Origin of the sequence: Gordonia malaquae NBRC 108250 (assembly GCF_000344135.1) — a bacterium.
In the GTDB taxonomy this organism is placed as follows: domain Bacteria; phylum Actinomycetota; class Actinomycetes; order Mycobacteriales; family Mycobacteriaceae; genus Gordonia; species Gordonia malaquae.
In genome coordinates this window covers 1-91,259 of sequence record NZ_BAOP01000020.1, presented here as the reverse complement: position 1 = coordinate 91,259, position 91,259 = coordinate 1, and the positions used below count along the sequence as shown (strand labels likewise).

General features: G+C 66.9%; 79 protein-coding genes and 2 riboswitches. Of the genes, 40 read left to right on the top strand and 39 right to left on the bottom strand.

Annotated features, from left to right (window positions below; all coding sequences use genetic code 11):
• Positions 1-288 precede the first annotated feature (288 nt).
• Positions 289-1,407: an adenosine deaminase gene (locus GM1_RS14310; RefSeq protein ID WP_008379905.1), complete on the top strand. Its 1,119-nt coding sequence runs from the start codon at positions 289-291 to the stop codon at positions 1,405-1,407.
• A 63-nt stretch (positions 1,408-1,470) separates the two neighbouring features.
• Here the strand turns inward: GM1_RS14310 and GM1_RS14305 are convergent, their stop codons facing one another.
• Both GM1_RS14305 and GM1_RS14300 read right to left on the bottom strand, forming a co-directional pair.
• Positions 1,471-2,736 carry a SatS C-terminal domain-containing protein gene (locus GM1_RS14305; RefSeq protein WP_040520221.1) on the bottom strand — a complete coding sequence of 422 codons (1,266 nt, stop codon included), beginning with the start codon at positions 2,734-2,736 and terminating at the stop codon, positions 1,471-1,473.
• A 97-nt stretch (positions 2,737-2,833) separates the two neighbouring features.
• Positions 2,834-3,100: a hypothetical protein gene (locus tag GM1_RS14300; RefSeq protein WP_040520202.1), complete on the bottom strand. Its 267-nt coding sequence runs from the start codon at positions 3,098-3,100 to the stop codon at positions 2,834-2,836.
• Positions 3,101-3,225: 125 nt separating this feature from the next.
• On the opposite strand from GM1_RS14300, the gene GM1_RS14295 reads away from it, so the two are divergent.
• The 7 genes from GM1_RS14295 (at position 3,226) to GM1_RS14265 (ending at position 8,860) form a co-directional block, all read left to right on the top strand.
• On the top strand, positions 3,226-3,777 hold the full coding sequence (locus GM1_RS14295) for a sigma-70 family RNA polymerase sigma factor (RefSeq protein ID WP_157436027.1): 552 nt from the start codon (positions 3,226-3,228) through the stop codon (positions 3,775-3,777).
• The gene (locus GM1_RS14290; RefSeq protein WP_008379899.1) at positions 3,777-4,469 is read left to right on the top strand and encodes an anti-sigma factor; all 693 of its coding nucleotides are present in this window, start codon (positions 3,777-3,779) and stop codon (positions 4,467-4,469) included. Before GM1_RS14295 ends, GM1_RS14290 begins: the two co-directional genes overlap by 1 nt.
• A gap of 79 nt (positions 4,470-4,548) precedes the next feature.
• Entirely contained in the window at positions 4,549-6,252 is a 1,704-nt protein-coding gene (locus GM1_RS14285) for a cytochrome c biogenesis protein DipZ (protein WP_008379897.1), read from the top strand.
• A gap of 64 nt (positions 6,253-6,316) precedes the next feature.
• Positions 6,317-6,607 carry a type VII secretion target gene (locus tag GM1_RS14280; protein ID WP_157436025.1) on the top strand — a complete coding sequence of 97 codons (291 nt, stop codon included), beginning with the start codon at positions 6,317-6,319 and terminating at the stop codon, positions 6,605-6,607.
• Positions 6,604-7,533, top strand: coding sequence for a C40 family peptidase (locus GM1_RS14275; RefSeq protein ID WP_008379893.1), 930 nt, complete (start codon positions 6,604-6,606; stop codon positions 7,531-7,533). Before GM1_RS14280 ends, GM1_RS14275 begins: the two co-directional genes overlap by 4 nt.
• Before the next feature lie 24 nt (positions 7,534-7,557).
• Complete coding sequence (gene upp, locus GM1_RS14270; RefSeq protein ID WP_008379890.1) at positions 7,558-8,208, top strand: uracil phosphoribosyltransferase; 651 nt, start codon at positions 7,558-7,560, stop codon at positions 8,206-8,208.
• Between the two features lie 28 nt (positions 8,209-8,236).
• A complete protein-coding gene (locus GM1_RS14265; RefSeq protein WP_040520198.1) occupies positions 8,237-8,860 on the top strand; it encodes a YoaK family protein in 624 nt (207 codons plus the stop codon).
• Here GM1_RS14265 and GM1_RS14260 read toward each other — a convergent pair.
• The 3 genes from GM1_RS14260 to GM1_RS14250 are packed head-to-tail and all read right to left on the bottom strand — an operon-like array spanning position 8,841 to position 11,799.
• Entirely contained in the window at positions 8,841-9,473 is a 633-nt protein-coding gene (locus GM1_RS14260; RefSeq protein ID WP_008379886.1) for a hypothetical protein, read from the bottom strand. The two genes, GM1_RS14265 and GM1_RS14260, sit on opposite strands and share 20 nt — an antisense overlap.
• Entirely contained in the window at positions 9,470-10,993 is a 1,524-nt protein-coding gene (locus tag GM1_RS14255; protein WP_008379885.1) for a phospho-sugar mutase, read from the bottom strand. Before GM1_RS14255 ends, GM1_RS14260 begins: the two co-directional genes overlap by 4 nt.
• Positions 10,993-11,799, bottom strand: coding sequence for a purine-nucleoside phosphorylase (locus GM1_RS14250; protein WP_008379884.1), 807 nt, complete (start codon positions 11,797-11,799; stop codon positions 10,993-10,995). Before GM1_RS14250 ends, GM1_RS14255 begins: the two co-directional genes overlap by 1 nt.
• 49 nt (positions 11,800-11,848) lie before the next feature.
• Between GM1_RS14250 and GM1_RS14245 the strand changes: the two genes are divergently transcribed.
• The gene (locus GM1_RS14245; protein ID WP_008379883.1) at positions 11,849-12,544 is read left to right on the top strand and encodes an enoyl-CoA hydratase/isomerase family protein; all 696 of its coding nucleotides are present in this window, start codon (positions 11,849-11,851) and stop codon (positions 12,542-12,544) included.
• Positions 12,544-13,707, top strand: a complete 1,164-nt coding sequence (locus tag GM1_RS14240) for an amidohydrolase (protein WP_008379881.1) — start codon at positions 12,544-12,546, stop codon at positions 13,705-13,707. Before GM1_RS14245 ends, GM1_RS14240 begins: the two co-directional genes overlap by 1 nt.
• Before the next feature lie 87 nt (positions 13,708-13,794).
• Here GM1_RS14240 and GM1_RS14235 read toward each other — a convergent pair whose 3' ends face one another.
• Positions 13,795-14,283: a gamma-glutamylcyclotransferase family protein gene (locus GM1_RS14235; RefSeq protein ID WP_008379879.1), complete on the bottom strand. Its 489-nt coding sequence runs from the start codon at positions 14,281-14,283 to the stop codon at positions 13,795-13,797.
• Positions 14,284-14,378: 95 nt separating this feature from the next.
• Between GM1_RS14235 and GM1_RS14230 the strand changes: the two genes are divergently transcribed.
• The 3 genes from GM1_RS14230 to GM1_RS14220 are packed head-to-tail and all read left to right on the top strand — an operon-like array spanning position 14,379 to position 17,867.
• Positions 14,379-15,782: an NAD(P)H-quinone dehydrogenase gene (locus GM1_RS14230; protein WP_008379877.1), complete on the top strand. Its 1,404-nt coding sequence runs from the start codon at positions 14,379-14,381 to the stop codon at positions 15,780-15,782.
• Positions 15,783-15,819: 37 nt separating this feature from the next.
• On the top strand, positions 15,820-17,220 hold the full coding sequence (locus GM1_RS14225) for an MFS transporter (RefSeq protein ID WP_008379875.1): 1,401 nt from the start codon (positions 15,820-15,822) through the stop codon (positions 17,218-17,220).
• Entirely contained in the window at positions 17,217-17,867 is a 651-nt protein-coding gene (locus GM1_RS14220; protein ID WP_008379874.1) for an ArsR/SmtB family transcription factor, read from the top strand. The genes GM1_RS14225 and GM1_RS14220 overlap by 4 nt, the downstream gene beginning before the upstream one ends.
• 6 nt (positions 17,868-17,873) lie before the next feature.
• Here GM1_RS14220 and GM1_RS14215 read toward each other — a convergent pair whose 3' ends face one another.
• From GM1_RS14215 to glpK, 3 genes are all read right to left on the bottom strand, one after another.
• Positions 17,874-18,359, bottom strand: coding sequence for an SRPBCC family protein (locus tag GM1_RS14215; protein ID WP_008379872.1), 486 nt, complete (start codon positions 18,357-18,359; stop codon positions 17,874-17,876).
• A gap of 31 nt (positions 18,360-18,390) precedes the next feature.
• Positions 18,391-18,732, bottom strand: a complete 342-nt coding sequence (locus GM1_RS14210; RefSeq protein WP_008379871.1) for an ArsR/SmtB family transcription factor — start codon at positions 18,730-18,732, stop codon at positions 18,391-18,393.
• 68 nt (positions 18,733-18,800) lie between these two features.
• Positions 18,801-20,249: a glycerol kinase GlpK gene (gene glpK, locus GM1_RS14205; RefSeq protein WP_052005422.1), complete on the bottom strand. Its 1,449-nt coding sequence runs from the start codon at positions 20,247-20,249 to the stop codon at positions 18,801-18,803.
• Positions 20,250-20,362: 113 nt separating this feature from the next.
• Here glpK and GM1_RS14200 point away from each other — a divergent pair, with 113 nt between their 5' ends.
• The gene (locus GM1_RS14200; protein ID WP_008379868.1) at positions 20,363-22,105 is read left to right on the top strand and encodes a glycerol-3-phosphate dehydrogenase/oxidase; all 1,743 of its coding nucleotides are present in this window, start codon (positions 20,363-20,365) and stop codon (positions 22,103-22,105) included.
• Positions 22,106-22,164: 59 nt separating this feature from the next.
• Positions 22,165-23,058 (top strand): DUF2268 domain-containing putative Zn-dependent protease, encoded by an 894-nt coding sequence (locus GM1_RS14195; protein ID WP_040520196.1) that lies wholly within the window; start codon positions 22,165-22,167, stop codon positions 23,056-23,058.
• Between the two features lie 19 nt (positions 23,059-23,077).
• On the opposite strand, the gene GM1_RS14190 is transcribed toward GM1_RS14195, so the two are convergent.
• From GM1_RS14190 to GM1_RS14170, 5 genes are all read right to left on the bottom strand, one after another.
• Complete coding sequence (locus tag GM1_RS14190) at positions 23,078-23,506, bottom strand: pyridoxamine 5'-phosphate oxidase family protein (protein WP_008379865.1); 429 nt, start codon at positions 23,504-23,506, stop codon at positions 23,078-23,080.
• Positions 23,507-23,644: 138 nt separating this feature from the next.
• Positions 23,645-24,496, bottom strand: a complete 852-nt coding sequence (locus GM1_RS14185) for an LLM class F420-dependent oxidoreductase (protein WP_008379863.1) — start codon at positions 24,494-24,496, stop codon at positions 23,645-23,647.
• On the bottom strand, positions 24,493-24,990 hold the full coding sequence (locus GM1_RS14180; RefSeq protein WP_008379862.1) for a nuclear transport factor 2 family protein: 498 nt from the start codon (positions 24,988-24,990) through the stop codon (positions 24,493-24,495). The genes GM1_RS14185 and GM1_RS14180 overlap by 4 nt, the downstream gene beginning before the upstream one ends.
• Before the next feature lie 106 nt (positions 24,991-25,096).
• Positions 25,097-25,885 (bottom strand): DNA-formamidopyrimidine glycosylase family protein, encoded by a 789-nt coding sequence (locus tag GM1_RS14175; protein WP_008379861.1) that lies wholly within the window; start codon positions 25,883-25,885, stop codon positions 25,097-25,099.
• A gap of 7 nt (positions 25,886-25,892) precedes the next feature.
• The gene (locus tag GM1_RS14170; RefSeq protein ID WP_444542571.1) at positions 25,893-30,503 is read right to left on the bottom strand and encodes an ATP-dependent helicase; all 4,611 of its coding nucleotides are present in this window, start codon (positions 30,501-30,503) and stop codon (positions 25,893-25,895) included.
• Positions 30,504-30,508: 5 nt separating this feature from the next.
• Positions 30,509-30,649: riboswitch (cobalamin riboswitch) on the top strand.
• A 40-nt stretch (positions 30,650-30,689) separates the two neighbouring features.
• On the opposite strand from GM1_RS14170, the gene GM1_RS14165 reads away from it, so the two are divergent.
• From GM1_RS14165 to GM1_RS14155, 3 genes are read left to right on the top strand one after another with little or no spacing between them, the layout of a single operon-like run.
• Positions 30,690-30,911 carry a CbtB domain-containing protein gene (locus GM1_RS14165; protein WP_008379858.1) on the top strand — a complete coding sequence of 74 codons (222 nt, stop codon included), beginning with the start codon at positions 30,690-30,692 and terminating at the stop codon, positions 30,909-30,911.
• A gap of 26 nt (positions 30,912-30,937) precedes the next feature.
• Positions 30,938-31,747: a CbtA family protein gene (locus tag GM1_RS14160; protein WP_040520194.1), complete on the top strand. Its 810-nt coding sequence runs from the start codon at positions 30,938-30,940 to the stop codon at positions 31,745-31,747.
• A complete protein-coding gene (locus tag GM1_RS14155; RefSeq protein ID WP_008379855.1) occupies positions 31,747-32,262 on the top strand; it encodes a histidine phosphatase family protein in 516 nt (171 codons plus the stop codon). Before GM1_RS14160 ends, GM1_RS14155 begins: the two co-directional genes overlap by 1 nt.
• On the opposite strand, the gene GM1_RS14150 is transcribed toward GM1_RS14155, so the two are convergent.
• Complete coding sequence (locus GM1_RS14150; protein WP_157436023.1) at positions 32,226-32,987, bottom strand: 8-oxoguanine DNA glycosylase OGG fold protein; 762 nt, start codon at positions 32,985-32,987, stop codon at positions 32,226-32,228. The genes GM1_RS14155 and GM1_RS14150 overlap by 37 nt on opposite strands.
• A gap of 38 nt (positions 32,988-33,025) precedes the next feature.
• Positions 33,026-34,273 carry a serine hydrolase domain-containing protein gene (locus GM1_RS14145; protein ID WP_008379851.1) on the bottom strand — a complete coding sequence of 416 codons (1,248 nt, stop codon included), beginning with the start codon at positions 34,271-34,273 and terminating at the stop codon, positions 33,026-33,028.
• Positions 34,274-34,295: 22 nt separating this feature from the next.
• On the opposite strand from GM1_RS14145, the gene GM1_RS14140 reads away from it, so the two are divergent.
• From GM1_RS14140 to GM1_RS14115, 6 genes are all read left to right on the top strand, one after another.
• Positions 34,296-35,519, top strand: coding sequence for an acyl-CoA dehydrogenase family protein (locus tag GM1_RS14140; RefSeq protein ID WP_008379850.1), 1,224 nt, complete (start codon positions 34,296-34,298; stop codon positions 35,517-35,519).
• Between the two features lie 124 nt (positions 35,520-35,643).
• Positions 35,644-36,576: a hypothetical protein gene (locus GM1_RS14135; RefSeq protein ID WP_157436021.1), complete on the top strand. Its 933-nt coding sequence runs from the start codon at positions 35,644-35,646 to the stop codon at positions 36,574-36,576.
• A gap of 83 nt (positions 36,577-36,659) precedes the next feature.
• On the top strand, positions 36,660-37,286 hold the full coding sequence (locus tag GM1_RS14130) for a hypothetical protein (RefSeq protein ID WP_040520192.1): 627 nt from the start codon (positions 36,660-36,662) through the stop codon (positions 37,284-37,286).
• Positions 37,287-37,325: 39 nt separating this feature from the next.
• Positions 37,326-37,994, top strand: a complete 669-nt coding sequence (locus tag GM1_RS14125) for a hypothetical protein (RefSeq protein WP_008379846.1) — start codon at positions 37,326-37,328, stop codon at positions 37,992-37,994.
• A gap of 21 nt (positions 37,995-38,015) precedes the next feature.
• On the top strand, positions 38,016-39,257 hold the full coding sequence (locus GM1_RS14120; protein WP_008379844.1) for an Ig-like domain-containing protein: 1,242 nt from the start codon (positions 38,016-38,018) through the stop codon (positions 39,255-39,257).
• Positions 39,258-39,269: 12 nt separating this feature from the next.
• A complete protein-coding gene (locus GM1_RS14115) occupies positions 39,270-40,298 on the top strand; it encodes an alpha/beta hydrolase (RefSeq protein ID WP_008379843.1) in 1,029 nt (342 codons plus the stop codon).
• A gap of 235 nt (positions 40,299-40,533) precedes the next feature.
• Here the strand turns inward: GM1_RS14115 and GM1_RS14110 are convergent, their stop codons facing one another.
• Positions 40,534-42,030: a flavin-containing monooxygenase gene (locus tag GM1_RS14110; protein ID WP_008379841.1), complete on the bottom strand. Its 1,497-nt coding sequence runs from the start codon at positions 42,028-42,030 to the stop codon at positions 40,534-40,536.
• Positions 42,031-42,150: 120 nt separating this feature from the next.
• On the opposite strand from GM1_RS14110, the gene GM1_RS14105 reads away from it, so the two are divergent.
• Positions 42,151-43,344 carry a PucR family transcriptional regulator gene (locus GM1_RS14105; RefSeq protein WP_008379838.1) on the top strand — a complete coding sequence of 398 codons (1,194 nt, stop codon included), beginning with the start codon at positions 42,151-42,153 and terminating at the stop codon, positions 43,342-43,344.
• Here GM1_RS14105 and putP read toward each other — a convergent pair.
• Together putP and GM1_RS14095 are read right to left on the bottom strand one after the other, a co-directional pair.
• A complete protein-coding gene (gene putP, locus GM1_RS14100) occupies positions 43,285-44,853 on the bottom strand; it encodes a sodium/proline symporter PutP (protein ID WP_008379837.1) in 1,569 nt (522 codons plus the stop codon). The genes GM1_RS14105 and putP overlap by 60 nt on opposite strands.
• 181 nt (positions 44,854-45,034) lie before the next feature.
• On the bottom strand, positions 45,035-48,472 hold the full coding sequence (locus tag GM1_RS14095; RefSeq protein WP_008379836.1) for a proline dehydrogenase family protein: 3,438 nt from the start codon (positions 48,470-48,472) through the stop codon (positions 45,035-45,037).
• Positions 48,473-48,565: 93 nt separating this feature from the next.
• Here GM1_RS14095 and GM1_RS14090 point away from each other — a divergent pair, with 93 nt between their 5' ends.
• Positions 48,566-50,155 carry a PucR family transcriptional regulator gene (locus tag GM1_RS14090; protein WP_008379835.1) on the top strand — a complete coding sequence of 530 codons (1,590 nt, stop codon included), beginning with the start codon at positions 48,566-48,568 and terminating at the stop codon, positions 50,153-50,155.
• On the opposite strand, the gene GM1_RS14085 is transcribed toward GM1_RS14090, so the two are convergent.
• On the bottom strand, positions 50,134-51,543 hold the full coding sequence (locus tag GM1_RS14085) for a short-chain fatty acyl-CoA regulator family protein (protein ID WP_008379832.1): 1,410 nt from the start codon (positions 51,541-51,543) through the stop codon (positions 50,134-50,136). The genes GM1_RS14090 and GM1_RS14085 overlap by 22 nt on opposite strands.
• A gap of 119 nt (positions 51,544-51,662) precedes the next feature.
• Here GM1_RS14085 and prpD point away from each other — a divergent pair, with 119 nt between their 5' ends.
• From prpD to GM1_RS14065, 4 genes are read left to right on the top strand one after another with little or no spacing between them, the layout of a single operon-like run.
• Complete coding sequence (prpD, locus tag GM1_RS14080) at positions 51,663-53,165, top strand: 2-methylcitrate dehydratase PrpD (RefSeq protein WP_008379830.1); 1,503 nt, start codon at positions 51,663-51,665, stop codon at positions 53,163-53,165.
• Positions 53,165-54,091, top strand: a complete 927-nt coding sequence (gene prpB / locus GM1_RS14075; RefSeq protein WP_008379828.1) for a methylisocitrate lyase — start codon at positions 53,165-53,167, stop codon at positions 54,089-54,091. Before prpD ends, prpB begins: the two co-directional genes overlap by 1 nt.
• Complete coding sequence (locus GM1_RS14070; RefSeq protein WP_008379826.1) at positions 54,088-55,227, top strand: bifunctional 2-methylcitrate synthase/citrate synthase; 1,140 nt, start codon at positions 54,088-54,090, stop codon at positions 55,225-55,227. The genes prpB and GM1_RS14070 overlap by 4 nt, the downstream gene beginning before the upstream one ends.
• A gap of 46 nt (positions 55,228-55,273) precedes the next feature.
• A complete protein-coding gene (locus GM1_RS14065) occupies positions 55,274-58,663 on the top strand; it encodes a pyruvate carboxylase (RefSeq protein ID WP_008379824.1) in 3,390 nt (1,129 codons plus the stop codon).
• A gap of 97 nt (positions 58,664-58,760) precedes the next feature.
• Here the strand turns inward: GM1_RS14065 and metE are convergent, their stop codons facing one another.
• Both metE and ykgO read right to left on the bottom strand, forming a co-directional pair.
• A complete protein-coding gene (gene metE, locus GM1_RS14060; RefSeq protein ID WP_008379822.1) occupies positions 58,761-61,043 on the bottom strand; it encodes a 5-methyltetrahydropteroyltriglutamate--homocysteine S-methyltransferase in 2,283 nt (760 codons plus the stop codon).
• 135 nt (positions 61,044-61,178) lie between these two features.
• A riboswitch (cobalamin riboswitch) is annotated at positions 61,179-61,387 on the bottom strand.
• Between the two features lie 125 nt (positions 61,388-61,512).
• A complete protein-coding gene (gene ykgO / locus GM1_RS14055) occupies positions 61,513-61,635 on the bottom strand; it encodes a type B 50S ribosomal protein L36 (protein WP_040520188.1) in 123 nt (40 codons plus the stop codon).
• Positions 61,636-61,750: 115 nt separating this feature from the next.
• Between ykgO and GM1_RS14050 the strand changes: the two genes are divergently transcribed.
• On the top strand, positions 61,751-62,674 hold the full coding sequence (locus GM1_RS14050; protein ID WP_040520209.1) for a mechanosensitive ion channel family protein: 924 nt from the start codon (positions 61,751-61,753) through the stop codon (positions 62,672-62,674).
• Between the two features lie 62 nt (positions 62,675-62,736).
• On the opposite strand, the gene GM1_RS14045 is transcribed toward GM1_RS14050, so the two are convergent.
• From GM1_RS14045 to GM1_RS14020, 6 genes are all read right to left on the bottom strand, one after another.
• The gene (locus GM1_RS14045) at positions 62,737-68,196 is read right to left on the bottom strand and encodes an ATP-binding protein (protein WP_008379818.1); all 5,460 of its coding nucleotides are present in this window, start codon (positions 68,194-68,196) and stop codon (positions 62,737-62,739) included.
• 195 nt (positions 68,197-68,391) lie between these two features.
• On the bottom strand, positions 68,392-68,739 hold the full coding sequence (locus GM1_RS14040; RefSeq protein ID WP_008379816.1) for a GNAT family N-acetyltransferase: 348 nt from the start codon (positions 68,737-68,739) through the stop codon (positions 68,392-68,394).
• A 265-nt stretch (positions 68,740-69,004) separates the two neighbouring features.
• Positions 69,005-70,792 carry an acetyl/propionyl/methylcrotonyl-CoA carboxylase subunit alpha gene (locus tag GM1_RS14035; RefSeq protein ID WP_008379815.1) on the bottom strand — a complete coding sequence of 596 codons (1,788 nt, stop codon included), beginning with the start codon at positions 70,790-70,792 and terminating at the stop codon, positions 69,005-69,007.
• A 188-nt stretch (positions 70,793-70,980) separates the two neighbouring features.
• On the bottom strand, positions 70,981-72,369 hold the full coding sequence (locus GM1_RS14030) for a condensation domain-containing protein (protein ID WP_008379813.1): 1,389 nt from the start codon (positions 72,367-72,369) through the stop codon (positions 70,981-70,983).
• 47 nt (positions 72,370-72,416) lie between these two features.
• Positions 72,417-72,842 (bottom strand): SufE family protein, encoded by a 426-nt coding sequence (locus GM1_RS14025; RefSeq protein WP_008379812.1) that lies wholly within the window; start codon positions 72,840-72,842, stop codon positions 72,417-72,419.
• Positions 72,843-72,857: 15 nt separating this feature from the next.
• Positions 72,858-73,751 carry a sulfurtransferase gene (locus GM1_RS14020; protein ID WP_008379811.1) on the bottom strand — a complete coding sequence of 298 codons (894 nt, stop codon included), beginning with the start codon at positions 73,749-73,751 and terminating at the stop codon, positions 72,858-72,860.
• A 119-nt stretch (positions 73,752-73,870) separates the two neighbouring features.
• Here GM1_RS14020 and GM1_RS14015 point away from each other — a divergent pair, with 119 nt between their 5' ends.
• Positions 73,871-74,782 carry a neutral zinc metallopeptidase gene (locus GM1_RS14015; protein WP_008379810.1) on the top strand — a complete coding sequence of 304 codons (912 nt, stop codon included), beginning with the start codon at positions 73,871-73,873 and terminating at the stop codon, positions 74,780-74,782.
• Positions 74,783-74,976: 194 nt separating this feature from the next.
• On the opposite strand, the gene GM1_RS14010 is transcribed toward GM1_RS14015, so the two are convergent.
• From GM1_RS14010 to GM1_RS13990, 4 genes are all read right to left on the bottom strand, one after another.
• Positions 74,977-75,579 (bottom strand): DUF6036 family nucleotidyltransferase, encoded by a 603-nt coding sequence (locus GM1_RS14010; RefSeq protein WP_008379809.1) that lies wholly within the window; start codon positions 75,577-75,579, stop codon positions 74,977-74,979.
• 402 nt (positions 75,580-75,981) lie between these two features.
• Complete coding sequence (locus tag GM1_RS14000) at positions 75,982-76,626, bottom strand: Maf family protein (protein WP_008379805.1); 645 nt, start codon at positions 76,624-76,626, stop codon at positions 75,982-75,984.
• Complete coding sequence (locus GM1_RS13995; RefSeq protein WP_008379804.1) at positions 76,626-76,853, bottom strand: acyl-CoA carboxylase subunit epsilon; 228 nt, start codon at positions 76,851-76,853, stop codon at positions 76,626-76,628. The genes GM1_RS14000 and GM1_RS13995 overlap by 1 nt, the downstream gene beginning before the upstream one ends.
• Positions 76,850-78,475 carry an acyl-CoA carboxylase subunit beta gene (locus GM1_RS13990; RefSeq protein ID WP_008379803.1) on the bottom strand — a complete coding sequence of 542 codons (1,626 nt, stop codon included), beginning with the start codon at positions 78,473-78,475 and terminating at the stop codon, positions 76,850-76,852. The genes GM1_RS13995 and GM1_RS13990 overlap by 4 nt, the downstream gene beginning before the upstream one ends.
• Before the next feature lie 95 nt (positions 78,476-78,570).
• Between GM1_RS13990 and GM1_RS13985 the strand changes: the two genes are divergently transcribed.
• The gene (locus tag GM1_RS13985; RefSeq protein WP_008379802.1) at positions 78,571-79,395 is read left to right on the top strand and encodes a biotin--[acetyl-CoA-carboxylase] ligase; all 825 of its coding nucleotides are present in this window, start codon (positions 78,571-78,573) and stop codon (positions 79,393-79,395) included.
• 1 nt (position 79,396) lies between these two features.
• Here GM1_RS13985 and GM1_RS13980 read toward each other — a convergent pair whose 3' ends face one another.
• A complete protein-coding gene (locus GM1_RS13980) occupies positions 79,397-80,035 on the bottom strand; it encodes a DUF6069 family protein (RefSeq protein ID WP_008379801.1) in 639 nt (212 codons plus the stop codon).
• 106 nt (positions 80,036-80,141) lie between these two features.
• Here GM1_RS13980 and GM1_RS13975 point away from each other — a divergent pair, with 106 nt between their 5' ends.
• From GM1_RS13975 to GM1_RS13965, 3 genes are read left to right on the top strand one after another with little or no spacing between them, the layout of a single operon-like run.
• Positions 80,142-80,684, top strand: a complete 543-nt coding sequence (locus tag GM1_RS13975) for a PH domain-containing protein (protein WP_008379800.1) — start codon at positions 80,142-80,144, stop codon at positions 80,682-80,684.
• A complete protein-coding gene (locus GM1_RS13970; protein WP_008379799.1) occupies positions 80,681-81,370 on the top strand; it encodes a response regulator transcription factor in 690 nt (229 codons plus the stop codon). Before GM1_RS13975 ends, GM1_RS13970 begins: the two co-directional genes overlap by 4 nt.
• A 9-nt stretch (positions 81,371-81,379) precedes the next feature.
• Positions 81,380-82,705, top strand: a complete 1,326-nt coding sequence (locus GM1_RS13965; RefSeq protein ID WP_008379798.1) for a sensor histidine kinase — start codon at positions 81,380-81,382, stop codon at positions 82,703-82,705.
• Here the strand turns inward: GM1_RS13965 and GM1_RS13960 are convergent.
• Positions 82,677-83,276 (bottom strand): GtrA family protein, encoded by a 600-nt coding sequence (locus tag GM1_RS13960; RefSeq protein WP_052005417.1) that lies wholly within the window; start codon positions 83,274-83,276, stop codon positions 82,677-82,679. The two genes, GM1_RS13965 and GM1_RS13960, sit on opposite strands and share 29 nt — an antisense overlap.
• A 40-nt stretch (positions 83,277-83,316) precedes the next feature.
• Here GM1_RS13960 and GM1_RS13955 point away from each other — a divergent pair, with 40 nt between their 5' ends.
• Both GM1_RS13955 and purE read left to right on the top strand, forming a co-directional pair.
• The gene (locus GM1_RS13955; RefSeq protein ID WP_075051943.1) at positions 83,317-84,555 is read left to right on the top strand and encodes a 5-(carboxyamino)imidazole ribonucleotide synthase; all 1,239 of its coding nucleotides are present in this window, start codon (positions 83,317-83,319) and stop codon (positions 84,553-84,555) included.
• Positions 84,556-84,665: 110 nt separating this feature from the next.
• Complete coding sequence (gene purE / locus GM1_RS13950) at positions 84,666-85,172, top strand: 5-(carboxyamino)imidazole ribonucleotide mutase (RefSeq protein ID WP_008379795.1); 507 nt, start codon at positions 84,666-84,668, stop codon at positions 85,170-85,172.
• 2 nt (positions 85,173-85,174) lie between these two features.
• Here the strand turns inward: purE and GM1_RS13945 are convergent, their stop codons facing one another.
• From GM1_RS13945 to GM1_RS13925, 5 genes are read right to left on the bottom strand one after another with little or no spacing between them, the layout of a single operon-like run.
• The gene (locus GM1_RS13945; RefSeq protein ID WP_008379794.1) at positions 85,175-86,233 is read right to left on the bottom strand and encodes a hypothetical protein; all 1,059 of its coding nucleotides are present in this window, start codon (positions 86,231-86,233) and stop codon (positions 85,175-85,177) included.
• A 55-nt stretch (positions 86,234-86,288) separates the two neighbouring features.
• Positions 86,289-87,323: a nitronate monooxygenase gene (locus tag GM1_RS13940; protein ID WP_008379793.1), complete on the bottom strand. Its 1,035-nt coding sequence runs from the start codon at positions 87,321-87,323 to the stop codon at positions 86,289-86,291.
• A 2-nt stretch (positions 87,324-87,325) separates the two neighbouring features.
• Positions 87,326-88,021 (bottom strand): GNAT family N-acetyltransferase, encoded by a 696-nt coding sequence (locus GM1_RS13935; RefSeq protein ID WP_008379792.1) that lies wholly within the window; start codon positions 88,019-88,021, stop codon positions 87,326-87,328.
• Positions 88,018-88,836, bottom strand: coding sequence for a dienelactone hydrolase family protein (locus GM1_RS13930; RefSeq protein ID WP_008379791.1), 819 nt, complete (start codon positions 88,834-88,836; stop codon positions 88,018-88,020). The genes GM1_RS13935 and GM1_RS13930 overlap by 4 nt, the downstream gene beginning before the upstream one ends.
• Positions 88,836-89,204: a nitroreductase family deazaflavin-dependent oxidoreductase gene (locus GM1_RS13925; protein WP_008379790.1), complete on the bottom strand. Its 369-nt coding sequence runs from the start codon at positions 89,202-89,204 to the stop codon at positions 88,836-88,838. Before GM1_RS13925 ends, GM1_RS13930 begins: the two co-directional genes overlap by 1 nt.
• Positions 89,205-89,248: 44 nt before the next feature.
• Here GM1_RS13925 and GM1_RS13920 point away from each other — a divergent pair, with 44 nt between their 5' ends.
• Complete coding sequence (locus GM1_RS13920) at positions 89,249-89,935, top strand: TetR/AcrR family transcriptional regulator (protein ID WP_008379788.1); 687 nt, start codon at positions 89,249-89,251, stop codon at positions 89,933-89,935.
• A 66-nt stretch (positions 89,936-90,001) separates the two neighbouring features.
• A complete protein-coding gene (locus GM1_RS13915; RefSeq protein ID WP_008379787.1) occupies positions 90,002-91,171 on the top strand; it encodes an acyl-CoA dehydrogenase in 1,170 nt (389 codons plus the stop codon).
• Positions 91,172-91,259: the final 88 nt, after the last annotated feature.

Sequence of the window (91,259 nt, the reverse complement as noted above, 5' to 3'; positions counted from 1 at the left end):
TTCCAGTGACTTCGCGAAGCCGTACAGGGACTCCTCGGTGTGTTCTCCTCGTCCGCCACGGTGAGACTGCAGGTCTATCGAATGCTTGGAATCGACGGCGTGGACAGGTCCGACGGCGACAGCGCCGAGAACCACGGAGGCGGCGGCTGCGGCCGCGGCGAGACGACGTTTCATGGATCGAGAATCTAATGACCTCAAGCGAATTCGCAGTGACGAGAGGGTGTCGTCGACCCTAATGGTCGATCCGCTCCGCGAGCGCGGTCGGGCGAACGCGGATACGGTCGAAGCATGATCACCGAGGAGCAGTGCCGCACGGCGCCGAAGGTCCTTCTGCACGATCACCTCGACGGCGGTCTCCGCCCGGCTACCGTACTGGAACTCGCTCATGAGACCGGGTACGGCGCTCTTCCCGCCGACGACGCGGACGCACTGGCGACCTGGTTCGCGACGGCTGCGAACAGCGGGTCACTGGAGACCTACCTGGAGACGTTTGCGCACACCGTCGGTGTGATGCAGACGGCGTCGGCGTTGACTCGTGTCGCGCGGGAGTGTGTGGAAGATCTGTCGACAGACGGGGTCGTCTACGCAGAGGTCCGGTTCGCACCCGAACTCCACGTGGAGAAGGGCCTGAGCCTGGACGACGTGATGGAGGCAGTGCTCGCGGGGTTCGCCGAGGGCGCCGACGAGGCTCGCGCACAGGGTCGGCCGATTGTCGTGCGGTGTCTGGTGACCGCGATGCGGCATGCGGCCAGATCCCGCGAGATCGCCGAACTCGCCGTGACCTACCGTGACCGAGGCGTCGCCGGGTTCGACATCGCGGGCGCCGAGGCCGGATTCCCGCCGAGCCGCCACCTGGACGCCTTCGAGTATCTGCGCGGCGAGTGTGCACATTTCACCATCCACGCAGGGGAGGCGTTCGGGCTGCCGTCGATCCACGAGGCGATCGCGTTCTGCGGTGCGGAGCGCCTCGGTCACGGCGTACGAGTGATGGACGACGTGACGCTGCCCGGCGGCGGAGTATCTCCCGGTCGACCCGTCGACGGAGCGACGCTCGGCAGAGTCGCGCACTACGTCCGCGACAAGCGGATCCCCCTCGAACTGTGCCCGAGCAGCAACGTGCAGACAGGCGCCGTCGCGTCCCTCGCCGACCACCCGTTCGACGTGCTGGCCCGACTCCGGTTCCGCGTCACCGTGAACACCGACAACCGGCTGATGAGCGACACGTCGATGAGTCGGGAGTTCATGCTCCTGCACCGGCAGTTCGGCTACGACTGGGCCGACTTCGAACGTTTCACGGTCAACGCCATGAAGTCGGCCTTCCTGCCGTTCGACGAACGGATCGCCCTCATCGACGGCGTCATCAAGCCGGGTTTCGCGAGGTTGAAGTCGCAGCGATTCGACGGATGACGCACTAAGGGGCGATTCGGTGTCACCAGGTGACACCGAATCGCCCCTTAAGCGTCGGAAATGCTAGCCGCGCTTGGTGAGACGGTCCTCGAAGTCGACGACGAGGGCGCGCCACACTTCGGCCTCGTTGTCGAACGGGCCCGACGGAGCGAGGCGCTTGGGGTCCGGGTTGATCGTGTAGTCGACGAACCAGCCGAGGGGCGTGGTCGACGCGAGTTCCTCACCCACGGTGTCGATCCCCGCGTAGTCCGCGGCGTCGGTGAGCAGTTCGACCGCGAGATCGAGCTGCTTGGAGTCGACGCGGCGCGGACCATCGAGGATGTCCTCGTCGATGCCCTGCAACGAGTACACGTTCTCCGGGAGCACCTGGTACTCGATCTCCGCGGTCTCGGCGGCGCTCCGGACATCAGCGAAGGTGGAGAGCTTCGCCAGGTCGTGGCCCTTGCCGTCAGCGAGGAAGCGGGTCAGTGCGCGCTCGGAGCCGAAGCCGAAGATCTTGCCCTTCGAACCGAGGAACAGCGGATCGTCGCCGAGATAGCAGCGCAGAGTCAGGAACTCGCCCTCATCGGTGTAGATGCGGATCGGGTCGATGCCGACGGCCGCCCAGAAGTCGTCCTCGTCGACGAGATCATCGTCGTCTTCGTCGTCGCCTTCGTCAGACTCCTCGTCCTCGTCGTCGATCGAGTCGACGCCGTCTTCGTCTTCCGGCTCGTCCTCGTCTTCGGCCGACGCAGCTGCGGCGAGCTCCTCTTCGGCTTCTTCGACAGCCGCGGCGTCCACCTTGGGGCGCGAGATGACCTCGTCGAGAGCGTCGAGGACGTCGTCCCAGTTCTTCGCGATGATGCGGCCGATGCGGACCCACAGGTCCACGCCGTCACGTCCGGCGAAGTTGTCGGTGCCGACGGTGACGGCGCCGAGGATGGGGTTGCCGGTGAACACCTTCGTGATCGGAGCCAGCTCGCAGACCTCGCCGATGATCCGCACGATCTCGAGTGCGTCTTCGAGTTCGGCGACCACCTCGGCACGCGGGTCCTCTGCGGCGAGCTCCGGCACGCCGACGAGGTCATAGGAGTGACGGTCGTCGGGCACCAGTTCGTCGGCCTGGAGCTGCTTGATCGTCTCCCACGCGGGATGATCGGCGAGGTCGTTGTCGTCGTCACCGCGCACGAATGCGGCGAGCTCGGCGACGGAGTCGAGAGCGTACAGATCCTCGTCGAGACCGAGGAACGCCTCCCACTCGTCGTCGCCCTCGCGCCAGCGTGGGGCCCACAGTGTGAACAGGTTGCCTTCGGTGAGTCCGAGTTCGATGGGGACAATGTCTCCGGCCATGATCACAGAGCGTAGTCATGTTCTGTCGATCCCGCTGCACGCACCCTGGTCAGTGGCCCGAAACGGACTCTGGAACGAGTGACGACAACGTGACCGATCAGTGGTCCATGGTCATGCCCGGTGTCATTGCAGGGCTTGTGACCTGCGGAGACATCTCAGGGCTTGTCATCTCGGGCGACATCTTCGGGTCAGACGACATCGGCGGCATCATCATGGTCGACGACATCGGCTGTGTCATCCCGCTCGTCGGCGACTCATCGGATGAGGAGTCGTCTCCGCAGGCGGTGAGCAGGGCGAGGGAGGCGGCTCCGGCGAGAACTGCTCCGGCGACGGTGCGGGGGGAGATCGAGCTGGTGGTCGACATGTCGTGCCTTTCGATGTGTGGACGCGCCGATCGCGCCCCTCATTCACCGATTCGCGACGGCCGAGGCGAAGGATTGGTTCTGATCGACGACCAATCTCTGGACGGGCTCGCGACGAATCGAGGGTGTGAGAACTGTGGAAGTTCAGCCCGAGGAACTGCTCGAGGCGGTGGCGACAGGCGACAGGGACGCGTATGCGACCCTCTTCGACGCGCTCGCGCCGCGCAATCTGGCGCTGGCGCGGAGAGTGGTCGCCAGCGCGTCGTTGGCCGAAGAGGTGGTTCAGGACGCGTGGCTTCAGGTGTGGCGCGATGCGGCGTCGTTCGATCGCAGTCGCGGATCGGCGACGGCGTGGGTCACGACTCTTGTCCATAGGCGCGCAGTCGACACGGTGCGCCACGACTCGGCGGCGAACCGCAGAGACATCGCGTACGAGGCGGCACGTCCGTCCGGTCATGACACGGTGAGCGAGGCGGCGGTCGACCGCGACGAGACACGCCGCGTCCGTCGCTGCCTCGACGGGCTCACCGGCCGACAGCGAGAAGCGATCGACCTCGCGTACTTCGGCGGCCGAACATACGCCGAGGTCGCCGCCGTCCTCGCCGTGAACCCGGCGACTGTCAAGACTCGTATCCGCGACGGCTTGCAACGGCTCCGGACCTGCATGGGAGGCCTGTGATGACCACGGACGAACATCCGCTCGACGCATTGGGCGCCCTGGCGGTCGACGCCGTCGACGACGTGGAACGCCGACGCCTCCTCCGCCACGTCGACGACTGCCCGAGCTGCGGCGCGGAACTCGACAACCTGCGTGAAGCCGCGGCGATGATGTCCACCGACGTCGAACAGGTGCCTGAACGCCTGCGGTCGGCGGTGTTGGCCGCGACGCACTCGCCGAAGCCCAGGCACGACCGACGCGCCAAGCGATTGATGGTCGCAGCCGCTGTGGGGCTTGTCGTCGTGGGGGGAGGGATCGGTGCCGCGGTGTGGTCGTCGAACCGCGCCGGGGACGCGCCTCCGATCGTGCTGCACGACGACACGATGCGGCAGGTTCTTGCCGCCCCCGACATGGAGAAGGCCACCGGAACGGTCGGCGACGGCACCATCGCCGCGATGTACGCGCCGTCGATGCGTGCCACCGTCGTGACGGTCGCCGACCTCCCCGCGACCGAGCCCGAGATGGGATATCAGGTGTGGATCACCGTCGGGGGTCGGAAGAAGAGCGCGGGAGTTGTCCGCAGCGGTGCGGGCGACACGTCGGTCGTGATGGCCGACATGGATCGACCGGGCGACATCGGCCTGTCCGTCGAACCGATGGCGGGCTCCCACCAGCCGTCGTCGCCGATGGTGGTGACGATCCCGATGCGATGACGACCGATCCCTGCGGGGCACGGTGACGAATCACTGATGACGAGCGTCCGACTGCGGCGTGGTCAGTGAGGAGAGTGTCGTGCTGACGGTGATTCTGGTCGGGTTGGCAGGCGGGCTGGTGACAGGAGTGTCGCCGTGTGTGCTGCCGATGCTGCCGATCGTTTTTGTGACCGGCGGATCGCGATCGGCGGTGTCCGACGACGCAGAGGATCCCCCGAATCGATGGCGGACTCCCGCGATCATCGCCGGAATCGTCACCAGTTTCAGCATCATCTCGCTGCTCGGCACACTGATCCTCAGCGCACTCGGGCTGCCGGATTCGGTGTTGCGGTGGACGGGCATCGTCCTGTTGATCCTGATCGGCGTCGGGCTGATCGTGCCGCAGGTGTCCCATTTGTTGGAGCGGCCGTTCGCGCGGATGCCTGCGTTCACCTCCGCAGGGCGAGGTGGACGCTTCGCGCCGTACCTGCTCGGCATCGGGCTCGGAACGCTGTACGTGCCGTGTGCCGGTCCGGTCCTGGCTGCGATCTCGGTGGCCGGTGCCACCGGTCAGATCGGTTGGCGGACAGTGGTGTTGACGGTGGCCTTCGCGATCGGCGCGGCGCTCCCGCTCGCGGTGTTCGCCGCTGCCGGGGCATCCCTATCGAGGAGGCTCGCGGCGTATCGCAGTCGTCAGCGCACCTTCCGAATCGTCGGCGGCGTGGTGCTCATCGGACTCGCTGCGGCACTGGTGGTGGACGCCCCGGCCCGTCTGCAAGCGGCACTTCCCAGTTACACGGCGGCCGCCGATCGTGCGCTCTCCAACTCTGATGCCGTGAACGACGCGCTCGGTCGCTCGAACTCCGGCGACGCCGCGTGCCGCGGGGAGGCAGACGGTCTCGCCGACTGCGGCGCGGCACCCGGGTTCGACGGCGGTGGGCGATGGTTCAACACCGCTGACGGTCGGCCGTTGACTGCTTCCGACCTGCGTGGACGAGTTGTCCTCGTCGACTTCTGGACCTACTCGTGCATCAACTGTCTGCGCGACGGCCCGCACGTTCGACAGTGGTACGACGCGTATCGGAGCGCCGGATTGGTCGTGGTCGGTGTGCACACTCCGGAGTTCGCGTTCGAGAAGGACTCGGGCAACGTGGCGTCGGCCATCGGGGCCGAGCGCATCGACTATCCGGTGGTGCAGGACAACGACTACGCGATCTGGCAGGCGTTTGGCAATCGCTACTGGCCCGCCAAGTACCTGATCGACGCCACGGGTCGGATCCGCGCCGCGAACTTCGGGGAGGGGCGTTATCGCGAGGTCGAGAACGGCATCCGGGACCTGCTGCGCGCGGCGTCGCCCGGTGCGGTTCTGCCCGCGCCGGTGAACACGGCCGACACGTCGACGCCGTCCAGCGCCGTGTCACCGGAGATGTACCTGTCGTCGACGCGCTCGAGTGGCGTCTACGCGGGATCGCCTGACCTCACCAACGGGCCGAACGACTTCTCGCTCGCGGCGCGGCAACCCGACGATACGTACGGGCTCTCCGGTCGATTCGACGTCGGGGACGAGTCGGTCACGGCTCGGGCCGAGGCTCGGATCCGGCTGGCGAGCACAGCCGACGACGTGAACGCGGTTCTCGGCGGCAGCGGCCGGGTAGTGGTGCACCAGGACGGACGTCCCGACCGGGTGATCGACGTCGACGGCGTCCCTCGCCTGTATCGGCTGACAGACGGCGGTCCCCGAAGCCGGCTGCTCACCTTCGACGTCTCGCCTGGCGTCTCCTGGTTCACGTTCACATTCGGTTGACGCGACACGCCGGACACCGTGGAACCGAACGCTGATTCCGTGCGTCCAACTGAGTATGAAGGCAGTGACAGTTGACCAGACCGCACTACGCACGGTCGCCGACGCGCAGCGGGGCGCCGCCGACCGGGTTCGTGACCAGGCCGACGCCGAACGGCTCGACACCGGCGCATTGGCGCCGGTCTTCGGACTGATCGGCGCCGGATTCCTCGCCGCCCTCGCCGACGTGACGGTGCAACGGACAAGGAAGCTCGACGCATTGTCGACGGCACACACGAACACGTCGGTCGGAACCACGGCGGCCTGCTGCGCGTACACCTGCTGTGACGCCGACGGCGCCAAGAAGGTGACGGCATGATCGCCGACGTGCTCATCGCGCCGCTGAAGGTGCTGATCGCAACGCTGGGCACCGGTGACCTTCCCACGGGGGCCACCGCAGCGCTGGCTCAGTCGACACAGACCCTCGGAGCGGCTGCCGACCAGTCCGAGCGGACGATGACGGCGACGTCGGCGCGATGGCGGGGGACCGGCGCTGACGCGGCGGCGGCCAGAGTACGGGTCCTGGCGCAGACCGACCGCACCGTCGGAGACGACGGCGCCGATGTCGCCACCGTCATCGCAGCGGCGGCCGCGCACGTCAAAGCGGCGAACACCGAACTGAACGGACTTGTGGACTCCTTCGTCGCGGCCGCCGGTGCGCTCGGGTCCGTCGCGACTCCTGCCGGGCTCGCCGCATTGGTTCCGCTCGCGCTCGACCACATCGAGCGTGGAGTCGCGGTGGTCAGGCGGGCGCAGACTGAACTGGCTGACGACACGGCGGCGCTGGAGCGGCATCGGGCGCCCGCTGAGGTCAGTCCGCGAGGCGCCGGGCCGACCTCGGTCGGCGGAACGGGGACGCAGGTCGTGCTGCCCGACGGGACCGTGGTGCAGGCGCCGAACGAACGTGCCGCACGTGCCGTGAGGGCGGCATTGAGTGTCCAAGGCACCCCGTACGTGTGGGGAGGCACCACCACCGACGGTTTCGACTGCAGCGGATTCACCCAATGGGCGTATCGACAGGCCGGACTCGATCTGCCGCGACTCGCGCAGGATCAGGACCTCGCGGGCGTCCAAGTGTCGCAGTCTGAACTGATGCCGGGTGATCTCGCAGTCTGGTCCGGTCACGTCGCGATGTACATCGGGAACAACCAGTTCGTCGAGACCGGAGGCGATCCGGTGGGTGTCACGCCTCTGCGGACGACCAACGCCGGGCAGACCTTCGAGGGCTTCTACCGCCCGAGGTGATCGGGCCCGGCATAAGATCTGCGCATGACTTCGGCTTCCGACGACGGCGTGCATGTGCGCGTCGTCGACCATCCGCTGACCCGTGCCTGGCTGTCGATCTTGCGAGACCAGGCCACCGACAACACGGCGTTCCGCAGCGCGCTCGCCCGCCTGTCGCAGATGCTGGTTTACGAGGCGTTCGCCGACGTGGACGTCGATGAGATCGACGTCCAGACGCCGGTCGCCGTCGCGCCCGGAGCACGCGTCTCGACGCCACCGATGTTCGTGCCGGTCCTTCGTGCGGGTCTGGGCATGCTCGAATCGGCGCTGGCGGTGCTGCCCGACGCCAGGATCGGATTCGTCGGTGTCGGACGCGACGAGGAGACCGCGCAGCCCGTCGAGTACCTCGCGTCATTGCCCGCGGACCTGTCCGGCCAGCCCGTCTACGTGCTCGACCCGATGCTCGCGACCGGAGGTTCGCTGATCCACACGCTCGACCTGCTCGCCGAACGCGGCGCCACCGACCTCACCGCGGTGTGTGTCGTCGGCGCTCCGGAAGGCGTCGCCGCACTGCAGGGGTCCGCGCACCGCGGCCTGCGCCTGGTGATCGGCGCGATCGACGAGCATCTCAACGAGGACTCGTTCATCGTGCCGGGACTCGGCGACGCAGGCGACCGCCAGTTCGGCCCCCGCTGACTCGGTGCAGTCTGCACGTGGCCGCGAGGTGGCCCTGGCACTCGTGCTGGCCGCCGTAGCGGGAAGCCTCGACGCGATCGGATTCTTGCACCTCGGCGGGTACTTCGTCTCGTTCATGAGCGGCAACACCACGCGCATGTCGGCGGAAGCCGTCGACCTGCGCTGGGCCGATGCCGGGCGTGCGGTCGGTCTGATCGTGCTGTTCTTCGTCGGCGGCGTCATCGGCGCACTGCTCTCCCGAGTGCGCGACGGCCGCGTCACCGTCCTGGCGGCGTCGACTCTGTTGGTGGCCGCTTCGGCCGCGCTGAGTGTCATGTCGTCGGCAGTCCCGCCGATCCTCGGGGTCGCGGTCGCGATGGGCGTCATGAACGCGACGTTCCTGCGGGACGGCGAAGTGTCGATCGGGCTGACGTACATGACCGGGACGCTTGTCAAAGCGGCCCAACAGGTCGGTGCGGCGTTGCTCGGCGGTCCCCGGTGGAGGTGGGTCCGCTATCTCGGCATGTGGTCGGCGTTGGCCGCGGGCTCGCTGCTCGGTGCGCTGCTCTACGTCGCGTGGGGCGTGTCGGCGCTGTGGCCGGTCGCCGCGGTGATGGCGGTGGCCACCGTCGCTGCGTGGCGGGTGCGGAAGGTCAGTTCACCCAGGAACTGATCATGGGCTCGACGGTGGGACTGTCGCCGGGTACGAGGATTGTCAACGCGGACGGCGACACACGGTAGACGGTGCTGCCGTTCTGCGCGTCGAAGGTGTCGCCCGACCGGCTCGGATACCCGACCTCGATCGAGTCGCCTTCCGCGTAGCCCTTGTAGTACAGGCGTGAGGTGTCCGAACCGACCTGGCAGATCACGACGTGCGAGCGTGCGGTGTAGCCGACGAACACGGCGTCGTCGTCGGCGTTGCATCGTGCCGCGCTGATCGATGTGAATCCCTGCCGGTCGGCGCCGATCACGGTGGGTGCGTCGTGGGTCTGTGTGGTGGTGGCCGGCGACGGCGTGTAGGTGGTCGTCACGTCCGGCGTCCCGGTGACCGTCACCGTCGACTGCGATACGGGCCCCTGCTGGTCGGTCGAGGAGGATGTGGGTCCCGCGGTATCGGAGTTGTCGCTCTTGGCGAAGTACACCGCGGCGATGACACCGCCTGCCAGGACCACGACGCCGGCGATCACCGCGGCCACCACAGCGGGGGACGACCACTGCGACCGAGGAGGCTCGGGCGGATTCGTCGGATACTGGTTCGGGAACTGCCCGTTCGGCGGGTAGGTCATCGGTTCGACTCCTCGGTGCGTGACGCGTCCAGCACACTGTCGACTGCGCGTTGCAAGGTGGCGGCCGCGCGGTCGCGGACTGCCCTCACGGTATCGATGTCGGCAGGCCGGGTCACCTGGCCGTAGAACTTGATCTTGGGTTCGGTGCCGCTCGGGCGCACCATCACGCGCAGCGTTCCGCCTGCGTCGTCGCTCCCGACCAGTTCAAGGCCGTCTGTCCGCAGTCCGTCAGTTCGGTCGGCGTAGTCGGCGACCGTCATCGTGAAGCCGCCGACTGCGGTCGGGGGTCGTTCACGTAACCGACGCAGTAGTGCCGCACCCTCGGCGGCGTCGTCGAAGCGAACCGACTGTTGGCTGGTCACGTGGACCCCGTGTCGGGCCATCAGCGTGTCCAGTGCCGCCGACAATCCGCCGCGATCCTGCCAGGCTCGGGCGATCAACGCGCACGCGACTGTCGCGGCGACGCCGTCCTTGTCTCGGACGGCGTCGGGATCCACGCAGTGCCCGAGCGCTTCCTCGTACGCGTAGACGAGTGGTTCACCGGCGCGGACCAGCCATTTGAACCCGGTGAGGGTGCGGCGCGCGTCAAAGCCTCGCGACACGGCGATCGTGTGCATCAGCGTTCCCGACACGATCGAACTGGCGACCACCGAACCCGAGGGGGCGGACTGCATGATCGCATCGCCGAGCAGGGCACCGGTCTCGTCGCCGGTCAGCATGCGCCAACTGTCGCCGTCTCGGACCCCGACCGCGCACCGGTCCGCATCCGGATCGAGGGCGATGAGGAGATCGGCGTCCACGCGGCGGCCGGTGGCGAGCAGGAGGTCGGTCGCTCCGGGTTCCTCCGGATTGGGGAACGCGACGGTGGGGAAGTCCGGGTCGGGGGCGAACTGCTCGGGCACCGTATGGACGTCGGTGAAGCCGGCGTGGGCAAGTGCCTCGACGGCAAGCGCGCCGCCGACTCCGTGCATCGCGGTGAGCGCGATTCGCACCGGCGGACCGTCGGAGCGAGGGAATCGGGCGGCGAGCCGTGCTAGATAGTCGTCGCGGATCCGGCCGCCGCGGCCATCGTCGACCGGCGTCGTGCGCCGGACGGATGAGGGATCGACCGCGCCGATCGCGGCTTCGATGTCCCGGTCGTCCGGGCTGATGAGCTGTGCACCTCCATCGAGGTACACCTTGTAGCCGTTGTCGGCGGGCGGATTGTGCGACGCGGTGATCATGACGCCCGCCGCTGCGTCCAACGCACGGCAGGCGAACGCGACGAGGGGCGTCGGGCCGGGCTCGGGCAGGCCGACGACGTCGAACCCGGCACTCGCGAACACCTCGCGCGCGGCGTCGGCGAACGCCTCGGACCCGTGGCGGGCATCGCGGCCGACCACAACGGTCCGTCCGGCGTCGCCATTGTCGACGAGCCACGCGGCGAGGCCGGCGGTCGCACGCACGACGTTCTCCACGTTCATGCCGTCGGGACCGTCGCGCACCGGACCGCGCAGACCGGCGGTCCCGAACGACAGCATCAGGCGATCTCGGAGATCACCGAGCGGAGCAGTGCGCCCATCCGCGTCGCCGACTCCCGGCCCACGGCGAGCACCTCGGCGTGATCGAGCGCCTCACCGGTGATGCCCGCGGCGAGGTTCGTCACCAGCGACAGACCCAGGACGTCGACGCCCGCGGCACGCGCGGCGATCGTCTCATGGACCGTCGACATGCCGACGAGGTCGGCGCCCATCGTCGCCAGCATGCGGATCTCGGCGGGCGTCTCGTACTGCGGGCCGGGCAGCCCCGCGTACACGCCGTCGACGAGGTCAGGATCCACTCGCCGAGCGATCTCGCGCAGCGACGGCCGGTACGCGTCGACCATGTTCACGAAGTGCGCGCCGCGCAGCGGTGAGCGACCGGTCAGATTGAGTTGGTCCGAGATGAGTACTGGCTGACCGACGGACAGCCCCGGAGCGATGCCGCCCGCAGCATTCGTCAGGACCACGGTGTGGGCGCCCGCCGCGGCAGCGGTTCGGACTGGATGGACGACCCGGGCCAGGTCGTGGCCCTCGTACGCGTGTGTGCGCCCCAGGAGGACGAGCACCCGGACGCCTTCGAGTTGTACCGACCGGATGACACCTGCGTGACCCTGTGCAGACGGTGGTGTGAAGCCGGGTACGCGGACCATCGGGATCTCGGCGACCGGCGTCCCTATCGCGTCGGCGGCCGGCGCCCATCCGGACCCGAGCACCACCGCCACGTCGTGTCGGGTGCAGTCGGTCTCGGCGGAGATGGTGGCTGCCGCGGCGATCGCGGCGGCATCGGGGTCGACGGTCGGATCCATGGGACAAGCCTAAGATACGGTTCTCAGCCCTACGATATGGTTCTCAGCTATGCCGTACTTGAACGTGACCGATGACGCAGCCGAGCTCTATCTGGGCGCCGAAGGCGTCGAATTGGACGAGACCAATCCGGAGAACCGATTCGGCGTCGAGTGGATGCCGTCGGTGACCGCTCTGATCGACGAGGCGGTCGCCGCGCGGAAGCCGCTGATCATCTCGGCGACCGGAAAGTTCTTCTCCAACGGCCTCGACACCGACTACGTGTTCGCCAACGGTGACAAGCTTCCCGCGTACCTCGACACCGTCCACGCGTTGTACGCCAAGGTCTTGACCGTTCCCGCGCCGGTGATCGTCGCGATCAACGGCCACGCGTTCGGTGCGGGCGCGATGCTCGCGCTGTGTGCGGACCACCGAATCATGCGCAACGATCGTGGGTTCTGGTCGCTGCCCGAGGCTGCGCTCAACATGCCTTTCACTCGCGGTATGGCCGCGCTGGTCCGCACCCGCATGCCGGATGCGACCGCCACCGAGGCGATGCTGACCAGTCGTCGGTACGGCGGCGACGACGCTGTCGCCGCCGGGATCGTCGACGAGGCCGTCGGTGCCGACGCGCTTCTCGAACGTGCTCGCGAGGTGGCCCGTACTCGGACCGCGCTCGTCGGCGACAACCAGGCCGTCATCAAGCGCGGCCTGCGTCTGCCGCTGCTCGATGATCTGAACACGCCGACCCCGGCGACTCTCCTCTGATGAATCCGGTCATCGAGGACTGGCTCGCCGCCAACCTCGACCAGGTGATCGCCCTGCGGCGTGAGATCCACGCGTCGCCCGAGCTGTCGATGGCCGAGACGAAGACGACCGCGACCGTCGTACGTGTCCTGACCGAGGCCGGTCTCGCCCCGACCGTGCTGCCCAAAGGCACCGGTGTGGTGTGCGATCTCGGACCGGTCGACGCACCGCGCATCGGTCTGCGCGCCGACCTCGACGGGCTGCCCGTCCCCGAGCAGACCGGCCTGCCGTTCGCGTCGCGCAACGAGGGCGTCTCGCACTCGTGCGGACACGACGCGCACGCCGCGATCCTGATGGGCGTCGGCATGCTGCTGAACGAGATCCACAAGGCGGGCGACCTCAAAGTCGGTGTGCGCCTGCTGTTCCAGGCCGCCGAAGAGGTGATGCCCGGAGGAGCGCTCGACGCGATCGACGCCGGGGTGACCGACGGGCTGAGTCGGATCTTCGCGTTGCATTGCGACCCCCATCTCAAGGTGGGCACCGTGGGCCTGCGACCCGGGCCGCTCACGTCTGCGGCCGACCGAGTGGAAGTGCATCTGCACGGGCCCGGCGGTCACAGCTCACGCCCGCACCTCACCAGCGACCTCGTGTACGCGATGGGCGCGATCATCACCGGGCTGCCCGGCATCCTGTCGCGCCGCGTCGACCCGCGGTCGGGGACCGTCATGGCCTGGGGCGCCGTCCACTCCGGCAACGCTCCGAATGCGATCCCGCAAGAGGGTCGCATGCGCGGCACCGTCCGGACCGGTGATCACGAGACGTGGCAGCTGCTCGAACCGCTGGTCCGCAGCGTGATCGGCGAGATCGCGGCACCGCTCGGCGTCGCGTGCGACATCACATACTTCCGCGGTGTGCCGCCGGTGGTGAACGACGTCGACTCGGTCCAGATGCTGCGTCACGCCGTTGCCGGAATCGGTCCCGATGCAGAGGTCGACACACCGCAGTCGCCCGGCGGGGAGGACTTCGCCTGGTACTTGGAGAAGGTGCCCGGCGCCATGGCGCGACTCGGCGTGTGGAGCGGTACCGGACCGATGTGCGACCTTCACCAACCGAACTTCGACATCGACGAACGCGCACTCGGCGTCGGGATCGCGACCCTGGCGGGAGTGGTTCTCGGAGTCTGAGCCCCACCTCTCGACTGCGCTCGAGGATCGGGGAGCGCACCCTGTCCGTCGAGCGCGCCCTGTTCGGGGAGCGCAGCCGAGACGCGGTCAGTCGTCGTCGAGGGGCGCGGCGGGGCCGGGGCCGACGTTGCGCGCTTCGTGCAGGCGGAGGCGTTGGACGTAGTCGGCGGGTGCGCCTGCGACTTCGGCGGCGTCCGCCATCACACCGAGGTACCGGGCCGACGGAAGGCCGCCCTCGTAGCCGTCGATCACGTACAGCCACGCCAGCACGGGCCCGTCAGCGGTGTCGACGCGCGCCCGGATCTTGCGGTGGACACCGAGCTCGGTGCCCTCCCACTGGTCGAGATTCTTCTCGTCCTCATCGGGAACGTCGTACAGCACCACGAACACTCGAGCGTCCGGGTCGTCGCGGTCTTCGGTGACGGTCGCGAGGGATCCCTCCCAGCCGATGTCGTCGCCCGCGAACGTCAGCCGCCAGCCGCACAACCAGCCGGTCGACGACATCGGCGAGTGGGGAGCTCGCTGCAGCATCTGCGCAGGATCCATGTTCGAGGCGTACGCGGCGTAGATGGGCACGCGGCCAGCCTATTCGCTTCCGCGATGCGGCGGAACCGCGACCCGGCTAAGTTTGAGTAGTCAATCCGTCCCACTTCGTACAGGAGCGTGCCACTGTGTCCAGAATCGTCATCATCGGTGGAGGCCCGGCCGGGTACGAGGCGGCACTGGCCGGCGCAGCGTACGGCGCCGACATCACGATGATCGATTCCGACGGACCCGGCGGCGCCTGCGTCCTGTGGGACTGCGTTCCGTCCAAGACGTTCATCGCATCGACCGGCATTCGCACCGACGTCCGACGCGCACAGGACCTCGGCGTCCGCGTGCAGGTGGACGCCTCACAGATCGACCTTCCGCGCATCCACCAGCGCGTGAAGGACCTCGCGTTCGCGCAGTCGGCCGACATCCGTGCGCGCCTGACTTCCGAGGGCGTCAAGATCGTGTCGGGGCGTGCACGACTCGCAGACACCAAGCCGGGTATCGGTGCGCACACCGTCGTGGCCACTCTCAAAGACGGCACGGAGCAGGAGTTCGAAGGCGACGTCGTCCTCATCTCGACCGGCGCATCACCGCGTGTGCTTCCGACTGCGGTGCCCGACGGCGAGCGCGTCCTCAACTGGCGACAGCTGTACGACCTGACCGAACTGCCAGAGCACCTGATCATCGTGGGCTCGGGTGTCACCGGAGCCGAGTTCGCCCACGCCTACACCGAGCTCGGAGTCAAGGTGACCCTCGTGTCGAGCCGCGACCGTGTGCTCCCGCACGAGGACGAGGACGCTGCACTCGTTCTCGAGGACGCCTTCTCCGAGCGTGGAGTCACACTCATCAAGCACGCTCGTGCCGATGAGGTGACGCGCGACGAGACCACTGCCACAGTTCACCTCGCGGACGGCAAGACCGTCGTCGGAACACACGTCCTGATGACTGTCGGCTCGGTTCCGAACACGGAGGGCCTCGGGCTCGAGGATGCTGGCGTCGCGGTGGACCGTGGTGGCTACATCACCGTCGACCGCGTGTCGCGCACCTCGGTGCCCGGCATCTACGCGGCAGGCGACTGCACGGGCCTGCTGCCGCTCGCATCCGTCGCCGCCATGCAGGGCCGCATCGCGATGTACCACTCGCTCGGCGAGGGTGTCAGCCCGCTGCGGCTCAAGACCGTCGCGTCCGCGATCTTCACGCGTCCCGAGATCGCCAACGTCGGAGTGTCGCAGAAGGCGATCGACGCGGGGGAGTACCCGGCCCGCACCGTGATGCTGCCGCTCAAGACCAATCCCCGGGCCAAGATGTCCGGGCTGCGTCGTGGCTTCATCAAGATCTTCTGCCGCCCCGCGACCGGTGTGGTGATCGGTGGCGTCGTCGTCGCGCCGAACGCCTCAGAACTGATCCTGCCGATCGCCTTGGCAGTGGAGAACAAGCTGCAGGTGTCCGAGGTCGCGAGCACGTTCTCGGTGTACCCGTCGCTGTCGGGTTCCGTCGCCGAGGCCGCGCGTCAGCTCGTTCGGCACGACGACCTCGACTGACTGGACCACGAGCACATATTCTAATAATCTTTGGAATATGGGTTCTTGGCGTGAGTTGATGGGGCGTGATCATCGTGCGTCGGTGATCGTGATGGCCGGTGGCGTGGCCTTGTACGCGATCAACGTGTATCTGACGACGAGTCTGCTGCCGAACGCGATCGCCGACATCGGCGGCGAAGAGCTGTACTCGTGGACGATGACGGTGTTCCTGGTGGCATCCGTCATCTCGTCGATGCTGGTCAGTCGCCTCCTCGCGCGGTTCGGGGCGCGATGGTCGTACTCGACCGGATTCATCGCCTTTGCAGTCGGCACCGCGATCGCCGGCGGTGCACCGACCATGGTCGTCATGCTCGTCGGGCGAGGACTGCAGGGGCTCGCGGCCGGGCTCCTCGCAGGCCTCGGATTCGCCGTCGTCAGAACGGTTCTGCCGCCGAATCTATGGCAGCGAGCGATCGCCCTGATGTCGGCGATGTGGGGCGTCGGCAATGTCGTCGGTCCGATCGTCGGCGGATTCTTCGCGCAGATCGGGCTCTGGCGTGGAGCCTTCGGCCTTCTCGCGGCGATCGCCCTCGGTCTGGTCGCCCTCACGTTCCGCGCTCTTCCGTCGGGCGCGGGGGCGGGTGTGTCGTCCGACCCGGTGCCGTGGATCTCGCTCGCCCTGTTGACCTCGACGGCCGCTGCAGTCAGCATCGCGTCGATCGTGGACGGCGCCGCCACTGTCGCGCTTCTCGGCGTCGCGGCGATCGCGGCGGCCGCGTTCATCCTGTACGAGCGTGGCGCGACCAGTCGAGTACTGCCTGAGATGACGTACCGGGGGCGCTCGCCGCTGCGCTGGATCTACCTCGCCATTGTGGTGCTCGCCGCGGTGTCGACCGTGGAGACGTTCATTCCGCTGTTCGGTCAGCGGATCGGCGGCCTGTCGCCTCTTGCGGCGGGCTTCCTCGGCGCGGCGATCTCCTGGGGTTGGACCATCGCATCCATCTGGAGCAGTGGTGCCGAGACCGATCGGATGCGGCGGGCGGTGCGGGTCGCGGGGCCGATCGTCCTCGGTGTCGGTCTGCTGGCCTACGGGCTGCTGCAGGTGGCGGATCCGGGCGGCTGGGTGGTCGTCGGGTGGTACGTCACGCTGTTGTTCGCGGGGTGTGGCATCGGCATGGCCATGGCGCACTGGTTCACCGCCGGAATGCGGGTGAGCACCGACGACGCGGAGGCTGCACAGGCCTCTGCCGGTCTCAACACGAGCCAGCTCATCGCCAACGCTTTCGGGTCGGCGCTCGCAGGTGTGCTCGTCTCCCTCGGCGGACCCGACATCGTCGACTCGGCGCGCCTGCTGAGCTTCGGCTTCGCGGTTCTCGCAGTGCTCGGCGTCGTAGTCGCGTTCGCCGAGTTCTCTGCTGCGAGAGCGTGGCGACGCGAACCGGTGGAGGCGTCGTCGTGAGTGGCGACGACGAGATCTACAGTCAGCTGTCACGTATCGGCAAGGCGCTGTCGAACCCGTTGCGACTGCGCTTGCTGGATCGGCTCGAGACGGGGGAGCACACCGTCGAAGAGCTCGCCGAGGCCACCGGACTCCCCGTCAAGAACACGTCGGCACAGCTGCAGCAGCTCCGTGCGGCGCAGTTGGTCCAGTCACGGCGTGAGGGTGTCCACATCCACTATCGGATCGCTGACAGCGCGACGTCGGCCTTCCTCGGCGCGTTCGCCGACTACGCGGCGGGTTCACTCGCGGAACTGCGAGACGAACTGGCCGATCTGTACCGGCGACGCCCGCCGATGGAGAGTGTCGACGTCGCCGAACTCGACCGCAGGCTCCGTGAGGACGACGTTGTGCTCGTCGACGTGAGGTCCGCGGACGACTACGCCCGAGGCCACGTCGAGGGCGCCGTGTCGATTCCGGTCGCAGATCTGGACCGCAGGATTGCGGAGCTTCCCGAATCTGCGGACGTCGTCGCCTACTGCTCGGGGCCGTACTGCCTGGCCTCGGCAGACGCTGTCGCCGTGCTCGTCGGTCTGGGCCGGTCCGCGAAACGAGTGAACGGCGGGATCACCGCATGGGTGCGATCCGGCCGTCCACTCGTGGTGTGACGAACGTCAGGCGGCGAGCAGTGCGTCGATCTGGTTGATCGCCATCGACGCGCCTTCCACAACACCCATCTCGAGGACCTTCTGGAGGTCTTCGGCGGACGCGTAGGTCGACGTGTACACCGCCCGTGTGCCCGTCTCGGTCGGTGAGAACTCGTAGACGTTCGTCGACACCGGCATCCCGTCGACCGGGTTGAGGTCGCCGTCGGCGAATCCGTCGGTGAACGAGAACGAGGTCGTCGCGTCGATGGCGGTGAACTTCCACCAGCCGCCGAACTTCTCGCCTTCGGGCGAGGTCATGTAGTAGCGGGCCTGGCCGCCGGGCGCGAAGTCGAAGTCGACGAACGTGGCGGGGTACGTGGGCGGACCCCAGATCTGCTCGAGCTGACGCGGGTCGGCGTACACCTGCCATACCCGGTCGACGGGTGCCGCGAACTCCGCGGTGATCGTGAGGGTGAGGTTGTCGAGGTCGGGGGTTGCTGAGATGACAGGCATGGCTTCGTCTCCTTGTGTGATGGGTGGTGAGTCAGTGGGATTCGGGTGGGTCGGCGGCGAGGAGCTCATCGATGCGGGCGATCCGTCCGCGCCAGATCTGCTCGATGTCGGCGAGCATCGACGTCACCGAGCGGACGGCGTTCACGTCGCCCGAGGCCAACTGCTGCCGGCCGTCGCGCCGCTTGGTCAGCAGTCCGGCCTTCTCGAGAACGGCGACGTGTTTCTGCACGGCGGCGAAGCTCATCGTGTACTTCTCCGCCAGTGCGCTGACCGAGTGCTCCCCGGCGAGGACGCGGCGGAGAATGTCCCGCCTCGTTCTGTCGGAGAGCGCGTGGAACATGGCGTCCGCCCTGTCCTCGTCGTCCTCGGTCATGTCTCAAACATACAACCATTCGGTTGTATGTCAAGAGGTTCTGCGGCTCGATGTGGTCGAAATCTGAGTCAGGCCAGGTCGAAGCTGTGCTCGACGGCCTTGTTCCAGCCTGCGAAGAGCGCGGCGCGGTCGGCGTCGGGCATCGACGGATCCCAACGTCCGCCCTGCGCCCAGTTCGCGCGGATGTCGTCGGTGCTCTCCCAGTAGCCGACGGCAAGGCCCGCCGCGTACGCGGCGCCCAGAGCGGTCGTCTCGTTCACGACGGGTCGGACGACGGGTACCGACAGGATGTCGGACTGGAACTGCATCAGCAGTTCGTTCAGGACCATTCCGCCGTCCACTTTCAGTGTGTGGAGGGTGACCCCGGAGTCGGCTTCCATCGCCTCGATCACTTCGCGCGTCTGGTACGCGGTGGCCTCGAGCACTGCGCGGGCGATGTGATTTCGGTTCGCGAATCGGGTCAGTCCAACGATGACGCCGCGCGCGTCGGCACGCCAGCGCGGTGCGAAGAGACCGGAGAACGCCGGGACGAAGTAGACGCCGCCGTTGTCGTCGGCCTGCTTGGCGAGCGTCTCGACTTCGCGAGCATCGGAGATGAGACCGAGATTGTCGCGCAGCCACTGGACGAGCGATCCGGTCACCGCGATGGAACCTTCGAGCGCGTAGCGTGCGTCTTCTCCATCGAGCCGGTAGCAGACCGTGGTCAGCAGGCCGTGCTCGGAGTAGACGGGCTCGGTGCCGGTGTTGAGCAGCAGGAAGTTGCCGGTGCCGTACGTGTTCTTCGCTTCTCCGGGCTCCAGGCACGCCTGACCGAACATGGCGGCCTGCTGGTCGCCGAGGATGCCTGCGAGCGGAACGCCGGGCAGTGCGCCTTCCTTGCGCAGCGGGGCGATCACGCCAGAGCTGCTGCGGATCTCCGGCAGCATCGACATGGGTACGCCGATCTCGGCGCAGATCTCCGGATCCCACTGCAGGGTGCTCAGGTCCATCAGCAAGGTGCGCGACGCGTTCGTCACGTCGGTGACGTGCAGCCCGCCGTTCGGGCCGCCGGTCATGTTCCACGCGAGCCACGAATCGATCGTGCCGAAGGCCAGCTCGCCTCGTTCGGCGCGTTCGCGGGCGCCGTCGACGTTGTCGAGGATCCACCGCACCTTGGGGCCCGCGAAGTACGCGGCGAGGGGGAGCCCGGTCCGCTTGCGGTAGCGGTCGACGCCACCGTCTTCGGCGAGTTCCTGGCAGATCGCATCGGTGCGCGTGTCCTGCCAGACGATGGCGTTGTAGACGGGCTCGCCGGTCGCCCGGTCCCACACGACTGTCGTCTCGCGCTGGTTGGTGATGCCGCAGGCCACGATGTTTCCGGGCAGGATCTCCACAGCGGCGAGAGCGGCGGCGGCGACCCGTCGGGTGTTGCGCCAGATCTCGACTGCGTCGTGCTCCACCCAGCCTGCGCGGGGGAAGATCTGCTCGTGCTCGAGTTGTTCGCTGGCGACCACCGTCCCGGCGCGGTCGAAGACCATCGCGCGCGTGGAGGTGGTGCCCTGATCGATCGAGACGACGTACTGTCCGGGAGAACTCACGTTGGACAGTGTGTCACGTCACATCCGGTTGCTCTCCGGTAGGCTCGATGCCCATGGACAGCGAGTTCAACCCCGACCGGCCCGCCGACCTGAGCCCCGCCTACCGCGATGAGGCATGGCGACGACTCGGCACCGAGCAGTTCGACATCGTCGTCATCGGCGGAGGTGTCGTCGGAGTCGGTGCGGCGCTGGACGCCGCGACTCGCGGCCTGCGGGTCGCGCTCGTCGAGGCGCGCGACATCGCGTCCGGTACATCGAGCCGTTCGTCCAAGATGTTCCACGGCGGTCTGCGCTACCTGGAGCAGTTCGAGTTCGGGCTCGTCAAAGAAGCGCTGCGCGAACGCGAACTGTCGCTGCGTCTCCTCGCGCCTCACCTGGTGAAACCGCTGCCGTTCCTCGCGCCGCTCACCCGACGTTTCTGGGAGCGGCCCTACATGGCGGCAGGCCTTTTCCTGTACGACCGGATGGGCGGCGCGAAGTCGGTCCCCGGCCAGAAGCACGTCTCGCGGTCCGGTGCGCTGCGGGTGGCGCCCGGACTCAAGCGCAGCTCGCTGATCGGTGGGATCCGGTACTACGACACTGTCGTCGACGACGCGCGCCACAGCCTCACTCTCGCCCGCACGGCATCGAACTACGGTGCGGTGGTCCGCACCTCGACTCAGGCGATCGGATTCCTCACGGAGGCCGACCGAATCAAGGGCGTCAAGCTCCGCGACAGCGAGACCGGTGAGACCACGGAAGTCCGTGCCCACTGTGTGATCAATGCGGCCGGTGTGTGGACCGATGAGGTCCAGGCACTGTCGAAACAGCGCGGCCACTTCACTGTCCGCGCCTCCAAAGGCGTGCACATCGTGGTGCCCCGCGACCGGATCGTCAGCGAGACGGCGATCATCCTGCGGACCGCGAGTTCGGTGCTGTTCGTGATCCCGTGGGAGACCCACTGGATCATCGGCACCACCGACACCGACTGGAACCTCGACCTCGCGCACCCCGCTGCGACGCGCAAGGACATCGATTACATCCTCGATCGAGTCAACACCGAACTGGTCACCAAGCTGACGCACGACGACATCGAAGGCGTGTACGCAGGACTCCGGCCCCTTCTCGCCGGTGAAGACGAAGGCACCTCGACACTCTCGCGCGAGCACGCGGTGGCCGTCGTCGCGCCGGGGCTGGTGTCGATCGCGGGTGGCAAATACACGACGTACCGCGTCATGGGCGCCGACGCCGTCGACGCGTGCACCGACTACCTGCCGTCACGGGTGGCGCCGTCGATCACCGAGCGGGTGCCGCTCGTCGGCGCCGACGGCTACTTCGCGCTCATCAACCAGTGTGAGCACCTGGGGCAGCGATTCGGACTGCATCCGTATCGCATCCGCCGGCTCCTGAACCGCTACGGTTCACTGCTCGACGACGTGCTGTACGACGCGGAGGCCGACCCGTCGCTGCTCAAGCCACTCGACGCCGCGCCGCAGTACCTGCGCGCCGAGGTGGTGTACGCCGTTGCGACCGAGGGCGCCCTGCACCTCGAGGACGTACTGGCCCGTCGCACGCGGATCGCGATCGAGTACAGCCATCGCGGAGTGGACTGCGCTCGCGAAGTGGCTGAGCTGATGGCCCCGATCTTGGGCTGGGACGAAGCGACCACGGCGTGGGAGGTCGAGAACTACACGGCGCGAGTGGAGGCAGAGATCGCGTCGCAGCGACAGCCCGACGACTCCTCCGCGGATGCCCTGCGCGCCGCTGCGCCCGAGGCACGACGAGAGATCCTCGAGCCTGTTCCCGTTCCGGAGTAGATGTTGGCCCTGGACACGAGCTTGAGTCTCACCTGACGTCAGGCTCTACCGTCGGCGGCATGACGATCTCAGTGATTGACAGCGCGGCGGCGATGACGGCGATACTCGATGGGGAAGAGGGCTCACGGGCTGACGGTGTCCGTGCGATGTGGTCCCCAATGCGCGACATGTATCGGTTCGTTCCCGGCCGACTCGACCTGGAGCAGGTGCACCGGCAGAACTTCGGATTTCCGGTTGTCGGTGCGACCGATGTCGTCCGCGGGGCAGTCGACCGACTGGCCGAGCACGACGCATGGAACCGGCTGAGTGAGGCGCTGAGACGTGGGGCAGACACGATCGCAGCCGCTGTTCCCGGCGTCGTGGTGCCTGATCTGACTGTCCTCCTCGTCGTCGGTGACCCGACGAATGCACACTTCATGGATGAGGTGAGAGGTCTTTCGGCCTTCGGCGGGATCAGCGGCTTCATCGTGATCACGGTCTGGCCGACCGACGTCGTCCTGGACCGCCTGGAAGCGATCGCAGTGCACGAACTCCACCACAATGTCCGATACGCCCCAGGCGGAATCGTGTGGGATCCGCAGACCGTGACCGTCGGTGAGCAGGTCGTGGCCGAGGGGCTTGCCGACCACTTCGCCGTTGAACTGTACGGCGATCTGGGGTACACCCACTTTGTCTCCCAATCGACGCGCGACGACTACGCCGTCGTCGCGAAGGTCGCGTCAGGGCTCGACGTGACGGGGATGCAGAACTTCACCGCGTGGATTCACGGGGACTCTGCCGCGAGCCTCTTCGGGACTGCGCCGGTCGGCGTTCCCACCGGCGCCGGGTATGCAGCGGGCGAGAGAATCGTGTCGGCCTACCTGGAAGCCAACGCGGTCACCGCGGCGCAGTCCGTGCACATCGACGCGGGTGAGGTCATCGGATTCGCACGCGAAACCATGCTTCCCAGATGACCTCACCCTCGCCAGATCGTCAGGAGATGATTCGCTGAGGCTCCGGCCCGATCGTGAAACGTCGCCCGGTGACGCGGTCAACGGTGATCTCGACGTACTGCGTCTTCAACGTCGGGATCCATGGGCGCAGTGGGGTCTGATCGGCGCGCAGGACCTCGTCGGTTGTGACGAGGACGCGGGCACGTCCTCGGGCGACGACACTCCAGCCGACCCTGCTGGTGAAAGCGTCCGTCTCGAAGACGACGTGGCTGTTGACCGCCATCATCGACAGTTTGGTGCCCTCCGCGGTTCGCAGGAGGATCGTCCCCGCCGCGGCGTCGACGTGGACGTTCACCGGGAAGATGTCGGGACGGTCATCGACGGACACCGCCACCCGACCGAACACGGTGCCGGTGAGCATCTCCCACGCTTGGTCGTCGGTCATCACGGTCACCGGATCGTTGCTCATGCCTCCATTCTTGGACCGGATGGACGCCGAGGCGAGGGGCGATGGTCACGTGTGCGCGGGGCGGAAGACTCATCTCGCCACGTTGGCGACGTTCCTCGGTTCCAGACCGGGAAACGTCGCCGGCGTTGACGCCGGGATCTACCGGAACGGTGCGACGGCGGTCGCCAACTCAGCGACGAAGGTCTCGACTGTGTCTGCCGTGTCGTCGGGAAGTGAGAAGACCACTTCGGACACGCCGACGTCTCGCCACCGCGCGAGGGCGCCCGGATCCGGAGCGTCTCCCAGCACGACCACCCGCGGCGACCCGTCGCGGCCGGCCTGCTCCCACAGCGTTGTCAGGCGTTCGATGCCGCCTTCGACTGCCTCCTCGATCGGAGTGGTGATCCAACCGTCGCCTGCAGCGACGATCCACTCGAAGTTCTTCTCCGTTCCGCCTGCACCGAGGAGGATCTCGGGTCGAGGTTGCTGCACTGGTTTGGGCCAGGCCCAGCTGGGTCCGAAGGACACGAACGGCCCGTCGTGCTCGGCCTCGTCGGACGTCCACAGCGCCTGCATGGCGGCGAGGTAGTCCTTGAGCGCAGTCCGTCGTTTCGCGGGCGGAACGCCGTGATCTGCTAGTTCCTCGAGGTTCCATCCGAACCCGACGCCGAACGTGACCCGACCGCCCGACAGGTGATCGAGAGTTGCGATCGTCTTCGCGAGCGCGATCGGATCATGTTCCAGCGGAAGTGCGACGGAGGTGCCCAAACCGATCCGCTCGGTGACCGACGCGGCCGACGCGAGACTGACCCACGGATCGAGTGTTCTGAGATACCGGTCGTCGGGCAGAGTCTCGTCGCCGGTCGCCGGGTGGTTGGAACTCCGGACGACGGGAATGTGCGTGTGCTCGGGGACGTAGATGTGGTCGAAGCCGTGTGCCTCCGCGGACCGAGCGGCCGCCGCCGGAGTGATGCCTCGATCGCAGGTGAACAGCGACACTCCGAACTTCATCCGATGCTCCCGAACGTTCCCTCGGACACCGTGGCCGCCGGATCGAGGGGACGCGTCATCGACCAGGTCTCAGTGAAGGAGCACGTCGACGTCTTCCACCGACCGTCTTCGATGACGTACTCGTCTCGGTACTCGCCGGTGGAGACGGTCTCGGTGTTCTCCAGGAGATTGACCTGGCGGAACCGCAATGTCCACCTGCCGGTCGCGGTGTGCTGTCCGGTGAGCGTGATGTCGGGATGCATGCCGTGATGCATGTCGAAGATGACGTGTTTGCCGTCCACCGTGTGGAGCGCGACCTGTTCGAAGATCTGCGCCATGGGCTCGACGTCGTCGAACGAACCGAGCCTGCCGTAGTCGATGCGTGCGCCCGACGAGACGAATGCGTCCCGGAAGCCTTGCGGATCCTTGGCGTCGCAGGCTCTCCAGTATCGGTACTTGAGCGTCTTGATCTCCTCGATCTGTTCGAGTGCGTCGATGCGTTCGGCGATGTCCACGGGCAGGTCCTTCTCTCGATTCTCCGATGGCAGGTTCCGCCGAACGTAGGACGCCGCGGGCTCGCGCGGGGTGGGACCGTCCGCTGGATGGGACGTCGGCCGCAGTTCACCCGCCGGCGGCGGCTCCTGCCTGACACCGAGGACACATGTACACGACGCGTCCGTCGAGGTCGGAGCGGACGATCGCCTCCCCACAACGCCGGCACGGCTTCCGATCGCGTCCGTACACCCACAGTTCCTTGCCTCGGATCAGCACGCCGGTCGTGCATCGAACGCTGCGCACCCGGTTGTCCCACAGCAGCCTGCGGGCCGTCTGCACTACAGCGGGAAGGTCCACGTCGCCGGTCCGGGTGTACGGCGACACCCGTTGAAGGAAGCAGATCTCGCTGCGGAAGACGTTGCCGACACCGGCCAGGAGACGCTGGTCGAGCAAGGCGGCGCCGACGAGTGTGTCGGGATCGGCGGCGAGGTTCGTCACCGCCAGATCCGGATCCCAATCGTCGCCGAGCAGATCCGGCCCGAGATGGGCGACCGCCGCAGCCGGGTCGGTGACCACCTCGAGCACTCCGAGGTTGAAGCCGACGGCCTCGGTGTCGCCTGCGCGCAGCACCACGCGCGCCGAATGGCCTGGTCTGCGCCACCGCGTTCCCAGCCGGTGGACGTCCCACGCGCCCTCCATCTTCAAGTGAGAATGGATCGAGACGGCGCTGCCGTCATCTCGCTCGACATCCATGAAGAGGTGTTTGCCGACGGACCGAACCGCAGTGACGCGACCTCCGGACAGGTCGGTGAGGGCCCAGCGAGGAACTCGGAAGTCGGTGTGTGTGAGGGTCGCGTCCGCCAGCACCTCATGGAGGCGGCGCGCCAGCGCGTAAATGGTGTCGCCTTCGGGCACTGGTGAATCAGCCCATCCTCGGGTCGTAGTTCATGCGGAGCCCACGTGGAGTCGACGAGAATCCGGCGTTCACCAGTTCACGGCCGAATGCAGTGGTCGACACCGGCGTCTGGTCGACTTGATCGACGTGGATGCGGGGGACACGGCCCGCGCGGACAGCGTCGGCGACCGCCACCGCTGCGGCCGCGAGGGCGTCGACGTTGTCGGTGAAGGTCAGGACGGTCTTCCCGCCACGCTCGATGAACACGGTCAATGCACCGGACACCAGGACGACAACGGCGCCGGCCTTGCGTCCGGGGCGGTGCCCGTCAGCCGACTCAGGCCAGTCGAGGGCGGCGCCGTACGGGTTCGCGGGGTCGGTCGCGGCGAGCAGGACTGCCTCCGCCTCCCGTTCGCGTGGCACCCGCAACTCGTCGCGGAGACGATCGACTGTCGCACCCGCCGCGAACTGGGCGCCGCCGAGCCCGTCGACGTAGTATCCGCGGCGAACTTGGCCGCCGTCCTCGAACACGGTGAGGGCTTTGTAGACCCGCGAGAATCCGCCGTCGACCTCGCTCACCGTGACTGATCCCTTGGTGACCACCCCGTACCGATCCAGAAGGATCTCGCAGGTCGCGGCCGCTTCAGCGGTCGAGTCGACGTCGGGTCGCTGCAGCACGGACCATCGGCCTTGCAGGAGCGGCGACGTGCGGCTCGGACCGTCCACACCTGCGAGGTAACGCGACGACAGGCGCGCCGTCCGCAGTCGAGGAGCGCGGCCGCGTGTGCGATGCGCGGGCGCGGACGCCGATCGGGCAGGTGTCAGTGCGGCGCGCACAACACTGAACGAGTCGTTGGTGAGACGTCCCGACCACACGAGGTCCCACACAGCGGCCGTCACCGACGCTTCGTCGGCGCCCGTCGCTTCGACCAGAGCTGAGGCGCGTAGGGCTCCGCCTCCGTCGAGGGAGGCCAATACCGATTCGTGAACGGTCGTGAGTTCGACATCGTCGGGCTCGCGCAGAGTCAGGGGAGCGGCATCGGCGAGGTGCAGCGCCACCCATCCGTCTGAACCGCTGATCGAACCGTGTCCCGACCAGCAGACCTCGCCCGAGGCGAGAAGCTCGTCGAGCATCGACGGCGCGTAGTCGATGACGCGTGCGGGCAGGACGAGCGTTTCCCAGGCGGACGCCGGAACGGGGTGGCCTGCGAGTTGCTCGACGACCTCCGCGACTCCGGCGACGCCCCGCAGTCGAGTCTGGGGCGCCACGTGCTGCCAGTCGAGGAGGAAACGCGCGTACACCTGGGTGGGAACGGGCTCGACGTCGGCGCGGCCCGCTGCGAGGGAGCCTCGCCGCAGTTGGCCGAGCACGTCGGAATGACACCACTGGGATCGGTGCGGCCCGTCGAGGGGCACGAACTCGCCTTCGACCACGGTGTGCCGCGCCGCGAGTGTCTCGAGTGCCGAGGCGACGACGGCAGGCGCCATGCCGAGAGCCGCGACCGCGTCGTCGGCCGTGAAGGGGCCATGCGTTCGAGCGAAACGATGAACGAGGTCGCCGATCGGGTCGGGCACTGCAGCGAGGAAGTCGGCGGGAACACCGAGGGGCAGCGGAACGCCCAGGCCGTCGCGGAGGCGAGCAGCGTCCTCGACCGCGGCATACAGGTCGACGCCGCGGTGCCGGATCGCGATCACGCGGCCGCTTGACAGGAGAACTGTCAGCGCGGCGTCGGAGTCGACATCGTCGAGGCACCGTGCGGCGATCTCCTCGGATGTGAGGGGACCCAGCCATCGCACCATGTCTCCGATGTCCTCCGCGTCGCGTGCCCGACGCTGCGGTGCGGTCCGTTGCAGACGCGCGACCACGTCGGCGATGACGTCTGGGTCGAGCAGTTCACGCAGATCGACGCGGCCGAGCAATTGGGCGAGGAGCGCGGTGTCGAGCGAGAGTGCGGTGGCTCGGCGCTCGGCGAGCGGCGCGTCGTCGTCGTACATGAACGCGCCGACGTAACCGAGGAGCATCGACGCCGCGAACGGGGACGGCGACGCCGTCTCGACCTCGGCGACCCGGACCTTGCGGGAAGAGATGCGGGTGAGCAGCGCGATCAGGGCAGGGAGGTCGTACACGTCGGCGAGGCATTCGCGGACCGTCTCCAAGATGATCGGGAAGTCAGGGAACTGCGACGCCACCGACAGCAGCTGTGCGCTCCGCTGACGCTGCTGCCACAGCGGAGCCCGTCGGCCGGGATCACGGCGGGGCAGCAGGAGCGCTCGCGCCGCGCACTCACGGAATCTCGACGCGAACATCGACGAGTCGGCGAGTGCCCTCGTCACCTGATCCTCGACAGTCGCGGGATCGACGGTGAACACCTCGGCGCCGGGCGGTGCATCGTCGGTGTCGGGGAGCCGGACGATGATCCCGTCGTCGGTCGCCGTGGTCGCGCCGTCCAGCCCGAGCCTCGCCGACAGCTGGGAGGCGATCGCAGACGCCCACGGCGCATGGACACGCAGCCCGTAGGGCGAGTGCAGGACCAGCCGCCAATCGCCGAGTTCGTCTCGAAAGCGTTCGACGATCAGCGTGCGGTCAGTGGGCAACGCCCCGGTGGCCTGCTTCTGTTCGGTGAGCAGTGCCGACAGGTTGTCGCGGGCACGCGCCGTCAGCCCTAGCCGGTCCGCTTGTGCCGACAGTTTGGCGTCGTCGGACACCTGTCCGACGAACTTGCCGATCGCCTCGCCGAGTTCGGCGGGACGGCCCTGCGCGTCGCCGATCCAGAACGGGAGTCGCCCCGGCTGGCCGAACGCCGGGGAGACGAGGACTCGGTCGTGGGTGATCTCCTCGATCCGCCAACTCGAGGCGCCGAGTGCGAACACGTCGCCGACCCGCGACTCGTAGACCATCTCCTCGTCGAGCTCGCCGACTCGGCGCAGCTGTCCGTTGTCGGACGAGCCGGTGAGGAACACCCCGAAGAGGCCGCGGTCGGGGATGGTTCCGCCGGAGGTGACGGCGAGGCGGAGGGTGCCCCGGCGGGCGGTGAGGACGCCGGTGGATCGGTCGTAGTCGACCCGTGAACGGAGTTCGGCGAACTCGTCTGACGGGTAGCGACCCGAGATGAGGTCGAGGACCGCGTCGAACACGTCGCGGGTGAGGCTCTTGTACGGCATCGCACGGCGGACGGTCGTGAACCAGTCGTCGACGCTCACGTCGCCCGCGGCGGTCGCGGCGATCGTCTGCTGCGCGAGGATGTCGAGCGGGTTCGTCGGCACCGCGAGCGACTCGATCTGTCCGCGGCCCATCCTGTCCACGGTGACCGTGCAGTGGATCAGGTCGGTCCGGTGCTTGGGGTACAGCACACCCTTGCTGATCTCGCCGACCTGGTGACCTGCGCGGCCGATGCGCTGCAGCCCGGACGCGACCGACGGCGGCGCCTCCACCTGGACCACCAGGTCGACAGCACCCATGTCGATGCCCAACTCCAGGGAGCTGGTCGCCACGACACAGCGGAGGCGGCCCGACTTGAGGTCGTCCTCGATGGCCGCACGTTGGTCCTTGCTGACCGAGCCGTGGTGTGCCCGAGCGAGTACCGGGGACGCGCCGCGGGTGGATCCAGACGTCGACACCATCGACGGCATACCGCCCGGGACCTGGGGGTTCGCCGCATCGAGATCCACCGGGTCGCCTGCTCTCGCCGCGGCGATCTCATTGAGGCGAGCAGTGAGTCGTTCGGCCAGGCGCCTGGAGTTCGCGAACACGATCGTCGACCGGTTGCGTTCGATCTCGTCGACGATCGACTCCTCGATGAACGGCCACAGCGACCCGGCGGTGGGGGAGAACGCATCGTCCAGACCGTCGAGGTCACCGGCCGACGGCGGTGCCGGGATGTTCGCCATGTCGTCGACGGGGACCTCGACGCGCAGGTCGAACGTCTTCGCGGCGGGCGGTTTGACGATTGTGCATGTTGCCGACCCGGACAGGAACTCGGCGACACGCTCCTCTGGGCGGACGGTGGCCGACAGCCCGATCCGCTGTGCGCGCGAGGAGAGCAGGTCGTCGAGTCGTTCCAACGACAATGCGAGGTGGGTACCGCGTTTGGTGGACGCGACGGCGTGCACTTCGTCGATGATCACCGTCTGCACCGACGTCAGCGTCTCGCGCGCCGATGAGGTCAACATCAGGTACAGCGACTCGGGTGTGGTGATCAAGATGTCTGGAGGCGTGCGTTGCAGGGCCCGTCGATCGGCAGTCGACGTGTCGCCGGACCGGACGCCGACCGTGACGTGCGGCGGCTCGACACCCATGCGTGCCGCGGTGTGCGCGATACCGGTCAGAGGTGCGGCGAGGTTGCGTTCGACGTCCACGCCGAGGGCCTTCAACGGCGAGATGTACAAGACGCTCACTCCCGATCGTGGAGATCCGGAGTTCTGTGTGAGGGAGTCGATGGCCCACAGGAACGCGGCGAGGGTCTTGCCGGAGCCGGTCGGTGCGATGACCAGCGTGTCATCGCCTTTCGAGATGGAGTCCCATGCTCCGAGCTGAACGGGCGTCGGCGCGGCGAAAGCACCGGTGAACCACTCTCGGGTCGCCGGCTGCATGCGCTGAAGAACTGCTGCGCGTGTGGCCACGACTCCATTGAATCCCATGCCACCGACAACTCCGCGTCCGAGGCGCGGTACGCTGCCGAAATCCCGGTGCGGGAATTCGGTGAGAATCCGAAACGGTCGCGCCACTGTGAGTCGGACCCGTGAGGGGCTGGCGAGTCAGATATCGCCCCGGGTGTGCATATCCATTGGGCGGACGCGAAATCCGCAGGACAGGAATAGATTCCCATGACCGTTTCATCGGCACAGACGGCACCGCGAGCTCTCGCGCTCCCGGACCTCTCCGCGGCTTCGGCGGCACTCACCCTCACCGCAACGGTGCTGGTCGCATCTCTCGCGTACTACTTCCTCGGCTACGACCAGGGCGCCGTCTCCGTCTTCGGCAGCGACACCCACGTCCACGAGTTCGTGCACGACGCGCGTCATTTCCTCGGCTTCCCCTGCCACTGATCAACGGACCGGGAGAACAAGAGAAAATGGAACGCACTTTCATCGGCGCCGGACTGCTCAGCGGTCTGGTCGCCGGAATCGTCAGCTTCATCTTTGCGCGGATCTTCATCGAACCGCGGGTAGCCGAGGCCATCGACTACGAGGACATTCGATCCCACGCGGAATCCGAACTCGCAGGCGGAGCGCACGACCACGGTCACGAACTGTTCAGTCGCTCCGTGCAGGAGAACATCGGAGCCGGAGTCGGCACGGTCGTCTTCGCGGTAGCGATCGGCGCGCTGTTCGCTGTCGCATTCACGGTGGCGTGGGCGATCATCGGCCGACGCAGGCCGGAGGCCGACCCGCGCACCCTCGCAGCGTCACTCGGTGGCGTCGCGTTCGTCGCAGTGATCGGGGTGCCCTTCTTCGTGTATCCCCCCAACCCGCCTGCGGTCGGCGAGGAGGACACCATCGGCGCCAGATCCGGTGCGTACTTGACGCTGACACTGGTCTCGATCGTTCTCGCGGTCGCCGCGGTCGTGCTCGCGATCTGGCTGTCAGATCGGATCGGAGGACTGTGGGCCGGTGCGTCGGCGGCGGTCGCCTATCTGGTCGGCGTCACGATCACCAGCGCTCTGCTCCCGAGTTTCCACGAGGTTCCCGGACCCGTCATGGACGGGGATCGTATCGTCGCGCCCGGCTTCCCCGGCCAAGTGATCGCGGACTATCGCGTGTACGCCATCGCCAACCAGGTTCTGCTCTGGGCGGTGCTGACAGTGGTGTTCGTGGGTCTCATCGGGCTGATGATGCGCCGCACGGCCGCCTCCGCGCAGCGTTTGGAGTCAGTGCAGGCCTGATGCCGCTCACCGTGATCGTCGCCGGCCGGACCGCACCCAACCGTGCGGTCCGGTTCGGCGGTGAGCACGACCCACTCGACGATCGAGGCCGCTGTGACATCGAGCGCCTCGACGTGGCCGTTCCCACGACGGTACGGGTGGGTCCGGAGGCGTCGGTCCGCGAGACCGCCCGGATGCTCGGCATCGATGTCGAGCCGGACCGCTCATTGGCGACCGTCGACATCGCACGCTGGTCCGGCCTGGAACCGACGAACGTCCCGACCGACGAACTCGAGGCCTGGTTCACCGACCCCGACTCCCGTCCTCATGGCGGCGAGACGATCACCGAGTTCGTCAGCCGAATCGTCGCCGCGACGCAGGGATTCGACGGGTTGGTCGTGGTGGCGTCGCCCGTCGCGCAGGCGCTTGTGGCGCGCTCGCCCCGTGAGTACTTCACGGTCTCGATCCGGCCGGGATCGGTGCTCACCCCACCAACGCCTCACCACAGCGACGGCTCGCCCCGCAGCGTCGGCTGACCGAGACGCCGCTGCCAGTCGCGGTTGAGCCACAGTTCCACGATCTCCGGTTTTGTACCGGCCTGACCGGCCCAGCGGTGAATCAGGTTCGAGTATCTCGCGTACGTTCGCACCGAGAACTGGGATGCTCCCGCGCCGACCATCCAGCCGTAGCGGACCAGGCTCGCCGCCGAGTAGGTGTCGAGCAACTGTGGGCGGTCCGGGCCCGGACCGTGGATCGCCCATCCGTACAGAGACATCAGCGCGTGGCCTACACCCGGTGCGACAGGCCAACCCGACCAGTTGCGGAATGCGCCCGTCTCGACGAGCGTCGGGACTCGCTCACAGGCGTCGAGCGCTCGGGCGATCATGTCGAACGGACGTGACGTGTCGTGTGGATCGCGGACGTCGGGGAACCGCCGGAGGCCTCCGCGACCGTCGTGCGACCGAAGCCACGCAGCGCACAGGTACAGACGGTTGAGTGTCGGTTCGGGACCGAGATCGAGACGGGTGCTCGTGGCCTCGAGGTCTCCGCGCCGGATGTGTCCGACGCCGGACTCGATCTGTGCGCCGTCGGCATCGGTCGCGTACACGCGGGCGGGGATGCGGAGCCTCGCCAGTCGATTGTTCCATTGGTCGAGATCAACCGTCGTGTAGTCGTCCAACACAGCTTCCGCATACGGCTGGTGATGAGACCAGAGGACGCAGTCCTTCGGCACCACCAGCATCTCGTCACCTCGATTCATGCCGCGAGCATCGCACACACGTACGACAATTCCTGTCCTCAGCCAGCGGGGAAGGACGCGGCGATCGTGTTGATCAGGGCACGGTAGTGGCCGCCGTCGTCGGAGAGCGTCTTGCCGCTGCTGATGACGGCGACGGCCAGTTCGCGTTGCGGGTCGGCCCACATCGCGACGTGCGTGAGGCCGGTGTGCCCGAACGCTTCGGGTGCGCGACGGCCGAACGGGCCGAAGTAGTGCGACCCGAGCATGAACCCCGTGCCCCACCGCAGTGGCGAACCGGATGTCGCAACGTCGGGCCGCAGGACCCTTCGTTGCCGGCGGGCGCGAGCCACGGTCTCCGGCCGCAGCACGCCTTCTCCGCCGCGCAGCAGCATCTCGGCGAATCGGGAGAGCTCCCGCGCTGTTGACACGCCATTCGACGACGGAACGGCGCTGGTCAGAAAATCGGGGGAATTGGATGCCGTGATGGTGGCGGCCAAGGTGTGTCCGGTGGACAGCACGAACGCCGTGTCGATCGGCACCCGAACGCGGGGGCCGGTCACATGGCTGTGCGCCACCTCGACGAGTTCGTCGGCATGTACTCCGAAGTTGGTCCACCGCAGTCCGAGTGGGCCGGTCACCTCGTCGGCCACATAGTCGCGGATGCCGCGGCCCGCGGCGGCCTCGACGATCTCGCGGACCAGCGGGCCCCAAGTCAACGCGTGGTAGATGTGCAGCATCCCGGGTGGATGGACGGCCCAGAGGCGATTCAGGCTCCGCCGCACGTAGTCGCGATCATCCGCGCGCAGGGGGTCGTCCAGCCCGGCGAAGGCGAACGGCACGCCCGCGCGGTGTGTCAGGACGTGATCAACCGTCGTCGACGACTTGCCCCGCGTCCCGTACCCGGGGATCAGGTCGGCGACGCGGTCGTCGAGCCGCAGCAGGCCCTGGTCGATCAGCCGCCATACCGCCACGGCTGCGATCACCTTCGACGCCGAGTACAAGCAGAACGGTGTCGATCCCGTGACCTGCTCGAGGGGAGTGCGACCGTGCCCGATCGCACGATCGAGCACTATGCGTCCGCGGTGTCGGACGCATATCTGCACAGCGGGCTGTGTGCCGACGGCGTACCAGTGGCGCGCAGCGTCCCAGATGCGTGTCGCCCCATCGGGATCGTCCGAGGGGGACTCGTCGCCCATCCACGTTCGAGCGTCGAGAGCGTCCGGTGTCAGGGAGTCGGGACGATGAATGCGGCCGTAGGGTGTGGCGTCCACGGTCGGGGCGCTAGGGTCATGATCGAAGTAGAACACGTTTCAATTCCTTGGAGGTTCCATGTTCGAGTGGTCCGACGAAGACCGGATGGTGCAAGACGCCGTCCGAGGGTTCATCGACAAAGAAGTGCGTCCGTACGTCGACGATCTCGAGAGCGGGAAACTCCCGCCGTACGACATCATCCGCAAGCTCCTGTCGACTTTCGGCATGGATTCGATGAACGCCGAGAATCTGGAGAAAGAACTCGCGGCGCAGGAAGCCGGTGAGGCCAAGCCTGCAGGCGGCGGCTCCAGCACGCTCGCCAATTCGATGTTCCTGATCCTCAACATGGAGATGGCCGGAGTGTCCCTCGGCACCATCGCGTCGATGGGCGTGTCGATGGGCCTGACGGTGTCGACCATCCGGAGCCGCGGAACGCTCGCCCAGAAGAAGCGTTGGCTGCCCGAGCTGGTCACGATGGAGAAGGTCGGCGCCTGGGCCATCACCGAACCCGACAGCGGGTCGGATGCGCTCGGCGGCATGAAGACCACTGTCCGCAGAGACGGCGACGACTACATCCTCAAAGGCAACAAGACCTTCATCACCAACGGTCCGTACGCGGACACGATCGTCGTCTTCGCCAAGCTCGACGAGGGCGACGGCACGCCGATGCGTGACCGCAAGGTACTGACATTTGTGCTCGACGCCGGAATGGAAGGCCTCACGCTCGGCAAGCCCTTCAAGAAGATGGGCATGATGAGCTCGCCCACCGGCGAGCTGTTCTTCGACGACGTGCGTGTGTCGCGCGACCGTTTGCTGGGCGAAACCGAGGAGACCGGCGACCGCAGTGGCGGCGACAATGCCAAGGCGGGCTTCACCGCCGAGCGGATCGGCATCGCCGCTCTCTCGCTGGGCATCATCAACGAGGCTCAGCGTCTGTCGATCGACTACGCCCGGACCCGCACCCTCTGGGGTCAGGAGATCGCCAAGTTCCAGTTGATCCAGCTCAAGCTCGCCGAGATGGAAGTGGCGCGCCTGAATGTCCAGAACATGCTGTTCGTCGCTATTGAGGCTGCTCAAGCGGGTAAGCCGCCGACTCTCGCGCAGGCGTCTGCGATGAAGCTGTACTCCTCGCGCGCGGCGACAGAAGTTGCCATGGAAGCGGTTCAGCTGTTCGGAGGAAACGGGTACATGGCTGAGTATCGAGTGGAGCAACTCGCCCGCGATGCAAAGTCGCTGATGATCTATGCAGGATCGAACGAGATTCAGGTCACCCATGTAGCCAAGGGATTGCTCCAGCGCTGATCGGGGTCGCGCAAAATCGTGCCAGCTTCCCGATCTGAATGACGGAATTCACGTTCGTGACCGTACGGTGACATGAATCTCTCGTTCGATCGATCAACAGGAGCTCGTGCACGTGAACCTCCCCGTGACCTCTCTCGCACGCCGGACGGCCGCTGCGGTGCTGACCACCGCAGCGGCCGCCGCGCTCGTCGTGACGGGCGCCCCCGGCATCAGCGCCGCCGACGTGGTCGGACCGATCAACGGCGAGTCTGACGCGGCGTCGTTCCAGCGTTCGGTGAGCGGCCCGTCACTCGTCGGTGGCACAGTCGCCCGCGGCGACGTGGTCACCATCACGAACAAATTGAGCCGCAAGATGGCATGGCTCGTCTACTCCATCAAGGACACGCATCCGACGTGCTTCGAAGCAGTGCCGAACACCTCCACGTGGAAGGTGAACGGCAAGACCTACACCAATGATCCCGAGGGCGAGGGGACGAAGGCGCCCGGCGAGTTCTCCTCGGGTGCGGGATGGGCGATGATCGACGCCCCCGGCGCGAACTCCTGGCAGGCCGACCCGCTGATCTGGACGCAGGACTACCTCGTCGGCAGCAGCTGCGAACTCGGCCCGCTCAATTCCGGCGGTCTCGAATGGAGCACCACCTGGGCGTTCGAGAGCGGAAACACCCGACCGTTCGTCGGTCCCATGCTGAATGTCGTCGCGGGCCGTCCCTCGATCACGATCAACCCCACGGACGCCCTCGCTGCGAACGATGTGTTCCTGACGGTCAGTCACCCCGAAGGCGTTCCCGGTGCGCCGGTCGTCCTCACCATCGACGGCAAGACCGTCGACGGGTGCGGAAACCTCAAACTCGACGGCAATCGCCGCGTCACCTGCACGTGGGTGCCGAAGAAGAAGGGCGACTACACCGTCAAGGCTGTTGTCGGCACGGACTCCCCGGTCACCATCACCCAGAAAGTCCACATCAACGACAGCCCGGCAGGCAGTCTCGGTGCTTTGCCCGGGCTCGACTCGGGAAGTCTCTACACCGGAAGCCTCGGCGGTTTGAGCGGATCCTAAGTCACCGTTCACGTCGCACTGACCATCCCCGTTCCTGCGCTCCCTCCCAGCGCGCCCCGATTCACAGAAACACAGGTTGACGCATGTCCATGAAGAGAACCGCCGCGCTTGTCGTCGGCGCGAGCGCTGTCGCGCTCTCGAGCATCGTCGCAGTGCCCGGCACCGCCGGCGCCGCGATCGACACCATGACCTACTGGGAGGACGGAAACTCCCGCTTCGAACAGACGGTCAGCAACGACAACCCCAAGGTCGGCGAGACGTTCACGGTGACTACGTCGTTCCAGCGCAAGTGGGCCGATGAGTACATCTACAACGTGAAGGAACTCGTTGGTTCGTGCATCGAGTCCGTGCCGGGGACCACGACGTGGGCGGGCAAGCTGGTGACGTCCAAGGTCACCACCTCGGAACCGGGAGCGGACGAATCATGGATGCGTGTCGAAGCGCCCAGCATCACCGCCTGGAAGGTCACGGGTCTCGGCAGTGGGTGGGGCGCCAAGGTGAAGCTCACGACGGACTTCCGCGTCACCAACGCGTGTAAGGCCGGCGACGTCCTGTCGACCACGATGCACTACGGCGGCTCTCTCGGCAGCGGTACGTACAAGGAGAAGGGTCCGGTCATCACGATCGCAGAAGGCACGGTCGAGGAGCCGACGGAGCCTGGAGGCAGCAACGGCAGCCTCGACATCGGCAGCCTGTTCGGCTCCTCCTAGTCATTCATCGACGACAACTTCCTCAGGAGAAAACACCTCATGACTACAAGCATGTTCGGACGGATCGTGGCGGGACTCAGCGCCTGCGCGATCGCCGCGACCGGCGTTGCACTGTCAAGCGGATCGGCCTCGGCAGACGAGGGCCTCACCTACTGGGAGGACGGAAACTCTCGATTCAACCAGCTGGTCAGCGACACCACGCCCGAGATCGGCGACACGATCACCATCACCACACAGTTCCAGCGCAAGTGGGCCGACGAGTACATCTACAGCGTCAAAGAACTCGTTCCGGCCTGCCTCCGATACATCGAGGGCAGCGCAGGCTGGGGAGGATCACCGTCTCCTGCCGACAAAGTCGAGATCAGCTCGGGAACCCCCGCAGACCCGCAGGCATACGTCAAAGTGAACGCGCCGAGCATCACGTCGTGGGTCGTCAAGGGCCTCGGCTCAGGCTTCGGAGGCAAGAAATCGGTCTCGATGCAGTTCTACGTGCGCGAATCTTGTGGAACTGGTGTCGCGATGCCGACATCGATGCACTACGGAGGGTCCCTCGGTTCGGGCACGTACGAGGACAAGGGACCGACGATCACCGTCGCGAAGCCTCCGGTCACCGAAGAGCCGACCGGAACAACCACTCCGACAACCACGAATCCAAACAGCGGAAACGGCAGCCTCGACACGGGCAGCCTCGGCAGCCTGTTCGGCTGAGACACGGAAGAGACAGCAGACATGACTAGATCATTGGGCCGCGTCGCAGCGGCGACCGGAACCGGACTGTTGGTCGTCGCAGGCCTTATCGCGTCGACTCCCGGTGTCGCAGCGGCGGCACCCGCGACCATTGAATGGTCCGACGGCAACACGGCCTTCTCGCGCACCGTGAGCGATGTGAATCCCGCCATCGGTGACACGATCACCGTGTCGACCACATTCCAGCGCAAGTGGTCGTTCGAGGACGTGTATAACTTCAAGGACCTCGAAGACGGTTGTCTGGACTACGTTCAGGGCAGTGCGAAGTGGGAGGATTCAGCCACCACGAACGTGCAGGTGTCCACCGCGGCAGCTGGTCAGCTCGGCTTCGTCCGTCTCGAATCGCCTAATTTGACCTCGTGGCGCGTTCCGGGAGTCGGTGCGGGATGGGGGGCGAAGCGGACTATCTCGCTCAAGTACAAGGTGGGCGAGAACTGCCCGACCGGAGTGAACCTCGCTGTCGGCACCATGCACTACGGCGGTTCACTCGGCAGCGGGACGTACCAGGACAAGGGGCCGAACATCAAGGTCCAGACCCCGCCGCAGAAGGACGCCACCACCACAGCTGTCTCGGTGAGCCCTGCTCCGAAGGTCGGTGACCCGTCAACGGTCACCGCGAAGATCACGAGCACCGCGACGGTCGCAGACGGCACTGTCGAGTTCTTCAACCACAACGTGTCGCTCGGCACCGCGAACGTCGTCGCAGGCAAGGCGACGGTCTCCTGGACCCCGTCCAACGAGGGCGCCTACTCGCTGAAGGCCGTGTACTCCGGCACCGCGACCCTCGCAGGGTCGTCGTCGTCCATCGGTGGAACCGTCTCGCCCAAGGACCCCGATCCGGAGCCCGGCGCCCCGATCGTCACTCTCAGTGCCGCTCCGAAGGTCGGCGACGCCGTCACGGTGACAGTTGAGTCGGATGCCGCTGTCGGTGCGAGCGTTGCCCTGACCGCGAACGGCACTGCGATCTGCCAGAACCTGACGCTCGGCGCCGATCACAAGGCGACCTGCCAGTGGACCCCGTCCGCACCGGGTGCAGTGGCATTGAAGGCGACCATCGGTGCGCAGTCGACCACGAAGAACGTCACGGTCACCGCCAAGGATGTTCCGGTGGATCCGACCGACACCACCGACCCCACCACGCCGACCACGACGAAGCCCACGACGACCGCCCCCGGCGGCAACGGCAGCTCGGCAGGCAGCCTGTCGGACATCTTCGGCTCCTAAGAAAGACACACCATGAAGTTCACGAGAACCGCACGATGCCTGATCACGGCCGCTGTGGCCGCCGCGGTGGGAACCACCGCACCGGCCGCGATCGCACAGGCCGACCCGTCGTCAGGCGAGTCACACGTGGTCAGCTCGGTTCCGGTCGCCTACCACAACGGCGACCTGGACAAGCCGTCCCGCCTGCTCGTCACCGTCTACTCGGCGTCGATGCAGAAGGACATCCCGCTCGACGTCCTCGTCCCGGCGAACTCCACGCCTGCACCGGTGTTCTACCTGCTCAACGGTGCGGGCGGCGGAGAGGACTCGGCGAGCTGGGCCAACCGCACCGACTACACGGGCTTCTTCGCGAACAAGCACGTGAACGTGGTGACACCGCTCAAGGGCGCGTTCTCGTACTACACCGACTGGCAGAAGGCCGACCCGAAGCTCGGCGTTCAGAAGTGGGAGACGTTCCTGACCAAGGAACTCCCGCCCGTTCTGAATGATGAGCTCAAGACCACCGGCAAGAACGCCATCGCGGGCATCTCGATGGCGGGCACCTCGGTGCTCAACCTCGCGATCGCCGCGCCTGGTCTGTACACGACGGCGGCGTCGTACAGCGGTTGCGCACGGACGAGTGACCCGGCGGGGCAGCAGTACATCCGGACCGTCGTCGAGAGCCGTGGCGGTGCCGACACCACGAACATGTGGGGTCCGTACAAGGGCGCAGGTTGGAAGGCCAACGACCCGTACATCAACGCGGCGAAGCTGCGCGGCACCAAGGTGTATCTGTCGTCCAACAGCGGCCTTCCGGGCCAGGACGAGTCGGTCGAGGCGGGCAGCACCGCGACGGACAGCGTCAATCTCGCCGATCGCGTGATCCTGGGTGGCGGCATCGAAGCGGTGACCAACGTCTGCACTCAGCAGATGGCGCAGCGTCTCGCCCAGCTCAAGATCCCCGCGACCATCAAGCTGCGTCCCACCGGCACTCACTCGTGGGGCTACTGGGAGCGCGAACTGCACTACTCCTGGCCGCAGATCTCCTCCTCGCTGTACTGATCGCATAGCGACGACAAAGGCGGTGCACCTTCACGGGTGCACCGCCTTTGTTCTAGTGTCGCGTGTTGAAAGTTCCTTAATGGTTGGCGGCACCCCGCTGCACACCTGGCAGCGTTGTCGTCGGTCGCGATACCTGCCGGTATCCCTCCCTCCTCCGCCTTGCCAGCTGCACAGCGGAGCACCGCCAACCGTCTAGGAACTTTCAACACACGACACTAGTTCGTACCGAGTCGGATCAGACGCCTGCGGCGACCGGAGCCTTGCGGTAGTCGAGGAACTCGTCGACGATCTCGCCCTTGCGGAGCTGCTTCACGTCGGAGGAGACCGCCATCGTCATCGTCCACGGGCTCTGCGTTCCCTGCTTGGGAAGACGATCGAGCGCACGCTTCACATAACCTGCTCCGAAGTCGAGGAGCGGGCGCTTCTCCAGGCCCTCGGGCTCAACTGCGCGGACCGACGTGTATCCGTTGGCGTCCTGGTAGGTCAGAACGCGGCAGAAGTACTCGCACAGCAGCCCGATCTTGAGGGTCCACGACGAGTTGGTGTAGCCGATCGCCATGGCGAAGTTCGGGAGACCCGACAGCATCATGCCGCGGTACGCGGTTGTCTGCGACAGATCGACGGCCTCTCCGTCCAGGCTCACTTCCATGCCGCCGAACAACTGCAGGTTGAGGCCGGTGGCGGTGACGATGATGTCGGCTTCGAGTTCTCGGCCGTCCTCCAGGCGGATGCCCTTCTCGGTGAAAGTCGCGATCCGACCGGTCTCGATCGACGCACTGCCCTTCTTGATCGCCTTGAACAGGTCACCGTCGGGCACCACGCAGAGCCGCTGGTCCCACGGGTTGTACGGCGGGTTGAAGTGGGTGTCGATGTCGAAATCGCGGGGCAGAAGCGCCTTGTTGGTGGCTCGGATGATCGCGCGTGCAGGCCGCGGGTACCGCTGGCAGAGGTTGTAGACAACCTTCTGCTGCACGATGTTCTTCTGCCGGCTCAATGCGTAGCCGCGGTCTGCGCCGAGGACCTTCTTGAGAGCGTTCGAGACCGCGTCCTCGCGGGGCAACGGGATCACGTACGTGGGTGTGCGCTGCAGCATCGTGACGTGCGCGGCGTCGGCCTGCATGGACGGAACCAGAGTCACCGCGGTGGCGCCGGACCCGATCACGATGACCTTCTTGCCCTTGTAATCCAGGTCTTCGGGCCAATGCTGCGGGTGGATGATCTGACCGGCGAACTTCTCGCTGCCCGGGAACTCGGGGGTGAAGCCCTCGTCGTAATTGTAGTAGCCGGTGCCTGCGAACACCCACCGGGCCTGGACGTTGAACGTGTCGTCGTCGGTCGAGTCGTTGCGACGAACGGTCACGTTCCACAGCTGATCGGCCTCGGACCAGTTCATGGCGATGGCACGACGGTTGAACACGATCGCGTCGTCGAGGTGGTCGTCGGCGATCGCCTCGCGCAGGTAGTCGAGGATGCGAGGCGCATCGGCGATCGACTGCGGATCCTGCCACGGCTTGAACTCGTACCCGAAGGTGTTGAGGTCGGAGTCGGAGCGGATGCCGGGGTAGCGGAACAGGTCCCACGTGCCGCCGACCGCGTCGCGCGACTCGAGCATCGCGAACGACTTCGACGGATGCTCGGTGCGCAGGTAGTGGCCGGCGCCGATGCCGGAGATGCCTGCGCCGAGCACGAGCACGTCGAGCGGTGCGTCGGTGAGGATGGAGTCAGTGGGCATGTGCCTGGTCCGTTCGGTTGTGACTACTGGGCGTTGTTAACAATGATCGTTGTAATCCTGAATTGTTGCAAGTGGTGATCTAGACCAGGAATCGACCGTGCCTGGTGCATAATCGACCACGTGGGTGTCTCCCCTGAAGTCGCAGCTCTGATCCGCGCCGGTGTGCAGGTGGTGCTGGAAGCCCCACCGGACTGGCTCGCTCAGGTCGATACAGCAGTGGTCGGTGGTGCGGGAATGGACGTGATAGCCGACGATCCCGCGTTGCTCGAAGTGGCCCTGCGCATCAATGAGGGAAACCTCCGCCATTGGGCGACGGCCAACTCCGCTGAGCCCGGAGCGCGGGTGCCGGTGAACGTCACCGATGAGACCGAGACGTACATCCGTGACCTCGCTCGTCGTGGGTTGGACGCGGGCGCACTGGACTCGTTCCGGACGGCGCAGAACGTCGCGTGGCGGCTCTGGATGGAGATCTGTTTTGTCCTCACCGAGGATCCCGCGGAACTCCGCGAACTGTTGCAGGTCACCTCGGAATCCATTGCGGTGTTCGTCGACGACACCGTCCAGCAGTTGGCCGAACTGATCGACGCTGCACGGGCTGAACTCGCCGGTGACACTCACGCCCAGCGGCGGGTGGCCGTTGCACTCGTTCTCGAAGGCGCTCCGATCAGCCGCGAACGCGCCGAAACGCAACTCCGCTATCGCCTCGACGGTCCGCACACGGCACTCGTCCTCACCGGAGATCCAGGCACTGCGCCCGACGAACTGGAGGCTGCCTGCGATTCGATCATGGAGGCGAGCGGCGTGAGCCGACGCCTCACCGTCGTGTCCGGGGCGTCGGAACTATGGGTGTGGCTGCCGACGAGCGACCTGCGGATGGGCGCCGCCGTCACCGGTCATCCGGGCGTGCGAGTGGCGATAGGGTCCACGGGTATCGATCTCGACGGGTTCCGGCGCAGTCATTTCGAGGCGTTGTCGGTGAGGCGGGTGATCGCGCGTGTCGGTTCGTCCCGCCGCGTCGCGCACTACGACGACTTGCGGATCGTGGCTCTCCTCGGCGACGACCAGTCGGCCGCTGACGAGTTCATCACCAACACCCTCGGCGACTTGGCGAATGCAGACGACCACGTCCTGACGTGTGTCAGGACGTGGTTCGCGTCTGGATGCAATGCGGCGGAAGCGGCGGCGCGGCTGTACACGCACCGCAACACGGTGGTGCGACGGCTCGCGCGCGCCGACGCGCTCCTGCCCGCGCCGCTAAGCGCTAACGCCCTTCATATCGCTGTCGCCCTTGAACTCCTCGAATGGCGCACGTGAGGCGGCAAGCGCTTTCGCGGCGTCGAACTCGGCGTCGATCTCAGGGTTGGGCTTGTACGTGATCAGGCTGACCACGATGGCGGCGATGAAGCTCGCGATCACGCCGGGAATGATCTCGTAGACGTCCGCGCTGGCGAGCTTGTCCCAGGCGTAGGCGACGACTGCACCGACGACGATGCCGGCGAGGGCTCCCCACGTGGTGAGGCGACGCCAGTACAGGGACAGGACGATGGCCGGTCCGAACGCCGAGCCGAAGCCCGCCCAGGCGAATGCGACCAGATCGAGGATGCTGTTGGACGGCGACAGCGCGAGGAGTGCGGCGATCACCGCGATTCCGAGCACACCGAGTCGGCCGAGGCGCACGTACGTCATGTCGCTGAGGCCTGTCCCACGACCGGTCTTCTCGGAGACGAGCTTGTACAGGTCTTCCACCAGTGCCGACGAACAGACGATCAGCTGCGACGAGATCGTCGACATGATGGCAGCCAGGACCGCAGCCAGAACCAGGCCCGCGATGAACGGGTGGAACAGGATCTGGGAGAGTGCGAGGAACACCGTTTCGGCGTCGGCGGGCTTGTCGGCCGGGTGTTTCGCAAAGTACGCGATGCCGACGAGCGCCGTTCCGACCGCTCCGAGTGCACACGCGAACATCCAGGCGATACCGATCCGTCGTGCCGTGCCGGCCTCGCCGGGCGTGCGCAGGGCCATGAATCGGACGATGATGTGCGGCTGACCGAAGTAGCCGAGGCCCCAGGCCGCCGCAGAGATGATGGCGATGGCGGAGCTGCCTGCGAAGAAGCTGAGATGATCGGCATCGACCGAGCGGACGCCGTCGACCGTCGCTCCGACGCCGCCGAGGTTGATGATGCCGATGATCGGGACTGCGAGCAGTGCGATGACGACGAGGACGCCCTGCGCAACGTCGGTGAGCGACGCTCCGAGGAATCCGCCGAACAACGTGTACAGCATGGTGATACCCGCGACGATGAGCATGCCGACCGTGTAGTTGACGCCGAACGCGCTGTCGAAGAACTTGCCGGAGGCGACCATCCCGCTCGACACGTAGAACGTGAAGAACACCAGAATGATCACGCCGCAGGTGATGCGCAGGATTCGGGAGTTGTCACGAAGGCGGGTCTCGAAGAAGCTCGGGATGGTGATCGCGTCGCCCGCGACTTCGGTGTATGCGCGCAGACGCGGAGCAGTGAGTCGCCAGTTGGCCCACGCGCCGACCAGCAGGCCGATCATGATCCATGCTTCCGACAGGCCGGAGAGGTACATCGCGCCCGGCAGGCCCATGAGCAGCCACCCCGACATGTCGGAGGCGCCGGCCGAGAGGGCCGCGATCCACGGCTTGAGGCCGCGGTCGGCGAGCATGTAGCCGTCGAGGTCGTTCTTGGTCTTCGTGTACGCGTAGTAGCCGATGCCCAGCATGGCTGCGAAGTACAGGATGACGGCGACGTACTGGAACGTCTTGTCGCCGCTCGCTATGGATGACGCTAGGGACATCAGGCTTGCCTCTCGGGGGGTCTGTGGGGTCGACGCTCGAACTGCTGTGCGTTGGCACATCACTCACGGAAAGCGTATGTGATTCACATCATCGACTCAGGAAATTCTGCATCGCCGGAGTGTGGAGACAAATGTGGGGTCGCACAAAAGTGCGACCCCACATTTGTTCTGATGTACGAAGCTATCGACGAAGTTCGGCGGCGAGCTCGTTGAAGGCCCGATTCGGGTTTCCGAAGCGGTGCAACGTCATCGAGACGGCCTGCTCCACGAGCCAGTAGCGGAGCTCCACTCGACCCGACGCGGTCACGGCGTCGTCGAGCAGCGCCACGTCGGGGCGCGCCGCGACCGCAGCGCGGATCGAGTCGGCGACCGATCCCACAGTGCGCACTCGGGGAGCGTCGAGGCCTGCGACCGTCGCCGCAAAAGCCCCGTCGTCTGCGGTGCCGACTGTCGACGACGCGCGACTGAGGACCTCTGCCGTCGCGGGGGCGATGCCGGGCGAGGCGCTGATCCGGACACGTGCTCCGGCGAGCGTCGCCGCGGCCAGCACACGCGCGGTCTCGGCGGGGGACGCGTCCGCGCCCACCCGCAGTACAACGTCGGACGGACGGTAGCGGAACACGTTGGCCTCGCCCGTCAAGCCGGTCTCGTCGCGGCCGGTGGCGAACTCAGACGCCCATGCGACGCGGTCGTCGGCAACGGCCTCGTCCAGCCAGGAGCTCGCAGTGGAGTCCAGGGCGTCGGCCCACGAACCGAGGAGCATCAGGTAGTTCGGGCCGCCTGCCTTGGAGCCGAGTCCGACGGAGGAACGCTTCCACCCGCCGAACGACTGGCGGCGGACGATGGCTCCGGTGATGCCGCGGTTCACGTACACGTTGCCCGCCTGGACCCGGTCGAGCCAGGTGCGGACCTCGCGAGTCTCCAACGAGTGCAGACCTGCGGTGAGCCCGAAGTCGGTGGCGTTCTGCAGACTGATCGCGTCGTCGAGGGTGTCGGCTCGCATCAGGCCGAGCACCGGGCCGAAGCACTCGGTGAGGTGGAAGAACGACCCGGGGGCGACGCCGTCCTTGATGCCGGGCGACCAGAGGCGACCGGTGTCGTCGAGCTGTCGTGGCTTGAGCAGCCACGTCTCGCCGGGCTCGAGAGTGGTCAGGGCACGGGTGAGCTTGTCGCTGGGGAGTTCGGTCAGCGGTCCGACCGTGGCGGACAGGTTGGTCGGCCAGTCGACGACCATCGACTTCGCGGCGTCGACGAGCTGCCGACGGAAGCGCTCGGAATCGTAGACGCTGCCGACCAGGATGCCGAGCGAGGCGGCCGAGCACTTCTGGCCCGCATGCCCGAACGCGCTGTGGGCGAGGTCGGCGATCGCGAGGTCGCGGTCGGCCGACGGGGTGATGATCAGTGCATTCTTGCCGGAGGTCTCGGCGTTGATCTTCAGGTCGGGGCTCCACGACTGGAACAGTGCGGCGGTGTCGGACGCTCCGGTGAGGATCACGCGGTCTACGTCGGGGTGACTGATCAGCTTCTTGCCTGCCGGGCCCTCGTCCGGGAACACGCCGTGGCACACCTCGCGCGGGACTCCGGCTTCCCAGAGGGCTTCTAGAACGGCCATCGAGCAGTGTGGAGTCGGTGCCGCGGGCTTGTGGATCACGGCGGCGCCGACCGCGAGGGCGGCGAACGTTCCACCTGCGGGGATGGCGATCGGGAAGTTCCACGGGGGAGTGACCACAACAACCCGGTCGGGGGTGAAGGTCGCGTTCTTCACGTCGCCGAGTTCCAGCGCCTGGTGGGCGTAGTAGCGCGCGAAGTCGATGGCCTCGGAGATCTCCGGATCGGACTGGGCGACCGACTTCCCGGCCTCCGCGGCGGCGATCGACACGAGATGGCCGCGCTTGCGGGCGAGGATGTCGGCCGTCTTGTAGAGGAGTGCGGCGCGCTGCGCAGCCGGTCGTGCGGCCCACTCCACTGCGGCTTCACGAGCCGTCGCGACGAGAGCGTCGACGTCGCCCTCGGCGAGAGTCGCGGGGACCGCCTGAGCGTCCAGCCAGCCCGGCTCAGCACTGCGGTTGATCGCATCGCGGGCCCACGCCTGGTTGGCCGGCAGCGACGGGTCGGTGTCGGGCTCGTTCGCGAACGGCGGAAGAGTCCCGTCGAACGACGTCGCGGGGGCTGATTCCTCCAGTGCGCGGTTCTGGCGGTGGTTCGGAAGCGGTGCGGTGTGACCCTGCGAGTCGATGCGGCGTGCGAGGGCGTCGACGGCGCCGGTGAAGCGGTCGGCCTCGCGGCGGTAGATCGCGCTGCCGGGCTTCAGGTCGAAGATGCCGGACATGAAGTTGGCCGACGCGGCGTTCTCTTCGAGGCGGCGCACGAGGTAGGAGATCGCGACGTCGAACTCGGCGGGCTTGACCGTCGGGACGTAAAGGAGCAGTCGGCCGACGTCGGCGCTGACCACTTCGGCCTGCTCGGTCGCCATGCCCTGGAGCATCTCGAACTCGACGCGGTCGGCGACGCCGCGCGACTCGGAGAGGAGGTGCGCGAAGGCGATGTCGAAGAGGTTGTGTCCGGCGACGCCGACGCGGAGGCCGCGCATGTGATCGCGCTGCAGGAGCCAGTGCAGGACCAGCTTGTAGTTGGTGTCGGTGGCTTCCTTCGACTCGCACGTCACCTGCGGCCAGCCCGCCGACTCGGCGTGCACCGTTTCCATCGCCAGGTTGGCGCCCTTGACGAGGCGGACCTTGATGCCCGCGCCGCCTGCCGCGATCCGCTCGTCGGCGAATGCCGACAGTCGCTGCATCGCGCCGAGGGCGTCGGGAAGGTATGCCTGCAGGACGATGCCGCCCTCGTAGTCCTTGAGTTCGGGCATCGACAGGAGGCGGGTGAACACCTCGATCGTCAGGTCGAGATCGCGGTACTCCTCCATGTCGAGATTGATGAACTTGGTGCCCGCGGGCGCCGACGCGGCCTCCAGGTACATCGGGATGAGTCGCTCGAGGACGTACTCGACAGTCTCGTCGAACGCCCACATGGAGATCTGCGACGCGATGGACGAGACCTTGATCGAGACGTAGTCGACGTCGTCGCGCCGCAGCAGGGTCCGGGCGTCCTCGAGGTGGTTGTCGGCCTCGGAGTCGCCGAGAACGGCCTCGCCGAGCGGGTTCACGTTCAGGCGGTGGCCGGTGGCGCGCAGTGTCTTGACGGCCTTCGCGAACGGCTTCTCACGGGCGTCGACGATCATGTGGCCCACCATCGTCCGCATCCGTGCGCGCGCGGCGGGGATGACGATGTTCGGGAAGGTGCGGGCCAGGGCCGCGCCGGAACGGATCTGCAGCTTGTCGAGCGCGCCGAGAGAGGCCGGTGCGTCGGCCACGATCTCCGCGAGCGCCTCGCCTGCGGCTTTGGTGTCCTCCGTGCCGATCACCCGGTCGACGAATCCGACGGTGAAGTCGAGTCCTGTGGGATCGGAGAGCACTGCGGCCAGTCGCTGAGCCGAGGCGTGGGGCTTGGTCTGCGCCTTCTCTGCGGCGCGCAGCCAGGTGTCGACCTGCTGCAGCGACCGGTCGGCGAGGTCGGACAGCCCCTCGGTCGTGGTGGCAGGTGTGGAATCGTGCGCAGTGGTCATGGGGTTATTACAGGCCGTCGACAGGGCATTGGTCCTCGTGCGGATTCACAAGTTGATGACCTATTTCTTGTTCGATCGTCTTACGCTGAGTGCATGCCCTCGCGACTGTCTCTGGATGACGTGATCGATGCACTCGACACCGCGGTCGACTGGTCCGTCCTCGTCGATTCGTCGGTTCCGATCGAGAGTGTGGCGATTCTCGACGTCGACGATCTGTCGGCCGAACCGACGGCTGACGTGGTGTTGCTCGTCGGCGTGGACATCACCGCGACTCAGGCCTGGCTGCGGGAGGCGTCCGATGCTGGAACCGTGCCCGCTGCGATCCTCACGAAGGCGGTGGACTCCGGTTCGGCTCGCGGGCTCGTCGCCGAGTTCGGCGTAGGTGTGGTCGGCATTCACGCGCGGGCGAGGTGGGACCGTGTCCTCGGTCTGGCACACGGTGCATTCGATCGGGCTCGAGACATCGCCGGAACGGAGCCCGCCGACATCGATCTTGCGGGTCTGGTGGCGCTCGTCGCGCAGGGAACCGGCGGCTTGGTGTCGATTGAGGACGCGACCAGCGCCAGGGTGCTCGCGTACTCACCGTCCAACGGCGAGGCGGACGATCTGCGGGTTCAGACGATCCTCGGGCGCGAGGGGCCGCCCACCTACCTCGCGCTGCTGCGCAAATGGGGCGTGTTCGACGCGATCCGTCGCGGTGGTGAGGTCGTCGACGTTCCGGACCATCCGGAGGAGGCGATGCGACGGCGGATGGTGATCGGAGTGCACAGCGGCGCGGGTCGGCATCTCGGATCCATCTGGGTTCAGGAGGGTGCGCAACCGCTGTCCGACGACGCGCGTGAGGTGCTGACCGGCGCCGCGGCGGTGGCCTCGCGCATCCTGACCCGAGAGATGGAGTCGCCGACGGCGGAGGCGCAACTGCTGCAACGCCTCTTCGGCGAACACGGCGGGGTCGACGCCTCGTCGGCCGGAGCCTACCTGCGGTGGTCGACCGACGAGCAGTCGGTCGTCATCGGACTGGGCGGCGCCGACGCGACGGCGATGGCTGCGATATCGGGCGCCCTGCGACTGCATGCGAGTGCGTTCGCCGCGTCCGCGTTGACCACCGTCATCTCAGATCGCGCGTATGTCCTGGTGCCCGCGAACTCGGTCGAGCCGGTCACCAGGTGGGCGGGCACGCTGGTCACCAGGTTCGACGGCGACCCCGCGCTGGACGGTGCTCGGCTACGCGCCGGTGTCGTGTTCCCGGTGGACGGGCTCGCTGCTGTCGCGTCCGGCCGTGCGGAGGTGGACCGGGTGCTCTCCGCCACGCTGGGGTCACCGGAGTCGGCTCGCGTGACAACTCTCGCCCAGGCCCGGACGGCCGTTCTGCTCGGCGAGATCCTCGACGTGCTCGCCAGGCGCGACGACCTCGTCGACCCGCGGATCACCGCGCTCGTCGGCTACGACGCCGACCACTCGTCGCAGTTGGTCGAGAGCGTCCGAGCATTCCTCGACGCCCACGGCAACGTGCGTGATGCCGCCACCCGCATCGGCATCCACGCCAACACGCTGCGCTATCGCATCGACAGGGCGCAGCAGGTGTCCGGGCTGCGGTTCGACGATCCGGCCGACCGCCTTCTCACGTCGATTCAACTCGCGTGCGCGTCCGTTCGCGACGGCTACAGCGGCGCCGACCGGTAGGGGATCGAATCGCTGATCGTCTCGTCCACCGCGATGGGCTGGCCGAGCATGGGGAAGGCCCGCTGCGTGCACGCCGGACGGTCGCACACCTTGCAGCCTCCTCCGATCGGGACCACTGTCCGCGGCTCGGACAGGTCGACGCCGGTGGCGTAAACGAGCTCGTCGGCATGGGCCAGGTCGCATCCGAGACCGATGGCGAACTCCCCGGGCGTGGCGAGGTGCCCGTCGACGGTCTGGTCGGTGGTTCGTGCGAGCCAGAAGTACTTGCGGCCGTCGGGCATCGCCGACACCTGGGTGTGGATCCGGCCGGGTGCGGAGAAGGCGTCATGCACGACCCAGAGCGGGCAACTGCCTCCGACACGCGAGAAGTGGAAGGCCGTGGCCGACTGCCTCTTCGAGATGTTCCCGGCGCGGTCGACGCGGACGAAGATGAACGGCACCCCTCTGTCGGAGGGACGTTGCAGAGTGGACAGCCGGTGGCAGACGGTCTCGAAGCCGACCTCGAAACGGCGGGCGAGAAGCGCGACGTCGTACCGCAGTTCGCGAGCTGCGGCCGCGAACTCGGTGTAGGGCAGGACGAGTGCTCCGGCGAAGTAGTTCGCGAGGCCGACCCGGAGCACGGCGCGGGACGACTCGACGACGCCTGGGGCGCTGTCGACCAGCCTGTCGATCTCGGTGTGCTGGGTCTGTAGGGCGAGTTGAGTCGCGAGTTGAAACGCACGCTGCCCGGCCGAGAGGCGGCGCGCGAGGACCAGAGTCGCGGAGCCGGGGTCGTACCGGCGCTTGGCGGTCGCCGTGTCGGACGCGGCTCCGATGATCACCCGGATCCCGAATCGTTCGTCGAGTAGACGCGCGAGTTGAAGGTCGAGTCCGCCGACCGTCAGGCCGGCGTCGACGAACAGGTGCTCAGCGGCCAGGTCGAGTTCGGCGACATAGTTCCGGCGATCGTAGAAGTAGTCGCGCACCTGCTCGAAAGGAGTCGTCGGGGAATCCGCGGAAGCGGCCGAATCGTGCGATCGATGGTTCTCGAGCTCGGCAGTGACGGCCGTGAGCCTGCGATGCAACCCGACCATGGTTCGCCCGACGGCGGGCATCCGTGACACGAGCTCGGTGATCTCGGCGCGATCGACGTCCTCGCCCTGAGACATGAGCGCGTCGGTGAGGTCCGCGATGAGCCGAGCGTCTCCTGACTCTGCGAAGTAGTCGGCGGGAAGGTCGAACGTCGCTGTCAACGACAGCAGGACCGCAACCGTGATCGGACGATGGTCGTTCTCCAGCTGGTTCACGTACGTGGTGGACAGATCGAGCCTGCGGGCCAGTGCGGCTTGACTGATCCCCAGATCGGCGCGCAGGCGCCGGAGTCGGGCCCCTGCAAACGTCTTCGCCATACGCAGGACTCTACCGCGGCGAGCGTCCGCAAGATACGCAAAATGTGCGTGAGAAGTACGCAAAAATACGCATCTGCCAGGTCTTTCACAGAGCATCTGTTCCTGCGTACGGTGCGAATATGATCAATCACGAAGTTCGCACCCGACTCAGCGCCGACGACTTTCCGATCGAGGATCACCTCGCGTACAAGATCGCGAAGGTCGCAGCCGATCCCGTCGCCGTACCCGCCGACACCGCCGAGATGATCGTCAACCGCATCATCGACAACGCGGCGGTGAGTGCCGCGTCGGTGGCTCGCCGGCCGGTCACGAGCGCCCGCCGTCAGGCGCTCGCCCGCCCACTCTCCGGGGGATCGACCGTGTTCGGCGTGGACGGCGAGTTCGCGCCTGAGTGGGCGGCCTGGGCGAATGGAGTGGCGGTGCGAGAGCTCGACTTCCACGACACCTTCCTGGCCGCTGAGTACTCGCATCCGGGCGACAACATCCCGCCGCTCGTCGCCGTCGCACAGCGGACCGGCGCATCGGGAGCCGATCTCATCCGAGGCCTCGCGACCGCGTACGAGATCCAGATCGATCTGGTCCGCGGAATGTGCCTGCACGAGCACAAGATCGATCACGTGGCCCACCTCGGGCCGTCGGCCGCCGCGGGAATCGGCACCATGCTCGGACTCGACGTCGACACCATCTATCAGGCCGTCGGGCAGGCTCTGCACCTGACGACCGCCACTCGCCAGTCGCGTAAAGGCGCCATCTCCAGTTGGAAGGCGTACGCACCGGCGCACGCAGGCAAGATCGCCGTCGAGGCGGTCGACCGCGCGATGCGCGGAGAGGGCGCGCCGTCGCCGATCTGGGAGGGCGAGGACGGCGTGATCGCGTGGCTGCTGGGCGGTCCGGACGCCTCGTACACGATCCCGCTGCCCGCCGCGGGCGAGGGCAAGCGCGCGATCCTCGACAGCTACACCAAGGAGCACTCGGCCGAGTACCAGAGCCAGGCGCCGATCGACCTGGCTCGACGGATGCGCGACCGCATCGGCGACCTGGACCAGATCGCCTCGATCGTGCTGCACACCAGCCACCACACGCACTACGTGATCGGCACCGGCTCGAACGATCCGCAGAAGTTCGATCCGACAGCCAGCCGCGAGACGCTCGATCACTCGGTCATGTACATCTTCGCTGTCGCACTGCAGGACGGCGACTGGGACCACGAACGCTCCTACGCGCCCGAGCGCGCCGCCCGCCCCGACACCGTTGAGCTCTGGCAGAAGATCTCCACAGTCGAGGACCCCGAGTGGACGCGCCGTTACCATTCGGCCGATCCGAATGAGAAGGCGTTCGGTGCACGGGCGGTGGTGACTCTCAAGAGCGGCGAGGTGATCGAGGACGAACTCGCTGTGGCCGATGCTCATCCGCTCGGCGCCCGGCCGTTCGCCCGCGAGCAGTACCTCGCCAAGTTCGCCCGCATGGCGGACGGGGTGGTCGAGCCCGCCGAACAGGCTCGATTCGTCGATGCCGCCACCACGGTGGCTGAGGCCGAGGCAGGCGACCTCGCCGGCCTGAACGTCCGAGTTCTCGACAGTGTGCTCGACTCGGCCGCCGCGACCGGCGAGGGAATCCTCTGATGAGCGACGCGACGGGCCTGTTCACGTCGAGGAACACCGACGCCGAGAAGCGTGCGAGTCTTCGCTCGGCACTCGACTCCGGCGAGCTGCAGCGTTGGCCCGGCGCCTTCAGCCCACTGGTTGCGAAGATCGTCGCCGAGGCGGGTTTCGAAGGCGTGTACGTCTCGGGGGCCGCGCTGTCCGCGGATCTCGGACTGCCCGACATCGGGCTGACGACACTGAGCGAAGTCGCGGAACGAGGCAGTGCCATCGCGCGCTCCACCGAACTGCCGACCCTCATCGACGCCGACACCGGCTTCGGTGAGCCGATGAGCGCCGCGCGGACCGTCTCTGTACTCGAGGACGCGGGCCTGGCCGGTTGTCATCTCGAAGACCAGGTGAACCCGAAACGCTGCGGCCATCTCGACGGCAAAGAGGTCGTCCCCGCCGACGAGATGATCCGCCGGATCGCCGCGGCCGTCGGAGCGCGCCGCGACCCGAATTTCATCGTCTGCGCGCGGACCGATGCTCGCGGAGTGGAGGGGCTCGACGCCGCGATCGAGCGAGCCAAGGCCTACGTCGACGCCGGAGCCGACCTGATCTTCACCGAGGCGCTCGCCGACGCGAGCGAGTTCGCTGCCTTCCGTGCTGCGGTCGACGCACCGCTGCTCGCGAACATGACTGAGTTCGGAAAGTCGAAGCTGTTGACCACCGACCGCCTGCGCAACCTCGGCTACAACGCGGTGATCTATCCGGTCACCACCCTCCGGCTCGCGATGGGCGCAGTCGAAGCGGGTCTCGCCGCGATCGCTGAGGAGGGTACGCAGGCGGCGCTGCTCGACAAGATGCAGCACCGATCTCGGCTCTACGACTTCTTGCGCTACTCCGACTACAACGCGTTCGACACCAACCTCTTCACCTATTCGACCCCAGGGGAGCGATCATGAGCACCACCAGCAGTGCCGCAGAGAGCACGCCGACCATCTACAAGGGCTTGGCAGGCGTCGTCGTCGACACGACGGCGGTGTCGAAAGTTGTGCCCGAGACCAACTCGCTGACCTACCGCGGCTATGCGGTGCAGGATCTGGCCGCGAACTGCTCGTTCGAGCAGGTCGCGTACCTGCTCTGGTACGGCGAACTCCCCACCGATCCACAATTGGCGCAGTTCGTGCAGCGCGAGAGAGCGGCCCGTCGACTGGACCGGTCCGCCCAGGCGGTGCTCGCTCGTACACCGGACACCTGCCATCCGATGGACGTAGTCCGGACGATGATCAGTTACCTCGGCACCGAGGATCCGGATGAGGACGCGACCGGCGCGGACGCCCTGATGGAGAAGGCACAGCGCATGTATGCCATCCTCCCGACGATCGTCGCCGCCGACATGCGACGTCGCCGCGGTCTGGATCCGATCGCACCGCATCACGGCCTCGGGTACGCCGAGAACTTCCTCACCATGTGCTTCGGCGAGGTCCCCGACCCGGTGATCGTGCGTGCATTCGAGAAGTCGATGGTGCTGTACGCCGAGCACAGTTTCAACGCGTCGACGTTCGCCGCGCGCGTCGTCACGTCGACCGGTTCGGACATGTACAGCGCCGTCACCGCCGCCATCGGCGCCCTCAAGGGGTCGCTGCACGGCGGCGCCAACGAGGCCGTCATGTACGACATGATCGACATCGACCGTCCGGAACGCGCCGCCGACTGGCTCAACGCCAAGCTCGACGCCAAAGAGAAGGTGATGGGCTTCGGTCACCGCGTCTACAAGAACGGCGACTCGCGCGTCCCGACGATGTACGACGCGCTCGTCGAGGTGGCCGATCATCTCGACGACCACAAGTGGCTCGGCATCTATCGGGAACTCGAACAGGTGATGGTCGGCCGCACCGGCATCCGGCCCAATCTCGACTTCCCGACAGGCCCGGCCTACCACCTGATGGGCTTCGACATCGGTGCGTTCACGCCGATCTTCGTCATGAGCCGCATCACCGGGTGGACCGCTCACATCACGGAGCAGGCCGCGTCCAACGCCCTGATCAGGCCGCTGTCCGCTTACTCCGGACCACAGCAGCGCCCGCTTCCCGCCTGAGAGCGGCGTCCAGCCCCCCTGCTCGAGAGAGGCAGCGAAGAGTTTCATGTTCGACAAGATCCTGGTGGCGAACCGCGGTGAGATCGCGGTCCGCGCCTTCCGAGCGGCGTACGAACTCGGTGCGAGCACCGTCGCCGTCTACCCCGCGGAGGACAGGCACTGCATCCACCGCGGCAAGGCCGACGAGGCGTATCAGATCGGCGAGCCCGGCCATCCGGTGCTGGCGTATCTGAACGTCGAGGAGATCGTGCGGGTGGCGCGCGAATGCGGCGCCGACGCGGTGTATCCCGGCTACGGGTTCATCTCCGAGAACCCTGCCCTCGCGGCGGCATGTGCACGGGAGGGCATCACGTTCGTCGGTCCCAGCGCCGATGTCCTGCACCTCACCGGCGACAAGCAGCAGGCGGTGACCGCGGCCCGTGCGGCGGGACTGCCGGTCTTGACCGGATCCGCACCGTCGTCGAATGTCGACGACCTGCTCGCCGCAGCCGCCGACATGACCTTCCCGGTGTTCGTGAAAGCGGTCGCCGGCGGCGGTGGCCGTGGCATGCGTCGGGTCGGCGAGATCGCAGAGCTCGCCGAGGCCGTCGGCGCGGCGTCGCGTGAGGCCGCCGCCGCGTTCGGCAATCCGACGGTGTTCCTCGAACAGGCGGTCGTGAATCCCCGCCACATCGAGGTGCAGATCCTCGCCGACTCGTACGGTGACGTCGTCCATCTATTCGAACGGGACTGCAGCCTGCAGCGCCGCCACCAGAAGGTCGTCGAGATCGCGCCTGCGCCGAACCTCGACCCGGCGCTGCGTGAGCGGATCTGCGCGGACGCCGTCGCGTTCGCGCGCCAGATCGGCTACTCGTGTGCGGGCACCGTCGAGTTCCTCGTCGACGAACGCGGTCAGCACTTCTTCATCGAGATGAATCCGCGCATCCAAGTGGAGCACACGGTCACCGAGGAGATCACCGACGTCGACCTCGTCGCCGCGCAACTGCGGGTGGCGGCGGGAGCGTCGCTCGCCGACCTCGGTCTGCGCCAGGACACGATCGCGATCCGCGGTGCCGCACTGCAGTGTCGCATCACCACCGAGGACCCGGCGGCGGGCTTCCGTCCGGCGACCGGGAAGGTCACCGCGTACCGTGCACCGGGCGGCGCGGGCGTCCGGCTCGACGGCGCCGCGGCCCTCGGCAGCGAGGTGACCGGACACTTCGACTCGATGCTGGTGAAGCTCACGTGTCGAGGCGCCGACTTCGAGACCGCGGTCCGACGAGAACGCCGTGCGCTCGCCGAGTTCCGGATCCGCGGCGTCACCACGAACATCAGCTTCCTGCAGGCGGTGCTCGACGCCCCCGACTTCCGTGCGGGCCGGATCACGACGTCGTTCATCGAGCACCGGCCCGACCTGCTCACCGCGCGCGTCGACGACGACAAGGGCACCAAGTTGCTGTCGTATCTGGCGGATGTGACAGTTCACAAGCCGTACGGCGAACTGCCGACGCCCGTCCACCCGCACACCAAGCTGCCCGCGCTCGGCCGGTCGGTCCTCGCATCACCGCCTGCCGGTTCCAAACAGCGGCTCGACGGGCTGGGCCCCGCCGGATTCGCACACGCGCTCCGCGAGCAGAAGTCCCTGGCCGTCACCGACACCACGTTCCGCGACGCTCACCAATCGCTCCTGGCGACGCGCGTCCGGACCAGCGGGCTGTCGGTGGCCGGGCCGTACGTCGCGGCGACGACACCGGAGCTGCTGTCGGTGGAATGCTGGGGAGGCGCCACCTACGACGTGGCCCTGCGATTCCTGAAAGAGGACCCGTGGGATCGGTTGGCGCGCCTTCGGGAGGCGATCCCCAACATCTGCCTGCAGATGCTGCTGCGCGGCAAGAACACCGTCGGCTACACCCCGTACCCCACGGATGTGACAACGGCGTTCGTGCGTGAGGCCGCCGACACCGGCATCGACGTCTTCCGCATCTTCGACGCCCTGAACAGCGTCGACGCGATGCGTCCGGCGATCGACGCGGTCCTGGAGACCGGCACCACGGTGGCCGAGGTGGCGATGAGTTACACCGGAGACCTCGCGAACCCCGCCGAGGACGTCTACACCCTCGACTACTACCTGCGGTTGGCGGAGCAGATCGTCGACGCCGGCGCGCACGTGATCGCGATCAAGGACATGGCAGGACTGCTCCGTCCGGCCGCAGCTCGCACCCTGGTGGCGGCGCTGCGATCGAACTTCGATCTGCCGATCCACCTGCACACCCACGACACGCCTGGCGGCCAGTTGGCGACGTATCTCGCGGCGTGGGAAGCCGGTGCTGATGCAGTCGACGGAGCGAGTGCCGCATTGGCGGGGACGACGAGTCAGCCGTCGCTGTCGGCGATCGTGGCGGCGGCCGCGCACACCGAGTACGACACGGGACTCGACCTTGGTGCTGTGTGCTCGATGGAGCCGTACTGGGAGGCGGTCCGTCGCGAGTATGCGCCGTTCGAGTCGGGCATCCCCGCGCCGACGGGCCGGGTGTACACGCACGAGATCCCGGGCGGGCAGCTGTCGAACCTGCGACAGCAGGCGACGTCGATCGGTGTCGGCAACCGCTTCGAAGCTGTCGAGAACGCCTATGCGGCGGCCAACGAACTGTTGTTGCGTCCGGTGAAGGTGACACCGTCGTCGAAGGTGGTCGGCGATCTGGCGATCGCATTCGTCGCACAGGGTGTGACCGCAGAGCAGTTCGCGGCCAACCCGGCGGCGTACGACATCCCCGACTCGGTGATCGGCTTCCTCAACGGGGAACTGGGGGAGCCGGCCGCCGGTTGGCCCGAGCCGCTGCGATCACTGGTCCTCGCAGGCCGCGAACGCCGCAGTGTCGTGACCGAACTGACAGTTGACGATCTCGATGCGCTGAACACGGGCGGAACCGTCCGCAGGCAGGCGCTGAACCGCTTGCTGTTCCCCGGCCCTACGGCCGACTACCTCGATCACCTGGCGAAGTTCGGCGACACGTCCAAGCTTCCGGCGCACCAGTTCTTCTTCGGGCTGCAGCCCGGGTTCGAGCATCGGGTGAAGTTGCGTCCGGGCGTCGACCTGCTGATCTCGCTGGAAGCGATCAGCGAGCCCGACGACACCGGCGTCCGTACCGTGCTGCTCACCGTCAACGGCCACCTGCGGTCGGTGTTCGTCCGGGACCGCGGTGTGGACGCGGTCGTCGCGGCCGCCGAACAGGCGGATAAGAACAATCTGAGCCATGTCGGCGCACCGTTCGCCGGTGTCGTGTCGGTGACGGTGGGCGTGGGGGACACGGTCGCCGCGGGGGCGGTCGTCGCGACGATCGAGGCGATGAAGATGGAGGCGTCGATCACGAGTCCGACGGCGGGAACCGTTCGGCGAGTCGTGTTCACCACCGCAACCGAGGTGTCGCCGGGCGACCTCCTGGTGGAACTCGGCTGAACTCCGTCCGCCGCGGTCCGGCTCACCAACGGACCGCGGCAGACGACGACTGTGGCCCGCGAGAATTCTCGCGGGCCGCAGTCGTCGTGTGGGCCGGTCAGCGCACGGCGGCCGCGGCCTGAACCATGTTGGTCAGCGCTTCGGTCACCTCGGCCGTGGTGCGGGTCTTGAGTCCGCAGTCGGGGTTCACCCAGAGACGGTCGGCCGGGACCGCGGCCAACGCCTCCCGCAGTGAAGCGGCGATCTCGTCGACGCCCGGCACGCGCGGCGAGTGGATGTCATAGACGCCCGGTCCCACCTGCGTCGCGAAGCCGATCGCGTTGAGGTCGGCGAGCACCTCCATGTGCGAGCGGGCCGCCTCGATGGAGGTGACGTCGGCGTCCAATCCCGCGATCGCGCCGATGACCTCGCCGAACTCCGAGTAGCACAGGTGCGTGTGGATCTGCGTCGCGTCGGCCACGCCCGCCGTCGACAGGCGGAACGACGTGATGGCCCAGTCGAGGTACGCCTCCCGGTCGGCGGCCCGCAGCGGCAGCAGTTCACGGAGGGCCGGTTCATCGACCTGGATGATCGCGGCACCCGAGCGTTCGAGGTCGACGGTCTCGTCGCGGATGGCGAGCGCAACCTGGTTCGCCGAGACGGCGAGCGGCTGATCGTCCCGGACGAACGACCACGCCAGGATGGTCACCGGACCGGTCAGCATGCCCTTGACAGGCTTGGACGTGAGCGACTGAGCGTAGGAGATCCAGTCGACGGTCATCGCGGCCGGGCGCACCACGTCGCCGAAGAGGATCGGCGGACGGACACAGCGCGAGCCGTACGACTGCACCCAGCCGTTCGCGGTGGCGAAGAACCCGTCGAGCTGCTCGGCGAAGTACTGCACCATGTCGTTGCGCTCGGGCTCGCCGTGCACGAGCACATCGAGTCCGATCCGCTCCTGCAATGCGATGACATCGGCGATCTCGGCGCGCATGCGCTCGACGTAGCCGGCCTCGTCGATCGCACCGGTGCGCAACGCCTGACGCGCCTTGCGGATGTCAGTGGTCTGCGGATACGAGCCGATCGTGGTGGTCGCGAGAGTCGGCAGGCCGAGCGCGGCGTCCTGGATCACGCGGCGATCGGCGGCGGCCGTACGGGTCGAGTCGGCGCTTGTCAGAGCAGCGAGGCGGGCGCGGACGGAGTCGACGTGCAGACGGGGATCGCCTGCGCGGGATGCCAGCGCGGCACGTGCGGCGTCGAACTCGGCAGCCTGGTAGGCCCGGCCGTGCGCGTAGGCACGTCCCAATGCGGTGACCTCGCCGACCTTCTCCTCGGCGAACGCCAGCCAGCCGTGCAATGCCGGGTCGAGACCGTCCTCGCCGCGCAGCGTGTACGGGACGTGCAGCGTGGAACAGGACGTGGACACCGCGAGCGTGCCGACGACTCCGCGGATCGACTCGAGGCGGCCCAGCGCCGCGTCGAGATCGGTACGCCACACGTTGCGGCCGTCGACCACACCCGCGACGACGTGCTTGTCGCGGAGACCAGCAGCCAGCACGGTCTCGACCGACCCGCTCACCAGCTCGACGCCGACACCTTCGACGTCGGTCCGAGCCAATGCGGCCAGGGCGTCGCCCGCATCGCCGAAGTACGTCTGCACGAGGATCGACGGACGATCCGTCGCCGCGGCCAGTGTGCCGTAGACGCGTTCGGCCAGTTCAGCGAGACCCTCGTGGGAGTCGGTCACCAGGATCGGCTCGTCGATCTGCACCCAGGTCGCACCCGCGGCAGCCAATCGCTCGAGCAGGTCGACATACAGCGGGATCAACTCGTCGATGCGTGACAACGGGTCCGCGTCGTCCGCCGTCGCGGGCTTGGACAGCCCGAGGAACGTGATCGGCCCGATCACCACCGGCCGGGCAGGGACGCCTTGCGCCCGGGCTTCGGCGAGCTCGGACAGCACCTTGGTCGGATCGAGTGCGAACGTGATGTCCGCGCCGATCTCCGGCACCAGATAGTGGTAGTTCGTGTCGAACCACTTCGTCATCTCCAGCGGCGCCACGTTGTCTGCGCCGCGCGCGGCCGCGAAGTACGCGTCTAGCGGGTCGTCGATCGACGCGACGCGTGTCGGAAGCGCTCCGAGGAGTACAGCGGTGTCGAGGATCTGGTCGTAGTACGAGAACGTGTTGACCGGGATCGAGTCGAGTCCGGCGGTCAAGAGTTGGCGCCATCCGTCGCGGCGAAGGACGGCGGCGACCGATTCGAGAGCGGCACGGTCGGATCGACCGGCCCAATAGGCTTCGACTGCGCGCTTGAGCTCTCGATTCGCTCCGATACGCGCCGTGCCCGGCACGGTCGCGGTGAAGGGGGATGTTGTCGGATGTGTCGTGTCGAGGGACATGACTGTTGTATCTCCTGCATGCGGTGCGGACGGCCGTCGCCCTGCGGGAGATGTCACGAATGGACGGTCCGTCGAACGACGACCGTGCACTCGGTGTCATCGCCCAATCCACGAGGCGGACAGCCACCGGGCGCGGCGCGCCCAGTACAACCGGCAGGTCTTCGGGCTCGTCGGCGGGCGCGTGAGCGCACCTACTGGCCGTCGCTTCCCAGACCCGGATGTTCACGGGCCCAGTGCGTGTGACGGCGGTCGTTCCGACATACCGCTGCGGGACAGCTCCGGTTTCTCACCGGATTCCCTCTTCGTGACGACGCCTGGGCGGCACCACGTCGACGCTCGACAGCGGCACAGGGGCTCCATGGTGAGCGCTGCCGAGCGAACCGATTGCGGCCACAGTCTATCGACGTGCAATCGCGAATCCATCATCGAAGGATGGCGTGGGTTTAACCCTGGCGTCATGGACGAAAGGTCATCCTTGGCGTGCCTTGAACCTGGGATTCAGCTTGTTGATGACGTACACGCGTCCGTGTCGCTTCACCACCTGTGCGCCGGGTTGGTTCTTCAGCGACCGCAGCGATGATCGGACCTTCATGGTTCCTCCTCTGTAATGAAAATGACAATCATTACTATCACATGGAGGGTCGCCGCTGTGCTTCCCGTACCCAGGGAGGATGTCGAGATGCGACATCGTCCGTACGGTCGGAACCATGTCTACTCACGTGATCGCATTCGAATGGACAGAGGCGAACCGCGCATGGTTGATCGAGACGCCGGTCCGGATCGCCTGCTACGTCGTCGCCGCGCTGGTGATCAGGTGGCTGCTCTTCCGGGTGATCGATCGAGCCACACGGCCCAGATCGCGCACCGCGCCTGACGAGCGTTCGGGGATGATCAAGACCCTGCGGGACAAGACCAACAGAACCGCGCCCAGAGTGGTCGCTCGACGGGCGCAGCGCGCCAAGACGATCGGGTCGGTGCTGAAGTCGACGGTCTCGGTGGTCGTGGTGGTGTGGTTGGCGCTCTCGATCCTGTCGGAGCTCGATGTGAACATCGCCCCGTTCATCGCGTCGGCGGGGATCATCGGGCTCGCCATCGGTTTCGGCGCCCAGCACCTCGTCGCCGACTTCGTGTCGGGAGTGTTCATGATGATGGAGGACCAGTACGGGGTGGGCGACATCGCGGACTTCGGCGACGTCGTCGGTGAGATCGAATCGGTCGGATTGCGGATCACGACCGTCCGGGACATGGACGGAACTCTCTGGTACATCCGCAACGGTGAGATCGAACGTGTCGGAAACATGAGCCAGGACTTCGCCGTCGCCCGCGTGGAGGTGCCGGTCGCGACCGACGTCGACCTCGATCGTGCACAAGACGTGGCGCTCGCGGCGGCCGTCGACGCCGCGGCCGAAGGGGCGGTCGTGAAGAACGTCCGTGGGGAGCCGGAGATGCTCGGCGTTCAGGAGGTCACCCCGTCCCACGCCGAGCTGCGGCTCACCGTCAAGACCGAACCCGGAGCGCAGTGGTCGGTGCAGCGTCATCTGCGCAGCAGGATCCTGCGCGCATTCGACACCGAGGGGATACGACTCCCGTTGCAGCCGTGGGGCGCACCAGGGGCGTCCGCACAGGCCTGACAGGCGGCGAGCGGCCCTCCACCGGTCAGTGGAGGGCCGCTCGGGTCTGTAGTGGCTCCGGACTACTTCGTGATTGCGCCGATCAGCTTCGGACGCAACTCCGCTGCAGCGATCACCTCGTCGACCGAACCGACACGGACTGCGCGGTTGATGTCGTGGACGGCGTCGAACTCCGCCGCCAGCTCGGAGATCTTCTCGGCCCGCACTGAGGTGCGGAGCTCGTCGAGTTCGGCGGCCAGGGTCGCGCGGTCGGCGCCCGTCGCATCGGTGACACGTTCTGCGAGGGCCTCGACGCGAGGATCGTTCGCGGTGCGTACACCCACCTCTCCGGAGAACACGACCGCCGCAGCAGGCGCGCCGCCGAGCACCGACGCGAACGAACCGTCGACGGCCAGAACAGTCATGTTCGGGTTCAGCGCCTTCGAGAACACGACGAACGCACCGCCGTGATAGCGCGAGATCACGCAGAAGGCGATCGGGCCGTCGAAGTTGATGATCGCGCGGCCGATCTCGGCGCCGTACTCGAGCTGGAGCTTGCGCAGCGACTCGGGCGAGCCGTCGAAGCCCGACAGGTTCGCCAGGACGACCACCGGACGGTTGCCGCTCGCCGCGTTGATGGCACGTGCGGCCTTCTTCGACGACTGCGGGAACAAGGTGCCTGCGCTGAACGTGTCCGGGCCGTCGGTCGGGAGAAAACCCCTGCGGTTGATCGGCGTCGACTCGATGCCGATCAGGGTCACCGCGTGACCGCCCAGATGAGTGTCCTGCACAACGACCGTCTCGGCGTCGGCCATGCCCGCCCACCGTTCCAGCGCAGGCATGTCCTGGTCGACCACCGCGCGCATGACGGATCGGATGTCGAACGGCTTCTTGCGGTCCGGGTTCGCGGTCGCGGAGAAGATCTCGCCGACCGTCGCGAAGTCGCTGCCCTCGAGCTCGTGCGGGAAGTCGGAGATGTCCCGGTCGATCGGGTCTGAGCTCGTCGCACCGCGCGGTCCGGCTTCACCCGGCGCGACGTAGGTGTGGTCGTAGTGGCTCATGACGATCTCGATGGCAGCGGCCGTGTTGGGCGCCCAGTACTGGGCTTCGCCGTTCGGCCCCATGATGCGGTCGTATCCGCCGAGTCCGAAGTTGTCCTCCGCCGACACGCCGCCGGAGAAGTCGAGTGCCTGCTTGCCGGTCAACACCATCGACGAATCGGGTGTCATCACCAGGATGCCCTTGGTGTGCATGAGCATCGTGGCCTCGGCGTTCCAGTAGGCCTGACCGCCGACGTTGATCCCGCTGACGACGATGTTGATCTCGCCGCCGTCCTGCGTGAACTCGACGATCCGCTTGAGTGCGGCCGCCACCCAGTCGAGATTCTCCGTGCCCGAGTCCATCTTGACTGCGGCACCGGACGAGATCGCGTACCACTCGACGGGAAGCTGCTGCTCCTCGGCGAGATCGAGGGCCGCGATGTAGCGGCGGCACTCCGGTTCGGTGAGGGCGCCGAGCGCCTTCGTCGGATCGCCGAGCATGACCACACGACGAACCCCTTCCGGGTACTTCGTCGTCGGCGTGCTGACTGTTCCGACGACGACTGCCGCGGTGTTGCGGCCCTTCGCACGGTCGACCGGTACGAGTGCACCTTCGTCGTTCAGGTCGTACTCGGTGAAGTCGCCGAGCTGTTCGACGAGCTCGTACGGGTAGGCGGTGCCGCGGCTGGTGGCCTTGAGGACCTTCTGACGGTACGCGTCGATCGGTTCGACGGGATCGTTGCTCGGATCGCCGACCGTGACCAGCGGGCGGCCGTTGTCGTCGAACGTCACGTGGATCGCGACCTTCGTCAGCTCACGCGTGTCCCGATCGCGCTGCCGGGCGATCAGCAGCACCTCTTCCAGGCCTGCACCGTCCACGGACTGCGTGCGGACCGTGTGCGCGACGATCTTTCGGACTTGCTCGCGCGACACGTCCAGCGGCGGCCAGATGTACATGACGATGCGGTTGGTGTTGAACCGCTTGCCGCGCGGACGCTGGGCTTGCGCCGAGCGGATGGTGTCCACACACGTGGCGAAGGTGGTCTCCGCAGTCGGCAGGGTCAGCAGTCCGTCGTCGTCGGTCACCGCGGTCAAGTCGCGGATCTGGGCGAATGCGATGAGCCGGTCGTCGGCCGGGTTTGCCTTGGCCACAGCGCGGAACAGGTACACCTCTTCGTCGTCCGACGACGACATGCGGGTCAGATCGAACTTGCGGAGACGTTCCATCTGCATGCGACGTGCGATGTGCGGGTGGAGGCCGCGGATGAGGCGGTCCTCGGCGAGGCCGGTCGCCGCCGGGCGGAACGTGAAGTGATGGTGCATGGTGTCGCCGCCTGAGCCTGCGACAGTCGCGGTGATGCGGCGAACCCGCTCGGGCAGCAACTGCGCGCTGATGACCTCGTACAGCGCGGTCGCGAGACCGTCGAAGTCGTCGGGCTGGTTCTCCCAGCGGACGTACACGTCGGCGTCCACCGACGGAGTCTGCGCCGACAGGTCGGCGAGACCCGCGAGTGCGGTCGGCAGGTTCTCGAAGCTCGTCGCGATCGATGCGAGCGCCGATCCGTCACGTTCGGCGACGACGAAGGTGCAACCTCCGTCACGGTGCGAACGCACGTCGGTGAGGCCCTTGTTGCCGTAGTAGCGCCGCGTGAGGACCTCCAGCATCACCGTGTCGTCGAGGTCGTCGTGCTCCAGACGCTCGGACAGGATGCTGACCAGCGGAACGGTGCTGCGGACCATCTCCGAGATGCGCTCTGCCCGGTCGGATGCGGCCGGATTCGCGTCGAGATGTGCAAGGTCGGCGCGAACCTTCGCGTACACGTTCTCGCGGTCGCGAAGCAGACGCGGCTGTCCGTACCAGGTGAACAGGACCCCGCGTGCCAGGTCGGCGACGGCGGGGAACCGCACCTGCGTGGCGTCGACGAGACGTTCGAGGGCGCGGCCGGCCGATTCGACGTTGCCGTCGGCCGACGCCGGGGCGGGTTCGGTCAGCCACTTGCGCAGCACGGTGGTGATCACCTTGACGGTGTCGGTGGGGCGCTGCATCGCGAGGAAGATGCGGAAGACCGCCTCTTCGAGATCGGGGGTGCGGTCGAGCTCGTCCACTCCGTAGTGGCCGAGCGCGTACGAGAGGCGGGTCTGGAAACGCTCGGGGACGCCTGCCACGTCGACGTCGAGGCTCTGCAGATAGGTGTGGAAGTTCTCGCGAGCACTGTGGACACGATCCTCGCTGCCCACGGCATCCGACGGTCGGCGCTCGCTCAGTGCGGCGATGTCGGCGAACACCGAGATCAGTTCGGTCTCGCCGTCCTGCGGAACGTAGCCCGATGCGACGGCCGAGTCGCGTGCGGCCAGGTAATCCGACAGCACACGGCTGTTGTCGTCGGGGTCGACGTCGAAGCCGAGGAGCAGGCTGCGCAGATCCTCCAGACCACGGCCGAGGAGTTCGTCGGTCTCCACCAACTCGGGTGATGCGGGAAGGTCGATGACGGCGGTGCTGCCGGTGTCGGCGGCCGCGGCGTCGTCGTCCTGGAGCGGTTCGAGGCGGAGCAGCGGCGCGCCGGTCTCCACCTGCGCACCGACGGACACTGCGCATTCCTTCAGCCGTGCCTTGAAGGGTGCGCGGAGCACGGTCTCCATCTTCATCGACTCGAGGACGAGGATCGGATCGCCTGCTTCGACTTCGGAGCCGACCTCGAGCGGCGTGGCGATGACGAGCGCGGGTGCGGGGGAGCGGACGACGCCGCCCTCGTCGCGGCTCACGCGGTGCGTCACACCGTCGACGTCGACGAGGTGGATCGGGCCGTGCGTGTCGGTCAGGATGCGATACCGCACTCCGTCGACGGTGACCTGACCGGCATGCTCGTCGAAACGCTCGAGAGCGACGTCGGCCGTGCGAACGTCGTCGCCCGCCTCCACGACCACGCGGAAGCGGTGTGCGCCGATGCGCGCGACGCGGACGCGGTACGCGGCGCCGCGGAGCTTGAAGTCGAGGGGACGTCCACTCTCGTGCAGCACCTGCGGGCGCCCGCCCGCGGCGGTCACCAGGAGTCGGGTCCGCTCGGCGGTCTCCTCCTCCTCGTAGGCGTCGATGGCGGCGGCTGCGAGCGCGATCGTCGAGTGGCGGTGCGAGACCAGGCGACCCTCTTCACGCACACGGTCGATCCAGCCGGTGTCGGCGGACGCGTCGATCACTTCGGGCTGAATCAGCAGGTCGAGCACGAAGCTCTTGTTGGTGGCGCCGCCTTCGATGATGACGCCGGTTCGGCTCATCGCGCGGCGCAGGCGGCCGAGGGCCTCGTCGCGGTTCCGGCCGTACGCGATCACCTTGGCGATCATCGAGTCGAAGTCGGCCGGGATCGTGTCGCCTTCGCTGACACCGGTGTCGACGCGGATACCGGGGCCGGTGGGCAGGTCGAGGCGGGCGATGCGTCCGGGGGCAGGTGCGAAGTCGCGGTCGGGGTCCTCGGCGTTGAGGCGCGCCTCGATGGCGTGGCCGCGTTCAACCGGCTTCTCGCCGTCGAGCTTGCCGCCGGACGCCACGTGCAACTGCGCGCGGACGAGGTCGAAGCTGTTGGTGAGCTCGGTGATCGGGTGCTCCACCTGGAGGCGGGTGTTGACTTCGAGGAACGCGAACAGCTTCTCGCCGGGGTGGTACAGGAACTCCACGGTTGCGGCGCCGCGGTAGCCGACAGCATTCGCCAGGCGTTCGGCGGATGCCTTCACCTCATCGGCCTGCTCGGGGGAGAGCACCGGAGACGCCGACTCCTCGATGACCTTCTGGTTGCGTCGCTGGACCGAGCAGTCGCGGACGCCGAGTGCCCACGCAGTGCCCTGACCGTCGGCGATCACCTGGACCTCGACGTGGCGTGCACCGGTCACGAGGCGTTCGAGGAAGACGACGCCGCTGCCGAACGCACGCTCGGCCTCGTCGCGGGTGCGCTGGTAGGCATCGACCAGTTCGGAGTCGTCGGTCACCTTGCGGATGCCTCGGCCACCGCCGCCCGCGGTCGCCTTCAACATGAGCGGGTAACCGATGTGCGCGGCCGCGGCTTTCGCGTCTTCGAGGTTGTCGACGGGGCCGTTGCTCCACGGGGCGACCGGAACTCCGACTTCTTCGGCGATGATCTTGGCGCCGATCTTGTCGCCGAGCTTGCGCATGGCCTCGGCCGACGGGCCGATGAATGTGACGCCGACCTCGTCGCACAGTTCGGCGAAAGCCGGATCCTCGGCGACGAAGCCCCAACCGACCCACGCCGCGTCGACGCCTGTCTCGATGAGAGCGCGGCGGAGGACGGCGAGGTCGATGTACGGACGGTCAGCCGCTGCGCCGAGCTCGTAGGCGATGTCGGCTTCTCGGACGTAGGTCGCGGTCCGGTCGACGTCGGTGTGGAGAGCGACCACTTCGATGTTCTGACCGGTCTCCGCGTTCAGGTCTCGTACGGCGTTGATGAGGCGCATGCCGGCCTCGCCTCGGTTCACGATCGCGATGCGGTTGAACACGCAAGGACTCCTTGAAGGTGGGGGGATGACGCTGGGGGAGCGCACAGTACTGCGTTGATTATCCCGGTTTCAGTGTGGCGGCAACCACCATTCGGGATGTGACAAGAATCCCGTACTCGCTGGTAAGTTCCGGCAAAAGGACTGAATTGGACGTACTGAGCGGTAGCTTTTTCGGGCCTCGTCCGTGCGAATCGCTCAGGGGGTCTGAAGGGTCAGTGCGTCGACGGTCAGACCTAGCGCGCCTGCTGCGAAACGGGTGATCGGACCGACGGCCGCATCGAGTGCGTCAGCGTGTCCGTCGCGATGGATCCCCGCCAGCACGTCGCCTCGCACGCCGATCAACGCTACGGTCTCGCCTGTGGTCGGAATGCAGACGGCCCAGACGAACCGCGTCTCGTCGGCCCAGTCGGAGTCGGTGCCCGCGATGTAAGCCGCGGCGTCGTCGATCGACAACAGTTTCAGGGCCGGAACGTCAGAGAGCCGGTCGTCGTCTCGCAGTGCGCGCAGATACCACGCGCCCGCGTTGACTTCGACCGGCTCCATAACTGTCCTAACCTACGTCGTGGGGCTCAGCCCGAGGACTTCGACCGGCTCCATGACTGTCCTAACCTACGTCGTGGGGCTCAGCCCGAGGACTTCGACCGGCTCCATGACTGTCCTAACCTACGTCGTGGGGCTCAGCCCGAGGACTTCGACCGGCTCCATGTCCGTCTTCACTCCGTTGTGTTAGCCACGGCCGGACGCTTCGACTCGCTCCGCTCGCTCAACGAGCGAGGGGGAGTCCGAGCGGAAGCGTCCGCGCGACGTGCTACTTGATCTCGAGGAGGGCGGTGCCCTGGGTGACGGCGGCGCCGGCTTCGACCGACAGCCCGGTGACGGTTCCGCTCTTGTGCGCGGTGACCGGGTTCTCCATCTTCATGGCCTCCAACACGACGACCAGGTCGCCCTCGGCGACGGTGTCGCCTTCGTTGACGGCCACCTTGACGACGGTTCCCTGCATCGGTGCGGTCACGGCGTCGCCGGACGCTGCCTTGCCGCCGCCCTTGGTGCGGGTGCGGGCCTTCGGCTTACGACGCACTGCGCCGTTCGCCGAACCGCCACCGCCGCCGAGGTTCAGGTCGCCCGGGAGCGACACCTCGACACGACGACCGCCGACCTCGACGACGACCTTCTGGCGCGGGGCCGCGTCGTCCTCGTCGATCGGCTGGCCGCCGGTGTACGGCTCGATGGTGTTGTCCCAGTCGGTCTCGATCCACTTGGTGTAGACGTCGAACGACTCGCCGTCACCGATGAACGCGGGGTTCGACACGATGTGGCGGTGGAACGGGATGACGGTGGCGAGGCCGTCGACCTCGAACTCGGCGAGTGCACGACGCGAACGCTCCAGCGCCTGCTCGCGGTTCTCGCCGGTGACGATGAGCTTGGCGAGCATCGAGTCGAACTGTCCGCCGATGACGTCGCCCTCGCGGACACCGGAGTCGACGCGGACGCCGGGGCCGGTGGGCTCGCGGTAGACGGCGACGGGGCCGGGGGCGGGGAGGAAGCCGCGACCGGCGTCCTCACCGTTGATGCGGAACTCGAAGGAGTGACCGCGGGGGGTCGGGTCCTCGGTGATCGTCAGTTCCTTGCCTTCGGCGATGCGGAACTGCTGACGGACGAGGTCGATGCCCGCGGTCTCCTCGGTGACCGGGTGCTCCACCTGCAGGCGCGTGTTGACTTCGAGGAACGAGACGGTGTCGCCCTGAACCAGGTACTCGACGGTGCCCGCGCCGTAGTAGCCGGCCTCGCGGCAGATGGCCTTGGCCGAGCTGTGGATGCGGCCGCGCTGGTCGTCGGTCAGGAACGGCGCGGGGGCCTCCTCGACGAGCTTCTGGAAGCGGCGCTGGAGCGAGCAGTCGCGGGTGCCCGCGACGACGACGTTGCCGTGCTGGTCGGCGATGACCTGGGCCTCGACGTGGCGCGCCTTGTCGAGGTACTGCTCGACGAAGCACTCGCCGCGACCGAAGGCCGCGACGGCCTCGCGGGTGGCCGACTCGAACAGCTCGGGGATCTCTTCGATGGTCTGGGCGACCTTCATGCCGCGGCCGCCGCCGCCGAACGCCGCCTTGATCGCAACCGGGACGCCGTACTGCTCTGCGAAGGCGACCACCTCGGCCGCGTCGGCGACCGGATCCTTCGTGCCCGCGGCCATCGGGGCCTTGGCGCGTTCGGCGATGTGACGCGCGGTCACCTTGTCTCCGAGATCACGAATGGACTGGGGCGACGGGCCGATCCAGGTGATGCCCGCATCGATGACGGCCTGTGCGAAATCGGCGTTCTCCGAGAGGAAGCCGTAGCCGGGGTGGATGGCGTCTGCGCCCGACTGCGCCGCGGCGTCGAGGATCTTGTCGAACACCAGGTACGACTCGGCGGACGTCTGGCCGCCGAGTGCGAACGCCTCATCGGCGAGCTGAACGAACAGCGCGTTCGCGTCGGGTTCCGCGTACACCGCGACGCTGGCGATGCCTGCGTCCTTGGCCGCGCGGATCACGCGGACCGCGATCTCGCCGCGGTTGGCGATCAGAACCTTCTTGATGGTCGTCTGTGCGATAGACACTGGCTCTCCTGTGGGCGGGCCCGCCTGCGGGCCGTCGTCGTAAGCGTGCGCGTCGCGCGCGGGATTGCTCCACGTGTGGCGCTCTGCACGGTGTCCGCGGGGTGTCGGACACCATGATTTCCGTCAGTGAGCGTAACCCACCGAGCAATCGCTCGGTCGACCGACACCTAGAAAACTTAGGACTGGTTCTACCTGCCGTCGGCCGTACTCGCGAGTAGATCGGCGAAGTCGTCAAGAAACGGCACCACCCGGCCGGGCTGTTCAGCCGGATACCGCGAGTGCATCCGAAGGCCCGACGGCGTCCGGTTGACCCACACGTACATCTCGTCACCTGCGTACGAGTGGCTGCGCAACACCTGTGCACCTCCCGCATCGGCGGCGTCGGCGGTCGGCGTGCCCCGCGAATCCATGAACGAGACGACGAACTTGGGGACGGGGGTCTCGCCGAGCAACTCGGCCACCCGGAGGAAGGGGAGCGTCGCGCCGTGTCTGCCGGCCCGCAGTGCGTCGGACGCGAGTCGGGTCGCCTCGGCCATGTCGGTCCCATCGTCGACCGGGAACGCTATCGGTGCGAGGCCGACGAACCATCCGAGGGAGTGCTGCCAGCGGGCGTCGTCTCGGGTGTGACGCGGCATCACACACGAGAACTCCGACTCGGGCGCTGCGCGGTGGTAGGCGAGGGCCAGCGCTGCCAGGACGCCGGCGACGAGATTGCCGCCGGTCGCCGCACAGGCGGCCTCGAAACGCCGGGTCGACGTCTCGTCCAGCAGCCGCTCGGTACGCGATGCCTGTGCGGGATGCTCCACCATGAACGGGTCGGGCGAATCGCCCACCGTGGGACGCAACGGAGCGAAGAACGGAACGCCGTGGTGGTCGACGAATGTTCGCCAAGTGCGCACGGCGGGATGCGCGGAATCGGCGTTGTCGGCGGCTCGCCGCTCGGCGTCTCCGAAGTCGATGTAGCTGCCGGTCTCCGGGAGCACCGCGGCGCGGCGGTCGCGTTCAGCGCGGTACAACTCGGTCAGTTCGTACTGCGCGGTGACCAGGGAGTAGCCGTCCACCAGCGAATGGTCGGCGGCGAACAGCAGGGTGAACGAATCGCCGCGAGCGACGGTTGCGAACCGGTACGCGGGCCAGTGGAGGGGAGCCGTCGCGCGGTCGAACGATCCCGCCACCTGTTCGAGAAGCATGGTCGACTCGGTGTACCAGCCGATCCGCGTCATCTTCAGTCGAACGGTCTCGGGCGGTGTCGAGTACCGCTCGGTGCCGTCACGTTTGAGGACCACGTGCGTGCGCAGCACCTCGTGGCGAGAGATCCACGCGATCAGCGCGGCACGGATCGCCGGAACAGACATCGGTTCGTCGAAGTTGATGGACAGGCCGAGCCACGACTCGCGGCCGCCCTCCCGTTGCGTTCGCGCTCGGTGCTCGAACGCGTCGCGCAGATGCTGCTCGTGGTTGTGCGAGGTCTGCCGGTCGTCGCGGTGCCAGTTGCCGAGGCCGCCCTCGACGGTGGGTATCCACTCGACGAGCCCGCCGGGCTCGACGGGCGCGTCGAGGATCTGGAGGAAATCCATACGTCTGTGCGGCCCTTCGTATCGCTCCGCTCGTTGAGGTCGGCGCCTCAGGCGCCGGTCTGCTCGGCCACCTGACGCTTGATGCGCGCCAGCATGCCTGCCATTCCTCGGAGTCGAAGCGGACTGATCACCGATGCCAGGCCGAGATCGTGAAAGAAATCCGACGGGACGTCGGTGATCTCCTGCGCCGACGCGCCGTCCAATCCCTGATGCAGGATCGACGCGAACCCGCGAGTCGTCGGAGCCTCCGGCGGCGCGCTGAAATAGAGCTTGACCGATGACGAGTCGGTCGCGTCGACCGACAGGAAGATCGGCGATTGGCACTCGGGAACCGGCTCCATCGCCTCGGTCTGCATCGAGGCGGGGATGTCGGGCAACTCGCTGGAGAACTCCAACAGCAGAGTCACCTTGTCAGGGTCGGCGAGCGCTGAGAAGTCGTCGACGATCTCGGCGAGCGGAGCTGGCAGCGTCATCTCGGGGGCTTCCTGTCAGCGAGCGGGCGCCGCGCCGGGCTCTTCGCCCTGCACGATCGGAACGCGGACACGGTTGCCCCACTCGGTCCACGAGCCGTCGTAGTTGCGGACGTTGTCGAAGCCGAGCAGGTGAGTGAGGACGAACCAGGTGTGGCTCGAACGCTCGCCGATGCGGCAGTACGCGATGGTCGGCGTCGTCGCGTCGAAGCCCGCGTAGATCTCCTCGAGCTCGGGGCGGGTGCGGAAGCGGCCGTCGGGTGCTGCGGCCTTGGCCCACGGGATCGAGACCGCGGTCGGGATGTGGCCGCCGCGGAGGGCGCCTTCCTCCGGGTAGTCGGGCATGTGCGTGCGCTCACCCGTGTACTCCTGCGGCGATCGGACATCGATCAGCGGGGAGGTGCCGAGTTCGGCGAGCACATCGTCGGCGAACGCGCGGATCGACGCGTCGTCACGCTCCACGACGGGATAGTCGGTGGCGGGGTAGACGGGGACGTCGAACGACGTCTCGCGCTGCTCGTCCATCCACGCGTCGCGCCCGCCGTCGAGCAGCCTGACGTCTTCGTGGCCGAAGAGAGTGAACACCCAGAGGGCGTAGGCGGCCCACCAGTTGTTCTTGTCGCCGTAGATCACGACGGTGTCGTCTCGGCTGATGCCCTTCTCGCTCATCAGTTTCGCGAACGCTTCGCCGTCGATGTAGTCGCGCGTCACCGGATCGTTGAGGTGCAGGTGCCAGTCGACCTTCTGCGCGGTCGGGATGTGGCCGATGTCGTACAGCAGGACGTCTTCGTCCGACTCGACGATCTTCAGCCCGGGAGCTCCGAGATGCGCCGACAGCCATTCGGTGCTGACGAGGCGTTCGGGGTGTGCGAACGAGGCGAAAGCCGGATTGGATTCGTATTCCACAGGCATGCGAGGGTCTCCCGAGTTCTGGTGCGCAGCAGTCGGAGCCGACTGTCGGTTCCCAGCATACGGTCGCACGAATGACGGTGTGGTGACGGTAGGCAACTCCTCGGTGTTAGCGTCTGCGCATGCAGGTGCAAACCACGTCTCGCCGACGATCCTCCCGACTCGCCGCGGCGGTCGCCGTCATCGTGGTCGGTGTCCTCGCTCTCGCCGGCTGCGGAGGGGGCACGGACGGCACGGCGAAACGCGCCGCACCGCAACCCCCCAAGCGCTGCACCGCCGCCGAATGTCCCGAGCTTCCCGTCTATTCGCAGAAGCGACTCGACCCGAGTGGAGTGACCGCGGCCAACTCGAACGAGACCGTCCCCGCATACATGACCGAGGTGCTCGACGACCTCGACGCCACTTGGCAGGAGTGGTTCGCGGAACTCAACATCGAGGGCATCTCGCCGGGACGTGAGCTCATCGCCCCCGGGTCGTCGTTCACCAGCGAATGCGCCGAGCCCGGGGAACCCGCTCTGACCAGCGACTTCCCGAACGCATTCTTCTGCCCGGTGGACGAACTGCCCGACGGTGTCGGAGTGAAGCGTAAGGGGTCGATCATCCTGCCCGTCGAGACGTTCGCCGAGATATGGCAGGGCAAACTGCTCGGGTCAAAGGGCGTCATGCTCGGCGACTTCACCGCGGCCACGATCATCGCCCACGAGTACGGCCACAACGTGATGTGGCGCCTGATGGACGCGTACAAGATGAGCGAGTCGCAGCTCCCGACCGGAAACGACCCGGAACTGCTGGCCGACTGCTTCGCAGGCAACTGGGCGGCGACAGTCTTCGCCCGGAAGGACCTCTCGCTCAAGGAGATCGCTCAGGCCGCGGCATTGGTGATCAGTGTCGGCGATCCCGCCCCGAACCAGGGACACGGCACGTCGTTCGAGCGCATCCGCGCCCTGACCCGCGGATTCATGGAGAACTTCTCCTCCCAGGGGCAGCCGCTGACGTGCCTGAAGAACTATTGGCCCGGAGTCCTGGGCAGCTGACTCGGGAAAAAGAACTTCGGCACTGTGCGCCGCGCTATCCGCGGTGCGCAGTGCCGAAGTTCTTCGTAGGTCAGCGACGCGGGGCGACTCCCGGTCAGAGTCGCTGAGGATGGCTGCGTCGACGGCATCGGCTTGGCCCTCGCGAGCGTGGTCCTGTTCATCAACAGGGTTGGTGAACGAGATCGCTGCGGAGTTCAGGTCCCGTCAGGCCCGCGTTCGGCCAACCAGTCGAGGAAACGGACGGCCCTCGTCACGGCGGTTGAGTCTGGCTTGTGAGCGCCCCAGCTCAGCGGGCCGAGAACTCGCTTCCTGACAGTTCCCACATCGACGAACCCTGCGTCGATGAGCGCCTTGACATACTCGCGGTCGTGCTCGCGACCAGCGATGATCTTCGACACGCAGATGTCTTCGGGATGCAGGCACCAGCCGACGCACTCATAAGCGCCTCCGTCGATCGTCGCCTCGAATCGAACCAGCCGGTTGTCCCAGTCCTCGGCCAAGATCACCGTCGATCCGTGTACTCCCTCGACGTAGAATCCGTGCCGAGCGTGGAAGGGCGAGAACTCGCCCACTCCGACATTGATCCGCGAGATGGACTCTGCGATCTCTTCCTCGCTGGAGGCACCGACAAACTGTGTCCACGGTGTGGCGTCGGCTTCCCGTGAACGCGTCGCCTCGTCCGGAAGCTCGTCTGACGAGTAGCTGCCGAGGATGGCCTGAGACCCGACGACGACCACCAACGTGTCGGCCGCTTTGCAGGCGGCGGCGATCGCGAGACGGATCTCGATGTCGTTCATGTGGCTGCACAAATGCCGATGGCCCGACGGATGACACCCTTCCGTTGCACATCGGAGAGCAGAAAACCCAGTGGGGAGGTCACTCTCAGAGCCCGGCCGTGCTCGTCATCCGCCAGCACTGCGGCGGCGATCCTCTCTACGTCCCGTGAGTGGAGGAGCGCGTCCCATTCGTCCAGGTACGGCCGATAGTGTGTCCCCGACGTGTGCTGACGCGTTGAGTCCATGCTTCGGGTGAGGATGCTACTGCCGACGAGTTCGGGATTTCGCCGTAGTACGTCGACCGCGGCTTCATTCATCAGAAGCTGACGGTTCTCCTTTGTTCCCAACACGGCGCATCACCTCCAACGGAGGCCAGATTATCAAAGAACTGCAGCTGAACGCGTGTGCAGTTCGAACGCTGAGTCAGCGCCAGAGGTCGGCGACGTTCACGTCGACGCGAGCGAGCAGTCGGCGAGTGAGCGGAAGGCTGATGCCGATCACGCTCGACGGGTCGCCGTCGATGCCGTCGAGGAGCCATCCGCCGAGACCGTCCAGAGTGAACGCGCCCGCGACCTTGAGCGGTTCGCCGGTCGCGACATAGCGCTCGATCAACTCATCGGAGATGTCCGAGAATCTGACGGCCGTCGACTGATGGTCGGCGACGACGGACTCGACGGCCCCGTTGCGCAGTCGGGTGATGCAGTGGCCGGTCATCAGATGCCCGACGTTGCCGCGCATCCGACGCCATTGCGCAACGGCGACCTCGGGGGAGTGCGGCTTGCCCGACAGCTCACCGTCGAGCAGCAGCATCGAATCGCAGGTCAGTACAACACCGTCGGCGGCAGCCGAGGCGAACGCGGGGTCGGAGCCGGCGAGGATCGACGAGACGACCGCATCTGCTTTGGCCCGCGCGAGCGTGGTCACGACCGTTTCGGGGGACGCGTCGCCGAGTTCGTCGATGATCGCATCCTCATCGACGTCCGACACGAGGACGGTCGGGTCCAGACCGGCGTCGCGCAGCACACGAAGTCGTGCAGGCGACGCCGATCCGAGAACGGTCGAGATCATCAACCGCGGTTGGTGAACGACGTCGGCATGCCCCATGCAGGACGGTGCATGTCCGTCGGACGGCCCCAGTCGTTGCGGATTTCCTGCCCGCTGTCCGAGTCGCCGCCACCGGCGGCCGACAGGACGCTGACCAGGACGGCCACGTCTTCGTCTGACGGGTTGCCGGAGACGACGGTCAGGAACGGCTTGGCCTCAGTGGCGTCGGCGGGCTGCTGATCGGCGGTCACAGCGGAATGTTCCCGTGCTTGCGCGGAGGCAGCTGGACGAGCTTGCGCTCGAGGAGTCGCAGTGCGTTCGCGATCTGGCCGCGCGTGTGGCTCGGCGGGATCACGGCGTCGACGTAACCGCGCTCGGCGGCGACGTACGGGTTGACGAGGGTGTCCTCGTACTCCTGCTGCAGTTCCAGGCGCAGTGCGTCGACGTCTTCGCCGTTCGCCTCTGCCTCCTTCAGCTTGCCGCGGTACACGAAGCCCACGGCGCCCGATGCGCCCATGACGGCGATCTGCGCGGTCGGCCATGCGAGGTTGACGTCGGCGCCCATGTGCTTGGAGCCCATGACGTCGTATGCGCCGCCGTACGCCTTGCGGGTGATGACGGTGATCTTGCCGACCGTCGCCTCGCCGTACGCGTACAGGAGCTTGGCGCCGCGGCGGATGATGCCGTTGTACTCCTGATCGGTGCCGGGCAGGAAGCCCGGGACGTCGACCAGGGTGATGATCGGGACGTTGAACGCGTCGCACGTGCGGACGAAGCGTGCAGCCTTCTCCGACGCATCGATGTCGAGGCAGCCCGCGAACTGGGTGGGCTGGTTGGCGACGATGCCGACACTGCGGCCGTCGACGCGACCGAAGCCGACGATCACGTTCATCGCGCGCTCGGCCTGGACTTCGAGGAACTCGTCGTCGTCGAGGATCCGGCGGATCACCTCGTGCATGTCGTACGGCTGGTTCGGCGAATCCGGGATCAGCGTGTCGAGTTCGAGGTCTTCCTCGGTGAGGTTGTCCTCGATGCCGCCGGTGGTGGCGGGCACGGGCAGACGCGGTGCGTCGGCGCGGTTGTTGCTGGGGAGGTACGACAGGAGTTCCTTGACGTACTCGAGGGCGTCTTCCTCGTCCTGAGCGACGTAGTGCGCGACACCGGACTTCGCCATGTGGGTGTGGGCGCCGCCCAGGTCCTCCATGGTGACGTCTTCGCCGGTGACGGTCTTGATGACGTCGGGTCCGGTCACGAACATCTGGCTGGTCTGGTCGACCATCACGACGAAGTCGGTGAGCGCGGGAGAGTAGACGTGGCCGCCTGCGGCGGGGCCCATGATCAGCGAGATCTGCGGGATCACACCGGACGCCTTGACGTTGCGGTGGAAGATCTCGCCGTACAGGCCGAGCGAGACGACACCCTCCTGGATGCGTGCGCCCGCGCCCTCGTTGATGCCGACCAACGGACGGCCGGTCTTGAGAGCGAGGTCCATGACCTTGACGATCTTCTCGCCGTACACCTCGCCGAGACTGCCGCCGAAGACGGTGACGTCCTGGCTGAACACACAGATCTCACGGCCGTCGACGGTTCCGTAACCGACGACGACGCCGTCGCCGACGGGACGCTTCTCGGCCAGACCGAAGTTGGTGCTGCGGTGACGTGCCAGCGCGTCGAGTTCAACGAACGAACCCTCGTCGAGCAGGTGAGTGATGCGTTCCCGGGCAGTCAACTTGCCCTTGGCGTGAATCTTCTCGGCGGCGGCCTCGCCGACGGGGAACTCGGCGTCGGCCAGACGATTCCGCAGGTCGGCGAGCTTGCCTGCCGTGGTGTGGATGTCGGGAGCTGCGCTGTCGTCGCGCGAAGCAGTGGTCATGAACATCGATGCTAACGAGAAAGGTGTGAGCCGCGTCAACCGCATCGAATGTGAGAATATCCTCACATTCGGATTTCTGGGTGCGGATAGGGTTGGTGATCGTGACCGACCTGCCTGATGTCAATACCCTCCGCGAGCAGCTCGCGGGCACCCGCTGGACTTCGATCGAGGTGGTCCCCGAGACGGGATCCACCAACGCGGACCTCATCGCCCGAGCGGCGGATGTGGGCGCAGATTTGGACGGGACGGTCCGGATCGCGGGCTTCCAGTCGCAGGGGCGAGGGCGGCACGCGCGGGTCTGGAAGACACCCCACGGCCAGTTGGCGGTCTCGGCGGCCATCGCGGTCACCTCGGGAGACACCGACCGGATCGGCTGGCTCTCGTTGCTCACCGGACTCGCGGTGCGGGACGCGCTGAATGAGGTGACCGGTGTCGACGTCGAGCTGAAGTGGCCGAACGACGTCCTCGCGCCGTCCGTCGACGGCGAGGCAGGCGGAAAACTGTCGGGCATCCTCTGCGAGTTCCGGCCGAACGCCGACGGCGGGGGTGTGGCAGTCATCGGAACCGGCATCAACATCGACGTCGACCGCGAGGTGGCGGCCGGGGCGAACGCGGCGTCGGTCCGTGGCATCTCGACGCGTTCCACGCGCGAGATCGAATCGACCGAGGTCGCCGCAGCGTACCTGCGTGCACTGTCGGCGCGGGTGTCCGCGTGGCCGTCGCACATAGACGACCTCATCGGCGACTACCGCGCCGCGAGCGCCACTCTCGGAAAGCGCGTGCGTCTGATCCTTCCGGGAGATGTCGAAGTGATCGGCGACGCTGTCGACATCGACACGGAGGGACGCGTGATCGTCCAGACCGAGTCCGAGCGGATCGTCGCGTCAGCCGGCGACGTCACACACTTGCGGCCTGTCTGACTCAACGCTGGTTCTTGCGTCGAGACGCGTTCGCCATCGTCGGAATGAGGGCGAGCACGGGGAGCCCGATGATGAGGTGCATGACCGCGGTGCCGATGCCGGTCGAGATCTCTGCCGACATCGTCAGCGGGATGACGACGGCGCAGGCGATCAGGAGTCCGACGATCCACCTGTAGAACTGGTCGGGCGCCGGTGTGCCGACCTGCAGCAGATACCAGAGGGCTCCGCCCAGGAGCGCGACGACAAAACCGACGAGGGCAAACCACAGTTCGTCCTGCGACAACGGGTTCCACACGCCGAACTGGCCGGAGTCGTTCACCTTCTGAGTGATCGTGCGGATGATCCAACCCGCCAGCCAAGCGGCGAGGCCCGTGACGACGCCGGTCATGAGGACACCGCCGCAGAACATGACGGGATCGACGTCGGGACCTCGACGCTGCGCCGGGCGTCGTCGTTGCTGCGGCTGCTCGGCGTACTGCGGCTGCGCGTACTGGGGTTCCGCGTACTGAGGTTCTGAGTAGTACTGCTCGGTGTACTTCGGCTGCGCGTAGTCCCCGTAATCGTTCGCCTGGCTGTAAGCGCGAGTCTGCGGATTCTGATCACCGCGGTTACGCGGGTCGCGTGGGTCGTAGTTCGTCATGGTGCAAGCCTTCGCCGGTCGCGTACAGAGATCCTGGGTCACTCCCAGTCGCCCAAGTGTACTGACGGACCCGGAAGAACGGCTCGACCCACTAAGCTCGGACAGCATGGGATACCCACGCGAGAACCTCGCACCCGGTGAACACGTCGTGATCCACCGACATCCGCACTGGAAATGCCTGATCGTGCCTGTGCTGATCTTCTGGGTGGCCACTGCGATCGCGGGTGTCGCGCTCGGCTACACGCGGACCGCGGACTCCATGTCCGACGGTGTGAAGCTGTGGCTCACCGTGATCATCATCGTCGTCTGGCTCGCCGCCACCGGATACTGGCTGGTCCGGCCGCTTCTGTCGTGGCGGACGACGCATTTCGTCGTGACCGATCGCCGCGTGATCTACCGCAACGGAATCATCACGCGTTCAGGCATCGACATCCCGATCCGCCGGATCAACACCGTCGAATTCCGGCACGGACTGATCGATCGGATGCTCAAGACCGGCACCCTGGTGATCGAGTCGGCGTCCGACGACCCGCTGTCGTTCGCAGACATCCCCGACGTTGAAGCCGTCCACGCGCTCCTCTATCAAGAGCTTCTCGACGAGGAGGACGGCGAGATGGACGACTACGACCCCAGGGGTCGTCGCCGGTGACGGGCACACGATCGATCCTCCTGGCCGAGGACGACGCGGCGATCGCAGAACCGTTGGCCCGTGCGTTGACCCGCGAAGGGCACGAGTGCGTCATCGCCTCGACCGGTACCGAGGCCCTCGAGAAGGCGTTGTCGGAGGAATACGCCCTCCTCATCCTCGATCTCGGGCTGCCCGGTGTCGACGGTCTCGAAGTGTGTCGCCGAGTCCGCGTCGAACGACCACAACTCGCAGTCCTGATGCTGACGGCCCGCACCGACGAGGTAGACTTCGTCGTCGGTCTCGACGCAGGCGCCGACGACTATGTCGGGAAACCGTTCCGGCTCGCCGAACTGCTCGCCCGCGTCCGGGCGCTCATGCGCCGCAGTGCGGCCGAATCCGACGATGTGGTGATCGATTACGGCGACATCCAATTGGACGCGAGAGCTCGGCGCGTGGTGGTCCGCGGGGAGGACTTGACCCTCGCCAACCGGGAGTTCGACCTCCTGCAGTTCTTGATGGCGAAGCCGGGGCAGGCGTTGTCACGAGACGAGATCATGACCGAGGTGTGGGGATCGGTCGATCTGAGGTCGTCGAAGACCCTCGACATGCACATCTCGTGGATCCGCCGGAAGATCGGCGACGACCAACCCGGCCGCGGCAAGCACATCGTCACCGTCCGCGGTGTCGGTTTCCGATTCGACCCGTAGACCCTCGCCATGCGCCGTCGGATACTCAAGATGATGATCGCCACCCTGGCGGCGATGGGCATTCTGCTCGGCGTGCCGATGACAGCACTCACCTGGCAATGGATGTCGCAGGAGGCGCGCGACAACCTCTCGCAGAGTCTCAAGCGCATGTCCGAGCACGTCATCGCGGAGGAGGCGGCGGGCCGGGGTGTGCCGCCCGAGGAACTCGACCTCAACCAGTTCCGGCTCCTCATTCCGGCCGAGGGGCGGCTGACTCTCACCACGTCGCGCATCGACGACTCCGGAGCGACCGTCTACAGCGAACGTCAACTCGGTGACGAGCAGGCGGGGACCACGATCGCGGAGTCGGTCAGCCTCGGTCCGCGCGCACAACTCACTCTCGAGATCCCGGACGAGGACGTGCGGCCGCAGCAGTTCCTCGCGATCGGGATCCTGTTGGTCGTCATCACCGGGGCCGTGACAGGTGGCGCGATAGTCGCGGTGCTCACCGCGCGACGGATGACCGACCCGCTCACCGACGTCGCCGCCCGAGCAGAGGCGATGGCCCGAGGCGACTTCTCGTCCGAATGGCCTCGTTACGGCATCGACGAGCTCGATCGGGTCGCCGAGGCGCTCGCCGACGCGAACAAGGAGATCGCGCTGCGGCTCGAGCGGGAAGGCGAGATCGTCGGTGACGTCTCCCATCAGCTGCGCAGCAGACTGACGGCGGTCCACCTGCGGCTGGACGAACTGACGTTGCACACCGACGAGGCCGTCGTCGCCGAGGCGGAGGCGGGACTGGAGCAGGTGGAACGACTCTCCCGCGAACTGGACGAACTCGTCGCGGCATCGCGGGAGGACTCTGTCGGCAAGGGGGCGATCGATGCCGAAGTTGTGGTCGCGACGCTGATCGGCGACTTCCGGCCGGCGTTCCGCGCTCACAATCGGGCGTTGGAGTGGGAGGCGGTTGACGCGATACCGCTGATCGCGGGGAAGCCGGGCCGCCTGCGCGAGGCGCTGAGCGTTCTCATCGACAACTCTCTCCAGCACGGGGCCGGCACCACGACGGTCAGGCTGTCGAACCTTCCGGCGGCCGAGATGGTGCGAGTCACGGTCGCCGACGAAGGGGAGGGCATCCCGGACGACATCGCGATCTCGGTGTTCCGGCGTGGCTTCTCCGGCGGCAGCCGCAGCGGCGTGGGGTTGTCGTTGTCCAGGGCGCTCATCGAAGCGGACGGCGGACGCCTCGACCTCACGCTCCGACGACCGGCGGTGTTCTCAATCGTCGTCCCGACCTTGGCAAGGACGTCGCCGAACGATCCGTCTCTCAGGCGTGACCGAGTTCCTCATCGGTGAGCTCGTCGGCGTTCGGGTGGATGTCGGTTGACCCGCCGTCGCCGCCCATCGGTTCCTCTTCGGGGAAGGCGAATCGGCGCAGGGCCCAGAAGCGGAAACCCATGCCGATCAAGTTGCCGATGATGAAGGCGAGCACGAAGTCGAGGACGACCAGTTCCAGACCGTTGATGTTCTCGCGCATCCCGAACACGTTGTTCGCGAGCCAGAGCGGTGCCGCGGTCAGGAGGACCGCGATGCCGCTGATGCCGAAGAACAGCATCGCCTCGTGGTGTTTCTCGCGACCGCCGCGATTCTTGAACGCCCACTCGCGGTTCAGGACATAGCTGAGGATGGTGGCGACGACACCCGAAATGATCTTCGCCACCACAGGCTTCGGTTCGAGGACCGTGAAGATCAGTGCGTAATAGATGATCGTGTCGACGACGAACGTGGTGCCGCCGACGATCGCGAACTTGATGAGCTCGTTGTGCTTCATCACGAGCCGGTGAAGGGGCCCCGGCAGTTTGGAGACCACTCCGTCGATTGTCAGCACAACGTTTGAGTGTACGGAATCTTCGAGCGCGCTCCACATTCCTGCGGTCGATGCGGCGTTTCGAGGCAGACATGGGACCATGGACGCCGTGAGTTCTGTACCGCGTCGAGGAGAATCCGGCATGCCGACCGTCACGATGATCGGCGGTGGTCAACTGGCCCGCATGACCCACCAGTCAGCGATAGAACTGGGGCAGTGCCTGCGCGTTCTCGCAGCGTCGCCCAGCGACCCGGCGGCTCAGGTGAGCGCCGACGTCGTGCTCGGGTCGCACGACGAACTGGACGATCTGCGCACGGCGGCCGAGGGCGCGGTCGCATTGACGTTCGATCATGAGGGTGTGCCTCTCGAACACCTTCGCGCCCTGGAAGCCGAAGGTGTCGCGGTACGTCCGCCGTCGAAGGCCCTGCAGTTCGCGCAGGACAAGTTGGACATGCGTAATCGTCTGTTCGCGCTCGGTCTGCCTGTTCCGGCGTTCGCTGATCTGTCCGGTGACGTCGCCGCTGCCCGATCTGCACTCATCGAGTTCGGTGCGGCGAACCGCTGGGCGATCGTGATCAAGGCAGTTCGCGGTGGTTACGACGGCCGCGGGGTCTGGCTCGTGGACGGCGAGGCGGAAGCTCTCGCGGTGTTCGACGCGCAGGCCGGCGGCGACACCGTCCTGATGGCGGAGCAGAAGGTGACGATGCGCCGCGAACTGTCGGCGATGATCGCCCGGTCGCCGTACGGACAGGGCGCGGCGTGGCCCGTCGTCGAGACTGTTCAGCGCAACGGTCAGTGCGCGGTCGTCCTCGCGCCCGCACCCGACCTCGACCCGGAAGTAGCGGAGAAGGCACAGCAGATGGCGTTGCGGCTCGCCGACGAACTTGGTGTGGTCGGCGCGATGGCGATGGAGCTCTTCGAGACGCTGGACGGTGAACTCGTTGTCAACGAGCTCGCGATGCGTCCGCACAACAGCGGCCACTGGACGATGGACGGAGCTGTGACCTCGCAGTTCGAGCAACATCTGCGTGCCGTCCTCGACTACCCGCTCGGCGACACGTCGGCGCGCTCGGACGTCACTGTGATGGCGAACGTCCTCGGAGCCCCGGAGACCCCGGAGATGTCGGTCGACGAACGTCTCCACCATCTGTTCGCGCGCATGCCCGATGCGAAGGTTCACATGTACGGCAAGGGTGAGCGCCCCGACCGGAAGGTCGGTCACATCAACGTCGTCGGACGGTCCGGGGAGAGCGTCGAGACCGTACGTGAGCGTGCCGAGCGTGCCGCTCACTGGATGAGCCACGCGGTCTGGACCGATGGCTGGAACCCACACGACTGAACGTCTTCGCAGAACCGTCACGTACTACGGGCGGGACCCCTCGATATCAGCCTGTTCGGCCGGATCGGGGTCAGATTTACGACACATCCTGAACTGAACGGAGAATCGACATGAGTGCAGGACCCCGCGTGGGCTTGATCATGGGCAGCGACTCGGACTGGCCGACGATGGAAGCGGCCGCTGAAGCGCTCGCTGAGTTCGGCGTCCCTTTTGAGGTCGGCGTCGTGTCGGCGCATCGCACGCCGCAGCGCATGCTCGACTACGCGAAGGATGCGGCCGGACGCGGAATCTCCGTGATCATCGCCGGTGCGGGCGGGGCGGCGCACCTGCCGGGGATGGTGGCGTCGGCTACGCCGCTGCCCGTGATCGGTGTCCCGGTGCCGCTCAAGTACCTCGACGGCATGGACTCACTGCTGTCGATCGTCCAGATGCCCGCGGGTGTCCCGGTCGCCACCGTGTCCATCGGTGGCGCCCGCAACGCAGGTCTGCTCGCCGTCCGCATCCTCGGCGCCTCCGATCCGTCGCTGCAGACGGCGATGACGTCGTTCCAGGCGGGACTCGAGCAGATGGTGCTGGACAAGGACGAGAACCTGCGCCGCACCCTTCTCGACGACTGAGGTCAGGCAGTCCGACGTCGGCGTCGAACGACGACCCAGGTGACGACGCCGACCAGAAGGAGCCCGAGAGCGGTCGATGCGCCCGCGACGATCCCGCGGCCGATGCGATTCGCGTGGTCGAACAGGTAGGCGGGCTGCTGCGACTCGTCGGACATCAACGATTCGTCAGCGGATGAGAGATTGTTCGACACGAGTGACAGGGCGCCCTTGAGCTGCGTGATTCCCGACGACAGCGAATCCGCAGCCTTCTCGGTGTCGCCCTTGGCCGACGCGAGCTTGTTCAGTCCGTCTTTGAGTTCGGTCGCGGCGGTTCGCGCTTGAGCGAGTGCACCGTCGATCTCACGTGCGGCCGGACCCGCAGCGGCTGTTGTCCGATCGAGTTCGCCTCGGAGGGCGCCGAGATTCCCGAGTGAGGCCGAGATGTCGCGGCTCGCGGCCTGCAGTGACTTCAGTTGGGCGATGGTCTTGTCGGCGCCGGGCACGTCGCTGCGGGAGAGTCCGTCGATGATCGGTGTGACGAGGTCGTCGACGTCTTTCGCCGAGGATGCGAGTTTCTGCGCTTCGCCGAGTCCGCTCGACACGCTCGACCCGAGTTCGGTGATCTGCGCCGCTGCGGCCTGCAGATCGGGGGCTTGGGCCAACCCTGCGGCCATCTGATCGGCAGCGGACGCCGCGGTGGTGATCGACGCGAACGTCGGCTCGATGCTCGAGACCACCTTGTCGATGCCCGCGGTCCCGCTGGAGACTGCGGTGGACAGCATGTCGATCATCATCTTTGCCGACGACACCGACTCCTGCGCGGACTCGACATCGTCCGGGCTCAGATTCACGGCAGGCGGACGCACCGCGGGCGCCGTGTTGAGGAAGACGAATCCGCCTGCGACCACTCCGGTGAGGAGGACGGCCGCGCACGCGATCACCGGTGCGATGACACGCGCGGCGATTCTCCGTGAGTGCACAGTCCCGTCGGTGGGCTCATCGGCCGACACGCGCTCGGCGGTGTCGATCTCGTCCGGCTCGTCGTCGATGATGGCGTGGCGTGGTGGCTGCGTCAGCGTCATCGGTGTCCCCTTCGGTGTCAGTGAGGTCCGTCATGTCGGCAGACCTCGGCCGAGGCTACTGATCGAACCTGTCCGGAGCCTGAGGGATGAGCCCGCTGATCACCTCGGCGACGGATACGGCGCGGGCCTCGCGGAATCCGGAACCCGCCCACAGGTTGATCACGTCGGCATCGGTCGACGACTGCTTTCGAATGCCGCCAGTAAGGGTGTTCACCTGCGGATAGGCCAGTGGTGCGTGGCCGTCGTTGCTGCGGATGAAGTTGTTCTCCAAGCCGCGTGCCAGCCGCCCGGAGTAGGCGCGGGTGGTGACGGTCCGAGTGAATCGAGGGTCGACGAGGGCGTCTTTGTGGGCCTGCCGTGTGCCCGCTTCGGGCGTCCGAAGGAGCAGGGTCCCGATCTGTGCGGCGACGGCCCCTGCACCGAGGATCGCCTCGACGTCGCGCGACGTGGAGACTCCGCCTGCTCCGACCACGGGGAGTCCGAGTGGCGCGACGGCCCGGACGAGGTCGAGAGTCTCGACCTGCGGGTCGGCGTCGTGGATCCGGAACGTCGCGCGGTGGCCGCCCGCGGCGAAACCCTGCGCGCACAGCGAGTCCACGCCGTGGTCCACCGCTATCCGAGCTTCGTCGACGCTGGTCACGGTGGACGAGACGGCGATTCCCGCATCGTGCAGCCGACCGACTGTGCTCCTGTCGGGCAGTCCGAACGTGAACGACACGACGGGCACCCTTTCGGCGATCAGTACGTCGACCTTGGCGTCGAACGCGTCGTCGGTGAACGGCACAGACTCGGGCAGAACGACGCCCGCGCGCTCGGCGAGGGGTGCGAGGCGTTCCCGGTATGCGGCGAACTCCTCCTCGTCCACATCGACCTGCTCGGGGACGAACAGATTGACGCCGAACGGCTGATCGGTGAGTTCGCGGATCGCACGGACATCGGCGCGCAAGGCGTCGGGCGAGAGATACGCGCCTCCGTGGAACCCGAAACCGCCTGCGTCCGACACTGCAGAGGTCAGGGCGGGCGTGCTGGTGCCACCGGCCATCGGGGCGCCGACGACGGGCACGCGGAGGTCGCGGGTGAAGCTGTACACGGTCACTCTCCTGTCACTCGAACGATCTCCAGGTCGACTTCGCTGCGCAGGACGAAGCCCATCGACTCGTACAGCCGCGTCGCGGGATTGTCAGCGGTGGTGTGCAGGAACGGTCGATCGCCCTCGTCGACGATGACGTGTGCAACGGCTGCGACCAGTCGACGCGCGAGACCTCGTCCGCGGGCATCGGGATAGGTGCAGACTGCGCTGATCTCGGTCCATCCAGGTAGATGGAGACGTTGGCCGGCCATCGCCATGAGGCGTCCGTCGGTGTCTCGCCAGCCGAGATACGTGCCCATCTCGATGGTTCTCGGCAGGAACGGACCGGGCTTGGTGAGTTCGACGAGCGCGGTCATCTCGGGGACGTCGGACAATCCGAGAACGACCAACTCGGGATCGTGTGCCGGTGTGACGTTCGATCCGTCGTATTGGACGAGATCGAACGTCTCCACAAGATGCAGACCGTGAGTTGGAAGCGGGGCTCGGCGGTCACGCAGCGACGCGGTCCTGCCCATTCCGGTCAGGGCTGCCATGTCGGTGTAGTCCTGGTCCGTCATCTCGCGGGGATGCCCGTAGAACACGGAGACGTCGCGTTCGAAGGTCGAGATCCTCCCGCGACTTCGTGCGAAGTGACTCTGGGGACCACGGAGTGCCTCGGTGAAAGGGTCGTCGAGGACGCTAGCGTCGAGCGACGTCATGCGACTGCGAGTTTCCGCTGGAAGAACGCGATGATCTGATCGAGGGTGTCGCGGGTCGGCTCACCCGGCTTGTCCACCAGGTGCTCGGTCACGACGGAATGCGGTGGGATGAGTGCATCGGGGTTGGCCGCCGAGTCGGGAAGCTCAACACCGATGAAGGCGTCGCCGAGTTGTTCTCGAAGGAACGCGAACCGGTCGCCCGGGACGAGCTTGTCGCCGGTGAACCGTGCGCCCATCACCTCGAGACCTTCCTTGGCGCACCGATCACGGACGCACGCGAGGTCGCCCGGGGAGATGTCGATGTTCTTGCGGCGGCTCGGGGAGATGCCGAGCGGAAGTGAGGGCTGTGACAGGACGGGCGCCAGCATGCGCTCGTCGACGGCCATGCTGAGGGCGAAACCGCCGCTGACGCACATTCCGATCGCTCCGACGCCGGGGCCTCCGCAGTCGTCGTGCGCGACTCGCGCCAGTGCTCGCAGCCAGGTGACCACCCGCGAGCTGCGGCCGGTGGCGAAGATCGTGAACTCACGGCTCACGCAGACTTTTGTCAGGGTGCCGACTGAGGTCGCGAGTGACGGGCCGATGCCGCGGATGCCGTCGGGCATCGTGCCGACGCCGTCGATGCCGAACAACGACGGCATGAACACGGTGAACCCCGCGTCCACCACACGTTGGGCGAACTCGACGACTTTCGGCGTCACACCGGGAACTTCGGGGATGACGATGACCGCCGGGCCTGATCCACTGCGGTAGTAGTGATGAGTGATGCCGTCGTTCGTGAACTCGTGGCGTGTGAAAGCGTCGAGGACGCCCATCAGGCGATGCGTCCGTACAGGACCGAATCGGCGACCATGGCCGGGATTCGGGCGGACTTGACGACGTCGGGGGAGTCGGAGGGCAGGACGCGTGCGCCCGCGACATCGAGTCGTTTCCCGCCTCGGACGAGGGTGAATCGACCGGCGGCGAGCACATTCCGCACCCAATCCGCGTCAGTGCCGTAGGGGAGGACGATGCTGATCCGATCGTCGTCGACGAACGCCAGCACCGGCGTCGAATACGACTTGTTCGACTTCCGTCCCACATGCTCGACGACGGCCCACGGGGCGATACGCCCAGCCCAGAGGCCTTGAATCGGATTGGTGACGACCTTGTTCGCGTGCGCCACTGCGCGGGGAATCTTCACCCCACCAGCTTGCCTCATCGATGAGGGGTTCCGATACTGGACGCATGAGCGCAGACGCCGCGGACGGCGATCCGGTCGGCTTCCGCATGCAGGTGGTCGCCGAATCGATCCGCCTGTTCGCCGAGCACGGGTACGAGGCGACTCCGGTCGACGCTGTCGCGGCGGCGGCGGGAGTTTCGCGCCGGACGTTGTTCCGACAGTTCAGGTCGAAAGAGGATCTGATCTTCGCCGACCACGAAGAACTGCTGGCCAGGGTCGCTTCGCGCCTCGAGGCGAACGCCGACGACCCGTGGTGGGCCGTATGCGCCGCCGCGGAAGAGGTCTTCGCCCATTTCGCCGATCACCGGGACTTGGCTGTCGGGCGGTATCGGGTCGTCGCGCAAGTACCCGCCCTGCGTGACCGTGAACTCGTCACCACATACCGCTACCAGCGGTTGTTCGAGGAATCGCTGCGTCGGCGCATGCCCGACGTCCCTCGGGTGCGCGTGGTGGCCTACGCGGCCGCGGTGACCGGTGCGCACAACCATCTGCTTCGGCAGATGGTGCGTGGGGACTCGGCGGCGACGGCGGCCGTGCTCCATGACGAACTCCGCCGGATCCACGCGACCACACAACCTCGTGAGCGCGCAGAGGCCACAGCCGTCACAGTCGTCACGCATGGCGCCGATCTCAGTGCGGATGAGATAGCCGACATCGTTCGGAAACGATTGACGTGGCACGCAGTGCCGTGATGAACTCAACCAGAACCAAAACGACGGCACTCGGTGACACTGGGTGTCAGCAAAGGAGTCACCACGATGGGCAAGTTCGGCAATCCCGATTTTGATCTGTTCCAGCTGCCGGAGGAGCACGAGGCGCTCCGTGAGGCCATTCGTGCTCTGAGCGAGAAGGAGATCGCCCCCTACGCCAAGGAGGTCGACGAGAAGGCTCGCTTCCCCGAAGAGGCTCGTGCAGCCCTCGTCGCCAATGGTTTCAACGCCGTGCACGTGCCGGAGCAGTTCGAAGGTCAGGGCGCCGACTCGCTTGCCGCCTGCATCGTCATCGAAGAGGTCGCACGCGTCGACGTCTCCGCATCGCTGATCCCGGCTGTCAACAAGCTCGGCACCATGGGCCTGATCCTGTCGGGCTCCGACGAACTCAAGGCCAAGGTCCTGCCGTCGATCGCGTCCGGTGAAGCGATGGCGTCGTACGCGCTGTCTGAGCGGGAGGCGGGTTCCGACGCCGCGGCGATGAAGACCCGCGCGCGCAAGGACGGCAACACCTGGGTCATCAACGGCTCCAAGTGCTGGATCACCAACGGCGGCCAGTCGTCGTGGTACACGGTCATGGCAGTGACCGACCCCGACAAGGGTGCCAACGGCATCTCGGCGTTCATGGTCCACAAGGACGACGAGGGCTTCACCGTCGGTCCTCTCGAGCACAAGCTCGGCATCAAGGGCAGCCCCACCGCCGAACTGTACTTCGAGAACTGCACCATTCCCGAGGACCGCATCATCGGCGACGAGGGCACCGGTTTCAAGACCGCGCTCGCGACCCTCGACCACACCCGCCCGACCATCGGCGCACAGGCCGTCGGCGTCGCTCAGGGCGCCCTCGACGCCGCCATCGCGTACGTCAAGGAGCGCAAGCAGTTCGGCAAGACCATCAGCCAGTTCCAGGGCGTCGAGTTCATGATCGCCGACATGGCGATGAAGGTCGAAGCCGCTCGCCTCATGGTCTACGCGGCCGCATCCCGTGCAGAGCGTGGCGCCGGACCCCTCGGGTTCATCTCGTCCGCGTCCAAGTGCATGGCGTCCGACGTCGCGATGGAGGTCACCACCGACGCTGTCCAGCTGTTCGGCGGCGCCGGCTACACCACCGACTTCCCTGTGGAGCGCATGATGCGTGACGCCAAGATCACCCAGATCTACGAAGGCACCAACCAGGTCCAGCGCATGGTCATGGCGCGCGCCCTTCTCCGCGGCTGATCTCCGCTGCTCCGTGAGCGCCGCTTTCCGCTGCTCCGTGAGCGCCGCTTTCCGCTGGTTCGTGAGCGAGTGCCTTCCTCTGCTCCTT

Excerpts from the sequence above, each read along its gene's own strand:
- GM1_RS14310 (WP_008379905.1), top strand. The coding sequence starts at position 289 with ATGATCACCGAGGAGCAGTGCCGCACGGCGCCGAAGGTCCTTCTGCAC.
- GM1_RS14305 (WP_040520221.1), bottom strand. The coding sequence starts at position 2,736 with ATGGCCGGAGACATTGTCCCCATCGAACTCGGACTCACCGAAGGCAAC.
- GM1_RS14300 (WP_040520202.1), bottom strand. The coding sequence starts at position 3,100 with ATGTCGACCACCAGCTCGATCTCCCCCCGCACCGTCGCCGGAGCAGTT.
- GM1_RS14290 (WP_008379899.1), top strand. The coding sequence starts at position 3,777 with ATGACCACGGACGAACATCCGCTCGACGCATTGGGCGCCCTGGCGGTC.
- GM1_RS14275 (WP_008379893.1), top strand. The coding sequence starts at position 6,604 with ATGATCGCCGACGTGCTCATCGCGCCGCTGAAGGTGCTGATCGCAACG.
- upp (WP_008379890.1), top strand. The coding sequence starts at position 7,558 with ATGACTTCGGCTTCCGACGACGGCGTGCATGTGCGCGTCGTCGACCAT.
- GM1_RS14260 (WP_008379886.1), bottom strand. The coding sequence starts at position 9,473 with ATGACCTACCCGCCGAACGGGCAGTTCCCGAACCAGTATCCGACGAAT.
- GM1_RS14255 (WP_008379885.1), bottom strand. The coding sequence starts at position 10,993 with ATGCTGTCGTTCGGGACCGCCGGTCTGCGCGGTCCGGTGCGCGACGGT.
- GM1_RS14250 (WP_008379884.1), bottom strand. The coding sequence starts at position 11,799 with ATGGATCCGACCGTCGACCCCGATGCCGCCGCGATCGCCGCGGCAGCC.
- GM1_RS14245 (WP_008379883.1), top strand. The coding sequence starts at position 11,849 with ATGCCGTACTTGAACGTGACCGATGACGCAGCCGAGCTCTATCTGGGC.
- GM1_RS14240 (WP_008379881.1), top strand. The coding sequence starts at position 12,544 with ATGAATCCGGTCATCGAGGACTGGCTCGCCGCCAACCTCGACCAGGTG.
- GM1_RS14225 (WP_008379875.1), top strand. The coding sequence starts at position 15,820 with ATGGGTTCTTGGCGTGAGTTGATGGGGCGTGATCATCGTGCGTCGGTG.
- GM1_RS14215 (WP_008379872.1), bottom strand. The coding sequence starts at position 18,359 with ATGCCTGTCATCTCAGCAACCCCCGACCTCGACAACCTCACCCTCACG.
- GM1_RS14210 (WP_008379871.1), bottom strand. The coding sequence starts at position 18,732 with ATGACCGAGGACGACGAGGACAGGGCGGACGCCATGTTCCACGCGCTC.
- glpK (WP_052005422.1), bottom strand. The coding sequence starts at position 20,249 with ATGGTCTTCGACCGCGCCGGGACGGTGGTCGCCAGCGAACAACTCGAG.
- GM1_RS14200 (WP_008379868.1), top strand. The coding sequence starts at position 20,363 with ATGGACAGCGAGTTCAACCCCGACCGGCCCGCCGACCTGAGCCCCGCC.
- GM1_RS14195 (WP_040520196.1), top strand. The coding sequence starts at position 22,165 with ATGACGATCTCAGTGATTGACAGCGCGGCGGCGATGACGGCGATACTC.
- GM1_RS14190 (WP_008379865.1), bottom strand. The coding sequence starts at position 23,506 with ATGAGCAACGATCCGGTGACCGTGATGACCGACGACCAAGCGTGGGAG.
- GM1_RS14185 (WP_008379863.1), bottom strand. The coding sequence starts at position 24,496 with ATGAAGTTCGGAGTGTCGCTGTTCACCTGCGATCGAGGCATCACTCCG.
- GM1_RS14170 (WP_444542571.1), bottom strand. The coding sequence starts at position 30,503 with ATGGGATTCAATGGAGTCGTGGCCACACGCGCAGCAGTTCTTCAGCGC.
- GM1_RS14165 (WP_008379858.1), top strand. The coding sequence starts at position 30,690 with ATGACCGTTTCATCGGCACAGACGGCACCGCGAGCTCTCGCGCTCCCG.
- GM1_RS14160 (WP_040520194.1), top strand. The coding sequence starts at position 30,938 with ATGGAACGCACTTTCATCGGCGCCGGACTGCTCAGCGGTCTGGTCGCC.
- GM1_RS14155 (WP_008379855.1), top strand. The coding sequence starts at position 31,747 with ATGCCGCTCACCGTGATCGTCGCCGGCCGGACCGCACCCAACCGTGCG.
- GM1_RS14150 (WP_157436023.1), bottom strand. The coding sequence starts at position 32,987 with ATGAATCGAGGTGACGAGATGCTGGTGGTGCCGAAGGACTGCGTCCTC.
- GM1_RS14140 (WP_008379850.1), top strand. The coding sequence starts at position 34,296 with ATGTTCGAGTGGTCCGACGAAGACCGGATGGTGCAAGACGCCGTCCGA.
- GM1_RS14130 (WP_040520192.1), top strand. The coding sequence starts at position 36,660 with ATGTCCATGAAGAGAACCGCCGCGCTTGTCGTCGGCGCGAGCGCTGTC.
- GM1_RS14125 (WP_008379846.1), top strand. The coding sequence starts at position 37,326 with ATGACTACAAGCATGTTCGGACGGATCGTGGCGGGACTCAGCGCCTGC.
- GM1_RS14120 (WP_008379844.1), top strand. The coding sequence starts at position 38,016 with ATGACTAGATCATTGGGCCGCGTCGCAGCGGCGACCGGAACCGGACTG.
- GM1_RS14115 (WP_008379843.1), top strand. The coding sequence starts at position 39,270 with ATGAAGTTCACGAGAACCGCACGATGCCTGATCACGGCCGCTGTGGCC.
- GM1_RS14110 (WP_008379841.1), bottom strand. The coding sequence starts at position 42,030 with ATGCCCACTGACTCCATCCTCACCGACGCACCGCTCGACGTGCTCGTG.
- putP (WP_008379837.1), bottom strand. The coding sequence starts at position 44,853 with ATGTCCCTAGCGTCATCCATAGCGAGCGGCGACAAGACGTTCCAGTAC.
- GM1_RS14095 (WP_008379836.1), bottom strand. The coding sequence starts at position 48,472 with ATGACCACTGCGCACGATTCCACACCTGCCACCACGACCGAGGGGCTG.
- GM1_RS14090 (WP_008379835.1), top strand. The coding sequence starts at position 48,566 with ATGCCCTCGCGACTGTCTCTGGATGACGTGATCGATGCACTCGACACC.
- GM1_RS14085 (WP_008379832.1), bottom strand. The coding sequence starts at position 51,543 with ATGGCGAAGACGTTTGCAGGGGCCCGACTCCGGCGCCTGCGCGCCGAT.
- prpD (WP_008379830.1), top strand. The coding sequence starts at position 51,663 with ATGATCAATCACGAAGTTCGCACCCGACTCAGCGCCGACGACTTTCCG.
- prpB (WP_008379828.1), top strand. The coding sequence starts at position 53,165 with ATGAGCGACGCGACGGGCCTGTTCACGTCGAGGAACACCGACGCCGAG.
- GM1_RS14070 (WP_008379826.1), top strand. The coding sequence starts at position 54,088 with ATGAGCACCACCAGCAGTGCCGCAGAGAGCACGCCGACCATCTACAAG.
- GM1_RS14065 (WP_008379824.1), top strand. The coding sequence starts at position 55,274 with ATGTTCGACAAGATCCTGGTGGCGAACCGCGGTGAGATCGCGGTCCGC.
- metE (WP_008379822.1), bottom strand. The coding sequence starts at position 61,043 with ATGTCCCTCGACACGACACATCCGACAACATCCCCCTTCACCGCGACC.
- ykgO (WP_040520188.1), bottom strand. The coding sequence starts at position 61,635 with ATGAAGGTCCGATCATCGCTGCGGTCGCTGAAGAACCAACCCGGCGCA.
- GM1_RS14050 (WP_040520209.1), top strand. The coding sequence starts at position 61,751 with ATGTCTACTCACGTGATCGCATTCGAATGGACAGAGGCGAACCGCGCA.
- GM1_RS14040 (WP_008379816.1), bottom strand. The coding sequence starts at position 68,739 with ATGGAGCCGGTCGAAGTCAACGCGGGCGCGTGGTATCTGCGCGCACTG.
- GM1_RS14030 (WP_008379813.1), bottom strand. The coding sequence starts at position 72,369 with ATGGATTTCCTCCAGATCCTCGACGCGCCCGTCGAGCCCGGCGGGCTC.
- GM1_RS14025 (WP_008379812.1), bottom strand. The coding sequence starts at position 72,842 with ATGACGCTGCCAGCTCCGCTCGCCGAGATCGTCGACGACTTCTCAGCG.
- GM1_RS14020 (WP_008379811.1), bottom strand. The coding sequence starts at position 73,751 with ATGCCTGTGGAATACGAATCCAATCCGGCTTTCGCCTCGTTCGCACAC.
- GM1_RS14015 (WP_008379810.1), top strand. The coding sequence starts at position 73,871 with ATGCAGGTGCAAACCACGTCTCGCCGACGATCCTCCCGACTCGCCGCG.
- GM1_RS14010 (WP_008379809.1), bottom strand. The coding sequence starts at position 75,579 with ATGAACGACATCGAGATCCGTCTCGCGATCGCCGCCGCCTGCAAAGCG.
- GM1_RS14000 (WP_008379805.1), bottom strand. The coding sequence starts at position 76,626 with ATGATCTCGACCGTTCTCGGATCGGCGTCGCCTGCACGACTTCGTGTG.
- GM1_RS13990 (WP_008379803.1), bottom strand. The coding sequence starts at position 78,475 with ATGACCACTGCTTCGCGCGACGACAGCGCAGCTCCCGACATCCACACC.
- GM1_RS13980 (WP_008379801.1), bottom strand. The coding sequence starts at position 80,035 with ATGACGAACTACGACCCACGCGACCCGCGTAACCGCGGTGATCAGAAT.
- GM1_RS13975 (WP_008379800.1), top strand. The coding sequence starts at position 80,142 with ATGGGATACCCACGCGAGAACCTCGCACCCGGTGAACACGTCGTGATC.
- GM1_RS13965 (WP_008379798.1), top strand. The coding sequence starts at position 81,380 with ATGCGCCGTCGGATACTCAAGATGATGATCGCCACCCTGGCGGCGATG.
- GM1_RS13960 (WP_052005417.1), bottom strand. The coding sequence starts at position 83,276 with ATGTGGAGCGCGCTCGAAGATTCCGTACACTCAAACGTTGTGCTGACA.
- GM1_RS13955 (WP_075051943.1), top strand. The coding sequence starts at position 83,317 with ATGGACGCCGTGAGTTCTGTACCGCGTCGAGGAGAATCCGGCATGCCG.
- purE (WP_008379795.1), top strand. The coding sequence starts at position 84,666 with ATGAGTGCAGGACCCCGCGTGGGCTTGATCATGGGCAGCGACTCGGAC.
- GM1_RS13945 (WP_008379794.1), bottom strand. The coding sequence starts at position 86,233 with ATGACGCTGACGCAGCCACCACGCCACGCCATCATCGACGACGAGCCG.
- GM1_RS13935 (WP_008379792.1), bottom strand. The coding sequence starts at position 88,021 with ATGACGTCGCTCGACGCTAGCGTCCTCGACGACCCTTTCACCGAGGCA.
- GM1_RS13930 (WP_008379791.1), bottom strand. The coding sequence starts at position 88,836 with ATGGGCGTCCTCGACGCTTTCACACGCCACGAGTTCACGAACGACGGC.
- GM1_RS13920 (WP_008379788.1), top strand. The coding sequence starts at position 89,249 with ATGAGCGCAGACGCCGCGGACGGCGATCCGGTCGGCTTCCGCATGCAG.
- GM1_RS13915 (WP_008379787.1), top strand. The coding sequence starts at position 90,002 with ATGGGCAAGTTCGGCAATCCCGATTTTGATCTGTTCCAGCTGCCGGAG.